This is a genomic window from Streptomyces sp. TS71-3 (assembly GCF_018327685.1).
Classification (GTDB): domain Bacteria; phylum Actinomycetota; class Actinomycetes; order Streptomycetales; family Streptomycetaceae; genus Streptomyces.
This window is the reverse complement of sequence record NZ_BNEL01000001.1, coordinates 2127714-2243056: the sequence shown is the minus strand read 5'-3', so window position 1 is coordinate 2243056 and position 115343 is coordinate 2127714. Positions and strand designations below refer to the sequence as shown.

Here is a 115343-nt window from a genome sequence, read left to right as displayed (position 1 = left end):
GTCGCCGTGCCACCCCGAGACGGCGCCTCTCCCAGCCTGGGACCGACGTGGGACTTGGCCCCGAAAGGGGCGCGGGAATCCGCGCGAGGAACCACGACAAGGCAGCCGTCGATCGACGGCCGCAAGGGACTGGGCCCCGACAGGGAGCGCGCGGAACCGCGCGAACGGGCCATCGCCGTCACCCCGCCGGGGTGCCCCGGCACCGCCAGGCGCCGCCCGGTGCCACCCAGCAGCAGCCAGTGCCGCCCGCTCAGCCCCCGGGCAGTTCGAGATCGCTCTTGTTCAGCTCCTCGACATTCACGTCCTTGAACGTGAGGACGCGCACCTGCTTCACGAATCTGGCCGGGCGGTACATGTCCCACACCCAGGCATCCGCCATGGAGACCTCGAAGAAGACTTCACCCTGTACCGAGTGCACCTGCATCTCGTAGTCATTGGTGAGATAGAAACGCCGCTCGGTCTCGATCACGTATTTGAACAGACCGACGACATCGCGGTACTCCCGGTAGAGCTTCAGCTCCATCTCGGTCTCGTACTTTTCGAGGTCCTCGGCGCTCATGGCATGTTCCCCTTCAGCCGTGCGTCCCCTCATTGTGCGCCAGCTCTTACGAACCCTCAGACGATTTCGGTGTCGAGGATCTGGGGACTGGCCGGGGGACCCTCATCGAGCAGCGTGCGCAGCAGCCCGGCGAGTCTGGTCGGATACACCGTCTCACGTGCTTCGGACAGTTCCCGGCACGTCCACCAGCGCGCTCCCAGTACGCTGCGCTGCTCAAGGTTTGTGAGCTTGGTCGCACGGGTCATGGTCTGGGTGGTACGGGCGAGGAAGTACCACTCGTCCTGATCCCAGCGCCGCCCCGCGAAAGGGAAGGAACAGATCCGGCGCCACAGCACCGGGCCCAGCTCGACGTCGGTGATGCCGGTCTCCTCCGCGAGCTCGCGGAGCGCGGCCTGCTCCCGGGTCTCATCGCCTTCGAGGCCGCCGCCGGGGGTGAACCACCAGTCGTCGTCGGGATCGTCCGGCTCGTGCCCGTGCAGGAGCAGGATGCGGTCCTGCGGGTCGAGGAGCACGACCCTGGCCACCCGGCGCAGCGGCGCACCGCCCGGCCCTGTGGGGACGCCGTCCTGCTCACCGGGAAGGCCACTGCCCGCACCGGCGGCACCACTACCCGTACCAGGGGCCCCACTGCCCGTGTCATGGACACCACTGCCCGCGTCAGGGGCGCCACTGCCCGCGCCCGGGGCGCCTACCGCACCGCCCGGCAGGACAGGGTCACCGTCCGGCGTACCGGACGACGAACCCCGCGTACCCGGGGCGCCCGCTCTACCCGCCGCCCCGGGGCCGTCTGGACCGCTCTCAGCGGACACCGGCCAGCTCCCCGCGGCCTGCCCCGTCGGAACGGCTGCGGCCTCCCATACGGCTCGCCAGGCCCGGCCAGGCGGCACCGCCGAGGATCAGCACGGCGCCCACGATGACCATGGTGAGCACGATGGTGAGGGGTCCCGGCTGCGAGAGCCCGCCGGGCAGGCCGGCGAAGCCCGAGGGGTGGGGCATGCCGCGCATGGGCCAGGCCACGGCGTCCACGCGGGCGTCGACCGCGCTGCGCGGCACGGAGCCGTTGCCGGCGTCCTGGAGGTGCATGCTGGAGTCCAGCGAGCCGCGCCGCTCGTCACCGAGGACGAAGAGGCGGCCCTGCGGGACCTTGGTGGCCGGGATGCCGCTCGCGGAGGCGGGCGAGCCCTTGGCGAGGTAGGGCTCGGAGATCTCCTTGCCGTTCACCGTCAGCTTGCCGTCGGTGCAGCACGCCACCTTGTCGCCGCCGATCCCGACCACGCGCTTGACCAGCGGCAGGTCGCCCCAGCTGGCGTCCCGGAAGACGACCACGTCGCCGCGGTGCACCTGGCTGCCGTCGATGCGCTGGGCGAGCACCCGGTCACCCGCGTCGATGGTGGGCGTCATCGAGGGGGTGGGCACGGTGAAGGGCTCGTAGACGATGACGCCCCATATGAAGCCCCCCAGGAAGAGCACACAGCCAAGGGCTACGGCCAGCCCGGACAGCTTGCTGCTGCGCTGTCCCCGGCCCTCATGCGTTTGACGCGTCCCGCTCATCCCAGTGCTCCACACGGTTCGGAGGATCGATCCCGCAGGCAGACGTGGGCCGCGGAAGATCGGCGATCTGGGACGGCACCCTACCGGGCGGTACTGGCACCAGTAACCCTGGTGTCGGCCCGGGGCCTGAGACGGTGTCATCCCGGCCCGCGGGAGCGGGCGCACCGGCCCCGCCGCGCTCCCGCGGGACCGGGCGCCGGGCGCCTCGGCCGAACGGCCGGGCGGACGACCGGGGTCTCAGTCCTCGCGCCGGGTGTCCCCGGAGGCCGGGCGCGCCGCGGCATGGGAAGCCACACGCCTCCTGCGCCAGAGCACCAGCGGCACGGCGCCCGCGAGCCCCAGCGCGCCCGGCACCATTCCGGCCGCGGCGTTCACGCCGGGCTGGTCGAAGCTGTGCGGGACGGGCAGGGCGGACCAGCGGTTCGGCGGCCAGGCGACCACGATGGCGCGGCCGACGACATTGCTCACGGGCACGAAGCCGTTGTTCTTGTCGTGCTGGTGGTAGCGGGAGTCGAGGGAGTTCTGGCGGTGGTCTCCCATGACCCAGATTTTGCCCTTCGGTACCGTGACCTTGAACTGGCCGCCCTGGTCGTCGGAGCTGCACGGAGTGTTGCCGGCGTAGACGTACGAGTCGTCCATCGTCTTGCCGTTGACCTTCAGCGGGCCGGTGCCGTTGCACTCGACGGTGTCGCCGGCCACGCCGACGACCCGCTTGATCAGGTCCTTCTCGTCCGCGGACGGCATCAGGCCGATCCAGCTCAGGCCGGTCTGCACGGCGTTCGGCTTCGGCGTGGGCTCGCCGTTGAGCCATCCGTCGGGGTCGTGGAAGACGACGACCTCGCCGCGCTTGGGCTCGGCGCCGAACCAGGGCGTGAGCTTGTCCACCAGCACCCGGTCGCCGATCTGGAGGGTGTTCTCCATGGAGGCCGACGGGATGGAGAAGGCCTGCACCAGGAACGTCTTGATCAGGAGCGCCAGGACCAGGGCGATGACGACGAGGAGCGGCAGCTCCTTCCAGAAGGAGCGCTGGTTGGAGTTGCTCTCGCGCGCGTGCGAGCCCGAGCGGTGGCGCCCCGCTCCCTCTCCCTGGTCAGGCACCGGGCTCATGCCGTCCGCCTCGCCTCCAGGTGCCTGCGGTGCGCCCTCGGCGCCGTACCGGGGACCAGCCGGTCGCTCCTCGGGTCCGCGCGAGTGCGCTCCGTGTGCACCCGGCAGGCCACCGGTGCCCTCCGGGCGCTCCTCGGGGCCATCGTGCCCGGACCGTGTGCCGACCGCCACATCCCCCACATCCACTCCTCACTCCGTGCCGCCGCTTGCCCCGGATCCGGTGCAAGCCCACCACTCCCATAACGAGCGGGAGTTCCGCAGGGGTCGGGAGGGGGATCATCGTGTCGCTATCCGCGGGGGCCACCTTATGCGACATACCTGTGACCGCGGCCGAGGCATCGCCCGCGTCGGGCACGCGCGCGTACGTCTCCGGTTCCTCCAGACTGCGCCAGTGCCCGACAGGCCAGGCTATGACACGGGCGCGCCCGACGACGTTGTCGACGGAGACGGTGCCGCTGAAGGCCTCGGTGCGGTGGTAGCGGGAGTCGGCGGAGTTGGCCCTGTGGTCGCCCATCACGAACAGCCGCCCCGGGGGCACCTTCACGTCGAAGACGAAGTCGGAGGGCTTGTTGCCGGGGTGGATGTACGGCTCGTTGAGGGGGACGCCGTTGACGGTGACGCGGCCCTCTCCGTCGCAGCACTTGACGGTGTCGCCGCCGACCGCGACGACGCGTTTGATCAGGTCGCGCTCGTTGTCGGAGGGCAGCAGCCCGATGAAGGACAGCACCTGTTTGACCTGCTTGACGCCGACGGGGTCGTCCGCCTTCTGGCCCTGTTCCTGCTCCAGCCAGTGGCCCGGGTCCCTGAAGACGACGACGTCGCCGCGCTCGGGCTCCGCGCCGAACCAGGGCGTGAGCTTGTCGACCAGCACCCGGTCGCCGATGCGGATGGTCTGCTCCATGGAGCCGGACGGGATCACGAAGGCCTGGAGGAGGAAGGTCTTGAGGATCAGGGCTATGAGAACGGCCACACCTATGAGGAGGGGTATCTCCTTGAGGGCCGATCGACGTCTGCGGCGTTTGACCTTCCGGGCGAGCTTTCGGCGGTCCGCCCGGCCGCCCTGGCCGCGCGGGCGCGTGGCGGCGGGGGGCGCGGCGCTCGAGTGCCGCGCAGGCCGCCTGCGTCCGCGGTTACCCATGGAGGCCACCCCAGTGGCCGGCGGGCCAGGCGACCCACTCGGCCTTGCCTATGACGGCGTGCACGGGGACCATGCCGCCGCCCGGGGCTCCCAGGCGGTCCCTGGAGTCGCTGGAGTCGCCGCGGTGGTCGCCGAGCAGGAAGAGGGTGCCGTCGGGCACGGTCACGTCGAAGGGCGCCTCGGAGGGAGCGTCTTTCGGGTAGAGGTAGCCCGTCTCGTCCAGCGCCCGGCCGTTCACCTCGATCCTCCCCTGGCTGTCGCAGCAGACCACGTGGTCTCCCCCCACTCCCACGACCCGCTTGATGAAGTCGCCGGCGCCGAAGTATCCCGTGCCGTCGAAGACGACGGTGTCACCGCGCCGTGGCCCGGCTCCGAAACGGTACGCCAGCTTGTTGACGAGTACACGATCCCCGATCCGGAGTCCGGGCTCCATGGAGCGGCTGGGTATCTCGAAGGGCTCCATCACGAAGCGGCCCACGAGCAGCAGGAGCACTACGCAGAGCAGCACCAGGGCCGTGAAGCCGCCGCCGGGCAGCCTGGCGGTCAGCGCCGCCACCCGCGCGCGTGCCGGGCTCCGGTCAGCCGGGGCGGCCGGGTCAGCCCCGTCAGCCGGTGGACTCGTGTCAGCTGACACCCGCGGGGGCTCTCCGACACCCGGAACCGGGGAGCCCTCGCGGTGCCCGGCGCCAGGCACCGGCGCGCGCTCGCCGTTCTCCGACACGCACGCGGAGCGCGACCCCTGCCCCGCCAGGCCCTCCGGAGAGGGCGGGCGGGAGGGGTCGCGCTCCGCGGGGTGTGCCTCGGTGTCCATCGGGGCCAGATGCTATCCGGCCCGGCCAGGAAGCCTCCGGCGCGCTCAGCTGTCGCGCTTCTCCTTGATCTTCGCGGCCTTGCCGCGCAGGTCACGGAGGTAGTAGAGCTTGGCACGGCGGACGTCACCGCGCGTGACGAGCTCGATCTTCTCGACGATCGGGGTGTGCACCGGGAAGGTGCGCTCCACGCCCACGGAGAAGGAGACCTTGCGGACGGTGAACGTCTCGCGGACGCCGGAGCCCTGGCGGCGGATCACGACGCCCTTGAACTGCTGCACACGGGAGCGGTTGCCCTCGATGACCCGGACGTGGACGTTCACGGTGTCACCCGGGCGGAAGGGCGGGATGTCGCTGCGCAGCGACGCGTTGTCGACGGTGTCGAGCAGGTGAGACATGGGGGTCTGCTTTCTTCGCCGATGCCACAGGTCATCGGCGGGAAGTCGATGAGATGGTGGGTGGTGCCCGCCGGGGTGTGCGTCGTGTCCCCCTGTGGCAGGGGCGCACGCCCGACGAAGTGCAACAGCGAGCCATTCTTCCATGGGGCGGGGCTGCGCCCAAATCGGCACCACCCCGACCCGCGCGCCCTCTGACCGGCGCCGGGTCCGCCCGCGCGGGTTCCGGCCAAGGGAGGTCCTCCGGCTCCGGCTGAGGGACGCCCTCCGGCGGGGCCGCCCTGAACCCGTGTCGCGCCCGAGCCGCAACCCCGCCGGGCCCGCCCACGCGCCCGCGCTACCGCCGCCGTGCCGTCCCCGTGGCGGGCTCCGGGTCTCCGGAGCCGTCGTCGCCCTCGGCGTCCGCCAGCGGGCCGCGTACGTACCGCCCGCCGGGTCCCGGCTGCCAGCCGAGGGCGGCGAGGGTGGCGCGGTCGTGCTTGTCGAACGCCGCCGGATCGCAGCGCTCGATGAGGTCCGGGCGGTGCTCGGCGGTGCGGTGCAGGGCCTCGTCCCTGCGCCAGCGGGCGATCCTGCCGTGGTGCCCGCTGACCAGCACCTCGGGGACCCCGCGCCCCCGCCAGAGCGGGGGCTTGGTGTAGACGGGCCCTTCGAGGAGGTCGACCATGGCGCCGGGCGCGAAGGAGTCGTCGCGGTGCGACTCGGCGTTGCCGAGCACCCCGGGCAGCAGCCGCGCGACGGCCTCCACCATGACCAGGACGGCGGCCTCGCCGCCCGCGAGGACGTAGTCGCCGATGGAGAGCTCCAGGACGGGCACGCGCGTGGCGTACTCGTCGACGACGCGGCGGTCGATGCCCTCGTACCGGGCGGGCGTGAAGATCAGCCAGGGCTGCTCGGAGAGGCGGACCGCCGTCTCCTGCGTGAACGGGCGGCCGCTCGGGGTCGGCACGACGAGGACCGGCCGGCCGGCGCCGCTCTCGTAGCCGTCGGCGACGACGCTGTCCAGCGCCTCACCCCAGGGGTCGGTCTTCATGACCATCCCGGGGCCGCCGCCGTAAGGGGTGTCGTCCACGGTGTTGTGCCGGTCGTGGGCCCACTGCCGCAGGTCGTGGACGTGGACGTCCAGTGGTCCACGCGCGCGTGCCTTGCCGACGAGGGAGACGTCCAGCGGGTCGAGGTACTCGGGGAAGATGGTGACGACGTCGAGCCGCATCAGGCGCCTTCCGGGTCCCAGGAGGGATCGGTCTCGGCGCGGTCGTCGATCAGGCCGGGCGGCGGGTCGATGACGGCCTTCTGCTCCGCCAGGTCGATCTCCTTGACGATCTGCTCGACGAACGGGACGTACACCTCGCTGCCGTCCGGCCGGGCCACGACGAACAGGTCCTGGGAGGGCAGGTGCGAGACCTCCGTGATGCGCCCGACCGCGGCGCCGTCCGAGGTGACGACGTCGAGGTCGATCAGCTGGTGGTCGTAGTACTCGTCGGGCTCCTCGGGGAGCTCGTCCGGGTCGACCTCGGCGATCAGCAGGGTGTTGCGGAGTGCCTCGGCGGCGTTCCGGTCCGCCACTCCCTCGAAGCGGAGCAGCAGCCTGCCGCTGTGCACCCGGCCGCTCTCGATGGTGAGCGGTCCGGTGGCGGCCGGGTCGGTGTGGAGCACGGCGCCGGGGGCGAGCCGCAGTTCGGGTTCGTCGGTGCGCACCTCGACGGTGACCTCGCCCTTGATGCCGTGGGCGCGGCCCACCCGGGCGACTACAAGCTGCACGGTGTCCGGCTCTCCTGATCGTTGCTCGTGTGCTGCGGATGGTGTCGCGGCTCGGAACGCCGTCCGGAAGACGGCAGCGGGCCGGGGAGGGCAGAAAGCGCCCGTCCCCGGCCCGAGCCGGTGCTGCCTTGTGTCAGTGGACCTGGTCCACGTCGACGAGGTCGACGCGGATGCCACGGCCGCCGATGGCGCCCACGACCGTGCGCAGCGCGCGGGCCGTGCGGCCGTTGCGGCCGATCACCTTGCCGAGGTCGTCCGGGTGGACCCGGACCTCCAGGACGCGCCCGCGGCGCAGGTTGCGGGAGGCCACCTGTACGTCGTCGGGGTTGTCGACGATGCCTTTGACGAGGTGCTCGAGAGCCTCCTCAAGCATGCTCAGGCCTCGGTCGAAGCGGCGTCGGACGCAGCCTCGGGCTCGTCCGCCTTCTTGTCGGCCTTCTTCTTCTGGGTGATGGCCTCGCCCTTGGCCCCGTCGTCACCGGCGAGGGCTTCGAAGGCGGGCTTGGCGGCCTTCTCCGCGGGCTGGAGCAGCGGCGGGGGGGCGGGCTCGCCCTTGTGCTTCTGCCAGTCGCCGGTCTTCTTCAGGATGGCGAGGACGGGCTCGGTCGGCTGGGCGCCCACGGAGAGCCAGTACGCCACGCGCTCGGCGTCGACCTCGATGCGAGAGGGGTTCTGCACCGGGTGGTACAGGCCGATCTCCTCGATGGCCCGGCCGTCACGGCGGGTGCGGGAGTCGGCGACGACGATGCGGTAGTGCGGCGCACGGATCTTGCCCAGGCGCTTCAGCTTGATCTTGACTGCCACGGGAGTGGGTTCTCCTGGTTTGACGTGGTGGGGCACAGCGGATTGCCGCGTGGGGCTGCGGTACCCGAGTGGCCCGATGGACGCGTCAGCCGGAGGAGAGAGGGGTCCTATGCGGCTGTCGAGTACAGCCGCCCATTGTGCCACACCCAGAAGGCCCCCGAACCGCCGGTCGGGGCCCGGGGCGTGCGTGGAGGCGGGGCCGGGTGGCCCCCGGCGACGCCGGGGGCGTCGGCCGGGGCGGCCCTGGAGGGGCAGGGTCAGCCGTGAGGGGTCTGCCCTGTGTCGTGCGGCGGGCACGCGGGGAGCCCGCCGGGGTCGTCAGCGCGCCCCTGCGCCGACCACCTCCGGGATCTGGAAGGGCTTGCCGCAGCCCCCGCAGACGATGGGGGCCTGCGCCAGGACGGACGGCACCACGCGGACGTTGCGCCCGCAGTCGCACACGGCCTTGACGCGGACGCCGCCGCCGGACGAGCCGTGGCGGCCGGCGGGGCCGCGGAAGCTGCCCGTGGTGTCCTGCTCGGTGGCCGCCGAGTGCGCCTTGAGGGCGCGCTGGAGGCGCTCGATGGTGGGCCGGTAGCGCCTTCTGGCCTCGGGCTTGAGGCTGACCAGGGAGAAGCCGCTGCTGGGGTGGGGCTCGTCCGGGTGGTCGAGGCCCAGCTCCTCGGCGATGGCAAGGAATCTGCGGTTGTGATAGCGGCCGGCGCGGGACGTGTCACGCACTCCGCGGGCGGCGGCGATGCCATGGACTGCCTCGTGGAGGAGTCGCTCGAAGGAGAGTTCGGCGCCGCAGGCGGACGACGACTCTCCGATCAGTGCTTCGGGCGCGGCAAGATCTGGCAGTTCGGGGTGGTGCCGCTGAATTTCGGCCCATGCCCCTGCCAGCTCTGCGGCGAGAACAGGTGGTGTCGTGCTCACGTCGTGACAACGATCCGGGGTGCCTCTGTGTTCCGATTCCGGGGCATCCCAAATATTTTGCACTTACCGCTCAGTAAACCCTGATGTCCTGCGACGAGGACGTGCACGCTGATCTGCGGATATATCGCACAGCTCATATTAATGCAGCACGTAGTGAGACCAACGCAGTGACGCGTAGGCAAAATCCGCACGCCGGGACGTTCGGCGTGTGCGCCGTTTCCTTGTGCGCGAATGTGACGCCGCCGCGCTCTTCGCGGTTGCACGCGCGCGTGCAGCACGTCAGGGCCGTGTAGGCGTTCAGGCCGCACCTGCCCGGGTCACGGGCGCTGCTGCGGCGCGGTGTCACCGGCGCCCCCGCGGCCCGGGATCACGGGCACTGCCCCGCGCCGCGGACAGGAGGTCGACGGCTGTGCGGCTGCGGGCCGGTCAGTAGGCGCGTCCCACCAGGGCGACATTACCGGGCGCGTCGTCGGCGTCCGGAACCGCCCCGTCCGGGGTGGTGAGGCACCGGACCGTGACGGCGTGCTCGGCGAGCCTGTCCTCCCCCGACTCCCCCAGGGCCGCCCAGGGGATGCGGGCCAGGCCGCCGCCCTTGGCGGCCGCGATGGCCTCCGAGACGCCGGTGACGTCCACGGTGCGCGATGCGCGGTGGTCGCGGGACTGCCGCAGCAGGAGGGCCTGGTCGGCCTCCAGGAGCTCCGGGAGCAGCTCGGGGAGGCCGGCGCGCCCGACGGTCTCCTTGCCGCCGGGGATCCGCCGGGCCAGCGTCACGGTGCCCTCCGCGAGGTCGCAGGGGCCGACCTCGACGCGCAGCGGCACGCCCTTGAGCTCCCAGTCGACGGCCCGGCGGCCGAAGGGGGTGTCGGTACGCTCGTCGACGTGCGCCCGGATGCCCGCGGCCGTCAGCGCGGCGCCCAGCTCGCGGACCTCGGCCAGCACCGCGTCGTCGTCCTTGACGGCGAGGACCACCGCCTGGACGGGGGCCAGCCGGGGCGGGACGCGCAGCCCGTGGTCGTCGCCGTGCGACATGATCAGCCCGCCGACCAGCCGGGTGGACGCGCCCCAGGAGGTCTGCCAGACGGGTTCCTCCCGGCCCTCGCGGGAGAGGTAGCGGATCCCGAAGGCCTTGGAGAAGTTCTGGCCGAGCTCGTGGCTGGTGCCCATCTGGAGCGCCTTGCCGTCGCCCATCATGGCCTCCAGGGTGAGCGTGTTGACGGCTCCGGCGAACCGTTCCCTGGGTGTCTTGCGGCCGAGGACGACGTCGACGCCGAGGACGTTCACCATGAAGTCGGCGTAGACCTCGCGGTGGATGTGCGCCGCGTACTCGCGGGCCTCCTCGCGGGTGGCGTGGGCGGTGTGGCCCTCCTGCCAGAGGAACTCGGTGGTGCGCAGGAACACCCGCGGGCGCATCTCCCAGCGGACCACGTTCGCCCACTGGTTGACGAGCAGCGGCAGGTCGCGGTAGCTCTGCACCCACCTGGCGAACGACGCGTTGACGATGGTCTCGGAGGTGGGCCGTACCACGGCGGGCTCCTCCAGGTCCTTGCCGCCGCCGTGCGTGACCACGGCCAGCTCGGGCGCGAAGCCCTCGACGTGCTCGGCCTCCCTGGTGAGGTACGACTGCGGGATGAGCAGCGGGAAGTAGGCGTTCGCCGCGCCCGCGGCCTTGATGCGCGCGTCGAGTTCCTGCTGCATCCGCTCCCAGAGGCCGTACCCGTAGGGCCTGATGACCATGGTGCCGCGCACGGGGCCGTTCTCGGCGAGTTCGGCCTTGGTGATGAGGTCCTGGTACCAGCGGGGGAAGTCGTCCGCCCGGGGGGTGAGTACGGGTGCCTTGGCCATGGCGCGCATGCTACGGCCGCGGGCGCGGCGGAACGCTCTTCTGCGCCGGCGGGAGTGGCGGCGGCTTCCCCGGGGCGCGCCGGGCGGAAGGCGCGGTGCGGCACGCCGGTACGCGGGTGGGCGGCGATCGGCCGCCGACATGCCGGACCCCGGCGCGCGGCTCGGCGCTGCCGGGGTTCCCGTGCTCGGTGGCGGGGCTCAGCCCATGAACTTCTTGAACTCGTCGGGCAGCTCGAACTTCCCGTCGTCGCCCTGGTCGCCCGGCAGGCCGAGCGCCTGGCCCTGTGCGGCGGCCTCGCGGCGCGCGGCGGCCTCCTGCTCCTGCTGCTTGCGCTTCATCGGGTTGCCGGAGCGCTGCTTGCCCTTGGCCTGCTTCTGCTTCTTGCGCTGCTTGCCGGGCCCGCCGCCCATGCCCGGGATCCCGGGCATGCCCGGCATGCCGCCGCCCTGGGCCATCCGCGACATCATCTTGCGGGCCTCGAAGAACCGCTCCACCAGGTTCTTCACCGCGCCGACCTCGACGCCGGAACCACGCGCGATACGGGCCCGCCGGGAACCGTTGATGATCACGGGGTCCTGGCGCTCGCCGGGGGTCATGGACTTGATGATCGCGGCGGTGCGGTCGACCTCACGCTCGTCGACGTTCTGGATCTGGTCCTTGACCTGGGCCATGCCGGGGAGCATGCCGAGCAGCTTGCTGATGCTGCCCATCTTCCTGACCTGCTCCATCTGGGCGAGGAAGTCGTCGAGCGTGAAGTCCTTCCCCTTGGAACTGGACAGCTTGGCCGCCATCTTCTCGGCCTCTTCGCGGCTGAAGGTCTGCTCAGCCTTCTCGATCAGGGTGAGCACGTCACCCATGCCGAGGATGCGGGACGCCATGCGGTCCGGGTGGAAGGCGTCGAAGTCGTCCAGCTTCTCGCCGTTGGAGGCGAACATGATCTGACGGCCGGTGACATGGGCCACCGAGAGCGCCGCGCCGCCGCGAGCGTCGCCGTCGAGCTTGGAGAGGACCACGCCGTCGAAGCCGACGCCGTCCCGGAAGGCCTCCGCGGTGTTGACGGCGTCCTGGCCGATCATGGCGTCGACGACGAAGAGGATCTCGTCGGGGCTGACCGCGTCGCGGATGTCCGCGGCCTGCTGCATCAGCTCCTGGTCGATGCCGAGCCGGCCGGCGGTGTCGACGATGACGATGTCGTACTGCTTGCTCCGCGCGTGCTCGACGGAGTCCTTGGCGACCTTCACGGGGTCGCCCACGCCGTTGCCCGGCTCGGGGGCGTAGACGCCCACCTCGGCGCGCTCGGCGACGACGGTGAGCTGGTTGACGGCGTTCGGGCGCTGGAGGTCGCAGGCGACCAGCAGCGGGGCGTGGCCCTGGCTCTTCAGCCAGCGGCCGAGCTTGCCCGCCAGGGTGGTCTTACCGGAACCCTGGAGACCGGCCAGCATGATCACGGTCGGGGGCTGCTTGGCGAAGCGCAGGCGGCGGGTCTCGCCGCCGAGGATGCCGATCAGCTCCTCGTTGACGATCTTGATGACCTGCTGGGCAGGGTTCAGCGCCTGGGAGACCTCGGCACCGTTCGCCCGCTCCTTGACCTGCTTGATGAAGGCGCGCACCACCGGCAGCGCGACGTCCGCTTCCAGGAGCGCTATGCGGATCTCACGCGCCGTGGCATCGATGTCCGCCTCTGAGAGCCTGCCTTTGCCTCGTAGGGACTTGAAGGTCGCGCTGAGGCGGTCGGAGAGCGTATCGAACACGGCGGTGTCGGTCCTTGGAGTCGGCAATGGTCTTCGTCGTCCCCAAGGGTATCGGGCCGGGCGGCCAATCGTGCCGGCCCGTGTGACGCGCGCTACGCGGTCGCCCGGTCCGGCCGCCCGGCGCGTGCGGGCACGCGGGCCCGGATGACCTCGCTCACCCAGGTCGTGACGGCTCCGCCCGCGCCGGCCGGGACCGCTCCGGTCAGGCCCGCAGCACGGCCTCCAGGGAGCCGGCCACCGCGTCGGCCCGCTCCGCGCCCAGCGGTTGGCCGTCCGTGTCGGTCACGTAGAAGGCGTCGACCGCGTTCGCGCCGAGCGTGGACACGTGGGCGCTGCGCACGCGCACGCCCGCCGCGTCCAGGGCGCGCCCCACCCGGTGCAGCAGCCCCGGAGCGTCCTGGGCGCGCACCTCGATGACGGTGGCGCGGCGCGATCCGGTCGGGGCGACGGTCACCCTGGGTGGCGGCGGGGTGCTGCCGCGGCGGCGCGGGTACGCGGCGTCACGCTCGGCGAGGCGGCCCGCGATGTCGAGGGTGCCGTCCAGCGCGCGTACCAGGTCGGCACGGAGCCGGGTGGCCTGCGGCAGCGAGCCGTACTCGGCGGCGACCCGCCAGTCCAGCAGCAGGACGGCGCCGGGCGTGCGGGCCGTGTCGGGTAGCCGGGTTCCGTCGGGCGTGCGGTGCGCGTCGAGGCCCGCGGTCTCCTGTACGACGCCGTCTGCGGGGGCGCCGGGCTCCGTCGCTCCGGCGCCGTTCACGAGAGCGTACGGAAGGTCCTCGATGCGCAGTTCAGCGGTGCGCACCGTCAGCCGGTGCAGGGCGAGCACGCCGGCGACGGTGGGCAGTACCCCCGGCTGTTCGGGGACGGCGATCAGCAGTTCGGCGCCGAGCGGTTCCGGTTCGCCGGGCGCTCCGGTGTCGCCCGCCACCTCCGCGCCCTGCGCGTCGCCCGCGTCCTGCGCGCCGTCGCCTGCCTCCGGCCGGGCGCGCAGCCGCAGGACGGGACCGCCGGTGCGGACCGCCTCCATGGCCAGCCGCTCCTGCTCGGCGGTGGGCTCGGACGGCTCCGGAGCGGCGGGCGCCCGGCCCGAGAGGACCGCTGCGGCCCGCCCGACCAGGTCGGCCACGAGCCCGCCGCGCCAGGTGGACCAGGCGGCCGGCCCGGTGGCGAGCGCATCGGCCTCGGTGAGGGCGTGCAGCAGTTCCAGGGTGCCGGTGGAGCCGACCGCCTCGGTGACGGTGCGGATGGTCGCGGGGTCGTCCAGGTCGCGCCGCGTGGCGGTCTCGACGAGCAGCAGGTGGTGGAGGACGAGCGTGGTGATCACGGCGGTGTCGGCGGCGTCGAAGCCGACGGCGGCGGCGATCCGCGTGGCGAGCGCGGCGCCCGTCTCGGAGTGGTCGCCGGGGCGGCCCTTGCCGATGTCGTGCAGGAGCGCGGCGACCAGGAGCAGGTCGGGGCGGCCGACCCGGCGGGTCAGCTCGGCCGCGCGCACCGCGGTCTCCACCAGGTGCCGGTCGACGGTCCAGGTGTGCACGGCGTTGCGCTGCGGGCGGCAGCGCACCCACTCCCAGTCCGGCAGCAGCCTGCTGATCAGGCCCTCCGCGTCCAGGGCCTCCCACACGTCGACGGTGGGCCGGCCGGCGCCGAGCAGCGTCACCAGCCGGTCGCGGGCCTCGGCGGGCCAGGGAGTGGGCAACGGGCGGGTGGTGGCGGCGAGCCTGCGCACGGCGTGCAGGGAGAGGGGCAGGCCTGCCTGGGCGGCGGCCGCGGCGGCGCGCAGCGGCAGGACGGGGTCGTGCTCGGGGCGCGCGGTGCGCGCGAGCACGGCCTCGCCGTCCTGCTCGACGACGCCTTCCGCGAGCGGGCTGCGCTCCGGCTGCGCCCCACCGCCCCGGCCGAAGCCGCTCCGGCTGAGGACGCCCCGCAGCCGGGGCCGCAGGGAGCGGGCGCTCAGCACCCGGCCGACCTCGCGCCAGGTGACGTCACTCGCGTAGGAGATGGTGCGGGCCGCCTCGTAGACGGTGCGCAGCAGGGCGTCCGCGTCGGGCAGGCCGAGGCCGGCGGCGACCTGTTCCTGCTCCTGGAGGCTGAGCCGGTCGGTGGCGCGGCCGGTGACCATGTGCAGGACGTCGCGGGTGTCGAGCAGGGTCCGGCGGGCCTCGGCCAGGCCCTCGCGGGGGGCGTCGGCGAGCCAGGAGGCGGCGACCGCCCGCAGCGCGGTGGCGTCACGCAGCCCGCCGCGGGCCTCTTTCAGGTCGGGTTCGAGGAGGTAGCGCAGTTCGCCCTGGCGGGCGGCGCGCTCGGCGCACAGCTCGCGCAGCTCGGGCAGCCGCTTCGTGGCCTGGTTGCGCCAGTCGGCGAGGAGGGTGGTGCGCAGTTCAGCGCTGAGCCCGGGGTCGCCGGCGAGGTGGCGGGCGTCCAGCAGGCCGAGGTGGACCTTGAGGTCGCCGCCGGCGGTCTTGCGGGCCTCGGCGGTGGTGCGCACCGAGTGGTCCAGGTCAAGGCCCAGGTCCCAGACGGGGTACCAGACGCGGTCGGCGAGCGCGGCCACGGCGGCCGGGTCGGCACGGGAGTCGTAGAGCAGCAGGAGGTCGAGGTCGCTGCGCGGGGACAGCTCGCCGCGGCCGTAGCCGCCGACGGCGATCAGGCTGACGCCGGGCAGCCCGGCCGCGGCACCGGTGAACAGGCGTGCGAGCCACGAGTCGGTGAGGCCGGCGAGCGCGGCACGGCGCGCCGGACCGGGCTGCCCGTCCTCGGTGAGGAGACGCAGCCGGGCTGCCGCGTAGCCGTCGGGGGTGGGGGCGGTCTCGGGGGGGTCGGGACGCTCGTCGAGGGCGTGGTTCTCGTCGATCCGCTTCTCGTCGATCCGCTTCTCCTCGGTCCGCTTCTCCTCGATCCGCTTCTCGTCTGCGGGCTGTTCTTGCTCGTCCCGTTCGTCCATGCTGGTCACCGGTGACTCCTGTGACTGCCGGCGTCGGCGTCCGGTCTCATCGGCTCTGCTGTGGCCGGTGCGCCTTCTGTTCGTTGTGGGGCGGGGCCGCGGGGGATGTCCGTCCTCGGTCCGGCGTCCTCTGTCGTCCGGAGGGTTCTGTGGGCGTGACGCCGGCCGCTGCGGGTGGACATCCCCCCGCGTTCCCTCCTGTCTCGTACGCGGCTGCGGGCCGGTGGGAGTGCGCCTCCGGCGCTGTGCTCCCCGCCACGACTCTGCCGTGTGTTGCGGGGGCGACCGGCCGCCGGGCCACCGGATGCCGGCGGCCGGTCGCTGCTCCGGGGTGGTCGTTGTGCCGCCGGGCCCCTGACCCCCAGCGGCCGGGCCGCCTCAGAGCGCGTCGGGCCCGCGCTCGCCGGTCCGGACCCGGACGGCAGCGTCGACGGGCACGGACCAGACCTTGCCGTCCCCGATCTTGCCGGTCCTGGCGGCCTTGACGATGACGTCGGTGACGTGTTCGGCGTCGTCGTCCTCCACCAGGACCTCGATGCGGATCTTGGGGACGAGGTCGACGGTGTACTCGGCGCCCCGGTAGACCTCGGTGTGGCCGCGCTGGCGGCCGTAGCCGCTGGCCTCGGTCACGGTGAGGCCCTGCACTCCGGAGGCCTGGAGCGCCTCCTTGATCTCGTCGAGCCGGTGGGGCTTCACGACGGCGGTGATCAGCTTCATGCGTCGACCTTCCTGGCCTCGGCGTGTTCTTCGACAGGCGGGACGAGGGAGACGTTGCGCTGGACGGTGCCGCCGCCGGCGCCGCTGAAGTCGTACGCGGTCTCGGCGTGTTCGGTCTGGTCGATGCCGGAGACCTCGTCGTCCTCCGTGACCCGCATGCCGAGGAGCTTGTCGACGAGGAAGGCGAGGACCGCGGAGACGACCAGGGAGTAGCCGAGGACCGCGAAGACGGCAGCCGCCTGCTTGCCGAGCTGGTCGAACCCGCCCCCGTAGAAGAGGCCCTTGGCGTCGGACTGCACGCCTCCGGTGGCGAAGAAGCCGATGAGCAGGGAGCCCACCACACCGCCGACCAGGTGGACGCCGACCACGTCGAGGGAGTCGTCGTATCCGAGCTTGTACTTGAGGCCGACGGCCATGGCGCAGAGCAGGCCGGCGATGGCACCCACCGCTATCGCGCCGAGCGGGCTGACGGCACCGCCGGAGGGCGTGATGGCCACGAGTCCCGCGACGGCGCCGGAGGCGGCGCCGAGCGTCGTGAAGGCGCCGTGCCGGAGCCTCTCGTAGATGAGCCAGGCCAGCATGGCGGCGGCCGTGGCGACCTGGGTGTTGAGGAACATCACGGCACCCACGCCGTCGTCGTTGCCGAGCCAGGAGCCGGCGTTGAACCCGAACCAGCCGAACCACAGCAGGCCTGCGCCGAGCATCACGAGCGGCAGGCTGTGCGGGCGCATGGGGTCCTTCTTGAACCCGACGCGTTTGCCGATCACAAGGATGACGCCGAGCGCCGCGGCGCCGGCGTTGATGTGCACGGCGGTGCCGCCCGCGAAGTCGATCACCCCGAGCTCGAAGGCCCAGCCGCCGCTGCCCCAGACCCAGTGGGCCACGGGGAAGTAGACGACCGTCACCCAGAGCGCGATGAACAGCGCCCATGCGGTGAACTTCACCCGGTCCGCCAGGGCGCCGCTGATCAGCGCGGGGGTGATGATCGCGAACATCAGCTGGAACACGGCGAAGACGTAGATCGGGATGGTGTAACCGGGCCAGAGCTGGGTGAGGCCTATGCCGCTCAGCCCGAGGAAGTGGCCGTCCCATCCGAGGAACCCGCCATGGTCGGTGCCGAATGCGGCGGAGAAGCCGTAGAGCACCCAGAGGATGGTGACGATGCCCAGGCTGATGAAGCTCATCATCAGCATGTTGAGGGCGCTCTTGACGCGGACCATGCCTCCGTAGAAGAAAGCGAGGCCCGGTGTCATGAGCATCACCAGAGCGGAGCAGATGAGCATGAACCCGGTATTGGCGGCGGACAACTGCGGGGTGTCCGCAGCCAGGCTGATGCCTGGGGGCATCGGTGTCTCCTCGTCGTCGGTCGGCCCGTCCTGCGGGCCTGGCGAGTGCGGTCGTGAGGGGGGCCGGCTGGTTCGGTGAGCGTCGCGCAGCGCCGTTTCGGTCGATGCCGCAGCATGTTTCGCATCGGTGACGAAGAGTCCGTGCGTGTTACGCGCGGATGAACCGGAGTGTCCTCCGGCGGTCGGTTCGTTAACGTGCCGCGCCCATGACGGAGCGGCGCCCACCCCCGTGCCTCGAAGGCCTGGGAAGTACTCCCAGGCCTTCGAGGCACTCCCGGAGGGGTGAGCGCCGCTCGTCGTGTACCGCTTTCGTGCGCGGCTCGTCGCGCAGCTCGTGCGCGGTGGCCGGCCGCCCGGTGCGGGCGCGGCCGGTAGGCGTCAGGTGGCCGTCGCGGCCTCCGGGAGCTGCGCGGCGAGCTGGTCGGAGAGGTCGGCGACGGCCGTGAGATCGCCGTAGTCGCGCGTGATGGTGTCGACCGTCGTGCGGATGCGGGTGTTGACCCGCTCCGAGCGGACCCTCTTGGCGAGGCCGAACGCCTCGCGGGTGAGCGCGGCGCTCTCCTCCGGCTCCTGCTTCAGCAGGTGCACGGTGGCGAGGCCGATCAGGTTGAGGGCGTAGGAGCGCTGGTGCTCGCGGTCGGGCGCGAAGAGCTCGACGGAGCGTGCCATCGCGGGCTCCGCGAGGGTGGCGTAGGTGGGGCTGCGGCCCGCGATGCGGGCGAGGTCGCGGTAGGAGTGGCCGTTCTCGCCGTGCAGCTCGGCCTCGGTGAAGAAGCGGATCCAGTCGGGCTCGGGCTCGGTGGTGTCGGCGGCGTCGGCGAAGGTGTCCTCCGCCATCCGGACGGCCCGCTTGCACTTGCCGGGCTGGCCCATGTTGGCGTAGGCGCGGGCCTCCATCGCATACAGCATGGACTGGGTGCGCGCGGAGGCCGAGTCGCGGCTGCCGTACTGGGCGAGGTGGATGAGCTCCAGGGCGTCGTCGGGCCTGCCGAGGTGGATCATCTGCCGGCTCATGCTGGAGAGGATGTAGGACCCGAGTGACTTGTCGCCGACTTCCTTGGCGGCGTGCAGGGCGAGGACGAAGTACTTCTGCGCGGTGGGCTGCAGGCCGATGTCGTAGCTCATCCAGCCGGCCAGCTCGGCGAGTTCGGCGGCGACCTTGAAGAGGCGCTTCCTGGTGGGCTCGGTGTGGCGCTCCTGGAGGAGGTCCGTGACCTCGTGGAGCTGTCCGACGACGGCCTTGCGCCGCAGGCCGCCGCCGCACTGGGCGTCCCACTTGCGGAACATCACCGTGGTCGTCTCCAGCAGCTCCAGCTCCGGGTCGGAGAGGCGGCCGGGGCGGCGCGGGGTGGCCTCGGCGGCCGGCTCGGCCGCGGGGGCGGCCGGCGTGGGCACCAGCCAGCGCTGGAGCGGCTCGACGAGTGCGGGCCCCGCGGCGAGCGAGAGGGAGGTGCCGAGGAATCCGCGCCGGGCCAGCATGAGGTCGCTGCGGGAGAACTCGCTGATCATCGCGACCGTCTGCGGGCCCGTCCAGGGCAGGTCGACGGAGGAGGCGGAGGGGGGCTTGTGCGGGGCGCGCAGGCCGAGGTCCTCCACGGCGACGACGCAGCCGAAGCGCTCGGAGAACAGGTCGGACAGGATCCGCGGGATGGGCTCGCGGGGGTTCTCGCCGTCGAGCCAGCGGCGTACGCGCGAGGTGTCGGTGGAGATGTGGTTGGCGCCGAGCTGCCGGGCTCTGCGGTTGACCTGGCGGGCCAGCTCGCCCTTGGACCAGCCGCTGCGTACGAACCAGGAGCCGAGCAGCTCATTGGGCCGCTTCTCGGCATGCGCCGTGCCACATTCGCCCCTGCCGACCACTGAACGCCCCCATTTCCGAAGCCCACTTGTGTGTGCGGTGCGTGTCCAGCCGTACCAGATTGCCATGCCGCGCGGCAGTCCGTCCGGTGCGCGGAATTCCCGGATAGCGGGATAATTCGCCGAGGTCATGGCCTTGCGCGCATTTCCACCGGAATCCGCCCGGCACGGGAGCCACATGCCGTCGGCATAGTCGCCGACGCGGCCTGTCCCGGATTGTGTACTGAAAGTAACGCCGCAGTCACCCATTCGGCCAGGGAGATTATCGAAACGCCACCATTCGCCACCCCTTCGAATGAACTCGCCGGGCACTCCGCACGATTCACTTGACACGGCATGCCCGAAAGGGCGGCGAACCGGCAGCGGTTGGACGGGAGCACGCGGGGGCGCGAGCACGCGCGCAGTACCACCCGTGGCACCACCAGACGCCGCCATGAGGACGCCATGACAGGACGGCTTCCGGGACAGAGGACAGAAGTGAGAACAGAGCGTCACGGGACGATTCCAGGACGTAACCAGCGGCGCACCGAACCCGTTGGAGGGGGCATGGGTTTCACGATCGGCGGCAGCCGCGAGCTGCGGTCGGGCTCGCGTCGCCGCGGCCGCGCCTCGGAGTGCACCCTGGTGGCCGAGTTCACGGGCCTGTGGGGCTGGGACGTCGTGCCCGGCGCCCGGGCCGCCGCGCACACCTGCTCCTGTGGACGTGCCGGCTGCCCGGCACCCGGCGCCCACCCCTTCGACTTCGCGCCGGTCGTGCCCGCCGGGGCCACGCTCGACGAGGTCGGCAAGGTGTGGGCCCGCTTCCCCGGGGCGGCCGCGATGCTCCGGGTGGGAGCGGCCTTCGACGTGATCGAGGTCCCGGAGGCCGCCGGGCGGCAGGCGCTGGTGCGGCTGGAGCGGATGGGGCTGCCGCTGGGGCCCGTGGCGCTCACTCCGAGTGGCCGTGCGCAGTTCTTCGTGGCACCGGGCGCGGCGGCCGAGCTGCCGGTGCTGCTGTACCGGATGGGGTGGGACGGGGCCGAGCTCGACCTGTGCGGCCTGGGGGCCGGCGAGCACATCACCGCTCCGCCGTTCGACCGGGGCGGGCTGGGGCCGGTGCGCTGGCTGCGGGCCCCCGACGTCGACATGGCGAGTGCGGTGCGCGAGCCGCCCGAGGCGCGGCTGCTGCTGGGGACGCTGGCGTACATGGCCCACCGCGCGCCGCTCGGCGGCTGCACCGGCGTCGCTGACTGAACCCGCGCGGGGCTGAACCCGTATCGAGGGCCGAACCCACGGCACCGGCCGGCGGCCGGTCCCTCTCGGGTGGTCGGCCGCCGGCCGGCGGGGTCCTGCGCTGTCGTCCGCGCCTCTCCAGTTTCGATGCGCCGCACTCTCAGGGACGCACCCTCAAGTGCCGATCAGGGCGTCCACGAACGCTTCGGGTTCGAAGGGGGCCAGGTCGTCCGGGCCCTCGCCGAGGCCGATCAGCTTGACCGGCACGCCCAGCTCGCGCTGGACCGAGATGACGATGCCGCCCTTGGCCGTGCCGTCCAGCTTGGTGAGCACGATGCCGCTGACGTCCACGACCTCCGAGAACACCCGCGCCTGCACCAGACCGTTCTGGCCGGTGGTGGCGTCCAGGACCAGCAGCACCTCGTCGACCGGGGCGTGCTTCTCGACGACCCGCTTGACCTTGCCCAGCTCGTCCATCAGGCCCGTCTTGGTGTGCAGCCGGCCCGCGGTGTCGATGAGGACGACGTCGGCACCCGTCTCGCCGCCCTGCTTGACGGCGTCGAAGGCGACGGACGCCGGGTCGCCCGCCTCGGGGCCGCGCACGGTACGGGCGCCCACCCGCTTGCCCCAGGTCTGGAGCTGGTCGGCGGCCGCGGCGCGGAAGGTGTCGGCGGCGCCGAGGATGACGGACTTGCCGTCGGCGACGAGGACGCGCGCCAGCTTGCCCGTCGTGGTGGTCTTGCCGGTGCCGTTGACACCGACGACGAGCACGATGCCCGGGGTGTCGAGGCCGGACTCGGTGTGCACGGTGCGGTCCAGGTCGGTGCCGACCAGCGTCAGCAGCTCCTCGCGGAGCAGGGCGCGCAGCTCCTCGGGGGTGCGGGTGCCGAGCACCCGTACGCGCTCCCGCAGCCGGCCGACCAGCTCCTGGGTGGGCGCCACGCCGACGTCGGCGGTCAGCAGGGTGTCCTCGATCTCCTCCCAGGTGTCGTCGTCGAGGTTGTCGCGGGACAGCAGCGTGAGCAGTCCCTTGCCGAGCGCGGTCTGCGACCGCGAAAGGCGGGCGCGCAGCCGCACCAGGCGGCCCGCGGCGGGCTCGGGCACCTCGATGGCGGGCGGCGCCTCGGGCTCGGTGACCACGGGGGCCGGTGGCTCCGCCTCGGCGGTCGGCGCGCCGCCGTCCTGGGGGGCGCGGCCTGGCTCGCCGCCCTCCTCCGGAGCCTGGGGCCGCGGCGGTGCGGTGATGTCGGGGGTCTGAGTGGGTGCCTCGGCCTGCGGGGGCGTCCGCTTCCTGCGGCTGCCGATCACGAGCCCGCTGACTGCGCCGATCACGACCACGGCGATGACTACAGCAAGGATGACGATTTCCATAACGCCCCCAGTATCAGGTATCGGGGTGCTCCGGGGCCCGGGGCGCCACCCTGATCTCCCGGACGTCCGCCCGGCGACCGCTGTATGCGTGGTATGCCTCGGTGCCGCACCGCCGGACCGGGCCCCGAGGGGGGCGCCCGGCGGGCGGGGAGCGGCCGCTCCCCGCGGCGGCGACCGCCCTTGCCGGGCCCGGCTCCTCCGCTTCTCTCCGTGGCGCTACTCCCGGACAGCCTTCACTCCCGGACAGCCTTCGCCCCCACCCGGCCGTCACTCCCGCCGAGCCCCTCACCCGCGCCTGCCCGCGCCACGCGCCCGCACCGGTCCTGGACGCGCGCGGAGGCGCACGCGGCTCGATGCCCCCTGACCGCGGATTTGGACTTTTCTCACATATATCCGCGTCTCTCTGCGCGAACTCGGGAGAAGTCTCACAGGACGGTGCAATGGAACGATGGAGAGCACGACACCGGTGGCAGGGGGGACCACGACACCGGTGGCAGCAGACGAAGACCCCACACGACCCCCACGAGGGATGGGAGACCCGACAGGTGAGGTTCCTTCTCGAAGTCGACATCGACGACACGCCGCCCGACGCGGACCCGGCCCGGGAGCTCGGCCGCATCCTGCGCTACTGGGCCGGCAACCTCCGCCACTACGACCTGGGCGGCGGCGCGGGCTCGGCCGTCCACGACTCGGCGTACCGCGAGGTGGGCCGCTGGACCGTCACCGGCACGCAGGCCCCGCCCGCGCCGGCACCGCACACCCCCGGGCCCGAGGCCCCGTAGCGGTCCGTACGAAACCGCCGCCCCGGCTCGGGCTCTGGCCGGGCCGGGGCGGCGGACGGATCGAGGAGACGGGCGGCGGGGACGTTAGCCCATCTCCTCCAACGCCTTGCCCTTGGTCTCCTTCACGAACCTGATCGTGAAGGGAATGGAGAGCACGGCGAAGACGGTGTAGATGACGTACGTGCCGGAGAGGCTCCAGTCGGACAGCGACGGGAAGCTCGCGGTGATCGCCCAGTTCGCGATCCACTGGGCGCAGGCGGCGACGCCGAGCGCGGCCGCGCGGATCCGGTTGGGGAAGATCTCGCCGAGCAGGACCCAGACGACGACGCCCCAGGAGAGCGCGAAGCAGAGCACGAAGAAGTGCGCGGCGATCAGGGCGACCCAGCCCTGCGTGGCCGGCAGCTTGCCGTCGACGAGGGGTGCCGAGAACGCCCAGGCCAGCAGCGCGAGCCCGACCGCCATGCCCGTCGAGCCGATCAGCGCGAGCGGCTTGCGGCCGATCCGGTCGACGAAGATCATCGCGATCACGGTGCCGAGGATGTTGATGATCGACGTGGTGAAGGAGTAGAGGAACGACTCCGTCGGGTTCACTCCCACCGACTGCCACAGCGTGGCCGAGTAGTAGAAGGCGACGTTGATGCCGACGAGCTGCTGGAACGCGGAGAGCCCGATGCCGATCCAGACGATCGGCTTGAAGTAGGCCCGGCCGCCGAGCAGGTCGCGGAAGGTGGACCTGTGCTCGCGGCGCATGGCCTGCTCGATCTCTCCGAGCCGGGCGTCCAGGTCGGTGCCGGGACCCTCGATGTCGGCCAGCACCTCGCGGGCCCTGGTCTGCTTGCCGGCGGAGATCAGGTAGCGGGGCGACTCGGGGATGGCGAAGGACAGCAGCCCGTAGAGGATGGACGGGATCACCATCACGCCGAGCATGACCTGCCAGGCCTCCAGGCCGAGCAGGGAGCCGCGCTGGTCGCCGTGCGCCGCGTTCAGCAGGCCCCAGTTGACGAGCTGTGAGAGCGCGATGCCGACGACGATCGCGGCCTGCTGGAACGAGGCGAGCCGGCCCCGGTAGGCGGGCGGCGAGACCTCGGCGATGTAGGCCGGGCCGATGACGGAGGCCATGCCGATGGCGAATCCGCCGATGATCCGCCAGAGGGCGAGGTCCCACAGCGCGAACGGCAGCGCGGAGCCGACGGCGCTCACGGTGAAGAGTACCGCGGCGATCTGCATGCACCGGATCCGGCCGATGCGGTCGGCGATCCGGCCCGCGGTGGCGGCCCCGATCGCGCAGCCGATCAGCGCGATGGCGATGACCTGGGCCAGGGCGGCCGAGCCGACGTCGTAGCGGGAACGGATGGCTTCCACGGCTCCGTTGATGACGGAACTGTCGTAGCCGAAGAGGAAACCGCCCATGGCGGCCGCCGCCGCGATGAAGATCACATGCCCGAGGTGTTCGGGATGCGCTTCCCTCGCGGACTGTGTTGCCGTTGTGCTGGTCACTGGCCACTCCTCATGCCGTAGGCAACACTGCCGCGGTGGCGGCTGGGTCCCTCCGTGGCGCACACCAACAGGCCACGCACCACCTGAACGTAAAAACAACGTTGCCGAGACTATGTCTTCAAGTATCGAAGTCAATAGGTGGGGTCCTTGAATTTACCTTCCATTGAAGAGGGCGGCTGGATTCAAGGAATGAACGAATGGTCGCTATCAGTGCTCTGACCAGGGCAGGGAGACACCACCACCCGGAGCCGGTGGTCCCCTGCGTGGCGGCGGCCACGGCACGCTCCGACCGCTGCGGCACCCGAGCCTCGTACGGCGCCGGTTCCTGCCCGGCCGCACGTCGAGATCCGGCCAGGCAGGCAGGTGCCGGGCCGGATCTCAGCGCAGCCGCTGGCTGATCACCTTGGAGACGCCGTCGCCCTGCATCGAGACGCCGTAGAGGGCGTCGGCGACCTCCATCGTGCGCTTCTGGTGGGTGATCACGATGAGCTGCGAGGCCTCCTGCAACTCCTGCATGATCCGGATCAGCCGCTGGAGGTTGGTGTCGTCGAGCGCCGCCTCCACCTCGTCCATCACGTAGAACGGGCTGGGGCGCGCCTTGAAGATCGACACGAGCAGCGCCACCGCGGTCAGGGAGCGCTCGCCGCCGGACAGCAGGGAGAGCCGCTTGACCTTCTTGCCGGGGGGTCTCGCCTCGACGTCCACGCCGGTGGTCAGCATGTTCTCGGGGTCGGTGAGGATCAGCCGGCCGTCGCCGCCGGGGAAGAGCCGCGAGAAGACGCCCTCGAACTCCCGGGCCGTGTCCCGGTAGGCCTCCGTGAAGACCTGCTCGACGCGTTCGTCGACCTCCTTGACGACCTGGAGGAGGTCGGCGCGGGTCTTCTTGAGGTCCTCCAGCTGCTCGGAGAGGAACTTGTGGCGCTCCTCCAGCGCGGCGAACTCCTCCAGCGCCAGCGGGTTGACCTTGCCCAGCTGCTGGTAGGCCCGCTCGGCCGCCTTGAGCCGCTTCTCCTGCTGGCCGCGCACGAACGGCGTGGGTCTGTTGCGCGGGTGCTCGGGGTCCTCGGGAAGCTCCTCGCCCTCGGCGGGCAGGGACGGCGGCACGAGCTGGTCGGGTCCGTACTCGGCGATCAGACCTGCGGGTTCCACGCCCAGTTCCTCCAGTGCCTTCGTCTCCAGCTGCTCGATACGCAGCCGCTTTTCGGCACCGAGTACCTCACCGCGGTGAACTGAATCCGTCAGCTTGTCGAGTTCGGACTTGAGGTCGCGGCCCTGTGCGCGGGCGGCGGTCAGTTCCTGCTCGCGGGCCGCCTTGGCCTGCTCGGCCGCGGCGCGTTCGGCGTCGGCGCGCCCGACGGAGACCTCGACGTGGGCCAGCAGTTGCCGGGCGCCGCGTGCCACCGCGTCGGCGACCGTGGCCTCGTGGCGCAGCCGGGCCTTGCGCTGTTCCGCACGCGCGCGTGCCTCTCGTTCGGCGCGTGCCGCGCGGTCGAGCGAGTCGGCCCGGCCCGCGAGGCCCTTGACGCGCTCCTCGTGGGTGCGGACCTGGAGGCGGGCCTCCATCTCGGTCTGCCGGGCGTTGGCGCCGTCGGCGGAGAGCCGGTCGCGCAGGGAGGTGTCCGGCTCCTCGTCGCTGCCCGCGGTCTCCTCCGCGATGGCGAGGCGTTCGGCCAGTTCCTCGGCCTCCTCGGTGGCGCGGTCCAGCGCGTCCTGCGCGCGGGCGGCGGCCGCGGCGGCACGCTCGGCCTCCCCCGCGGCTCCCCTGGCCTGCCCGGCCAGCCGGCCGAGCTGCTGCGCCACGGACGACTTCTCCCGGTCGACCACGCGCCGGCGCTCGGCCAGCTCCTCCACGCGGGCCGCACACTCCTTGCGCCGCCCGGTGGCCTCCTGCTGGGCGGCCGTCAGCTCCTCGCACCGCTCCGCCAGCTCCTCCAGCTCCGCGGCGGCCTCGTCCACGGACGCCTGGACCTCCAGGAGGCTGGGGGCGCCGGCGGAGCCGCCGTGTGCGAAGTGCGCCCCCAGCAGGTCGCCTTCACCGGTGACGGCGGTCAGCTCGGGGTGGGCGTAGACGAGGTCCTCTGCGTCCTCCAGGGTGTTCACGACAACGATGCCGCGGAGCAGGCGCCGCACCGCGGGCATCAGCTCTGCGGGGCCACGCACCAGGTCGGCGGCCCACGGCGAGCCGCTCGGCGCGGCCTCGGGCACCCGGGCCGGGGCGGTTTCGCCGGCCTGGGCGGCGTCCGCTCCCGCGGGATGCGGGGCCTGCTCCCCGGCGAGCAGCAGCGCGGCACGTCCGGCGTCCTGCTTGCGCAGCAGGCGGATGGCCTCCGCGGCCGACGCCGGGGTGGCGACGGCGATCGCGTCCGCGGCGGCCCCGAAGGCCGCGGCCACCTGGACCTCGTGGCCGGGGGTCACCGTAAGGAGTTCCGCCGCCGGTCCGAGCAGGCCGGTCAGCCGGTCCTGGGCCGCGAGCAGGGCGCCGCTGCCGTCCTTGCGGCGCAGGCCGAGGGCCAGGGCCTCGTGGCGGGCGGCCACGGCGGCACGCTTGCGCTCGGCGGCGGTGGCGGCTTCCCGGGCGGCGCTCGCCGCGTTCTCCGCCTCCGCCAGCGCGCCCTTGGCCGCCTCGTGCTCCCCGGCCAGCTCCTCGTCACCGGCGTCCAGGCCGTCGACCTCGGCCTTGAGCTGCTCGTACTCCTCCTGGGCGGTGACGGCGCGCTCGTGCGCCTCGTCGCGGGCGGAGGCGAGGCGGTCGATCTCGGCCTGGGCGGCCGCGGCGCGGGAGCGGGCGGCGCCGGCCTGGGCGCCGAGCCGTGCCAGCCCCTCGCGGCGGTCGGCGATGGCGCGGGCGGCGTCCTTGAGGCGCCGTTCCTCCAGGGCGAGCTCCCGCTCCAGCTCGGCGCGGTGCGAGACGGTGTCGTCCAGGGCGCGTTCGGCGGCCTCCAGGGCGGCTTCCAGCTCCGCCTCCTGCTCGCGGATGCGGGCGGCCTCGCGCTCCAGGTCCTCGGGGTCGCGCCCGCGGCGCTCCTCGGGCTGCTGGGAGGTGGCGCTCTTCACCCGGGCGTCGGCCAGCGAGATGGTGCCGCGCACCCGCTCGGCGAGCTGCGACAGCTCGTACCAGGTCTGCTGGGCGCGCTGCAGCCGGGGAGAGAGCCGGCGGACCTCGTCCTCCAGCGCCGCCTCCCTGCCGAGGGCCGCCTTCAGCTCGGCCTCGGTGCCCTCCTTGCGCTCCTTCAGCGCGGCCTCGTCGGCGACCTCGGTCTGCAGGGCGGTGCGCATCTGGACGAGGTCGTCGGCGAGCAGGCGCAGCCGGGCGTCGCGCAGATCGGCCTGGATGACGGCGGCGCGGCGGGCGACGGCGGCCTGCCGGCCCAGCGGTTTGAGCTGGCGGCGGAGCTCGTCGGTGAGGTCCTGGACGCGGGCCAGGTTGGCCTGCATCGCGTCCAGCTTCCTGAGCGCCTTCTCCTTGCGCTTGCGGTGCTTGAGGACGCCCGCGGCCTCCTCGATGAACGCGCGGCGGCCCATCGGGTCGGCGTGCAGCACCGAGTCGAGCTGGCCCTGGCCGACGATGACGTGCATCTCGCGGCCGATGCCGGAGTCGGAGAGCAGGTCCTGGATGTCGAGCAGCCGGCACGTGTCGCCGTTGATCTGGTACTCGCTGCCGCCGTTGCGGAACATGATCCGCGTGATGGTGACCTCGGCGTACTCGATGGGCAGCGCGCCGTCCGTGTTGTCGATGGTGAGGGAGACCTCGGCGCGGCCGAGCGGGGGGCGCCCGGTGGTGCCGGCGAAGATGACGTCCTCCATCTTGCCGCCGCGCAGCGACTTCGCACCCTGCTCACCCATGACCCAGGACAGCGCGTCCACGACGTTGGACTTGCCGGAGCCGTTGGGTCCGACGACGCAGGTGATGCCCGGCTCGAACCGCAGCGTCGTCGCCGACGCGAACGATTTGAAGCCACGCAGGGTCAGGGCCTTGAGGTGCACGTCGCCGCACTTTACCTTCCGGTCGCGCTGCCCCTGAGTGAACTCGCGGTTTCACCCAGGAACGTGCAGGGCACACCAGACCTTGAAGGAAGGGGAACAGAAGGACTCAACCCCGTGGGCGGTGGGGCCATGGGGCGGTCGAGGACCGGCAGCGTGGGCCGCCCCCTCAAGGAGCCGGCCGGGCTGGACCGGACCGGACCGGTGGACGGTGCACCGAAATGGGGTAAGAAAGAAGGGACGCCGAAGCGTCCCTTGCAGAACGGGTCGCCGCTGGGGGCAGCCCGTCCATCGATTCAGCAGAGCAGAGCGTGGGTCAGGTGAGCGCAGGCTCCGCCTGGGGTACGTCGACGCTCTTCAGGAGCGAGTCGCCGTCGTGCGAAGCGGCAGCCGCAAGTGCGTCGTTCTCCGCCTGGATGCGTACGAGCTCGGATTCCAGGTCCTGGACGCGCTGCTGGAGCCGTCGCATCTCGGCGAGGAGTCGAGGGTCGGAGCCGCCGACGTAACCGAGAAGCGCCTTTGCCATGATGGATGGTCCTCCACAATGAGTGACCGACCGTAGCGGTGTGGGTCGTGTATGAGGGATCTTCGCTCCCGCGGTGTCCGGCTTCTTCTGATTCGTACTGCCGCTCTCGACGCCAAACAGTTAAGGTGCGCGGGGCTTCCAGAGTCTCACCAAAAAGTTTGACGGTCAACACGATCAAGCCCCGGCGGGCGGGCCGCCCGGTAGCGCGCAAGGGCGTGGATGCGGCGCGGCTACTGCTTCGGTGCCCGGGAGGCGGTAACACGGGGAAGATCATCTTGGCCTGCCCGGCCGCCCGGCGGCAAGCCCCTCCATCGGCACCGACCAGCCGATTCTTGTCTGTGACGCGCCTGTGGACGGCCTTGCATGCACCGCGGTGCGGTGCGTCGTCACCGCGTGTCAGTCCTCCTGGAACCCTTCGAAACCGCCGCGTGACGTGTCCCAGATCTCAGTGACACCGTCGACCCTGCCGGGCGTGTCGCCGCCGCGCAACCACTCGAGCAGCCGCTCGGCCCTGTCCCGGGGGCCCTCCGCGACGACCTGGACCCGGCCGTCCGCCAGGTTCCGGGCAACGCCGCTCAGGCCACCGATCTCCTTCGCCTTGGCCCGTGTGTACCAGCGGAAACCCACTCCCTGCACCCGGCCGCGTACCCAGGCGGTGAGCCGCACGTCCTCGTTCATGGCTGCACGCTAACCGCCGAATCGGTCCGCGGGCACCTCCGTCGCCACCGGCATGGGGTAGCGTCCCCATCCGTGACGTCTCACTCGTCCGAGTGAAACTTCGATGGAAACCGCGGGGATCTGGAGGCGAGAACATGGGACGCCATCGACGCTCCGACGCCGGACGCGCCACCACGGACCGGGGGCCCGCCGCCACGGTTCACGGCGCCGACCTCGGCGAGCGGCCCCTGTCCGGCGCGCACCGGCACCGCAGGCGCGGGTCCACCGCGGTCCGCACGGGCCTGCTGGGCGTGTCCGCAGCGGTCGCCATGGGAGCGGTCGCGGTGGCCACGGGAGTGCTGCCCGGCGGCGGCTCGTACTCCCTCGGCGGTGACGACGGCTCGGACCAGGTGCGCTCGGCCGGCACCCCGACGGGTCTCGAAACCCAGGGCGGCACCGGCGGGCGCGTGGACGGCACCGGGACCGCGCACCCGGACCGTGCCACCCGCCATGCCGCGTCCCCTTCGGCGAGACCTTCGCCGTCCGGGGACCCGGCCGCCTCGAAGACGGCCGGCAGGACACCGGCCGCGCACACTCCGGCCGGCCGGACCACGCCTGCGCCGGCCACGCACGGCACCGGCGGCTCGGCTCCGTCGAGCGCCCCCACGACCGCCTCCGCGCCCGCGCCCACCGCGACGACGGCGTCCAAGGAGAGCGCGGCCGAGGCCCAGGTACTGAGCCTGGTGAACCAGGAGCGCGGCAAGGCGGGCTGCCAGCCGCTGCACTCCGACAAGGCGCTGGCGCAGCTCGCGGGCGACTTCAGCACGGAGATGGCCGCCGAGGGCTTCTTCGACCACACGGACCCGCAGGGCCGCTCCCCCTGGGACCGGGCCGCGGCGGCCGGCATACACGATCTGGGCGGCGAGAACATAGCCCGCGGGCAGGCGGACGCGGCGGCGGTGATGGACTCGTGGATGCACAGCGCGGGCCACCGCGCCAACATCCTGAACTGCCAGTACGAGAGCATCGGCGTCGGCGTCCACTACGGCTCCGGCGGGCCCTGGTGGACCGAGGACTTCGGCTTCTGAGGACTGCTCCGGCTGGGGCTGCCCTGCCTGGGACTGCTCTCGCTTGGGCTGCCCTGGCTGGAACTGCTCTCGCTTGGGCTGCCCTGCCTGGGACTGCTCCGGCTCGGACCGCTCTCGCTTCCGAGGACTGCTCCGAGAGCCGGCTTCGGCGTCAGGGCAGCGCCGGGCGGAGCGCCGCGGGGCGCGGTGGGCGCTGGCAGCGGGGGCAGAAGTAGCTGGAGCGGTTCATCCAGGGCCGGCGGCGCATGGGCGTGGCGCAGCGGCGGCAGGGCTCGGACTCCCGGCCGTAGGCGTCGAGCGAGCGGTCGAAGTAGCCGGACTCGCCGTTCACATGGACGTAGAGGCTGTCGAAGCTGGTGCCGCCCACGGCGAGCGCGGCGTTCATCACATCGCGTACGTGGCCGAGGAGTTCGGCGGTGCGGGGGCGGGTGAAGGTGGCGGTGGGCCGCTCGTAGTGGAGCCTGGACCGCCACAGCGCCTCGTCGGCGTAGATGTTGCCCACTCCGCTGATCAGCGACTGGTCGAGCAGGGCACGTTTGATGGTGCTCCGCCTGCCGCGCAGCGCGGTGTGGAAGGCATCGGCGTCGAATCGCGGGTCGAGCGGATCCCTGGCGATGTGCGCGATGACGTCGGGCAACCCGTCGGGGGTGGTCTCGTGCAGCGAGAGGCCGCCGAAGGTGCGCTGGTCGACGAAGCGGAGCTCGGTGCCCCCGGCTTCCGCGACACCGGGCGCGCCGACAGGCGCCATGGTGTCCGTGAAGCGGATCCGGATGCGCAGGTGCTTCTCGTCGGGGGCGTCGTGGGGCTTGATGAGCATCTGGCCGCTCATGCCGAGGTGGGCGAGGACCGCGAAGGGGGTGTCCGCCAGCGGCAGCCAGAGGTACTTGCCGCGGCGCCGCGGCGTGTCGAAGCGCAGGCCCTTCAGGCGGTGGACGAAGTCGTCGGCGCCGGGGGCGTGGCGGCGGATGGCGCGGGGGTGGAGGACCTCGGCTTCGGCGATGGTGCGGTGCGCGGCCCACCGGGCCAGGCCGCGGCGGACCACCTCGACCTCGGGGAGCTCGGGCATGTTCTCCTCCTTGGCTTTGCCGGGGCCGCGTTGGCCTGCCGGGGGCACGCGAAGCGGGTTCCGCGGTCGGTGCCGGTGGTCTGGATACGACCCCGACTGCCCCTTTGGGCCGGTGGCGACCCGACGGTGTCGTCGTGGTCCGTCGCGCGGTTCCCCGCGCCCCTGAAGGACGGGGCTGCGCCCCGACAGGGGCGCGGGGAACCGCGCGAGCAACCACCCACCGACAGGCGGTCCGGACACGACCGAAACCACGCCCACCGGGTCGGTGACGACCCGACGGTGTCGTCGTGGCCCGGGCTCAGGCCGGTGTCGGGTCCGTCGGGGGAGGTGCTTCGGCTGACGTGGCCCCAGGGGCCACCCTCGCGTCGGCGGCCTCGCGGATCGCCCGCCAGGCGGCCTCGGCCGCCTGCTGCTCCGCTTCCTTCTTGCTGCGGCCGGTGCCGGTGCCGTACGAGACGCCTCCGACGCGGGCAGCAGCAGTGAAGGTCTTCTCGTGGTCCGGGCCGGTCTCCGTGACCAGGTACTCGGGCACGCCGAGCCCCTCGGTCGCGGTGAGCTCCTGGAGGCTGGTCTTCCAGTCCAGGCCCGCGCCCAGATTCGAGGACTTCTCGATCAACGGGTCGAACAGCCGGTGCACCAGCTCCCCCGCCGCGTCGAGCCCCTGGTCCAGGTAGACCGCGCCGATCACCGCTTCGAGGGTGTCGGCGAGGATCGACGCCTTGTCCCGGCCGCCCGTGCCCTCCTCGCCCCGGCCGAGCCGGATGAAGGAACCGAGTTCGAGCCCCCGGCCCACCTCCGCCAGAGCCCGCGAGTTCACCACCGCGGCCCGCAGCTTGGCCAGCTGGCCCTCGGGCAGGTCGGGGTGGATGCGGTACAGCGTGTCCGTGACGACCAGGCCGAGCACGGAGTCCCCGAGGAACTCCAGCCGCTCGTTGGTCGGCAGGCCGCCGTTCTCGTAGGCGTAGGAGCGGTGCGTCAGCGCACGCACCAGAAGGGCGGACTCCAGGTGGTACCCGAGCCGCCCTTCCAGAAGCGCGTGGGACGAGGCCGTCAGACCGTCCCCGCCGGAGCGGGGCCTGTTCTTCCTGGCGTCTGGCATCGTGCCCCTCACCAGCCGCTCAGACCTCTAGGACCTGACGCTTGTTGTAGGTGCCGCAAGCGGGGCACGCGATGTGCTGCAGCTTGGGCTCGTGGCAGCGCTCGCACGCCACCAGCGTGGGGACCGCAGCCTTCCACTGCGACCGGCGGTGGCGCGTGTTGCTGCGCGACATCTTCCGCTTCGGAACAGCCACGGCTACTTCTCCTGTGAGTCATCCCCGCCGGAGCGGGGCACGTCCTTCTCGCCGTCCTGGACGGTCTCGGCGAGTCCTTGCAGTGCCGCCCAACGGATGTCGACGGCGTCATCGTGGTGGTGGTCCGGGTCGTCCGCCAGGCGTGCCCCGCAGTCGGGACACAGGCCCGGGCAGTCCTCCCGGCACACCGGCTGCATCGGCAGTGCGAGCACCACCGCATCGCGCAGCACCGGTTCGAGGTCGATCAGACCGTCCTCGACGAAGAGCCTGTCCTCTTCCTCCTCGTCGTCGGCGGGCTCCTCCTGGCGTGCCATGGGGCGCCCGCGGTCGTCGAGGTCGGGATACGAGAACATCTCCTGGAAGTCCGCGTCGAGCGTGAGCTTGAGCGGCTCCAGACACCTTACGCACTCCCCCGCGGCCATGGCGTGGGCGGTGCCCGTCACGAGCGCGCCCTCCATGACCGACTCCAGCCGGAGGTCGAGCTCGACGTCGGCGCCCTGGGGCACCGCGACGACGCCACCGATGCCGAAGACCTCGTCGCCGCCGGGTGCCTCGATGGTGCGCGCGACGCGCTGCATGGCACCGGGACGCCGGCCCAGCTCGTGCGTGTCGAACACGAGGGGCTTGCGGTGGTCGAGGCGGGCGTTCAGGGCTCTTCCTGCTTTCCGGTCTTCGGTACTCCGCTGCCTGCGGCGGAAGCCGCACGTCAACGGGTGAGGGTGCCGGCCGCGCCATCCGTGATCAGGACAGCGAACCCGTTGAGTGAGAGGCTCAGCGAGCGGGCAGCCCGGACCGCGGGCGTACGCGCGACCGAATCGACAGGATACTGGACCACTTGCGCTCGGCCCAAACCGGCCGGAAGGGCGCCGACCCGGGACGGCCCACCGGTGCCGCCGTCGCCGAAGCCGCATGGGCCGGGCATGCGGTCACTGCTCGTAGCCGCGCGACTCCTGGTACTGGCGGAGCTGCTCCGTGCTGATCATGCTCGTGTCGAAGAGGCTGGTCTCGTCCAGGGCGGCGGCGTCGCCCTGGTTCGGGTCGTAGCCCGCGTGCGGCTGCTGGGCCGCCTGGTCGTAGCCCTGCTGCGGGTAGCCGTAGCCGCCTTGCTGGGCGTAGCCGTACGGGTCCTGCTGGGCGTACGCCTGCTGGTACGCGTAGGCGTCCTGCTGGTAGCCGGCCTGCTGGCCGTAGGCGTCCTGCTGCGCGTAGCCGTACGCATCCTGCTGGGCGTAGACCTGCTGGCCGGGGTCCTGGGCCTGGGCCTGGTAGGGGTCCGCGTGGGCGGCCACGGCCTGCTCGGCGAGCTGGGCGGCGGCCTCCTCGGCGAGCTGCGCCGCCACCGCCTGGTGCGGGATGCGGGGCTGTTCCGCGGGCTGCTCCGGGCTCTGGCCGGGAGCCGCGGCGGCCGCGGCGGAGGGGCCCGCGAGGCCGGCCAGGTAGTCCGCGTCGCTGGTGTGCCGGCCGTTGTCGGCGCTGTCGGCGTCGAGGCCGCCCAGCTCGTCGCTCGCCACCCGGCCGTGCAGCTTCTGGCGGCCGCGGCCGACGGCCTCCAGGGTCTTGGCGAGTACCGACTCGAAGGCGCCGAGTTTGACGTCCACGTAGCCGTCGGCCCGCTCGCGCAGGGTCTCGGGGTCGTGGCTGCGCTCGGGGGCCTCGGCGTAGTCGGGGTCCTCGTAGCCGTCCTCGTCCAGGCCCGAGCCGGTGCCGAGCAGCTTCTCGCGGCCGCGGCCCACGGAGCCGAGGGTCTTGGTGAGGACGACCTCGAAGTTGGCGAGCTTGGAGTCGACGTAGTCGTCGGCCTCCGCCTTGATCTCCTCCGCCTCCTGGCGCGCCTCGGCGAGGATGCGCTCGGCCTCCACCTGCGAGCGGCGGGCGATCTCGGTGTCCGAGAGGAGCGAGCCGCGCTCGGCGTGCGCCGTCTCGATGATCCGCTCCGCCTCCTGGCGGGCCTGCTCGACGAGCTGCTCGCGGCCGCCGATCAGCTCCTCGGCCTGCGCGAGGGAGCCGGGCAGGGCGGCCCTGACCTCCTCCAGCAGGGAGAGCAGCTCGGCACGGTTGACCACGCACGAGGCCGACATGGGCATGGACCGGGCGTTGCCGACCGCCGCGACGATGTCATCGAGCTTCTTCTGCACGTCCACCGTGTGCTCGCCATTCTCTGTACTGAGGAGGGGCCCTTCGCTCTTGAAGGGTGCATTGCGGTGCCCGTGAACCCTCGGGCCGTCCTCGCGTGCGGGTCCACGGCCACGGACTGCGAACAGACTACGAAACGACTGCACCGACTGTACGGCCAGTCGGCGGACGCCGGGCGGCGGATGAGGGGATACGGCGCGTTCCGGCACCCCCGGCGCGTCGTCGGTGACGCGTCGGGGTGTGGCGCAACGCACGCTGAGGCGACGGGAGATGGGGCGGCACGGGGGAGGGCCGCCCGGCCCGAGCGCCGGGCACGCCAGGGGTCGAGCGCACCGCCGTGCGCGCGGGGGTGGGCGTCACTTCTCCCGCAGCCGGCGCAACAGGGCCTCGGTGACCACGTCGGGCAGCAGGTGGGAGACGTCGCCACCCCAGGTGGCCACCTCCTTCACCAGCGACGAGGACAGGAAGCTGTACGTCGGGTTGGTGGGCACGAAGAGCGTCTCGACGCCCGAGAGGCCGTTGTTCATCTGGGCCATCTGGAGCTCGTAGTCGAAGTCGCTGACCGCGCGCAGGCCCTTGACGATGGCCGGGATGTCCCGCTGCTTGCAGAAGTCGACGAGCAGGCCGTGGAAGGCCTCCACCTGGACGTTGCCGAAGTCGGCGGTGACCTGGCGGATCAGGTCGATCCGCTCGTCGATGCCGAACAGTCCCTGCTTGGACTTGTTGATCATCACCGCGACGTACACCTCGTCGTACAGCTTGGAGGCGCGGCTGATGATGTCGAGATGGCCATTGGTGATGGGGTCGAACGACCCCGGACAGACGGCGCGGCGCAACTGAAGTCCCTCGCTCTCCGGTCCGGTCATGGTGCTTCGTGGCGCGTAGAGGCGGCGCGACCGTACCAGAACGTGCCCTCACCGTATCGCCGGGACCTGATGGCCTCGAAGCCGGCCGGCCACCCGAACTCCCCGCCTCTGGTGCTGCGCTCCACGGTGACGAGGGCTTCGCCCGCGAGCCACCCTCGGGCGGCGAGTGTGACCAGGATCTCGCCAAGATCGCTGTCCGGGAGCGCGTAGGGCGGGTCCAGGAAGACGAGGTCGTACGGCTGCTCGGGGGGCGCTCCCGCGACGGCCTGTTCGGCCTTCGCGGCGCGGACCTCGGCGCCCGGCAGGGCGAGGGTCCTGGCGTTCTCGCGCAGGGTGCGCACGGCCCTGGGGTCGGGCTCCACGAGCAGGGCGTGGGCGGCGCCCCGGGACAGCGCCTCCAGGCCGACGGCGCCGGAGCCCGCGTACAGGTCGGCCACACGGGCGCCGGAGAGGGTCCCGCGCAGCGACTCCCAGGTGGAGAAGAGTCCCTCGCGGGCCCGGTCCGAGGTGGGCCGGGTGCCCTGGCCCGGCGGCACGGCGAGACGGCGCCCGCCGGCGGTACCGGCGATCACGCGGGTCATGTCAGTCCTTGTCGGTCCGGTACGGAGCCCCTGGTGGCCCTTGTGAGGGTCGCCCGTGGGGGTGGCTGTACCTTCAGTGTCTCAGTTTCCCGTCCAGGGCCCCTGGCGTTTTTCCCGTCCAGGGCCCCTGGCGTTCCTGTCGTATGGCGTTCGGCCCCGCCGGCGAGAGACCGCGGCCCGGCCGCCGGGCTCCGCGGGGGAGCCGGCGGCCGGGGCCGCGGCCGGCGGGTGGGACGGCCCCTGGTGGCGGGGCCGCCCCTGGGGCCTCCCGTCCGGAGCGGGCCGGATCAGCCCTTGGCGAGGTGGACGGCGACGGTCTCGCTGTCCGTCACGCTCTGGCCCGGGTAGTCGGGGTCGGCCGCGAACGCCTGCGCGGAGACCTCCACGTCGCCCTTCTGGAAGGGCGTGGTGCCCGTCGGATCGGCCTGGGCGCTCCAGGCCACCGCGGCACCGGGAGTGCAGTCCGCGGTGGTGCTGTAGTTGCCGCGGATGAGCACGCCCTTCTTGACCTGCGTCACCGTGCCGCCGATGGTGAGCTCGACCGGCTTGTTGCAGCTGACCGTGCCGTGCACGGTGGCCTTGCCGTTCAGGGTGCTCGCCGTGCCGTCGGGGGCGATGTCGACGCCCAGGCCGAGCTGGGCGGGCGGGGCCGGGTTCGCGATGTGCACCTCGCCGCGCAGCGCCGCGGAGCCCCCCTCGCAGTGCTGCTCGTAGGTGGCGTCGAAGGCCTCGACGTACCCGTTGGGCCCGAAGTCGGCCTTGGAGACCGTGAAGGAGCCCGTGAGCGTGTTGCAGCCGCGGCCGTTGCCGTCGAGCGAGAGCCCGGGCTCCGCGGCGCCGTTGAACGGGTACCGGGTCGCGCCCTCGTACGTGCCCGGCTTCAGGGCCTGGCCCGACGGCGCCGCCAGGTCGAGGTACCACCAGTCGCCGTGCGCGCCGTTCACCGAGACGTTGACGTGCCCGAGGTCGGAGCTCGCCGAGACGTCGAGGCGGTCCTGGGCGTCCGTCGAGTACGCGTACGACTGGCCGCCGCTGATGTAGTCCCCCTCGTCGCCACTGAAGCTGAGCGAGGCCGAAGTGGCCTGCTGGGCCTGGGCCGTGGAGCCGCCGACGAGTCCTGTGGTGCCGGCGGCGAACGCCAGGGCGAGGGCCAGCGCCCCGGCCGCCCGCACGGATCTGTGCAGGACGAGTTTCATGAAGTACCCCCCAATGTGTGGTGTGCCACCCGGCGGGGCGACATTCCCCGCCGGATCGGGAGAAGTCTGCCGAACCCTCAGTGATTAGCACAACCGTTTGATCCAGGGGGATTTACCGGATCCGGATCCGGGTCCGGGGGACACGGGAGGCCGGGGACCACGCGAGGCCGGCCGCGCGCGGACCGGAGCTCGCGCCGTTGTCGCCCGGCCGGGTCCCGTCCGCCTTCCGGGGTTCTCAGCCCTTCTCCAGGTACTGCTCGCGCTCGGCGTCGAGCAGCGCCTCCAGGGCCGTGCGCAGGCCCGGCAGGGCGGTGAGTTCGGGGTCATCGGCGACGACGGCGGACGCCTCCTCGCGGGCCTCGGCGATGATCTCCTCGTCCTCGATGACGGCGAGCACCCGCAGCGAGGAGCGCACCCCGGACTGCGCCTGGCCGAGCACGTCGCCCTCGCGGCGCTGCTCCAGGTCGATGCGGGAGAGCTCGAAGCCGTCGAGAGTGGCGGCGACGGCGTTCAGCCGGGCGCGGGCGTCGCTCGCCTCCGGCATCTCGGTGACCAGCAGGCACAGGCCGGGCGCCGAGCCGCGGCCGACCCTCCCGCGGAGCTGGTGGAGCTGCGAGACGCCGAAGCGGTCGGCGTCCATGATGACCATCGCGGTGGCGTTCGGGACGTTCACGCCGACCTCGATGACGGTCGTGGCGACCAGGACGTCCGTCTCGCCCGCGGCGAAGCGGCGCATCACGGCGTCCTTCTCGTCGGGCGGCATCCTGCCGTGCAGGGACTCCACCGAGAGGCTTCGCAGGGGGCCCGCGGCGAGCTGCTCGGCGACGTCCAGGACGGCCAGCGGGGGGCGTTTGTCGGGGTCGGCGGAGCCGTCCGGCGGTTCGTCCGGAGCGGGGGCCGCGACCTTCCCGGACGCTCCGGCGCCCGCGCCGCGCACGCCCGCCCCGCCGCGCTCCTCCCCGCCGTCGTCGGCCTTGCCGCCCTTGGCGCCCTTACCGGCCTTGCCGCCCTTACCGGCCTTGCCGCCCTTACCGCCGGACGCGGCCTGGTCGGCCTGCGCCGCCTGGTCCTCGGAGTCGCCGATCCGGGGGCAGACGACGTATGCCTGGTGGCCGGCCTCGACCTCCTCGCGGACCCGCTCCCAGGCCCGCTGGAGGAAGTGCGGCTTGTCCTGGGCCGGCACGACATGGCTGGCGATGGGCGAGCGGCCGGCCGGGAGCTGGTCGAGGACCGAGGTCTCCAGGTCGCCGAAGACGGTCATGGCGACCGTGCGCGGAATGGGGGTGGCGGTCATGACGAGCAGGTGGGGCGGCTGCTTGCCCTTGCCGCGCAGGGCGTCGCGCTGCTCCACCCCGAACCGGTGCTGCTCGTCGACGACGACCAGGCCCAGGTCGTGGAACTGCACCTTGTCCTCGATGAGCGCATGGGTGCCGATGACGATGCCGGCCTCGCCGGTGGCCAGGTCCAGCAGGGCGTGCCGCCGGGCGGCCGCGCCCATGGAGCCGGTCAGCAGGACCACCTTGGTGCCGTGCTCCGCGCCGCCGAGCATGCCCCCTTCGGCGAGCTCGCCCATCATCTCCGTGATGGAACGGTGGTGCTGCTGGGCCAGCACCTCGGTGGGCGCGAGCATGGCGGCCTGTCCGCCGGCGTCCACCACGGCGAGCATGGCGCGCAGCGCGACCATCGTCTTTCCGGAGCCGACCTCGCCCTGCAGCAGCCGGTGCATGGGGTGCTCGGAGGCGAGGTCGTCGAAGATCTCCCGGGAGACGCGCTGCTGGCCCTCGGTGAGCGTGAACGGCAGGCGGGCGTCGAAGGCGGTCAGCAGGCCGTCCGGCAGGGGCCTGCGGGGCACGGCGGGCAACTGGCTGTCGGCGTGCCGCCTGCGTGCCAGGGCCACCTGGAGGACGAAGGCCTCGTCCCACTTCAGGCGGGCACGCGCGTCGGCGATGTCGGCCTTGCTGCCGGGGCGGTGGACCTTCAGCAGGGCCTCCGGCAGCGGGACCAGGCCCCGGCCTTCCTTGAGCGCGGGCGGCAGCGGGTCGACGGCTTCCTGTGCGGCGGGCAGCACCGCGTCGACCGCCTTGGCGATCTTCCAGGACTCCAGCTTCGCGGTGGCCGGATAGATCGGGATCAGGGCGCCCGCCCAGGAGTCGACGGCCTCGGACGCGTCGCCGTCCCCGCCGCGCAGGAGCTCGTACGCGGGGTGGGCGAGCTGGAGCTTGCGGTTGAAGACGGAGACCTTGCCGGCGAACATCGCGCGCGTGCCGGGCAGCAGGTCCTTGTGCGGCTTGTGCACGCCGCGGCCGAAGAAGACCAGCTGGAGCTGGCCGCTGCCGTCCGTGATCGTGACCTCCAGCCGCTGGCCGCCGCCCGACCGGAACGGCAGCAGGCGGGCGCTCGCGACCTGGGCGACGACCGTGACGTGCTCGTCCAGCGGCAGGTCGGCGAGTCGGGTCAGCTCGCCGCGCTCCGCGTAGCGGCGGGGGTAGTGGTGCAGCAGGTCGCCGACCGAGTGCAGGCCGAGGTGCTCGGCCATCACCTTGGCGGTGGCGGGGCCGACCACTTTCTTCAGGGGTTCTTCGAGCGCGGGCACGCTTCCATTGGACACCACGGCACTGACACGGCGGGGACTCCGCGGCGGGATGCCCGGTCGCACCGGGCTCCGGTGATCGGTCGCGCCGGGCTCCGGTGACCGGTCGCGCCGGGGGCCGCCCGGCGCGGGGCCTCGCCCGCCGGTACGAGGCCTCCCGCCCGGTACGGGACACTCCCCGCCCGGCACGGGGCCTTCCCCGCTCCAGGCCGGGCAAGGGGCAAGGCTCCGGCGAGCGCTTGGGGAATCGCTTCTGCACGGTGCAGTGCTGCGCGGAGCCCTCGGGGAGCCTTCATCGAGCCTTCGGGGAGCGCTCCGGAAGCGCTCCCCGCGGGGTCACTCCACGCCGATGAAGAGCAGCGGAGCCGGGTGGCCGCCCTGGTAGACGACGCTGTCCACGGCCAGGTGGGATTCCCGGACGTGCGCTTCGAGGCGTTCCGCGACGGCCTCGGGGAAGCCGTCCGAGAGGACGAGGGTGACCATCTCGCCGCCCGAGGACAGCATCCGGTCGAGGACCGCGGCGGCCGTCTCCTCCGGGTCGGGGCCGATCACGGCCACGTCCCCGTCGATCATGCCCAGTACGTCCCCGGCCTGGCAGACGCCCGCCGTCGTCCACGACTGGCGCTCGGCGACGGTCAGCTCGGCGAAGCGTGTGGAGCGCGCGGCCGAGGTCATGGCGACCACGTCCTCGTCGAAGCGCCGGTCCGGCGCGTGCACGGCGAGGGCTGCGATGCCCTGGACCGCGGCGCGGGTCGGGATGACGGCGACGCGTATGCCCGCCGTCCGCACCTGTCCGGCGGCGGCTGCCGCGGTGTGCCCGAGGGCGTCGTCGTTGGGCAGCAGGACCACCTCGTCGGCGTCCGCACGGCGGATCGCGGCCACCAGTTCGCCGCTGGCGGGCGGCTCTCCGGGGCGTGCGAGCACCGTGAAGGCGCCGGCCGAGGCGCACAGTTCGCCCAGGCCCTCGCCCGGCACCACCGCCACCACGGCCCGCTTGGCCCGCTCGCGCCGGGCAGGCAGGGGGTGCACGTGCTCCGCGCGCGCGGCTCCGGCTCCGGCTCCGAAGTGGGCGATGCGGATGCGGTGCGGCCGGCCGGCCTCCACGCCGGCCTCGACGGCGGCGCCGGCGTCGTCGACGTGGACGTGGACGTTCCACAGGCCGTCCCCGCCGACCACGACCAGGGAGTCCCCGAGGCCGTCGAGCCTGTTCCGCAGCCGGTCCACGGCCGCATCGCCGGCCTCCAGGAGGTACATCACCTCGTAGGCGGGGCCCGTGGCGCCGGGGGCGGACGCGGTTGTGCCGGCGGCGGCTCCGCGGGCCTCGCACACCGTGGCCGGGTTCACGGTGGGGGGCTGGGCGGCCTCCGGCGAGCGTGTCTCCGGCGGGTTCGCCGCCGCGGGGTCGGCGGCTACCGGGGCAAGGGGTACGGGCTCCGGGGGTGCGGGGTCCGCGGGCAGGGGGTCCGCGGGCTCGGGGGTCTTCTCCGAAGGGATGCGCACGGCGCCCTCGCGCGCGTACCGGGTGCCGTCGCCCTCGCGCGCGTGTCGTGTGCTCTCCGCGGGGCCCGCGCCCCCGGTCTGCCGTACCGGTGGCAAACCCCGGGGCTGGGTTCCCGGGGCCGGGTCCCTGCCCGTGCAGGCGTCGGCGAGGGCCGCGAGGACCACCACGAGTCCCTGGCCGCCCGCGTCGACGACTCCCGCGCGATCCAGCACCTTGAGCTGGCCCGGAGTGGCCTCCAACGCGACGCGCGCGCCCTCGTGGGCCGCGCGCGCTACGGCCACGCAACCGCCCTCGGCCCGCTCCGCCGCCTCCGCCGCGGCCGAGGCCACGGTCAGCACGGTGCCTTCCACGGGGCGGGTGACGGCGGTGTAGGCGGACTCCGCCGCTCGCCGCAGAGCACGCCGCAGGTGCCCCGCGCCGCCCGTGCCGCCGTCCCCGGGATCGTCGCCGTGCTCCCCGGAGAGCACCTGGGCCATGCCGCGCAGCAGCTGCGCCACGATCGTGCCGGAGTTGCCGCAGGCGCCGATGAGGGCGCCGTGCGCCATGGCGCGCACCGCGACGGCCAGCGTGGGCCGCCCGGGATCGAGCCCGGCGAAGGATGCCTCGACGGCACGCGCCGCGGACTCCAGCGTCAGATAGAGGTTGGTTCCGGTGTCGCCGTCCGCCACCGGGTACACGTTGATCGCGTCGATCTCCTCGCGGGAGCGGCCCAGCCCCTCCAGTGCGAGCGTGCACCAGGTGCGCACGGAATCGGCGTCGAGGACCCGCTCCTCGCCCCTGGAGGGCGGCACCGCGGGTCGGGACGGTCCTGCGGAGGCGGCGTCCGGCACGGAAGCCCCATCCGGCGCGGTCGTCGTGGCCGGCCCGTCCGCCTCGGACCTGGGCGGCTCGTCCGGCTCCACGGGGGGCGGCTGCTGCGGCGGCTGCGTCGGGATCGCCTCCTTGAGCTGGCGGGCTGTGGGGGGTACCTCGCAGCCCCCGTGCACTGCTGGAGCAGCGTAGACCCCGGCGGGGGCACCCGAGCGCTGGGACGGCACCCGGCTGCGGGCGTACGGCGCGCGGACTGTGGGCCTACGGCCCGCGGGCCGGGCCCGGCCGGGGCGGCACCGGTTCGGCAGGCGACCAGCGAGTACGGCGGGCGATGACTGCAGGTGATGGCTCCCCGCGCTGGCTGCCGGCGACTACCGCGGGGAAGGGGCCGGCCTGCACCGACGGGCCCGGTGAGCGGGGGCCCGGGGTGCCGAGCACCGGGGGACGGGAGGAGGGTCACCCGTGGTAATTTCGCTGTACGGAAGCAGCCGTTGTATGCTGCCCCGGTTGCCCGATACCCATCGGGTCTCTTCCCTGGCAAGGCCACTCGATCTCTGATCTCGGGCGTGCCGGGATCCAACCGTACGTGCATCTGAAGTCTTTGGAGTGACCCGTGGCTGCCAACTGCGACGTCTGCGGCAAGGGGCCGGGCTTCGGCAACAGCATCTCCCACTCGCACCGCCGTACGCCCCGTCGCTGGAACCCGAACATCCAGCGCGTGCGTGCCGTGGTCGGGGGTACGCCGAAGCGGCTCAATGTCTGCACCTCGTGCATCAAGGCCGGCAAGGTCTCGCGCTGACGCGTCTCCCCTGTGGCCTGTGCGTTTGACGGGCGGGGGGAGGGTCTTGGCGCGGCCACCTCACCGGTCGCTGCGGAGCCGGTCCACCTTTGGGTGGGCCGGCTTTTGTGCGGGGTGCCGCGTTCGCGGCGGTTGGCCGGTGGGGGTTCGGCGCCCAGTCGTGGGGTTCGGGCCCGCCTTGCCCCACCCGCCCGTCCGGTGGGGCTTGGACTGTCGCTCCGGATCACCTGTCCGGGGGTTTCGCGCAGTTCCCCGCGCCCCTTCTTCGGGGCTGCGCCCTCACCGATCCATCGCGGACCTGAGCCATCGTTCCGGGCCGTCCGCCGGTGGCGGGTTTTTCGCGCAGTTCCCCGCGCCCCTAATCAACAAGGCTGCGCCCCCACCAACCCACCACAGACCTGAGCCACCACTCCGGACCATCCCCCCGTGGCGGGTCGCTCGCGCAGTTCCCCGCGCCCCTTTCGGGGCTCGGGTGTTGCCGCGGGCCGTTGGGGGCCGTGGGGCTGCCAGAATCGGGGGGTGAGATTCGGCATCCTCGGGCCCCTGGAGGTGCGTTCCTCCGCTGGTGAGCCCCTCGACGCGGGGGGTCCCCGGCCGCGGGCGCTGCTCACCCTTCTGCTGCTCGGTGCCGGGAGCACCGTGACCGTGGAGCAGTTGGTCGACGGTCTCTACGGGGACCGGCCGCCGAGGGGGGGGCGGTGAACGCCCTCCAGTCCCAGGTCTCCCGGCTCCGGGGGCGCCTGCACCTGGCCGTCGAGGCCGTGCCCGGCGGCTACCGGCTGGCCGTCGAACCGCAGGCCGTGGATGCCCACCGGTTCGAGCACCTCGCGGTGCGGGGCCGTGAAGCCCTCACCCTGGGTGATCCCGCGCGGGCGGCCGGACTGTTGCGCGACGCCCTCGGTCTGTGGCGCGGGCCCGCCCTGGCGGACCTGCCGTCCGCGCACGCCCGTGCGGCCCGCTACGAGGAGTTGCGCCTGGCCGCCGTCGAGGACAGCGTCGAAGCCGGTCTCGCCCTCGGCGGCGGCCCCGGCCTGATAGCCGAGCTCCGCGAGCTGATCAGCGCCCAGCCGTTGCGCGAGGCGCTGTACGGGCAGCTCATGCGCGCCCTGCACCTGGCGGGCCGCACGGCGGAGGCGCTGGCCGTGTACGAGCACGCGCGACGCACCCTCGCCGACGAGCTCGGCGCCGACCCGTCCGCCGGGCTCGCCGCCCTCCACGTGGGACTGCTGAAAGGCGGAAGCCACCGCCCCACGGCCCCGGCCCAGCCCATGCGCCCTGCGCCCCGGACGGGCCGGACCCCGAACGACGGCGCACTCCACCCCCCCAGCACGACACCCTCCGCGCCCCCGCCGCCCCCGCGCACCCGCACGAGCCCCCGGGCCCGGCAACCCGGCCACCGCAGGCCCCGCCCGCCCAGCTCACCCGCTTCATCGGCCGCGAGCACGAGCTGACCCGCATCGGCGCCCTGCTCACCGAGGCCCGTCTCGTCACGCTCACGGGGCCGGGCGGCGCCGGAAAGACCCGGCTGGCCGTCGAGGCGGCCCGCGCCCACCAGGCATCGGGACACCTCCCGCAGGGGGCGCACTCCCTGCCGGCCGCGCACCCCCAGGCGCCTTCGCCTCCGGCCCCCGAGCACCAGGCCGGGCAACCCGCACGGGAGACCGGCGCGGCACCGGCACGGCATGCCCCCGGCACCCCTGCGCAGCGCTCCGGCGAGGCAGCCGCGCGGGAAGCCGTCTGCTACGTCGAGCTCGCCCCGTTGGCCGACGGGACGCGGATCGCTCACGTGATCCTCGGGGCGCTGGGTGTCCGGGAAGGCACCAGGGCGCATGGCACGGACGCCACGGAACGCTTGCTCGCGGCCTTCGAAGGGCGCCGCTTGCTGCTGGTGCTCGACAACTGCGAGCACCTGATCGAGGACGCGGCCCGGATCACGGCGCTGCTGCTGTCCGCGTGCCCCGGCGCGCGGGTGCTCGCGACCAGCCGGGAGGCGTTGGGCATCACGGGCGAGGTGCTGTGCTCGGTGCCGCCGCTCGCGACGCCGTACGCGGTCCGGCTGTTCCTCGACCGGGCCGCCGCCGTCCGCCCCGGTGGTCTGGACGGTGTGCACGCGCGCGTGGCACGCATCTGCGAGGCGCTGGACGGGCTGCCGCTCGCCATCGAGCTGGCCGCGGCCCGGCTGCGCACGCTCACCCTGGACGAACTCGCCGCCCGGCTCGGCGACCACCTGGACGCCCCTCTGGGCGCACGGCACGAATCGTCCGCAGAAGGACCCCGGCTTCCGGGCGCCCCGCGCGCCCCCGGCGACGACCGGTTCCGGCTGCTGTCCCGGGGCGACCGCACCAAGGCGCCCCGGCACCGCGCGCTGCGCGCTGTCGTCGAGTGGAGCTGGCAGCTCCTGGACGACGAGGAGCGGCGCCTGGCGCGGCGGCTGACGGTGTTCTCCGGCGGGGCCGCCCTGGACGCCGTGGAGGCGGTGTGCGGTGTGCCGTACCCGGAGGACGTGCTGGCCTCGCTCGCCGAGAAGTCCTTCCTGGAGGCGGCCGGCGGCCGGTACCGGATGCTCCAGACGATCCGGGCGTTCTGCGCCGAGCAGTTGGACGCGAGCGGTGAGCGCGACCGGCTGCGCGACGCGCACGCTGCCTACTTCCTGACCCTCGCCGAGGACGCGGAGCCCCGGCTGCGCGGCCACGCGCAGGTACCGTGGCTGGCCGCGCTCACCGCGGAGCAGGGCAACCTGGACACCGCCGTGCGCCACCTCCTGGCCGCCGACCCTCCCAGGGCGCTGCGTCTGATGGCGGCCCTCTCGTGGTTCTGGCGGCTGCGCGGCCTGCACGGCGGGCAGGTCCGGACGGCCCGGGACCTGCTGGCCGCGGTGGGCGGCGAGCCGCCGGAGGGCCTCGTGGAGGAGTACGCGGTCTGCCTGTTCAACTCCCTCGCGGGCGACGGCGCCGACCCCGCGGAGCCGGACCGCCTGGCTCGGGCGGACGAGCTGATGGGCACGCTGACGGGCACGCCCCACCGTCCGCTGCGGTTGCCGGTGACCCTGGTGCTCTGGTCACTGGCGAGCGGCCCGCGGGCGCCGCAGGACCTGGATGTGGGCGGTCTCATGGGGACCGATCCGTGGGGGCGGGCACTGCTCGGGATCGGCTGGGCGTTCCGGGAACTGTTCCGGGGCCGGATCGCCACGTCCGAGGCGGCGTTCGCCCAGAGCCTGGAGGGGTTCCGGGCGACCGGGGACCGCTGGGGCATGGCGAACTGCCTCGATCCGCTCGGCATGTTCGCCGACTGGCGCGGCGAGCGTGACCGTGCCCTGATGCTGCTGGACGAGGGACTGCGCCACGTGCGGGCGCTGGAGGCCCCGGAGGAGACGGCGGACCTGCTGCTGCGGCGGGCGGCGGTGCTGCTGCGCACGGGCGACCTGGGAACGGCCCGCCGGCACTTGCACGAGGCGGCCGCCCTCGCCCGCGGAGCCGGCGTGCCCGACAAGGAGGCGAGCGCCCGGCGCGGCCTCGGCGACGCGGATCGGCTCTCCGGTGATCCGGCACGCGCGCGCGTGCACTACGAACAGGCCCTGGAACTCTGTGCCGTCAACTGGTTCAGCGCCTGTGAGACCACCCGCATCCTGATCGCCCTGGGCCGTGCGGCCGCCGCGCTGGACCGCCCGCAGGAAGCGGAGGACTGGTTCGCGCAGGCCCGTACCGCCGTCCTCGGCACGGCCGGCACCCAGGAGTGCGCAGAGCTTGCGGAGGCCATGGCGCTGACCGCGGAGGGCGCGGAGCGCACGGCGACGCTGCTCGGCGCGGGCGCCGCGCTGCGCGCGGATCGTGGACGACCCCGATGTGGCGCCGCTCGCGGCCCGCGCCCGGCGGTCGCTGGGCGAGGCCGCCTACCGGGACGCCTACGCCCGGGGAGAACGGCTGCGCGCGGCCGCGGTGCACGGCGCCGGGCCGCCCGCGGACCTCCCCGGCGTCCCCTGACGGCCGGGCCCGGAGCCGTACCCCGGGCCGGTAGGAAGGGCCGGTAAGGGACGGCATGGGCCCCGTATGCGAGCGGTAGGCGACCGGTAAGGACCGCCCGCCAGGCTCGCGGTCATGACACACACGACGCACACCACGAACACGGCGGCCGACACGAACACCCCCGCCGCCGACACCCCGGCCGCCCCCGATACCGCGGCCGCCAGTTCCCGTCCCGATCGCCTCGCCTCCCTGGACGTGCTGATCTCAGGCGCCAGCATCGCGGGCCCGGCGCTCGCGCTCTGGCTGGCCCACCACGGTGCGCGGGTCACGGTCGTCGAGAAGGCGCCCGCGCTGCGCGACGGCGGCTCCGCCGTGGACTTCCGCGGGGCCGTGCACCGCACGGTCCTGCGCCGCATGGGCATCTGGGACGAGGTGCACCGGCGGCAGACCCGCATGGGCCGCCAGGTCATCGTCGACGCGGACGACCGGGAACGGGTCGCACTGCCCGCGCACATGCTCAGCGGCGACGTCGAGATCTTCCGCGGCCGGCTGACCCGGATCCTGCACGAACGCACCCGGGACCGCGTCACGTACGTCTTCGGCGACTCGATCGCCACGCTGGAGCAGGACGCGGACGGCGTGGACGTCACGTTCGAGCAGGCGCCGCCGCGCCGCTTCGACCTCGTGGTCGGCGCCGACGGGCTGCACTCGCGCACCCGGAGCCTGGCCTTCGGTCCCGAGGAGCGCTGCCTGCGCTTCCTCGGCCACTACGTCGCGGGGTTCGAGCTCCCCAACCACCTCGGCCTGGACCGCACGTCGCGGATGTACTGCGAACCGGGCCGGATGGTCGGCATCGCCAACCACGGCCAGCCGGACGCGGCGGCGGCCTCCTTCTTCTTCGCCTCCGGCCGGCTGGACCACGACCGGCACGACCTCGACGCGCAGAAGGAGATCATCGCGGAGCGGTACCGGGACATGGGCTGGCACGCCCCGCTCGTCCTCAAGGCACTCGCGGAGCTGGAGGAACCGGACGCGCTGTACTTCGACGCCATCGCGCAGATCCGCGTCGACCGGCTGTCGAAGGGACGGGTGGTGCTGCTCGGGGACGCCGGCTACGGGGCCACCATGGGCGGCATCGGCAGCGGCACGGCGCTGGTGTCCGCCTACGTGCTCGCCGGCGAGCTGGCGAAGGCGGCCGGCGACCACCGCACCGCCTTCGCCGCGTACGAGGCGGAGATCGGCGACCACGCCAGGAAGTGCCAGAGGATCTCCGGCAACGCGGGCCCGTTCCTGGCACCGGCGACCGAGCGGAGGATCCGCAGCCGCGACCGCACGTACCGGCTGCTTGGCTCCCGGGTGTTCGGCGCGTTCTTCCGCCGGCTCACGGAGCAGGCGGCGAGCGGCATCACGCTCCCGGACTACCCCCAGGACCTGTCGGCACGGCCGGATTCCCGGTCCTGAACCGCCAGCCGTGGTCGACGGGCCCGATACCGCCGCCCAGCGGGAACCCGGCGGCGATCGCCGCGGTGACGTACGCCTTCGCGGCGGTCGCCGCCTCCGGAACCGTCCGCCCCATGGCCAGTTCGACCGCGAGGGCGGACGCGAGGGTGCAGCCGGTGCCGTGGGTGTGCCGGTTGGAGTGGCGGGGGGCGCGCAGCCAGTGCTCCTCGCGCCCGTCGGTGAGCAGGTCCACGGCCTGCACGGCGTCCGCAGGGTCGTCCGAGGCGAGATGGCCGCCCTTGATGAGCACCCAGCGGGGGCCGAAGTCGAGGACGGCGGCGGCGCCACTGCGCATGTCCTCGTGGGAGCCGACGCGTATGCCGGTGAGTTGGGCGACCTCGTCGAGGTTGGGCGTGGCGACCGTCGCCGCGGGCAGCAGTTCGGCGCGCACGGCGTCCAGCGCGGAGTCGGCCAGCAGCGGGTCTCCGTGCTTGGAGACGCCGACGGGGTCGACGACGACGGGGGCGTCCGTCCCGGCGAGCAGTTCGGCGACGGCCTCCACCAGGGGCGCCGACGCGAGCATGCCGGTCTTGACGGCCTGGACGCCGATGTCGTCGACGACGCTGCGGTACTGCGCGCGTACCGCCTCCACCGGCAGCTCCCAGGCGCCCTGGACGCCGAGGGAGTTCTGCGCGGTGACCGCGGCGATCACGCTCATGCCGTGCGCGCCGAGCGCCAGCATCGTCTTCAGGTCGGCCTGGATGCCCGCGCCGCCCCCGGAGTCGGAGCCGGCGACGGTCAGCACGCGTGGTGGAGCCATGGCGTTCCCCAGTCGTCGGTGGTGGCCGATGATCGTCGGCAGTGGGCCGATGATCGTCGGTTCGGGTCGTCCGGTCGCCGGTGCCGTTCGTCGTTCCCGTCCGCACCCGTGCGGTCGGGCGCCTGCCCGGCCGAGGCGCACCGTATGCCCGCCCCGGTGGCGGGATCGCCGGTCGCGGCGCGATCCCGTGCCGCGACCGCCGCACGGGCCCGCCGGCCGCGGCGCCGTATCGCCGATTGCCGTACGGGTCAGCCGGCCGCCGCACAGGACCGTTCACCGAACGCCGGCGCGGCGCACCCGGCGGCCTCAGCCCTCGATGTCCGCGAAGTGGTCCCAGCCGCTGCGGCTCGTCCACGGCGCTCCGTCGACCGTCACCTGCGGCAGCGCCGAGGGGGCGCGCACCTCGCCGATCACCCGCCAGCGCGCCGGCAGCTTCACGTCGGACGGGAAGGTCGCCACGATCGCGTGGTCCTCTCCCCCGGTGAGCACCCACTGCAGCGGGTCCACGCCGACGGCCTGGCCGATGTCGTTCATCTGGGACGGTACGTCCATGTCGCCGGAGCGGATGTCGATCCTGACCTTGCTGGCCTCGGCGATGTGCCCGAGGTCGGCGATCAGGCCGTCGCTTACGTCGGTCATCGCGGTGGCGCCGAGCCCGGCGGCCGCGGGGCCCGCGTGGTAGGGCGGCTCCGGCCTGCGGTGCGCCTCCACGAAGGCGCGCGGCGAGCGGAATCCGCGGGAGAGGACGGCGTACCCGGCTGCGGACCAGCCGAGCCAGCCGGTCACCGCGACCAGGTCGCCGGGCTGGGCGCCGGCCCGGGTGACGGGCTCGTGGCCCCGCAGGTCGCCGAGTGCGGTGATGGCGACGGTGATGGAGTCACCGCGCACCACGTCACCGCCGACCACGGCGGCGCCCGCCACCTGGCACTCGTCGCGCAGGCCGTCCATCAGCTCGCTGGCCCAGGTCACGGGCAGTTCCGCGGGGACGACGAGGCCGAGCAGCAGCGCGGTCGGCACGGCCCCCATCGCGGCGATGTCCGCGAGGTTCTGCGCCGCGGCCTTCCGCCCGACGTCGTAGGCCGTGGACCAGTCGCGGCGGAAGTGCCGGCCCTCCACGAGGACGTCGGTGCTCGCCACGACCCTGCGGTCGGGCGCGGCCACCACGGCCGCGTCGTCGCCCGGCCCCAGCCGGACCGCCGGGGTGGTGGTGAGCCGGGAGGTGAGTTCCCTGATGAGGCCGAACTCCCCCAGCTCGCCCACGCTTCCCTTCATTGTGGTCCTGTCCCTTCCGCGCCGGTCTCTCTGCGATTGTGCCTGCGGCCCACCGGGGCCTCGCCGGCGGGTGGCCGGAAACGGGTGTCCGCGGCCGGCCGGGTCGCCGCCCGTTCCCCTGCTGGGGTGGGTCATGCCGACCGCCGCGGGGCGGCCCGGTGTGCGCCACGGCGCACCCGGGTCTCCCCGTGGTGAGCGGCGACGCGATACCGTGGCGTCCCTTTCTCCCCCATGATCCTCGTCGCCGCCCAGGAGGTTCCGTGGTACAGGCGTACATCCTGATCCAGACGGAGGTCGGTAAGGCCTCGGCCGTCACCGAGATAGTCGGCAAGGTCCCCGGCGTGCTCCAAGCCGAGGACGTGACCGGTCCCTATGACGTGATCGCCCGAGCGCAGGCCGAGACCGTCGATGAGCTGGGCCGTATCGTGGTCGCCCAGATCCAGCGAGTGGACGGGATCACCCGCACGCTGACCTGCCCGGTCGTCCATCTCTAGCCCCCGTCTACTCTTGGCCGGTGCGCTTCTTCCGTCACCGGCGCGACCGCACCGTCCGGCCGCCCGTCCCCGCCCTGCTGCTCGCCGCGCTCGCCGCCGCAGGGTGCACCTCAACGGACGAGGCGGCGACGGTGGCGGTTCCCTCCCCGGCGGCCGAAGCCGCCTCCTACTGCCACAAGCTGCACGGGCAACTGCCGCCGCACCTCGACGGCCTCGGCCGGCGGGATCCGCGGCCGCGGTCGGCGCTGACCGCGGGGTGGGGTGATCCGGCGATCATACTGCGCTGCGGCGTGCCCAGGCCCCCGGCGATGGACGCCATGCCGTCCCCTGGTTCCTCACCGGACGGCACGGACATGAACGGCGTCGACGTGAACGGCGTCGGCTGGCTCGTGGAGCCGCGGCAGGACGGCTCGTACCGCTTCACCACCACCCTGCGCCGCGCGTACGTCGAGGTGACCCTGCCGAAGCCGCGGACGAAGGACGGCCTCGCACCGCTCACCGACCTCGCGGCGGCGGTGAAGAAGACGGTCCCCGAGGGCATCGCCGACTGACCCGCACCGGCCAGCGCGCGCCCCCGGGGCACCGGTAACCGTCAGCGCAGTCCCGTGGACCTGCTGAGCGCCGCCTGGACCAGGCGGTCCACCAGCTCGGGGTAGCTGACGCCGCTCTCCTGCCACATCCGCGGATACATGGAGATCGGCGTGAAGCCGGGCATGGTGTTGATCTCGTTGATCACGAACTCGCCGTCCTCGGTGAGGAAGAAGTCCGCGCGGACCAGGCCCTCGCAGGAGGCGGCCTCGAAGGCGGCGACGGCGAGGCGCTGCACCTCGGCGGTCTGCTCCGGGGTCAGCGGGGCGGGCACGAGGCCGGACGCCGAGTCGATGTACTTCGCCTCGAAGTCGTAGAAGTCGTGGGACTGCACCGGCGGGATCTCGGCCGGCACGCTGGCGCGCGGCCCGTCCTCGAACTCCAGCACGCCGCACTCGATCTCGCGGCCCCGCAGCAGCGCCTCCACGAGGACCTTCGGGTCGTGCCGCCGTGCCTCGGCGAGCGCCTCGTCGAGGCCGTCGAAGGACTCGACCCTCGTGATGCCGATCGACGAGCCCGCCCTGGCCGGCTTCACGAACAGCGGCCAGCCGTGCTCGCCCGCGAAGTCGGCGATCCGCTTGCGCGCCGCGCTCTCGTCGCGCTCCCACTCCCGCGGGCGGATCACCACGTACGGGCCGATGGGCAGCCCGAAGGTGGTGAACACCCGCTTCATGTACTCCTTGTCCTGGCCCACGGCGGAGGCCAGCACGCCCGAGCCCACGTACGGCGTCCCGGAGAGCTCCAGCAACCCCTGGAGGGTGCCGTCCTCCCCGTAAGGGCCGTGCAGCACGGGGAAGACGACGTCGACGTCGCCCAGCGCCTTGGGCACGGCGCCGGGTTCGGTGTAGACGACCTCGCGGTTGCCCGGATCCACCGGGAGCACCACGCCGCCCTCGGTGGTCTCGGCGAGTTCCGCGACGGTGGGCACCCGGCGGTCGGTGATGGCCATCCGCTCGGGTTCGTCGGCGGTCAGCGCCCAGCGGCCGTCGGAGGTGATGCCGATGGGCAGGACGTCGTACTTCGTACGGTCGATGGCCCGCAGCACGGCACCCGCGGTGACGACCGAGATGCCGTGCTCGGAACTGCGCCCGCCGAACACGACGGCAACGCGCGGCTTGCGGATCTCGTGGCTCTGGGGAGAGGTCTCGCTGCTCATATCGCGATGAGGGTACCCGCTGGCCCCTCCGCCGTCAGCGCACCACGGGTGCAGGCCACGAAAACCCCGGCGCCGCCGACACGTTTTGGTGCGGGCTGTCACGGCGTCGCGGGGTTTCGCCCCTGCGGGCTCGTCCTCATAGCGCCGGGCAGGCTGGAAAGCGGCGGGGCGCGCTTGTTGCCCGCGTGTGTCACGGCGTGTGCGGGTGGCTACTGTCCGCCGCACAGACCAGCCCGTCCGGCGCTATGAGGACGAGCCCGCAGGCCGACGACCACAGCAACCACGAACCCGCCGCACCAGAAAACACACCGCACCACCAAGCCCGTCCGGCGCGTGAGGACGCACGAGCCCGCAGGGCGAAAAAAGGGGTCCCTGGGGGGCTCGTGCCCCGGGAAGAACCTCAGTGCCGCTCCGGCTTCGCGCTCCGCGACATCAGTTCCTTGAGCGCCACCACCGGCGGCTTCCCCTCGTGGACGATGGCGACGACCGCCTCGGTGATCGGCATGTCGACGCCGTACCGGCGGGACAGATCCAGCACCGACTCGCAGGACTTGACGCCCTCCGCGGTCTGCTTGGTGACCGCGATGGTCTCCTGGAGGGTCATCCCCTTGCCCAGGTTGGTGCCGAAGGTGTGGTTGCGGGAGAGCGGCGAGGAGCAGGTGGCGACCAGGTCGCCGAGCCCCGCGAGCCCGGAGAACGTCATCGGGTCCGCGCCCATGGCGAGCCCGAGCCGGGTGGTCTCGGCGAGGCCCCGGGTGATCAGCGAGCCCTTGGCGTTGTCGCCGAGCCCCATGCCGTCCGCGATGCCGACGGCGAGACCGATCACGTTCTTCACCGCGCCGCCCAGCTCGCAGCCGACGACGTCGGTGTTGGTGTAGGGGCGGAAGTACGGCGTGTGGCAGGCGGCCTGGATGCGCAGGGCGACCGCCTCGTCACGGCAGGCGACGACCGCGGTGGCCGGCATCCGGGCGGCGATCTCGCGTGACAGGTTGGGCCCCGTGACGACGGCGACGCGGTCCTCGCCGACCTTCGCCACGTCCTCGATGACCTCGCTCATCCGCATCGCGGAGCCCAGCTCCACGCCCTTCATCAGGGAGACGAGCACCGTGTCGGGGGCGAGCAGCGGCGTCCAGGCGGCGAGGTTGCCGCGCAGCGTCTGCGCGGGGACGCAGAGGAACGCGAGGTCGGCGCCGGCCAGCGCCTCGGCGGGGTCCGTGGTGGCTCGCGCGTTCGCGGGGAGTTCGGCGCCCGGAAGGTAGTCCGGGTTGGCGTGGGTGGAGTTGACGGCGTCCACGACCTCGGCGCGGCGGGCCCAGAGGGTGACCTCGCAGCCTGCGTCGGCGAGCACGATGGCGAAGGCCGTGCCCCACGAACCGGTGCCGAAGACGGCCGCCCTGACCGGCCTCGCGGGACGGGACGGCCCGCCGGACGCGGCGGGCGCGTGGGGCGGTGCGGGGTCGTTCACTTACCGGCCTCCGGTCGGCCGCTCCCGTTGCTGCGGGCCGCGGCGGACTTGCGGCGCTGCTCGATGCGCACCTCCCGAGGATCATAGGGCTTCGCGGGCGCCTTCGCGTCGCGCAGCACCTCCAGCTGGGCGGTGACGGCGGCCATGATGACCTCGGTGACCTCCTTGCAGAGCTCGGGGGTCAGGTCCTTCTCGTAGTACGCCGACAGGTCCACCGGCGGCCCGGCGAACACGCGGTGGGTCTTGCGGGGCCAGAGGTTCGGCTTCTTCGCGTACGGCGGCAGCAGCAGGTTGGCGCCCCACTGGGCGACCGGGATGACCGGGCACCTGGTCTCCAGGGCCACCCGGGCGGCCCCGGTCTTGCCGGTCATCGGCCACTGGTCCGGGTCGCGGGTGATGGTGCCCTCGGGGTAGAAGGCCACGCACTCGCCGGCGTGCACGGCGTCGATCGCTCCCCGGTACGCGCTGAGCGCGTCGGCGCTCTCGCGGTAGACGGGAATCTGACCGGTACCGCGCATCATCGCGCCCAGGAATCCCTTCCTGAAAAGGCCGTCCTTGGCGAGGAAACGCGGAACGCGACCGGTGTTGTACTGAAAGTGAGCGTAGGCCACCGGGTCCACATGCGAATTGTGGTTCACCACGGTGATGAATCCGCCGTCGGCCGGAATGTTCTCCATTCCGCGCCAGTCACGCTTGAGCAGCACGATCAGCAGCGGTTTGCAGATGACTGCCGCAAGGCGGTACCAGAAGCCGATTCTGCGGCGGGACACGCGTGCACCTTCCGTCAGGGGTCTGAGGTCGCACAAGTGTCGCCCCAGGCCGCCGGTCTGTCGAGGACACGGTACGCCCGGGTGTTCTGCCACACCCGGCACCCCGGCCCGGTTCGCGGGCCGCCCGGACGCGGGGCGGCCCTGGCGGCGGGTGACAATGGGCGCGATGTGAAGGGACGGAACTCGGTGCACTGGACCCTGGTCATTCCCCTGAAACCGCTGGTGCAGGCCAAGAGCAGGCTCTCCGACACCGCGGATGACGGCGTCCGGCCCGGCCTCGCCCTGGCCTTCGCCCAGGACACGGTGGCGGCCGTGGTCGGCTGCCCGCGTGTCGGCGATGTGGTGGTCGTCACTGACGACGCCCGGGCGGGCCGCGAGCTGGCCGCGCTGGGTGCCCGGATCGTGCCGGACCAGCCGGGTGCGGGCCTGAACGCCGCCCTGGCGCACGGCGCGGCCGCGGTGCGGGCGCGCCACCCCGACGCCGCGGTGGCGGCCCTCAACGCCGACCTGCCCGCGCTGCGCTCCGCCGAACTGGCTCAGGTGCTCGCGGCGGCCGGCGAGTTCCCCCGGGCGTTCCTCCCCGACGCCGCCGGGGTCGGCACCACGCTGCTCTCCGCCGCGCCGGACGCCCCGCTGCTCCCCGCGTTCGGAACCGCCTCCCGGGCCCGGCACGCCGCTTCCGGCGCGGTGGAACTCGCGCTGACCGGGGTCGACTCGGTCCGCCAGGACGTGGACACCGGCGAGGACCTGCGCGCCGCCCTGGCCCTCGGGGTGGGGCCGCGTACCGCCGCCGCGGCCGGCCGGCTGCTCATCGCGGGCTGCGCGGGGGACGTATCACCAAGTGGGACATGAGTATCGAGGGATGGGCGAGCCGCGTCTTCCGGCCACTCGGCTGACGGTTCTGGCGCGCGCCCGCACGCGCCGGGTCGGCCGCGGGTGTGGGCGGCGGGCATCTCACCTACGCTGCAGCCATGCAGGCGACCGCGTACACGTACGACCCCGAGACCCGCAGCGGCAGCGTGCTGCTCGACGACGGGACCCCGGTTCCGTTCGGGACGGCCGCGTTCGACGCGGGGGGTCTGCGGCTGCTGCGGCCCGGGCAGCGGGTGCGGATCGAGGTCGTCGGAGATGACGACGTCGGTACGGCCGGTTCCGGTGCCGATGCCGGTAGGCGGATCACGCTGATCACGCTGGCCACCCTCTGAGCCCGCACCCCTAGGTCTGGGGCAACCCCGGCCCGCTCAGGGGCGCGGGGGAACCGCGCGAGCAACCACGACCGGCCGGTGGCCCGGACACGACAGAGACCGCCCCTCTCGGGCCGGTGGCGACCGGAAGGTCGCATCGTGGCTGGGCGCGCAGTTCCCGCGCCCGGAGTGGGCCGGGGCTCAGCCCCCAAACAGACCGGGGCAACCCCGTACCGCCGGCACACGCGGAAGCGGAACAGCTGCGGAAAAACACCGCGGGCCGGGCTCCCCGAGGGAGTCCGGCCCGGCGCGAGTGCCCCTGGTGCCCGTGCGGCCCTACCTCCTGCGGGCCGTGGCCTTCTTGGCGGTGGTCTTGCGCCCCGCGGACTTCTTGGCGGGAGCCTTCTTGGCCGTCGCCTTCCTCGCCGGTGCGGACTTGCGCGCCGTGGCCTTCGCCGCCTTCTTCGCCGGCGTCGTCTTCTTGGCGGTGGTCTTCGCCGTGGCCTTCTTGGCGGTGGTCTTCTTCGCCGCCGCCTTCTTCGCGGGCGCGGCCTTCTTCGCCACGGTCCGCTTGGCGGTGGTGGCCTTGGCGGCGGTCCGGGCCGTCGCCTTCTTCGTGGTGGCCTTGGCGGTCGCCTTGGTGCCACCGGTGAGACTGCCCTTGGGGGCCTTCTTGACGGCGACATCGTTCTTCGGGAGCTTCTTGGAACCGCTCACCAGGTCCTTGAAACCCTGGCCCGCGCGGAAGCGGGGCACGGAGGTCTTCTTGACCCGCACCCTCTCGCCCGTCTGCGGGTTGCGGGCGTAGCGGGCGGGCCGGTCGACCTTCTCGAACGAGCCGAAGCCCGTGACCGAAATCCGCTCTCCGGCGACCACCGAGCGGACGATGGCGTCCAGAACGGCGTCGACAGCGTCGGCCGCCTGCTGACGGCCGCCCATCTTGTCGGCAATCGCTTCTACGAGCTGCGCCTTGTTCACGTCTTCCCCTTCGGAGACATCGCCAGAACGAATCTGTTCAAGCCTTTTCGCACGTTAGGCAGATATATACCGCAAATCAAACACGAAACGGCCTAATCACCCTTGTGCCGCAATGAGTCTCGACCTTCTGCGACTTCCGAGGGGGGTCCTCGAGGCCTGACGCTCAGACGTCCTCGGGGAATCTGCCCTCGTCGAGGTCTGCGTTCAGTTGTTCCAGACGCCTTGCGGTTCCGGCGAGATCGTGCTTGGCCGCGGCCGTGATGACCAGCAGCTTCCGGGTCAGCGCCATCCGTACGCCCTCCGGGACTTGCAGTGCGCGCACCCTGTCGTGCGCGACTCTCAGCTGGTCCGCGACGACCCCGTAGAGCCTGAGTTGGTCGTCGCGATCCATGCACCGATTGTGCCATCTGGGGCGAGTTGTCGCCTGCTCGGGGCGCAACTCCGGGGCTCCGGAGGTGTTCCGGCGCCCCCGCCGAAGAGCACGGGCACCTCACCCGTCGGCGTCCCTCCGGCGGCCCGACCGCCTTTCGCACGAGGGGAGTTGGAACCGCGCCCGGCATCCGTGCGGAGTACCCCGGGGGCCGGAAAAGTACGCACACGGATGTACCCCCAACCGTGAACGGTAGGGGGTACATCGGGGTCTGGCGAGGACCCCGGGAGGGCGTGTCCGGGGTCGGGTGGGGTCAGAGCTGCAGCGTGCGCGGCTTGAACGAGGGCCGTCCGGACTCGTAGTCGGCGATGTCGTCCTCGTTGCGCAGGGTGATGCTGATGTCGTCGAGGCCGTTCAGCAGGCGCCAGCGGGCGTTCTCGTCGAGCTCGAAGTCGGCGGTGACGCCGTCGGCGCGCACCTGGCGGTCCTGGAGGTCGACGGTGATCTCGGCCGCCGGGTCCGCCTCGGTCACGGCCCAGAGCGCGTCGACGACCTTCTGGTCGAGGACGACGGTGAGCAGGCCGTTCTTGAGCGAGTTGCCGCGGAAGATATCGGCGAACCGGGACGAGATCACGGCCTTGAAGCCGTAGTTCTGGAGCGCCCACACGGCGTGTTCGCGGGATGACCCGGTGCCGAAGTCGGGGCCCGCGACCAGCACGGTCGCGCCCTGCCGCTCGGGCTTGTTCAGGATGAACTCGGGGTCCTTGCGCCAGGCCTCGAAGAGCCCGTCCTCGAACCCGTCCCGGGTGACCTTCTTGAGCCAGTGGGCGGGGATGATCTGGTCGGTGTCGACGTTGCTGCGGCGCAGCGGGACGGCCCGGCCGGTGTGCGTGGTGAAGGCTTCCATGGTCTTCCTTACGGTTCTGCGGACGTCCGCGGCCCGCGGGCGCCGGCCCGGGCCGCGCCGGCCGGTCTCCCGGCGCGCGGCGGGCGGGGCCCGCGGGCTCCGCGCTGGTCAGACGGCCGCGGGCGCGGTGGCGTCGGTGTCGGACAGGTCGGCGGGTGCGGCGAGGTGGCCGAGGACCGCGGTGGCCGCGGCGACCTGCGGCGAGACCAGGTGCGTCCGGCCGCCCTTGCCCTGCCGGCCCTCGAAGTTGCGGTTGGACGTGGACGCGGAGCGCTCGCCGGGTGCGAGTTGGTCGGGGTTCATGCCCAGGCACATGGAGCAGCCGGCGTGCCGCCACTCGGCCCCGGCCTCCTTGAACACGGTGTCCAGACCCTCGTCCACGGCCTGCAGGCCGACGCGCGCGGAGCCCGGCACGACCAGCATCCTTACCCCGTCGGCGACTTTGCGGCCCCGTACGACCTCGGCCGCGGCCCGCAGGTCCTCGATCCTGCCGTTGGTGCAGGAACCTACGAAGACGGTGTCGACCTCGATCTCCCGCAGCGGCTGGCCGGCGGACAACCCCATGTACTCCAGGGCCTTTTCCGCGGCGAACCGCTCCGAGGGGTCCTCGTACGAAGCGGGGTCGGGGACCCGCTCCGACAGCGGCAGGCCCTGGCCCGGGTTGGTGCCCCAGGTCACGTACGGCGCGAGGGAGGCCGCGTCGATGAGCACCTCGGCGTCGAAGACGGCGTCCTCGTCGCTGCGCAGCGTCTTCCAGTAGGCGACCGCCGCGTCCCAGTCCTCGCCCTCGGGGGCGTGCGGGCGGCCCTGGAGGTAGGAGAACGTGGTCTCGTCGGGCGCGATCATGCCGGCCCGGGCGCCCGCCTCGATCGACATGTTGCAGATGGTCATCCGGGCCTCCATCGAGAGCTTCTCGATGGCGGGGCCGCGGTACTCCAGGACGTAGCCCTGGCCGCCGCCGGTGCCGATCCTGGCGATGATGGCGAGGATCAGGTCCTTGGCCGTGACGCCCTCGGGGAGTTCGCCCTCGACGGTGATCGCCATGGTCCTGGGGCGGGCCATCGGCAGCGTCTGGGTCGCCAGCACGTGCTCGACCTGGGACGTTCCGATGCCGAAGGCCAGCGCGCCGAACGCGCCGTGCGTGGAGGTGTGGGAGTCGCCGCAGACCACGGTGGTGCCCGGCTGGGTCAGCCCGAGCTGGGGGCCGACGACGTGCACGACGCCCTGCTCGACGTCGCCCAGCGGGTGCAGCCGCACACCGAACTCGGCGCAGTTCTTGCGCAGCGTCTCCAGCTGGGTACGGGAGACGGGGTCGGCGATGGGCTTGTCGATGTCGAGGGTCGGGGTGTTGTGGTCCTCGGTGGCGATGGTGAGGTCGCGGCGGCGCACCTCGCGGCCGTTCTTCCGCAGGCCGTCGAAGGCCTGGGGGCTGGTGACCTCGTGGATCAGATGAAGATCGATGAAGAGGAGGTCGGGCTCGCCCTCGGCGCGCCGGACGACGTGGTCGTCCCAGACCTTCTCCGCGAGTGTCCTACCCATCGCTTTCCCTCCGGCCGGCGTCACACGCCGGCCCAACTAGAGACATGGATGCCGTCGTCCGCCCGCACGGGTGTGCTGCCACCGCGGGAACGCGTCGGGCATCGGCGGTGCACCGGTGCGCACACCGGCACCGGCACACGGACCGGTGTCCTACAGAGTCGCAAGTTCCTGGCGAAATTGAACTTGCGTTTCACAGAGTGAGACGTGAGTATCGTTTCATGGACAACTCTAGCGGCGTCGGCGTTCTGGACAAGGCGGCCCTTGTCCTGAGCGCTCTGGAGTCCGGTCCGGCCACCCTCGCGGGTCTGGTCACGGCCACCGGACTGGCACGGCCCACGGCACACCGGCTCGCCGTGGCGCTGGAACACCACCGGATGGTGGCGCGGGACATGCAGGGCCGGTTCATCCTGGGGCCCCGCCTCGCGGAGCTGGCAGCGGCGGCGGGCGAGGACCGCCTGCTCGCCACGGCGGGTCCCGTGCTCACGCACCTGCGGGATGTCACGGGCGAGAGCGCGCAGCTCTACCGCCGCCAGGGCGACATGCGGATCTGCGTGGCGGCCGCTGAGCGCCTGTCGGGCCTGCGGGACACGGTCCCGGTGGGCTCCACGCTCACCATGAAGGCCGGTTCGTCGGCGCAGATCCTGATGGCCTGGGAGGAGCCGGAGCGGCTGCACCGGGGCCTGCAGGGGGCGCGTTTCACGGCTACCGCGCTGTCCGGGGTGCGCCGGCGAGGCTGGGCGCAGTCGATCGGCGAGCGGGAGCCGGGGGTGGCGTCGGTGTCGGCGCCGGTGCGGGGGCCGTCGAACCGCGTGGTGGCCGCCGTCTCCGTGTCCGGACCGATCGAGCGGCTGACCCGGCACCCGGGGCGGATGCACGCGCAGGCCGTGATCGACTCGGCGGCCCGGCTCACGGACGCGCTGCGCCGGTCCGGCTGAAGGGCGGCACCCGGGCGCCCGGAGGATTCCGGCGCATCCCCTTCTGATCCTTTGTGACCTCAGTCACCGAGCGGGCCGGGCGGCCTCAACGCCGCGGCGGCCCTTCCCGCTCCCGAGACCGCGACGGCCACCGGATCCAGCATCCCGGCAAGCGACGAGACCGCCGAACGGCACCGAACAGACGAAAGGCCCCCCGCTGTGGCGGAGAGCCTTCGAACCGATCCTCTGCTGGTACCCCCGACCGGATTCGAACCGGCGCTACCGCCTTGAGAGGGCGGCGTGCTAGGCCGCTACACAACGGGGGCCTTTGGCGATCCGGCCCGGCAGTGCCGGGCCTTGTCACCATGGACCGGAGGGAGCGACCCTACCGGACCATGGGATGGATCAGTACCCCCGACCGGATTCGAACCGGCGCTACTGCCTTGAGAGGGCAGCGTGCTAGGCCGCTACACAACGGGGGCTTTGCAGATGAGCTCTGCGAGCTGGCCTACCAGGACTCGAACCTAGACTAACTGAACCAGAATCAGTCGTGCTGCCAATTACACCATAGGCCACCGGAACACAACCCCCAGAGGAGTCTTCGTTCGGCTTGCGCCTGCGGGGTTCGGGCTTCTGCCCGTTCCCTCGGCGCAGGAAGAACATTACCCGAAGGTGGACGGCGCTCCAAAACGGGTATCGGCGGCCAGCACCGCCGGAAGCTCGCCGAGGCCCGTGATCCGGCGTACACCCTCCGGAACCGCCTGGCCGCTGCCGGTTCTGTCCAGCCAGATCCCCAGCAGGCCGGCGTCACGGGCGCCGCGCGCGTCGATCTCGGGCTGGTCGCCCACGTAGGCGACCTCGGCGGGCTCCAGGCCGAGCGCGGCGCAGGCGGCGAGGAAGGCTCCGGCCTCCGGCTTGGAGACGCCGAGCTCGACGGCGCACAGCAGTGCCTCGAAGCGGTCCCGTACGCCGAGGGTGCGCAGCTTGCGTTCCTGGAGCCGGGCCGCGGAGTTGGACAGCACGGCGTGCCGGTAGGTGCCGCCGAGGGCGTCCAGGACGGGCACGGCATCGGGGAAGAGCGACCACGCGGCCTCGAAGTGCGTGAGGTAGCGGTCGAACCAGCCGTCGACCTCGGCGTCGCCCAGGGCGTCCAGCGAGACGGCCAGGAACTCCCGCACACGATCACGGCGCTGCGTCGCGAAATCCACCTCGCCCGCCGCGACCCGCGCCCAGTGCCGCTCCGTGATCGCCCGCCACAGCACCAGCGCGTCCTCCGCGCTGCCGTACCGCTCCAGCAGCCCCTCGGCGACCAGATGGGCGCGCATGCCCGTGGTGTCGGCGCCGGCGTAGTCGAAGAGGGTGTCGTCGACGTCCCAGAGAACTGCTCTTATCGGCATGGGCGCCGGCACGACTAGCCGACCCAGTTCTTCAGGGGCTCGGTGTCCAGTTCGATGCCGACGAGGTCGGGGAGCGCGATCGAATTGCCGAAGAGCACCGTGCACGACTTCTCATAGCGGACGCCGTCCGGCTCGGAGTAGACGGTGATCTCGTGGCTGTCGCGGTCGATCAGAAGGTACAGCGGGACGCCGGTCTCGGCATAGGCGCGGGGCTTCTCCACGCGGTCACGGTTGTTCGTGTCCGTGTCGTAGGAGGTGACCTCCACGGTCATGAGCGCCGCGGCGGGGTCGGCCCACTCGCCGTAGTCCAAGAAAGCTCCGAAAGGGGCCAACGTTCCGTCCGGACGTGCCCGGCCACGCCGGTAGCTCTGGATCCGCAGGCCTTGATCACTACCGTAGAGGTAGAGGTCCGGGCGGTGCTGCATACACAACCGCGTCAGCCACGCGATGATCTGGTTATGGACTCCGTCCGGCACTGCCTTGAACCCCACCCTGCCGTTGATGAACTCCAGCCGCAGGCCGTCTGCCGTCCTGGCCAAGGCGCGTGCGGCATCCTCGAAATCCTCCGGCAGCATCTGCGACCTGTCTGCGAGTGTGGTCATGGTCGGTCCTCCTTCGCCCGTGCCGCCATTGTGCCCGCATTTCCTGCTCACGCGGGATCTTGCCGGATAACGGGCCCGCACAGTGCCGAACGCGGACCCGTCACCCGTAAGGGGACAGAGGCGACCGTCGAAGGTCAGGCAGCCAGCTTGGCCAGCGCCGCGTCCACCCGCGCCAGCGTGCGGTCGCGGCCGAGGACCTCAAGGGACTCGAAGAGGGGCAGGCCGACCGTGCGGCCGGTGACGGCGACGCGGACGGGGGCCTGGGCCTTGCCGAGCTTGAGGCCGTGGGTCTCGCCGGCGGCGAGCACGGCCGCCTTGAGGGAGTCGGCGTGCCACTCGTCGCCCCCCAGGGCGGCGAGTCCGGCGCGGGCGGTCGCCAGCAGGTCGGCGGCGCCCTCCTTCATCGCCTTCTGCCAGGACGCCTCGTCCTCGACGGGCTCGGGCAGGAAGAGGAAGTCGACGTTCGCTGTGATGTCCGACAGGACCGTCACCCGGGTCTGCGCCAGCGGGGCGATCGCCTCGAAGGCGGCCCGGTCGAAGTCCTCGGGGGCCCAGGGGGCGCCCGGCCCCTGGAGCCAGGGCTCACAGGCCTCGGTGAAGGCCTTCACGTCCAGCATCCGGATGTGGTCGGCGTTGATCGCCTCCGCCTTCTTCAGGTCGAAGCGGGCCGGATTCGGATTGACGTCTCCCAGGTCGAAGGCGGCCACCATCTCGTCCATGCCGAAGACGTCCCGGTCGGGCGCCAGCGACCAGCCCAGCAGCGAGAGGTAGTTGAGCAGCCCCGCGGGGAGGAAGCCGCGCTCGCGGTAGAGGTTGAGGGACGACTGCGGGTCGCGCTTGGAGAGCTTCTTGTTCCCCTCGCCCATGACGTACGGCAGGTGGCCGAAGTCGGGCACCTGCTTGGCGTGGCCCAGCTCGATCAGCGCACGGTACAGCGCGATCTGCCGCGGGGTGGACGAGAGCAGGTCCTCGCCGCGCAGCACGTGGGTGATCTCCATCAGCGCGTCGTCGACCGGATTGACGAGCGTATAAAGAGGAGCGCCGTTGGCCCGGACGATGCCGTAGTCCGTGACGTTCTCCGGGGTGAAGGTCAGCTCGCCGCGGACCAGGTCCGTGAAGGTGATCGTCTCGTCGGGCATCCGGAAGCGGACGATGGGCTCCCGGCCCTCCGCGCGGTACGCCTCGACCTGCTCGGGGGTGAGCGACCGGCAGTGGCCGTCGTACCCGGAGGGCCGGCCGGCGGCGCGGGCCTCGGCGCGCCGCTCCTCCAGCTCCTCGCCGGTGCAGTAGCAGTGGTAGGCGTGGCCGCTCTCCATGAGCTGCCGGGCGATGTCCCGGTAGATGTCCATCCGCCGCGACTGGCGGTACGGCTCGAACGGGCCGCCCACCTCCGGGCCCTCGTCCCAGTCGAAGCCCAGCCAGCGCATCGCGTCCAGCAACTGCTCGTAGGACTCCTCGGAGTCACGGGCCGCGTCGGTGTCCTCGATGCGGAAGACCAGGGTGCCGCCGTGGTGCCGTGCGTAGGCCCAGTTGAAGAGGGCGGTGCGGACCAGGCCCACGTGGGGGTTGCCGGTGGGCGAGGGACAGAACCTCACGCGGACGGCGGAGCCGGTCGGGGCGGGTGCGTTAGCCACGCTTGATCACCTTGTTGGTGAGAGTGCCGATGCCTTCGATGGTGACGGCGACCTCGTCGCCGTCGGTCAGGGGGCCGACTCCGGCCGGGGTGCCGGTGAGGATGACGTCGCCCGGGAGCAGGGTCATGGCCTGCGTGATGTTGACGATCAGGTCCTCGATCGGGTGGATCATCTCGCTGGTCCGGCCGAGCTGCCGCTGGGCGCCGTTGACCGTGCACTGGACGGTCAGGTCGCCGGCCGTGGCCAGGTCGATGCCGGTCTCCACCCAGGGACCGAGGGGGCACGAGGAGTCGAACCCCTTCGCGCGGGCCCACTGCTTCTCGCGCTTCTGCACGTCACGTGCGGTGACGTCGTTGGCGCAGGTGTAGCCGAAGATCACATCGGCCACGCGCTCGCGCGGCACCTCCCGGCACATCCTGCCGATGACGACGGCCAGCTCGGCCTCGTGGTGCAGCTCCTCGGAGAAGGAGGGGTGCACGATGTCGTCGCCGCTGCCGACCACGGAGGTGGACGGCTTGAAGAAGGCGAACGGGTCGTCGGGGACGGCGTTGCCCAGCTCGGTGGCGTGCTCCGAGTAGTTGCGGCCGAAGGCGACCACCTTGCTGGGGAGCACCGGGGGCAGCAGCCGCACCTCGCTCAGCGGCACCTTCGTCCCGCTGAGCTCGAAGTCGGTGAACGGGATGCCCTTGATGATGTCGAGGACGAGCCCGTCGGCCGGGCCGGCCGGGGGCGCGTCGCCCTCGACCGCGCCGAATGCGACGTTTCCGTCGATGGAGAACCTGGCGATGCGCACGGCTGCCTTACGCCCCTCAGTGAGCCGGCTGGAGTCTGACGCTCAAGGCTAACGCCCGAGGCGGACGGCACAGCGCACGGCGGCGGCGCCCCCACGGCCGGCGGGCCCCCGGGCGGGTGCGGGTGCGCCCGGCGACGCGCGGGTCCGAGGGGGTCTCGGTGCCCGGCAGGAGTGCTCAGACCGGGGTGGCGTCGGCCTCCGGTGCGGCCACGGCCGGCTCCAGGGCGTCCTCGCCGGGGAGGGTGAACAGCATCGTGCGACGGGGGTTGGCGGTCTGGGCGGGGAGGACGGCGGCGTGCTCCGGCTGCTCCGGCCACTCCTGCACCGCGGCCTCCGCCTCCTCGGCGGCGGCGAGGTTCGCCAGGGTGGTGCGCCGCGGGTTGGCTATCGTGCGGAACATCAGCGTCGTCTTCATGAGACCGTTCGGGACCTTTGCAGTAGAGGGCCGGTTGTCAACCAGTCGCCAGGCTAAACATCGTCTTCTGTCCGCAGGTTGGGAAGCGGCCATGATCTCCGTGTGAGTTTGCTCACGAATCACGTTACAAAACAGACATTCAAGGCCGCCATCGGAAGAGCGAGGAACGGACATCCGACCACCGAACGCCACATTCCGCTCCCGATCGCCCCGTCTGGGACGCCCGGATCAGACGGCCGAGGCCCAGCGAAAAGTCCGTTATACGGCGGAACGCTTTCCACGACACGTAACTCACCCCTCACAACGCGTCACGGTGGTCACGGGCTGGCACACGGCCCTTGTTGGAGATCCCGCACTGTGCTGGAATTCCCGGGACCGCCGCGGGGATCGAGTCCGGCGCACAGGGGCGCAGAGCAGCGCCGAGTGGCGGCGGAAAGGGGACCGGCGCCGGCCACTCAAGACCACGGGGTGCGGAGCGCCCCTACTACGCCGACACCGCCCTTCCGTTGACACGGAGGAGCGCCTGGTCAAGAGGTTGCGACGCTAGTGCAGGGACGTTACAAGAGGGATGGCAGCGCTTCGGCCGAGTCGGAGCCGCACGGCGGGCCCGACCGCGGATCCTCGGCCCCGCACGCCCAGATTCCCGGGCCCGGGCCGTCCGGCGATGACCGCACGCTGCGGCCGACGCCGCCCCCGACCGCCCAGGCGCCCAAGCCCGTCCCCAAGCCGAGGCCGCAGGCCGGCACCGGGCCCCGAATAGCGCTGCGCAACTGGAAGATCTCCACGCGCCTCATCTCCCTGCTCGCCCTGCCCGTGGTGGCGGCGACCGGGCTCGGCGCCCAGCAGATCAGCCAGAACCTGAGCGACATCCAGCAGCTCGACAACATGAAGCTGCTGACGGACATGACCAAGCAGGCGACCGAGCTGGCCGCCGCGCTCGAAGAGGAGCGGGACCAGTCGGCCGGCCCGCTCGCGCACGGCGGCAAGTCCACCGACTTCGACGTCAAGGGTCCCCGCGACGACACCGACCGCGCTCTCAACGCGTTCAAGAACGAGAGCCAGAAGGTCGACGACACGGGCAACGACTCGGGCCTGCTGGGCATCCGCTCCAGCATCGTCCAGATCACCGCCCAGCTGAACACGCTCCAGACCATCCGCAAGGACGCCTTCAAGGACCCGCACTCGTCCTCGCAGACGGTCGACCTCTACAGCCAGCTCATCCAGCAGCTGCTGTCGCTCTCCGCGGACATGGCGCAGGCCACCAGCAACCCGGACATGATCCAGCGCACCCGCGCGCTGGCGGCGTTCTCCTCCGCCAAGGAGTTCGCGTCCGTGCAGCGGGCCGTGATCGCGGCGGCCCTGCCGCCGAACAACCACGACCGCGGCGACCTCAGCGAGACGGACCGCCGGTACGCCCTGGCCGCGTACAACAAGGAGAGCTCCGAGCTCAACATCTTCAGCGGCATCTACTCGGGCAACGCCGACGAGCTCCTGCAGCCCATCGAGGGCGGCAACCCCACCATCCAGGAAGCGGACACCTACACGCAGCACGTCCTCAACCAGGAGGGCGGCATGCGGCTGCAGGACAGGCGCTCGTACAAGGACTGGGTGGACTCGGACTCCACCAAGATCCAGGCGATGTCCAAGATCGAGCTGACGCTGCTCAACGAGATGGAGCAGAAGGCCCGCGAGCTGCGCAGCCAGTCCGAGCGTGACGCCATCATCAGCGGTGCGCTGATCCTCCTGGTGCTCGGTGTCTCGCTGGTCGGCGCCTTCATCGTCGCGCGGTCCATGATCCGCTCGCTGCGGCGGCTCCAGGAGACGGCCACCAAGGTGGCCCAGGACCGCCTGCCCGAGCTGGTCAAGCAGCTCTCCGAGTCCGACCCGCAGGACGTCGACACCTCCGTGGAGTCGGTCGGCGTGCACTCCCGGGACGAGATCGGCAAGGTGGCCGCGGCCTTCGACGACGTGCACCGCGAGGCGGTCCGGCTCGCCGCCGAGCAGGCGCTGCTGCGGGGCAACGTCAACGCGATGTTCACCAACCTCTCGCGCCGCAGCCAGGGCCTCATCCAGCGCCAGCTGTCCCTGATCTCCGAGCTGGAGTCCCGCGAGGCCGACCCGGACCAGCTCTCCTCGCTGTTCAAGCTCGACCACCTCGCGACCCGTATGCGCCGCAACGGCGAGAACCTCCTCGTCCTCGCCGGCGAGGAGCCGGGCCGCCGCTGGACCCGGCCCGTGCCCCTGGTCGACGTGCTGCGCGCCGCGGCCTCCGAGGTGGAGCAGTACGAGCGGATCGAACTGGCCGCCGTGCCCGCGACCGAGGTCGCCGGCCGCGTCGTCAACGACCTCGTGCACCTGCTCGCCGAGCTGCTGGAGAACGCGACCTCGTTCTCCTCGCCGCAGACCAAGGTCAAGGTCACCGGTCACGCGCTGCCGGACGGCCGGGTGCTGGTGGAGATCCACGACACCGGCATCGGCCTCTCCCCCGAGGACCTGGCCGCGATCAACGAGCGGCTCGCCGCGCCGCCCACCGTGGACGTCTCGGTCTCCCGCCGGATGGGCCTGTTCGTGGTCGGCCGGCTCTCCCAGCGGCACGGCATCCGCATCCAGCTCAGGCCGTCCGACTCCGGTGGCACCACCGCGCTGGTCATGCTCCCCGTCGACGTCGCCCAGGGCGGCCGGCGGGCACCGGGCAAGCCGGGCCAGTCCGCCGGCGGTCCCGCCGCTGCCCAGGCCGCGGCGGGTGCCGCCGCGGCACGGCGCGGTGCGGCGGCGGCCGGTGCCGGCGGTTCCGCGGGAGGCCCCGGCGCCTCCGGGAGCCGGCTCGGCGCGGCCCCCTCGCGGGACCAGGTCGGCGCGGGCTCGGGCCCGCGCGCGGCGCTGCCGTCCCGCGACTCGGGTCCGCAGCGTCCCGGCCCCGCCCTCGATCTGAACCCCGGCGCCCCGCAGGCCCCGGTGCCCCCGCAGGGCCCCGTCGCTCCGCAGGGTCCGGTGTCCCCGCAGGGACCGGTATCCCCCCAGGGCCCGGTGTCCCCGCAGGGTCCGGGCGGGCCCCGGCACGGCAGCCCGGTCGGCGCGAGCGCCTTCGGGCAGGACTCCGGCTTCGGCGGCGGGACCGGACGGCGCGACGGCGGCTTCGAGGGCCGCGCGCCGGTGCCGCCGCAGCGCACCAGTGACGACGACCGGGGCGGCCGGCCGCAGCTTCCCGCGCGTGGCGGCGTGCCCCGCGCCGAACTGCCCGGCGGCAACCCGCAGCCCCCGTCGCCCCAGGGGCCCGGCGGGCAGCGCGTGCCGAGCTGGAGCAACGAGACCGGCCCGCAGTCGCTGCCGGACGAGCCGCGCGGCCACGACGAGCACGCCTCGCCGTTCGCCCGGATGGACGAGCGCCAGGGCCCCGGCTCCACCGGGCAGTTCCCGGCGCTCGGCGCCGGTGACCGGCAGGGCCCGGGCTCCACGGCCGAGATGCCGGCGGTCCCCTCGTTCGACGACCGGCAGGGTCCCGGTTCCACCGCTGGGATTCCCGCGGTCCCCCGCCCCGACTACAACGCGCCCAGGCCCGGCGGAAACCAGGCCCCCGGGCCGTACACCCGCTCGGACGTCTTCGGCGGACCCGCCGGGGGCGACTTCGGCGGACCGGCCTCGGGCGGCTACGGCGATCAGCGTCAGGAAGCGTCCTCCACCGGGCAGTTCCCCAGCCCCGGCCCCGGCTACGACAGCCGCAGGGACAGCCAGGACCCCTCCTCCACCGGCGGGTACCCGATCCCGAACGCCGGGGGCCTGCAGGACCCGTCCTCCTCCGGACAGTTCCCGATGCCCGGCTACGACAGCCGCAGGGAGCCCCAGGACACCTCCTCGACCGGGCAGTTCCCGGCCGCCGGCGGCCCCGGACGCCAGGACCCCTCCTCCACGGGAGGGTTCGCACGGCCCGCCTTCGACCGGCGGGAGCCGCAGCGCGCCCAGCCGGAGCCGCCGTACGCGCAGGAACCGCCGTACGCACAGGAGCCGCCGTACCCGCAGGACCCGCAGTCGGCGCAGGGTCCCGGCAACACGGGCGGCTTCACCCCGCCGCAGTTCGACCGGGGCCGGCTGCCGCTGCGGCCGGGCGTACGGGCCGCGGAGCCCCAGGCTGCCGCCGATCCCCAGTCGCTGCCGCCGGCGAGCAACCCCGGTGACGGCCGTACCCCGCTGTACGACACGCTGGAGACCAACTGGTTCCGCGGCGGCGGCCGGGCCGCGGCCGCGCAGAGGCCGCAGTCCCCGGCTCCGCCGTCCCGTCCGGGCGGAGGCTCGCCGGGTGGTGCGGGTGGCTCCGGGGGGTTCGGCGGGTTCGACGCCTTCCAGGGCGGCGGCAACGCCGCCGGCTTCGGCGGCGGCGACAGGCCCGAGGGCTCGGCGGAGGACGGCGGGCTTCTTCCCGACGGTTCCACCTGGCGCAGCTCGCCCAACGACGAGCTGGTCCGCCAGGCCGAGCGGGTCCGCAAGCCGTCGGCCGGCGGAGTCACCACTTCGGGTCTTCCACGCCGGGTACCGCGGGCCAACCTCGTCGCGGGCACGGCTCAGCAGCAACCGCAAGAGGCGGCCGGACCTCAGGTGTCACGCGCGCCCGACGACGTGCGCGGCAGGCTGACCAATCTCCGTCGGGGCATCCAGCAAGGGCGGCAGGCCGGTACCGGTCCCACCACCGGCAGCTTCCCCAGCCCCACTCACCAGCAGGAGCGTTAGTTGAGCCCCATGAGCCAGGCGGCACAGAACCTGAACTGGTTGATCACCAATTTCGTGGACAACACGCCAGGCGTGTCCCACACTGTGGTCGTCTCCGCCGACGGACTCCTTCTGGCGATGTCCGAAGGCTTCCCGCGCGACCGCGCCGATCAGCTCGCGGCCGTCGCCTCGGGCCTGACCTCGCTGACCTCGGGTGCCTCGCGCATCTTCGAGGGCGGCATGGTCACCCAGACGGTCGTGGAGATGGAGCGGGGTTTCCTCTTCATCATGCAGATATCGGACGGTTCTTCACTCGCCGTCCTCGCCCATCCTGAGTGCGACATCGGTCTCGTGGGCTACGAGATGGCGCTGCTCGTGGACCGCGCCGGTGCGGTGCTGACACCGGACCTGCGCGCGGAGCTACAAGGCAGCCTGCTCCACTAGCCCCCTGACCGACCACACGGAAAGTCCGAACGTCCGAACGAACCGTCGCACCGTCCGGCCGCCAACCACCAGTCCCCCCACCGGCTCTGTCAGACGGCACGCAAACCCCTTGCTGTCCCGCCCGGAGGATTCATGACCCCGCCCACCGCCTCTCACGACCCGTACGGAGCGTCTCATCAGGCGTACGGTCCCGAGGGCGACCAGCCGCTGGTGCGTCCGTATGCCATGACAGGTGGCCGGACCCGGCCGCGGTACCAGCTCGCCATCGAGGCGCTGGTGAGCACGACCGCCGACCCGACACAGCTCATGGGGCTGCTTCCGGAGCACCAGCGGATCTGCCACCTGTGCCGTGAGGTGAAGTCCGTGGCGGAGGTCTCTGCGCTTTTGACGATGCCGCTCGGGGTGGCGCGGATCCTCGTCGCCGACCTGGCGGAGGCGGGGCTCGTGGCCATCCACCAGCCGGGCGGCGATGAGAATGCCGGCGGCCAGCCGGATGTGACACTGCTGGAAAGGGTGCTCAGTGGACTTCGCAAGCTCTGACGGGGGTCGCTCGACGACCTCCGCGAAGATCGTGGTGGCCGGTGGTTTCGGCGTGGGCAAGACCACGTTCGTCGGCGCGGTCTCGGAGATCAACCCGCTGCGCACCGAGGCCGTCATGACATCGGCCTCCGCCGGCATCGACGACCTCACCCACACCGGAGACAAGACCACCACCACGGTGGCCATGGACTTCGGCCGCATCACCCTCGACCAGGACCTCATCCTCTACCTGTTCGGCACCCCCGGACAGGACCGCTTCTGGTTCATGTGGGACGACCTCGTCCGCGGCGCCATCGGCGCCGTCGTCCTCGTCGACACCCGCCGCCTCGCCGACTGCTTCCCCGCCGTCGACTACTTCGAGAACTCAGGACTCCCCTTCGTCATCGCCCTCAACGGCTTCGACGGACAACAGCCCTACCAGCCCGACGAAGTACGCGAAGCCCTCCAGATCGGCCCCGACACCCCCATCATCACCACCGACGCCCGCCACCGCGCCGACGCCAAAAGCGCACTCATCACCCTCGTCGAACACGCCCTCATGGCCCGACTGCGCTGACCGGGCACGGTCCGTGCGTCCTGGTGCCGAACGGCGCGGGGCACGGCCCGCGGGTCACGCGGAGCGGCCGAGGAGTCGTTCGGAACGTGCTGTTGTGAGGGCAGTCGGGGTTCGCCGTCCAGGGCGGCCGGGTCGGTTGACACGGCCGCTTCGGGTGTTCATAACGGTTCGACACAGAATTGCGCGGACGCCGACACGCGTCGCTGTCGTCCCGTACCACTGCGCTGACATGAGCCTCGCCATTTGGCGGGGCTTGTTATTTTTGCCCTTTTTATTAGCGGCTCCCGAGGCGGTGGGCTTTCGCCCCCCGCTGTTTGGAGGAGCACCGGCTGACGTGCTGGAATGCCGAGAACTGCCCGGTCGCGCAAGGGCCGGGCGGCAACAGCGGCACGCGGTCGGTGCCGATGCCGAGAGGTTGTTGGTCGAGTGAGGCGAAGCATGAACGGTCCTGCACCGTCGTCGCGGGGCAACTTCACCCCGCCGCCCCGCGTGGCGGATCCGTCCGCGAACGGTCCCGGGTCCATCGCACCGCCGCCCGCCGGCAGCCGGTTCCGCCCCCGCAACTGGCGGGTGCCGACCAGGCTGTACGCGATCCTGCTGATCCCCGTGGTGGTCGGCCTGGTGATGGGTGGCTTCCAGGTGAAGGGGTCGATCGACACCTGGCGGGAGGCGGAGGACGCGGAGTCGACGGCGCGCCTGGTACGAGCCGCGCTGACGTACGGCCAGTGCCTCATCGACGAGCGCGACATCTCCGCGGCACCGCTGCTGCGCGGCCACCGCGAGGACCCGGCGGTCGTGAAGGCCCGTGCGGCCACCGACCGCGCCGCGCAGGCGTTCGACGCCGCCGCCGCGAACATGCCGCACACGGCGGGCCTGGAGCGCCGGCTGACGGCGTTCCGCAAGACGGAGCCCGACCTCGCGAAGCTGCGCGCGGTGGCCTACACGAACCAGCTGCGGGGCGTGGCGACGGAAGAGGGCTACGTCGCCATCCAGCACCCGCTGATGGAGTTCGCCAACGAGCTGGGCCTCGGTACCGGCAACATCACCAGCTACGGCCGTACGGTCTACGCCATCTCGCTGGCCAAGGCCGCCGCGTCGTTGCAGCGCTCCATCGGCATGCACCTGCTGGTCGCCCCGGGCCCGCGTCCGGAAGACCTGAACAAGCAGCGGGTGTCGCTCGGCAGTTACGCCTACCTTGAGGGCATCGCCACCGAGGAGTACCGCTCGGGCGGCACCGAGGCGGACGTGGCGGCCCTGACCCGGGCCACCGAGAAGCTCAAGGCCGACGGTGTCAGGGCGGCCCAGGCCAAGGCTGCGGCGGCCAAGGCGAAGGGCGGGCGCTACGTGCCGCCGCCGTCGACCGAGGGCATGGTCGCCGCACTCGCCTCCCTGCCCGGCACCGCCCAGGGCGACCGGCAGGCGCTCGCCAAGGAGGGCGTCACCGAGTCCAACTGGTGGGGCACGAACACCGCGCGGTTCGACGCCTACCGGAAGATCGAGTCCGGCCTCGCCGACAAGGCCGTGGCCGAGGCCGCCGGCATCGCGGACGACGCCATGCGCTCGACCCTCGTCACCGGTGCGGTGGTGCTGGTCGCGCTGCTCGCCGCCATCGTGCTCGCCGGTCTGATGGCGCGGCAGATGAGCCGGAGCATGCGCCGCCTGCGGTCCGCCGCCTTCCAGATCGCCGAGCAGCGCCTGCCGATGCTGGTGGACCAGCTCTCGCGCACGGAGCCCGGCCGCGTCGACACCCGGGTGCAGCCGCTGCCGATCGCCTCCTCGGACGAGATCGGCGAGGTGGCGCGCGCCTTCGACCAGGTGCACCGCGAGGCCGTGCGGCTCGCCGCGGAGCAGGCCATGCTGCGCGGAAACGTGAATGCGATCTTCGCGAACCTCTCCCGGCGCAACGAGTCGCTGATCGAGGGGCAGCTCGCCCTGATCTCCCACCTGGAGAGCAACGAGACCGACCCGGACCAGCTGGCCAGCCTCTTCCGCCTGGACCACCTGGCGACCCGGATGCGTCGCAACGGCGAGAACCTCCTGGTGCTCTCGGGCAAGGAGCCGGGCCGCCGCTGGGACCAGCCGGTGCCGCTCGTGGACGTGCTCCGCGCGGCCTCCTCCGAGGTGGAGCAGTACCACCGCATCGAGCTGGTGGGCGTCTCCGACGCGGAGATCCACGGCATGGCCGTGACCGACCTCGTGCACCTGCTGGCGGAGCTGCTGGAGAACGCCACCGCGTTCTCCTCGCCGGACGCCAGGGTCCGGGTCACCGCGACCCGCCTGCCCGACAGCCGGGTCATGATCGAGATCCATGACCAGGGGGTCGGGCTGGCCTCCGGGGACTTCGTGGAGATCAACCAGCGGCTGGCCAAGCCGCCGGCCGTGGACGCCGCCGTCTCCGAGCGCATGGGGCTCTTCGTGGTGGGCCGGCTGGCCGAACGGCACGGCATCCGCGTCCAGCTGAGGCCCTCGGCGGAGCACGCCGGGACGACCTCGCTGGTGATGCTGCCCGACGCGATCACCCATGGTGGCGGAGGCGACCGCCAGCAGGACGACGCCGAGTTCACGGTCTCCTCGATCATCCCCAAGCAGCAGGCGTACGCGGCGGAGCCGATGCGCACCGCGGCCGAGCTCGGCTTCGACGACAGCCGCTACGCCGACTCTCCCGCCAGGGACCTGGACCCGGTCGCCCGGTCGCTGCTGCGCGGCGAGCGGCAGGCGTCACTGGGCGCGCAGCCGGCGGGCACCAAGGCGCCCCCGGGCACCGCGGCCGGCCAGGAGACCGGCGCCGGCGGCTACGGCCAGGAGACCGGTTCCGGCGGCTACGGCCAGGAGACCGGTTCCGGCGGCTACGGCCAGGGGGCTTACGCCCGGAACGACGCGTACGGCGCCGCCGACGCGGGCGCGGCACCGTACGGCAGTCAGCAGGCGGGCGGGTACGGCGGCGGCTTCCAGAGCGCGTACGGGGGCGCGGGCACGTACGAGGGCACGGGCGCGGGCGCGTACGAGAGCGCCGGCGACCGGCCGGGCGCCGGGGTGTACGGCGACGCCCGGGGCCCGCTCGGCGACGAGTCGCGGCCGCCGTCGGACGGCTCTCGGGAGGCCCGCTATGCGGAGGCGCCGCAGGGCAACCGCCAGGCTCCTCAGGCAGACCTCTCCGGGGGTTATGACGTAGGTCCCCACCAGGGTGAGTGGGCACATCAGGGCAGCTTCCAAGCGGCAAGACCGACCACGTTGCAGCCCAAAGCGGAATCTGACGGCAGCGCTGACGCGAGCGGCCGTGAACGCGTAGGCTTCGACCGGTCGGGGCCGGCTTCGAGCACCTCTCACGAGCTGACCGACGCGGGTCTGCCCCGCCGTGGCGTCGCCACGGGCGGCGCGGCGGGGGTCACGGGGGAAGACGGGGCCTTTGGCGCCCAGCAGCGGCAGGACGACCGCCAGGACCCCGGTGGGCGGCCGCACACGGACCAGTGGGCGCCCGATGGCGACGGGTCCGAGCAGCAGCCCGAGGAGAACGGATGGCGTTCTGCCAACGACCAGCGCTGGCAGCGCGCCGAGTCCGTCCGTGCGCCCCGCGTGAGCGGGGTGACGCCGTCCGGACTGCCGCGCAGGGTGCCCAGGGCCAATCTGGTCGAGGGTTCCGCCGAGCAGACCCCGCAGGGCGGCTCCCAGGTCTCCCGCGCTCCCGAAGACGTCCGGGGCAGGCTGAGCAGGCTCGCCCGGGGCGTGCAGCGGGGACGCAACGAAGGCAGTAATACGAGCAACGGTCCGGCCGCGGAGGACCAGCACAGTGGTCACCGCGGCCATGAAAGCACCTACAACCAGGAGCGTTAGTGTGAGCCCGATGAGCCAGGCGGCACAGAACCTGAACTGGTTGATCACCCATTTCGTGGAGACCACCCCCGGGGTGTCCCACACCGTGGTGGTCTCCGCCGACGGCCTCCTTCTGGCGATGTCCGAAGGCTTCCCGCGAGACCGGGCAGACCAGTTGGCGGCCGTCGCCTCCGGTCTGACGTCCCTGACGTCGGGGGCGTCCCGCATCTTCGAGGGCGGCCCGGTTAACCAGACAGTTGTGGAGATGGAGCGTGGATTCCTCTTCATAATGTCCATCTCCGACGGGTCTTCGCTCGCGGTACTTGCACACCCTGAAGCGGACATCGGTCTCATCGGGTACGAGATGGCACTTCTCGTTGACCGGGCGGGTACGGTTCTCACTCCAGACCTGCGCGCAGAGCTACAAGGGAGCCTTCTCAACTAGCCACCGGGCGATGCGACGTGATGACTCGTGGCCGTAAGGTTTCGGACACGGTTCCCCGGTGTGAGATGGGCCGAAAGGCGGAGGAGGACATCGTGGCAACACCCCCGGACGGTTCCGGCTGGTCCTATGGACCCGCGGAGAGCCACGACGACGGCATGCTGGACCCTTACGGCCTGCCCGCCGCACCCGGTGGTGCGTACGCGCCCCAGCCCCGCCGGACCGACCCGCCTCCTCCGGCGCCGGCGCCCGCGCCCTACGAGCAGCCGCGACCGCGCATCACGACCGTAGACCCCCTGATGCCGCGGCCCCACGAGGAGGAGCCGGCGCCCGCGGGGGCCTCGAGTGATCATCCTCTCGTCAGGCCGTATACGATGACGGGCGGCCGGACCAGGCCGCGGTATCAGCTCGCCATCGAGGCGTTGGTGTCCACCACCGCCACACCGCTCCAGGTACAGGGGCAGTTGCCCGAGCACCAGCGGATCTGCGATCTGTGCCTTGAGATCAAGTCGGTGGCTGAGATCTCGGCGCTTCTCACGATTCCCCTTGGCGTGGCCCGTATCCTCGTCGCCGACCTGGCGGAGGCGGGGCTCGTGGCCATCCACCAGCCGGGCGGCGATGAGAACGCAGACGGTCAGCCTGATGTGACACTGCTGGAAAGGGTGCTCAGTGGACTTCGGAAGCTCTAGCGGCGGAACCGCACGGTCGACCACCTCCGCGAAGATCGTGGTGGCCGGTGGTTTCGGCGTGGGCAAGACCACGTTCGTCGGCGCGGTCTCGGAGATCAACCCGCTGCGCACCGAGGCCGTCATGACATCGGCCTCCGCCGGCATCGACGACCTCACCCACACCGGAGACAAGACCACCACCACGGTGGCCATGGACTTCGGCCGCATCACCCTCGACCAGGACCTCATCCTCTACCTGTTCGGCACCCCCGGACAGGACCGCTTCTGGTTCATGTGGGACGACCTCGTCCGCGGCGCCATCGGCGCCGTCGTCCTCGTCGACACCCGCCGCCTCGCCGACTGCTTCCCCGCCGTCGACTACTTCGAGAACTCAGGACTCCCCTTCGTCATCGCCCTCAACGGCTTCGACGGACAACAGCCCTACCAGCCCGACGAAGTACGCGAAGCCCTCCAGATCGGCCCCGACACCCCCATCATCACCACCGACGCCCGCCACCGCGCCGACGCCAAAAGCGCACTCATCACCCTCGTCGAACACGCCCTCATGGCCCGACTGCGGTAAACGGTGGCCCGGCTGCGGTGAGCGCCGCTGGACACGCGAACGGCCCTGGTCCGGTGGACCAGGGCCGTTCGCGTGTCCAGGGGCCCCGGGAGGCCGGAGAGGGCTGCTGGGGCCGCGCGGGGCCGCCAGGGCCGTTCGCGTGTACGGAGACCGGGGCCGCCAGGACTGCGGGCCGGCAACGACTGCGGGGGCCGCCAGGGCCGTCTGCCGTGCTCAGGTGGCACGTACGGCCCCGGGCAGCCCCCGGGTGAGTCTTCTGCGCGTTCTCTGCGCCGGTTCGGGCGCACGCGGGCGCGCCAGGCGCCCTGCGCGGGCGTCAGCGCCAGCTGTGCGGCGGGCGGAAGCCGGACTCGCGCTCCAGGCGGCGCCAGCCGGCCCTGGGGCGGGCGTGGGCGTGCTCGTCCGGCGCGGGCTGGGCGGCGGCACCGGCCCTGGCGAGCAGGACGGCGGTGATGGCGGCCAGTTCCTCGGGACCGGCCTGGCCACGCTCCACGCGCAGCACGTCGCCTGTGGCCACGGCGGCGGCAGGATCGCCGGCCGGGGGCTCGGTGGGACCGGGAGTCCGGTCGGTGGCGGTGATGGACATGGGCGCCTTTCGTGGGCGTGAGGGCCGCGGGGCCACTGCGGCGGATTGCCGTGCCAGGGTCACTGCGGCGGATTGCCGTGCTTGCGCGAGGGCAGGTCGGCGTGCTTGGTACGGAGCATGGCGAGGGAGCCGATGAGCACCTCGCGGGTCCCGGCGGGGTCGATGACGTCGTCGACGAGGCCGCGCTCCGCGGCGTAGTAGGGGTGCATCAGTTCCGCCTTGTACTCCTTGACCATGCGGGCGCGCGTGGCCTCGGGGTCGGCGGCCGACTCGATCTGGCGCCGGAAGATGACGTTGGCGGCGCCCTCCGCACCCATGACCGCGATCTCGTTGGTCGGCCAGGCGTAGGTGAGGTCGGCGCCGATGGACTGGCTGTCCATGACGATGTAGGCACCTCCGTACGCCTTGCGCAGGATCAGCGAGATCCTGGGGACGGTGGCGTTGCAGTACGCGTAGAGCAGCTTGGCGCCGTGCCGGATGATCCCGCCGTGCTCCTGGTCGACGCCCGGCAGGAAGCCGGGCACGTCGAGCAGGGTGACGATCGGGATATTGAAAGCGTCGCACATCTGGACAAAGCGCGCAGCTTTTTCCGAGGCCTCGATGTCCAGCACCCCGGCGAGCACCTGGGGCTGGTTGGCGATGATGCCCACCACCCGGCCGTCGAGACGGGCGAACGCGCAGATGATGTTGCGCGCCCAGCGCTCGTGGACCTCCAGGTACTCGCCGTCGTCGACCACCTCCTCGATGACCTTGGTCATGTCGTAGGGGCGGTTGCCGTCGGCGGGCACCAGGTCGAGCAGGACGTCGCTGCGCCGGTCGGCGGGGTCCTCGCAGTCGATGGACGGCGGGTTCTCGCGGTTGTTCTGCGGCAGCAGCGAGAGCAGGTAGCGCACCTCGGCGAGGCAGGTCTCCTCGTCGTCGTACGCGAAGTGGGCGACGCCCGAGGTCTCGGCGTGCACGTCCGCGCCGCCCAGGCCGTTCTGGGTGATCTCCTCGCCCGTGACGGCCTTGACCACGTCCGGCCCCGTGATGAACATCTGCGAGGTGTCGCGGACCATGAAGACGAAGTCGGTCAGCGCGGGGCTGTAGGCCGCGCCACCGGCGCACGGGCCGAGCATCACGCTGATCTGCGGGATGACACCGGAGGCCCTGGTGTTGCGCTGGAAGATGCCGCCGTAGCCCGCGAGGGCGCTGACGCCCTCCTGGATGCGCGCGCCCGCGCCGTCGTTGAGGGACACCAGCGGCGCGCCGGCCGCGATGGCCATGTCCATGATCTTGTGGATCTTGGTGGCGTGGGCCTCGCCGAGGGCGCCGCCGAAGATCCGGAAGTCGTGGGCGTAGACGAAGACGGTGCGGCCCTCGACCGTGCCCCAGCCGGTGATCACGCCGTCCGTGTAGGGCTTCTTCGCCTCCAGGCCGAAACCCGTCGCCCGGTGCCGGCGGAGCTGCTCGACTTCATGGAACGAGTCGGGGTCGAGCAGCAGCTCGATCCGCTCGCGGGCGGTCAGCTTGCCCTTGGCGTGCTGGGCCTCGGTCGCCTTGTCGCTGGGGCCCCGCAGCGCCTCCGCACGGATGGCCTGCAGTTCCGCCACCCGGCCGCGCGCGTCCCTGGGCTCGCCCCCGGGGGCAGCGGTCTCCTCCATAACGGTCATGTAGTGACCTTACGAAGTCGGACACCGAAAACGGGCCGTCGACTCCGTACAGTCTCCGGCCCGTTTTCCTGGTAGCCCCTAACAGAACCCTTTCGGAGGACAGCCTTCCCGACTGCTCCGGGGCCCTTGCCGTTGTGGGGGTCACACAATGGCGCCCCCGCCCGTCCTACGCCCTCGCTAGCAGCCGCAGGAGTAGTACGTGGCGTCCCAGTGGCTGCCCTCGTCCGCGTAGAGGTTGCCCGAGGCGGCCTCCCACTGCGGGTAGCCGTCGCCCCGCAGGCCGATGTAGGTGAAGGCGCTCTTGATGTAGTTGGTGAGGCAGGTGCTCTTCGAGTAGTCGAGCTTGTAGCCGTTCCAGTGCGAGTAGGTGCCGCTCGCGTGGCCGGTCTCGGTGCCTCCGGTGATGTTGAGCGCGCAGCCTATCGCGCCCTTCAGGGTCACCGCGCCCTGGGCCGTGGCCTGGTTGAGCCCGTCGAACGAGGTGCACGTCGCGTTGTTCCGGTTGGAGCAGCCGCCCGAGGACGACCAGGTGATGCCGGCGCTGCGGAACATCGCGGTGGCCTGCGCGTGCGTGAGCTTGGTGACGGCAGTCTGGGCCGAGGCGTCGGACGCCCCGGAGAGGACGCCGACGCCGGGCGCGATCAGGGCGCCGACGAGCAGCGCCAGCGTGCTGAGCAGCGCACGCAGCGTTCTCTTGGTCATGTGAGGGGATCCTCCCTGCTGGGACCGGCGCGCGGCGGAGCCGCGGGCGGTCGTGGATGGTCGTGCTGCCCCTCCGGGGTCACGAGCGGTCCGGTGGGGAACGCCCGGCGCAGCGGGGGCAGTTGGCGTGGCCGTGCAGGTGGAGCAAGGAGATGGTGCCCGGTTCTACGCGCGTCCGCCAGAGGGGCGGGGAAACACGCGGGAAAGCCCCGGACACGAACCCGCAATGACGTTGAACCTTGAACGGAATAGCCCTAGAGTCGCACTGGTTTAACATTCAACAGAACGGTGCGACCCGGCGCCCACGCGCCGGACCGCACCTCCTCAGACAGACCTCAGACAGGACAAGGAGTGCATCATGGGCATCTTCGGACGGGGCAACGCAGGCACCGAGGCGTCAGCCCCCGCGCAGGCGGACCCGGCGCTCACCGGGGACTACACGATCGACCCCGCGCACACCACGATCGGCTTCGTCGCCCGGCACGCGATGGTCACCAACGTCACCGGCGGCTTCCAGGAGTTCGAGGGCACCCTGCACCTGGACGCCGCGAACCCGTCCGCGTCCACCGCGTCCCTGGACATCACGATGGACAGCATCAACACCGGGGCCAACGACCGCGACGTCCACCTGCGCAGCGCGGACTTCTTCGACATCGAGAAGCACCCGAAGATGACCTTCCGCTCGACGTCCGCCGAGGCGGTCGGCGGCGACTCCTACCGGATCACCGGCGACCTCTCCATCCTCGGCACCACCCGGCAGATCACCATCGACCTGGAGTTCAACGGCTTCGCCAAGGACCCGTTCGGCAACGAGCGCGTCGGCTTCGAGGGAACGTCCTCGCTGCTGCGCTCCGAGTACGGGCTGACGTGGAACGCCGCGCTGGAGACGGGCGGGGTGCTGGTCTCGGACAAGATCCGGCTGACCTTCGACATCTCGGCGATCAAGCAGGCCTGACGCCACCCGCTCCCCTTCTGCTTCCGGATCCGAAGGCCAGGGGCGCGGGGAACGGCGCCGGGGGCACCGCCCGCGCCTTGTGTCCGTGGGAGACCGCCACGGGCCCCGAGCCCGTCACCGCTCAGAAGAGGCAACCTCCGCCTCCGCCACCGCGGGGCCACCGGCCGGTGGAGGTTCCCCCGCGCCCCTGCCGGCGCCCACCGCCGGGCGCCGGCAGGCAGCCGGAAGCGCCCGCCGTGCCACGGCCACCGCCGGCACCGCGCCGGGCGCGATCGCGGCGAGCCGCGTCTCGGGCCGGGCTCCTAGAAGCCGCCGCCCCCGAAGTCGCCGCCGCCGCCATCGCCGAACCCGCCCCCGTCGCCGAAGCCCCCGCCGTCGCCGAACCCGCCGCCGAAGTCGTCCTGGTCGAAGTCGCCGCCGGAAGAGTCCCCGCCGGACCCGTCGCCGTCGAACCCGGGGCCGCTGAAGTCGCCGTAGCCGCTGCCGTAGTCCGTGGCGTAGCCGGGTGTGGCCATCAGGTTGCCCAGCAGGGTGCCGATGAGCAGGCCGGGCAGCAGTCCGCCGCCGAAGTAGCCGCCCGCCCACGGACCGTACGCGGGTCCCGCCTCCCAGTACGGGCGGCGGCCGGAGGCCGTCTCGACCGTGCGGGACATCGGCTCCTCGCCCTCCAGCAGGCGGGTGGCGTCCGCCGCGCACACCGGCACCTCGCGCTCGGCTCCGCCGGCCGGCGCCCAGCGGACGTCGGTCACCGAGGGGCCGTGCCGGGGGTCGAAGAAGCACGGCGGGCGGCGCTCCGGCAGCGGGCGCTCCTCCCTGCGCGCGGCCAGCCGTGCCAGCGAGAACCGGCCGTCCTCCAGCGCCTCGGTGACGCCCCGGACGTCCTCCGGGCGCTCCGCCTCCGCCATCCGGGACTTGGCGCGGTCGTAGGCGTCGAGGGCGTGCTCGTAGTCGCCGCGCATCGCGTCGTCCGCGCCGCGCTCGCGCGGGTCGAAGTCGAGCCGGTCCAGCTCCTCGCCGAAGGCGGTGATGTCCTCGTCCACCACCACCCGGAGCCTCTCCAGGGCCGCACGCTGCTCCTCCCGGTGCCGCCGGCGGTTCCTGCGGGTCACGGTGTACGCGGCGGCGCCGCCCAGCACGATCACGGCGCCCACGCCGATCAGCGTGCCCGACGGCACGCCGCCGCCCCCGTCCCAGGACGACGGGGCGGAGCCGCGGGCGCCCCTGATGGCCTGGTCGGCGAAGGAGTTGAGCTGGGTTACGGCACCCTGCCCCTGGACCGAGGTGACCAGGTTGCCCACCGCACGGCCGGAGAGCACGGTGCCGTCGGCGCGCGCGTCGAACGCGTTGCCCAGGCGGATGCCGTAGACGCCGGTGATGCCGGTCTCGGTGCGCAGGTCCCGGAAGAGGTTCCGGGTGGGGAAGCCGGCGGGCAGCACGGCGATGAAGACCGGCTTGTCCGCCTTCTTGATCTTGTCGGCGAGGGCCCGGGCATCGGCACGGGAGAGCTGGGACGCCGCCGCGGGGTCCACGTAGACGGGACCCTTGCGCAGGGCGTCGGCGATACGGGACACGTCGGCGGCGGAGCGAGCGGTGCTCGCGGGGGTGCCGGTGCCGGGGGTGCCGGCGAGGCTGGGGGTGGTCAGCGCGAGCGCCGACACCACGGTCAGCAGGAGCACGGTCAGTAGGCGAAGGACCCTGCGGGTGGCCGGTGCCCCCTGCGGGGACGCACGCCCTCGCGCCGGCCGGGCGGGCCGGCCGGACATACCGGTGGGACCGAGGGCCCCGGGTATGTGCGGCTTCATATTCTGAATCTAGCTGAAGGCAGCCGAGACGGACATTCGACGGAGACCGGCGAAAGCCCCGGAGGGGCTTCGTGCGCCGCTTCCGGGGCTCAGCTCCGGGCCCGAAAGGGGACTCTCTGCCGTCTCCGGAGCACTTAAGCCGGTGGTAGGTCTCCACCCCCTCAGCCCGGGGCCTCGCCCCCCAACGGGGATGTGGGCGGCCTCCCCTGCCCCGAAAGAGGCGCGGGGAACTGCTGGGGGCACTCCCCCAGCACCGCACCTCGCCGCGTTGTCGGAGTCATCCGAGTACGCCCCGTACGAGGACGATCCTCCGCCTTGCGATGCACGGCACCAGACGCCGCAGGCTGATCCACGAAGATCCGCCGGACACGACCTAGCCGTGCAGGGGGTCAGGCCGCGCTGTAGGCCTGGGTGAGCTTGGTGATCGCCGCCGCGTAGTGCCCGGTCAGCAGCTGGTGGTCGGCGTCGGCGAAGGGCCCGGACACCGCGGCCGTGACGTGCTGGCCCACCCGCTGCTGGACGAGCCCTCGCGCCTGCGCGACCAACGCGGTGCCGGCCTTCTGGGAGTGCAGGTGCTCCGCGGCCGTGGCCAGGCCCTTCAGCACCTTCAGGGTGACGGCGCCGCCACGTGCCGGGCTCCCCTTGGTGGTCAGGCCCCAGCCGAAGGGGAACTGCGGGTCGTACGTCGCGTCCCCGACGTTGATGGGCAGCTGGTCCTCCGACCGCGGCCAGCTCACCGGGAGCTGCCCGGTGAAGGGCTTGGCGCCGTAGAGCACGTCGGCGACGCCCTCGCCCTCGGTGCCGGGCAGCCAGGAGGCGACCACGGCGTCCATCTCGCCGAGCCGGTCGCCGATGAGCTCCGGGCGCCCCGAGACGATCAGCACGGCACACTTCATGGCGCCGCAGACCTTGTCGACGGCGGCCTTGTCGGCGGCGCTGAGCTGGAGGTCGTGGCCGTTGCCGACGTCTCCCACGCCCTCCGCGTACGGCTTCTCACCGACCACGACCACGCCGACGTCGTAGCCGCTGGTGGGCGCCGAGGCGTCCTTCGAGTAGTCGATCCTGGCGCTGGGCGCGGCCTGGCGCATGCCCTGGAGGATCGTGGTGCCCTTGGTGATGGCGCCGGAGCCGCCCTGCCAGGTGACGGTCCAGCCGCCGGTCTGGTTGCCCAGGTCGTCGGCGTTGGACCCGGCGACGTACACCTTCTGGCTCTTCTTCAGCGGCAGCACGGGGTCGGCGCCGGTGCCGTTCTTCAGCAGCACCTGGGACTCGGCCGCGGCCTGCCGGGCCACCTGGCGGTGCGCGGCGGAGCCGATGTCGCCGGCGCCGCTGGTGTCCGCGTAGGGGTGCTCGAAGAGGCCCAGCTCGAACTTCTGGGTGAGGATGCGCGAGACGGCGTCGTCGATGCGGTCGCCGGTGATGCTCCCCGCGTTCACCTGGTCGGTGAGCGCCGACTCGAACTTCTGGTACGCGTTGGGCACCATCACCATGTCGACGCCCGCGTTCACGGAGATGCGCACGTCCGCGGTGTAGTCGGGCGAGATCTGGTCGATGCCGGCGTAGTCGCTGATGACGAAGCCGTCGAAGCCCATGTCGCCCTTGAGGGTGCCGTTGATCAGGTCACCGTCGGCGTGCATCTTCAGGGGCTTGTCGTCCTCGTCCGTGATCTGCATCGACGAGTAGGACGGCATCACCGAGCCGACGCCGCGCCGCACCGCCTCCCGGAACGGCGGGAGGTGGATGTCCTCCAGCTGCTTCCTGGTCACCTCGGTGATGCCCTGGTCGATCGTGTAACTGCCGTTGGTGGAGGTGCCGTACACCGTGCCGCCGTCGCCGACGAAGTGCTTGGCGGTCGCGAGCACGCGGTCGTTCCGGGAGAGTTCGGAGCCGTCCGCGGGACCCTGGAGGCCCTGGACGATCGTCTCCATGGACGTCACCAGCGCCGGGTCCTCGCCGAACGACTCGTACGAGCGGCCCCAGCGCTCGTCGCGGCTGACGCAGAGGCAGGGGGCGAAGGCCCAGGGGACGCCGGTGGCGCGGGTCTCCGCGGCGGTGACCTCGCCGGTCCTCTCGGCCAGGGCGGGGTCGCGGCTGGCGCCGAGGCCGATGTTGTGCGGCTCGATGGTGGAGCCGACCAGGTTGTTGTGGCCGTGCACCGAGTCCACGCCGTAGATCAGCGGGATCTGGAGCGGGGTGGCGAGGGCGCGCTGCTGGAAGCCGTTGATCATGTCGGCCCAGGCCGCCGGGGTGTTGGAAGTGGGCACGGAGCCGCCGCCGGAGAGCAGCGAGCCGAGCCGGTAGCCGGTGATGTCGGCCGGGTCCTTGATCGCGGCGCGCTCCGCCTGCGTCATCTGGCCGACCTTGTCGGCGAGCGACATCCGGGACAGCAGGTCCGAGACCCGGTCCTTGACGGGCAGCCGGGCATCGAGGTACGGCATGTTCTGGGCGCCGACGACGATCTGCGGCTGCTGCTCCGGGGCCTTGGCGCCGGTGACGTCCAGCGTCAACGGGACGGTGCGCGCGGTCCGTTCGCCCCGGGCCGCGCGGGTGTGCACCGTGACCGCCCGGGACGTGCCGGAGGGCGTCCCGGCCGGGAAGGTGACCGTGCCGGAGACCGGGGTGTAGTCCTCGTCCGGCGCGGCGCTGCCCCCTCCCGTGGAGTACGCGACGGTGACGGGCCGGGCGGTCGCGGCGCCGCCGGGGGTGGTGAGCGCGACCTCGACCCGCGCGGTGTCGCCACCCTTGACGGGATAGACCGCGGCGTCGGTCACCACACCGGCCTCGCCACCGGCCGCGCCGGCCGCGGTGGCCGACGAGGCGAACGGCAGCAGGCCCGCGATCAGGCCGGCCGAGACGAACAGGGCTCTCTTGCGCATCGCTGTCCCTTCGGGGGAACTTGCGGAGCTTGCGGGCCTTCACGGCCTTCGCCCGCCGCCGCGCACTCATGGCCGAGGCCCGTCCGCCCGATCTTCGCAATCCCTCGAAGAACCAACGGAAGGGCCTATTTCACGGCGTGAGTAAAGTGGCATGCCCGGTATTCGTCAAGACCTGACACTGCTTCAGGCGGGGGCGAGCACCCTTGCCGGGCACGGGAATCCGGCCGGCCGGCGGGTGCGGTCAGCCCTTCGCGGTCAGGCCTTCGCGGTCGGCCCTTCCCGGGCCGCCCGCCGTGCGCCCGCGGCGGGCGTGCCGGCCCGGGGCGGCGGCCGTCCGGTGCCGCCCCGGCCGGCACGCCCGCGGGCAGCCGGGTCACTCGGCGGGGTGGACCCCGGCGCGCAGCAGGCCGTAGGCGTAGGCGTCCTCCAGGGCCTGCCAGGAGGCGGCGATGACGTTGTCGCCGACGCCGACCGTGGACCACTCGCCGCTGCCGTCGGAGGTGGCGATGAGGACGCGGGTGGTGGACTCGGTGCCGTGCTTGCCCTCCAGGATGCGCACCTTGTAGTCGACCAGCTCCAGCTTGGCGAGCTGCGGGTAGAAGCGCTCCAGGGCGACGCGCAGGGTGCGGTCCAGCGCGTGCACGGGGCCGTTGCCCTCGGCGGTGGCGACGATCCGCTCGCCCTTCGCCCAGAGCTTGACGGTGGCCTCGTTGGCGTGGGTGCCGTCGGGGCGGTCCTCGACGATGGCGCGCCAGGACTCCGTGCGGAAGTAGCGCAGCGGGCGCCCCTCGGCCTCCTCGCGGAGCAGCAGCTCGAAGGAGGCGTCGGCGGCCTCGTACGAGTAGCCCTTGAGCTCGCGCTCCTTGACCCGCTCGACGACCCGGCCGACCAGCTCGCGGTCGCCGCCGAGGTCGATGCCGAGCTCCTTGCCCTTCAGCTCGATCGAGGCCCGTCCTGCCATGTCGGAGACGAGCATGCGCAGGCGGTTGCCGACCAGCTCCGGGTCGACGTGCTGGTAGAGGTCCGGGTCGACCTTGATCGCGGAGGCGTGCAGGCCGGCCTTGTGCGCGAACGCGGAGACGCCCACGTAGGGCTGGTGGGTGGACGGCGCGAGGTTGACGACCTCGGCGATGGCGTGCGACACGCGCGTCATCTCCTGGAGGCTCCCCTCGGGCAGTACCTGCCTGCCGTGCTTGAGCTCCAGCGCGGCGACCACCGGGAAGAGGTTGGCGTTGCCGACCCGCTCCCCGTATCCGTTGGCGGTGCACTGCACGTGGGTGGCGCCGGCGTCCACCGCGGCGAGCGTGTTGGCGACCGCGCAGCCGGAGTCGTCCTGGGTGTGGATGCCGATCCTCGCGCCGGTCTCGGCGAGCACGGTGGCGACGGTGGCCTGGACCTGCGCGGGCAGCATGCCGCCGTTGGTGTCGCAGAGCACGACGACGTCCGCGCCGGCCTCGGCGGCGGTGCGCACGACGGAGGTGGCGTACTCCGGGTTGGCGCGGTGGCCGTCGAAGAAGTGCTCGCAGTCGACGAAGACGCGGCGGCCCTGCGCGCACAGGTAGGAGACGGTGTCGCGGACCATCTCCAGGTTCTCCTCCAGCGTGGTGCGCAGGGCCAGCTCCACATGGCGGTCGTGCGCCTTGGCGACCACCGTGATCACCGGCGCGCCCGACTCCAGCAACGCCCTGACCTGCGGGTCCTCGGCCGCGCTGGCGCCGGCGCGGCGGGTGGCGCCGAAGGCCACGAGGCGCGCGTGCCGGAAGGTGATCTCCTCGCGGGCGCGGGCGAAGAACTCGGTGTCGCGGGGGTTGGCGCCCGGCCAGCCGCCCTCGATGAAGCCCACCCCGAAGTCGTCCAGGTGCCGGGCGATGGCCAGCTTGTCCGCGACCGTCAGGTTGATGCCCTCGCGCTGTGCGCCGTCGCGCAGCGTGGTGTCGAAGACGTGGAACGCCTCGAACCTGTCGTCCGTGGCCTGACCGGTGCTGTTCATGCTGTCTGACTCCTGTCGGGTGAGGTGGGGAAGCCTGGCTCCACCTGCCCCCATCGTCGCGTGCGTCCCGTCCCCCTCGGGGGTGAGATGGCGGAAACGAAAAAACCTCTCGCGGGTGCGAGAGGTCTGCGCGCGGGTCTGGGGCACGGTGCCGCTGCCGCGAGGTCTGTCACGGTGCAGCGGTCACTGCGGACCGGCGCGCCTGCTGCCAATAATCATGGCGAACGAGGACACGGGGGCAGTCAACCACATGACCGCCCCCGGATGAGAGAGCCGTCTCACGATACGGTCCAGCTCCGCCCGACGGCGGCCCGCCGGGGTGCCCTGGCGGGACGGGTGCCCCCCGGGGGGGCCTTGCGGACCGCAGCGCCCCGAAAAGGGGCGCGGGGAACTGCGCGACCAGCCCACCACCGGCCGGTGGTCCGGAGACGACAGAGACTGCCCCCTCGCGGCGGTGACGACCTGACGTCCCCCACTGCCTGAAGGGCGTGGGAGGTGCCCCCAGTCGTGGCTGGTCGCGCCCACGCGGCGGAGCCGCATATCGACACAGCCCCGCGCCCCTAAGGGGCGCCGTGGCGCAGCCCGAACCTGGACCTGCCCCGGCAGGGGCGTCGTGGTGGACCGCTGCGCCCGGGGGAACCGGAGCGTGATTGTGCACGTGTGGAGCGTCATCGTCCACGCGTGCCTCCCTAGCATCGACCGCACGCCGAGGGACCGCGCGGCTCGGCGGTTTCCACCCGACCACTGGAACCCCTGAATCGAACGGAGATCCCCCATGCGCAGGACGAGCGCACGCTCCCGGATCAGCAGGGCACTGGCCGTGGCCACCGCGGTGGCCGCGGTCGCCGGGCTCACCGCGTACCAGGGCGTGGCCGCGGAGCCGGCCGCGCGCACCCTCGCGGCCGGCAGCCCGGAGGGCTACGGCGCCGGCACCACGGGCGGCGCCGGCGGCCCCACGGTCACCGTGACCAGCGCCGACGCGTTCATCGACGCCGCGGCCAGCGACGGGCCGCTGCAGATCCAGGTGAACGGCACCATCCAGCTCGACGACATGGAGAAGGTCACCTCCAACAAGACCATCGTCGGCACGGGCACCCGCGGCAGGATCACCGGCGGCGGGCTCAACGTCAGCAAGGCCAGCAACGTGATCATCCAGAACCTGACGTTCTCGGGGTCGGACGACGACGCGATCAACGTCCAGTACTCGACCCGCGTCTGGATCGACCACAACGACATCTCCGACGCCTACGACGGCGCCTGCGACGTCAAGCGCGCCTCCGACGGCGTGACGGTCTCCTGGAACCACTTCCACGACCAGGACAAGAACGCGCTGCTCGGCCACAGCGACGACAACGGCTCGGAGGACCGCGGCAAGCTGCACGTCAGCTACCACCACAACTGGTTCGACGCCACCACCCAGCGCAACCCGCGGGTCCGCTTCGGAAACCCCGTGCACGTGTACAACAACTACTACTACAACAACAGCGGGTACGGCGTCGCGTCCACCGAGGAGGCCGGCGTCCTCGTCGAGGGCAACTACTTCGAGAACGTGAAGGACCCCTACCACCTGGGCGAGGCCGACTCCGGTCCCGGCTCGCTGGTCGCCCGCAACAACCAGCTCGTGAACTCCGGTTCCGGCCAGACCGGCGGCTCGGTCAGCACCCCGTCGTACAGCTACCGGCTCGACCCGGCGGCGAACGTGAAGAGCATCGTGACCTCCGGTTCGGGCGTGGGCCACGTCTAGCCAGACCGGCCGACGGCCACCGGTTCCCCCGCGGGACGAGGGCCCACGCGCCCTTGTCCCGCCCCTGCCCCACCGCTATCGTCCTCGCACCGAACGCCAGGCGCTTGTCACGGACGACGAGGATGCTGCGATGGCGGAAGAGGAGCCGGCGCCGTACCCGTGGGGCGTCCGGCCCCTGCCGCCGGACGCCCCGCGCACCGCGCGGCGGCGCCCCACCATCGGGCTCGTGACGGCCAACGTCCACCTCGGGGTCGCCGTCAGCCTCTGGTCGGGGGTCCTCCGGGCGGCGGAGCGCGGCGACGCCCACCTGATCTGCTTCCCCGGCGACGCCCTCAGCCCCGGCCACGGCCCCCGCAACGCCGTCTACGACCTCGTCGACGCCGGTGTCCTGGACGGCGCCATCTGCTGGACGTCGACCTTGGGCCTGCCCCCCGCCCCGGCCGCGCGCCCGGCCCCGGACGGGCCGGACCGGCGCACCGCGGACCGCCTCGTCGAACGGCTCGGCGGGATGCCGGTCATCAGCCTCAACCGCGCCCTCGGCGACCACGAGACCCTGCTGCTCGACTCCTACGCGGGTATGCGCGGCGCCGTCGGCCACCTGGTCCAGGAGCACGGCCGGCGCCGGCTCGCCTGCATCCGGGGGCCGCTCGCGCACCCCGTCTCCGTCAACCGGTTCCGCGCCTACACCGACGCCCTGACCCGCCACCACATGCCCTACGACCGCTCCCTCGTGGCGGCGTCCGTCGACTTCGCGGGCGGAGCCGGCGCCGCGGCCATGCGCGTGCTGCTCGACGTCCGCGGCCTGGAGCCGGGGCGGGACTTCGACGCGGTCGTGGCCTGTAGCGACGTGCTGGCCGCCGACGCACTGCGGATCCTCACCGAACGGGGCGTACGCGTCCCCGAGGACGTGGCGCTGATCAGCTTCAACGACTCCACCGAGGCCCGGCTCAGCGATCCCCCGCTCACCTCGGTGGCGCTGCCGTTCGGCGAGCTGGGCGCGCTGGCCGTGGACACCCTGCTGGCACGGCTGCGCGGGGCGGCGCCACCGGAGCGCCGGGTGGTGCCGGGCCAGCTCGTCGTCCGCCGGTCCTGCGGCTGCCGCTCCCCGCTGGTCGCCCAGGGCGCGCCGGACGCCGCTCAACCGGAATCACCCGCCGACGGGCTCGTGCAGGCCGATCCCGCGCTCGCCGAGGCACTGGCCGCAGACGCCCGCGGCGACACCTCCGACGGCCTGGCCTTCCTCACGCTGTTCGAGCAGCGGGTGAGCGGTGGCCTGCGCGCGGCGCCCGCCGTCGAGGCCTGGGCGGCACCGGCCTCCGCGCGCTGGGACCGCGCGCTGCTGGGCCTGCGCGCGGGGGTGCTCGCGGCGCTGCCCGACGACGCGGCACGCGCGCGTGCCGAACGGCTCATCGGCCAGGCCAGGCTGCTGGTCGCGGACAAGGCGCAGCGGCTGCTGGAGTACGAGCGCTGGGGCATGGAGCAGGAGTCGCGCCGGCTGCGCGCGCTGGGCAACGTGCTCACCACGGCCGCGGACACCGCGGAGATCTCCACCGCCCTCGACCGCCACCTGCCGGGCCTCGGCGTGCCCGGCTGCACCCTGCTGCCGCCGGCGGCCGGCGCCGAGGCGCTCCGCCCGCCCGTGGACCGCCGGGGCACGCTCGTCCTCGAACCGCTGTCGGCCGGCGGCGAGCACCTCGGCTTCGCCCTCTTCGACGCCGGGCCCCCCTCGGTCGCCGCCCGGCAGGGCGCGCTCTTCCGGGCGCTCGGCGACCAGGTCAGCGCGGCCCTGAAGGACGTGCGGCTCTTCGACGAGGTCCGGCGGGCCCGGGACGCCGCCGAGCAGGCCAACCGGTACAAGACCAGGCTCCTGGACAACGCCGCGGACGAGTTGCGCACCCCCGTGGAGGAGATCCGGCGGCTCACCCGCGGCCGGGACCCGGCCACGGCCGGGCACGCCGACCGGCTGCTGCGGCTGGTCGACGACCTGCTGGTGCTGTCCCGTTCCGGCATCGAGACGCTGAGCCTCACGCGCCGGCTGCTCGACCCGCGCCCGGTGCTCGCCGACGCCTTCGCCGCGGTGGCGGGCGCCGCGCCGGGCCGGGCCCGCTGGCGGCTGACGCTGCCGCGCCGGCTGCCCGCGCTGGCCGCCGACGCCGCCCGGCTGCGGCAGATCGTCGTCAATCTGCTCACCGTGGCCGCCGGGCCGGGCACCACGCTGGCGGTGGAGGTGGGTCCGGCCACCCTGCGGGTGCGGGTCGGCGTCGCCGGCGGAGGGGTGCCGATGGCGCCCGGACCCGCGGAGGACGGCGAGCACCTCTTCGAGCCGCTCTCCGCCCGGGTGCCCGGCGGCCGGCTCGACCTGGCCATGGCGCGGCGGCTCGCGGCTCTGCACGGCGGCTCGGTGACCCTGCACCGGGTGTCCGGGGCGGCGGAGTTCCGCCTGGAGTTGCCGCTGCCCACGCCGTCCGGGCGCACCGGGCCGCCGGGCCGTGCGTTACTGGTGGCCGCCCCGGCGGGGCCGCCGGCCGAGATCACCGCGCTGGCCCGCAGGCACGGCCTGCCGGTGCGGCTGCTGCACCCGGACGACGAGGTGGCCGCCCTGGTCGGCGAGCAGCCCCCGGCCGCGGTCGCCTGGGACGCGTGCCTGGTCAGGCCGGAGGACTGGGCCACGGTGCACCGCCTGGCCGGGCATCCGGCCCTCAGGCACGTTCCGTTCCTGCTGTACGGGCCGGTCACCGGCGACCGGCTGGCCGACGCGCTGCGGGCGCTGCGGCCCGCGGGTCCCGCGGAGCCTGCGCTGGTCGCGGACGGCTCCGCCGAGTCCCGGGAGTGGCTGCGGCGGCTGCTCGGCGGGGTGCTGCCGGGCCGGGCGGTGCGGGCCGCCGTGGACGGCACCTCCGCGTGCGCGCTGTTCGCGGAGGACGCGCCGGCGCTGCTCGTGGTCGACAAGTCGCTGCCGGACATGGACGGTTTCGAGCTGGTGGAGCGGCTGCGGGAGGCCACCGGGCAGGCGGCGGGGCAGCCGGGGGTGCCGGTGCTGATGCTCAGCTCGTCCGGGTTCAGCCGCGGCGAGGCCCGGCGGGCGGTGCGCCATCCGGAGGTGGTGCTGCTGGGCCGGGGCGTGCTGACCGACGACGAGACGGCGCGGCTGCTGGCGCACCTGGTCGAACGCACGGACGCGGCCGCCCAGCGCACCTACGCGCCCGTCAGGTACGCGGTGGCGTACCTGGAGCAGCACTACCGGCACCGCTTCGCGCGCCGCCAGGTGGCCGAGGCGGCCGGGCTGAGCGAGGACCATCTCGGCCGGCTCTTCCACCGCGAGCTGGGGATCACCCTGTGGGAGTACCTCACCCGGCTCCGCATCGAGCGGGCCAAGCGGCGGCTCGCCTTCAGCGAGGACAGCGTGTCGACGGTGGCCCGGTCCGTGGGGTTCCGTGACCGGGCCTACTTCAGCCGTGTCTTCCACCGGGTGGCGGGGGTGGCGCCGCATGCCTACCGCGACGCGAGCCGGGCGCGCCTGTAGGCGCGGCGCAGCTCCGGAGGGGTTCATCTGCCGGGCCGCCGATCCGCGGCTTCAGGCATCAGGCCGGCCGGAGTGCCCCGGACCGGCCCGGACACCTCCGGCCTCAGGCCAGCTCGTGCATCCAGCCGTACGGGTCGGGGGCGGCCCCCGTCTGGAGGTCGAGGAGGGCCTTGCGGAGGCGGAGGGTGACCTCGCCCGGCTGCCCGTCGCCCTGGGTCCACTCGGCCGCGTTGGACTTGACCGCGCCGACGGGGGTGATCACCGCGGCGGTGCCGCAGGCGAAGACCTCGGTGAGGGCGCCGCTCTCGGTGTCGCGGCGCCAGTCCTTGGTGGAGATCCGGCCCTCCTCGGCGCTGTAGCCGAGGTCGCGGGCGAGGGTGAGCAGCGACGCACGGGTGACACCGGGCAGCAGCGAGCCGCTCAGCTCGGGGGTGACGATGCGGTCCCCGTACACGAAGTACAGGTTCATCCCGCCCATCTCCTCGACCCAGTTGTGCTCGACGGCGTCGAGCCACACCACCTCGTCGCAGCCCTTCGCCTCGGCCTCCTTCCGCGCGAGGAGCGAGGCCGCGTAGTTGGCACCGGCCTTCGCGGCTCCGATGCCGCCCTTGACGGCACGGACGTAGTCCTCGGAGAGCCAGACCGAGACGGGCTTGACCCCGCCCTGGAAGTAGGCACCCGCGGGCGACGCGATCACCATGAACAGGTACTCGCCGGCCGGCCGCACGCCGAGCCCGACCTCCGTGGCGAACATGAAGGGGCGCAGGTAGAGCGACTCCTCGCCGTGTGCCGGCACCCAGGCCCTGTCCTGCCTGACGAGGGTCTGGCAGGCCTCGATGAAGGTCTCGACGGGCAGCTCGGGCATGGCGAGCCGGCGGGCGGAGGTCTGGAAGCGTCTGGCGTTGCTCTCCGGGCGGAAGATGGCGACGCTCCCGTCGGGCCTGCGGTACGCCTTGAGGCCCTCGAAGACGGTCTGCGCGTAGTGCAGCGTCATGTTCGCCGGGTCGATGGAGAGCGGCGCGTACGGGACGAGTTCCGCGTCGTGCCAGCCGCGGCCCTCGGTCCAGCGGATGGTGACCATGTGGTCGGTGAAGTGCCGGCCGAATCCGGGGTCGGCCAGGATGGCGTCCCGTTCGGCCTCGGGCAGCGGGCGCGCGGAGGGCTTGAGCTCGATGGTGGGCGTCGGCATCGGCGACATGATCCTTGTCCTTCACTGTGATATGACGGCCGCGCTCTCGTCCGTACGTCCTGCGGTCCGGCACTCGACGTTCCGTGGGCGCCGGAGGGTGCCCGGGGACACGGGGAGGTACCGAGATAGTAGGACGTCCGAGCTTCCCTGCCTACCTGAGCCCCACGTTCGATATCTCACGTGCTGCCCTGGATAGGTGGTTTCGGCTTGCGGCCTGGGGCGGTGGCGGGCGCCCGGCGGCCGCATGAGGAAGCCGCCGGGGGCCCTGGGGCTCCGGCGGCTTCGGTGCTCCGCCGGTCAGGCGGATACTCGCGCGGCGAGGGCGTCGCCGATCTCGCCGGTGCCCCGGGTTCCGGTGCGCTCCGCCAGGTCGGCGGAGACGGCTTCCTCGATCCGCGCCGCCTCGGCGGGGTGGCCGAGGTGGCGCAGCAGGAGGGCGGCCGAGAGGACCGTCGCGGTGGGGTCGGCCTTGTCCTGGCCCGCGATGTCGGGCGCCGAGCCGTGCACGGGCTCGAACATGGAGGGGTGGTCGCGCTCCGGGTTGATGTTGCCGGACGCGGCCAGGCCGATGCCGCCGGTGATGGCCGCGGCGAGGTCCGTGAGGATGTCACCGAAGAGGTTGTCGGTGACGATGACGTCGAACCGCTCGGGCTGGCTGACGAAGAAGATCGTCGCGGCGTCGACGTGCAGGTAGTCGGTGGTGACCTCGGGGTACTCCCGGCCGACCCGGTCGAAGATGTTCTTCCACAGGTGGCCCGCGTGCACGAGGACGTTGTTCTTGTGCACCAGGGTCAGCTTGCGGCGCGGACGGGCCTGGGCCCGCGCGAAGGCGTCCCGCACGACCCGCTCGACGCCGAAGGCGGTGTTCACGCTGACCTCGGTGGCGACCTCGGCCGGGGTGCCGGTCCGCAGGCTGCCGCCGTTGCCCGTGTAGGGGCCCTCGGTGCCTTCCCGGACGACGACGAAGTCGATGTCGGGACGGCCGGCCAGCGGGGTCGAGGTGTTCGGGAAGAGCTTCGAGGGCCGGAGGTTCACGTAGTGCTCGAAGGCGAACCGGAGCTTGAGCAGCAGACCCCGCTCCAGGACCCCGGAGGGCACGGAGGGGTCGCCGACCGCGCCCAGCAGGATCGCGTCGTGCTGCCGCAGGGCTTCGAGCTCGGCGTCCGGCAGCGTCTCGCCGGTACGGTGCCACCGCTGGGCGCCGAGATCGTACTCGGTGGTCTCCAGCTTGACGTCCTGAGGGAGGGCGGCGCGCAGGACCTTGAGGCCCTGGGCCACGACCTCCGGGCCGATTCCGTCGCCGGGGATCACCGCGAGATTGATGGTGCGAGACATGGGGGGCACCCTACTCTCCGTCCCATTGATTGACATAGGCGTCCACTATATGGACTGAGTGCGCGTGCACTGCGGGCATGCGGACGCCTGTGTGTCGGGACGATGGCCGCGGGACCCACCCGGCGGCCCGGACCGGGGCGCCGGCGGCTCAGACGCCGTGGCCCCATGCGCCGCCGTTGTCCCGGCGGTCGAGGGCGCGCTGGAGGGCGGCGGCGGCCTTCTTGCGCTCGGCGTCACTGGTGCGGGTGGTACGGCGGACTCGGCGTGTGGTCGTCTCGGCCATGGCAGATCGGCTCCTTGGCATCCGGAAAGCGCGGACGAAGAGAACGAGAGATGCCGGAAGGGCGGGGAGCGCGCACCGCAGGGGTCACCTGCTTCGAGCACGGCTCACATCCGCATGCGCCGGATCTGGCGACACGTTCGGCTCTTACAAGTTAGGCGAGCACGCGGCGGCTGTCTGTAGAACTACTTGGACTTCCTACTATCTGAGACGGAGTTCACTCCCCCGGCGGGCGGGGCTGCCGCCCCGAGCAAACCGTGGGCCTCACCCCCGGCCCACTTAAGGGGCGCGGGGAACTGCGCGAGCAACCACCCACCCACAGGTGGTCCGGACACGACAGAACCAGCCCCCTCGGGACGGTGACGACCTGACGCCTTCGTCGTGGCCGGTCGCGCAGTTCCCCGCGCCCCTAGGTGGGCCGGGGCGCAGCCCCGCTTGATAAGGGGCGCGGGGAACTGCGCGAAGAACCACGATCCACAGGTGGTCCGGGGTGGCCCCCAGCCACCCCTCCGGGACGGTGGGCGCCCCGGACGCCGGGTCACCCCATGTGCGGGTACGTGTAGTCCGTCGGCGGAACGAGGTTCTCCTTGATCGCCCGGGTGAGCGTCCACCGCAGCAGGTTCTGCGGGGCGCCCGCCTTGTCGTCCGTGCCGGAGGCCCGCCCGCCGCCGAAGGGCTGCTGGCCGACGACGGCGCCGGTCGACTTGTCGTTGATGTAGAAGTTGCCGGCGGCGTACCGCAGCGCCTCGCGGGCGCGGGCCACGGCGGCGCGGTCGTTCGCGACGACCGAGCCGGTGAGGGCGTAGTCGGTGACCGACTCCATCTGGGCCAGCGTCGCGTCGAAGGCCGCCTCCGGGTCGCCGGTGGTGTCGTCGTAGACGTGCACCGCGAGGATCGGCCCGAAGTACTCCGTGGTGAAGACCTCGCTCTGAGGGTCCGTGCAGGTGATGACGGTGGGCCGGACGAAGTAGCCGACCGAGTCGTCGTACGTGCCGCCGGCGACCACCGTGCAGTTGGGGTCGGCCTTGGCGCGGTCGATGGCCGCCTTGTTCTTGGCGAAGGCCCGCTCGTCGATGAGGGCGCCGATGAAGTTCGACAGGTCGGTGACGTCGCCCATGGTGATGCCGTCGACCTCGGCCGCGAACTCCTCCTTGAAGCCGGTGTTCCAGATGGACGCCGGGATGTAGGCGCGGGAGGTCGCCGAGCACTTCTGGCCCTGGTACTCGAACGCACCGCGGGTCAGCGCCGTCTTCAGCACCGCGCGGTCCGCGCTCGGGTGGGCGACGAGGAAGTCCTTGCCGCCGGTCTCGCCGACGAGGCGCGGGTAGGTGCGGTACTTCTCGATGTTCTGGCCGACGGTCTTCCACAGGTACTGGAACGTCTTCGTCGAGCCGGTGAAGTGGACGCCCGCGAGGTCGCGGTGCTCCAGGGCGACCTCCGAGACGGCGGTGCCGTCGCCGGTCAGCAGGTTGATCACGCCCTTGGGCAGGCCCGCCTCCTCCAGCAGCCGCATCAGCAGCACGGCGGCGAGGGTCTGCGTGGGGGACGGCTTCCAGACGACGACGTTGCCCATCAGCGCCGGGGCCGTGGGCAGGTTGCCGGAGATCGCCGTGAAGTTGAAGGGCGTGATCGCGTAGACGAAGCCCTCCAGCGGGCGGTGGTCGAGCTGGTTCCACGAGCCCGGGGAGTTGGCCAGGGGCTGCTCGGCGAGCAGGTCCCGGGCGTACTTCACGTTGAAGCGCCAGAAGTCGATCAGCTCGCAGGGGGCGTCGATCTCGGCCTGCTGGACGGTCTTCGACTGGCCCAGCATGGTCGCGGCGGCGATCGTCTCGCGCCAGGGCCCGGCGAGCAGGTCGGCGGCGCGCAGGATGATCGCGGCTCGGTCGGCGAAGGAGGTGGCGCGCCAGCCGGGCGCGGCGGCCAGCGCGGCGTCGATGGCGTCCCGGGCGTCCTGCTGCGTGGCCTGGCGGGCGGTGCCGAGGACGGCCTCGTGGTGGTGCGGCTGGACGACCTCGAAGGGTTCGCCGCCACCCAGGCGCCGGGCGCCCCCGATGGTCATCGGCAGGTCGGTGGGGTTGTCCGCCAGCTCCTTGAGGGCGGCCTCGAGGCGGGTACGCTCCGGGGAGCCGGGTGCGTAGCCGCGCGGCGGCTCGTTGACCGGCGCGGGGACCTGGGTGAGGGCATCCATGGGTGCCGGATCTCCTTACGGTGAGTGGGTGGTCGGCGGGGGCGGGCGGGCCGGGAGCCGTCAGCCGCGGGTGGCCAGCGATCGCAGGAAGAACGCGAGGTTCGCCGGGCGCTCCGCGAGACGGCGCATGAAATATCCGTACCAGTCGGTGCCGAAGGCGACGTAGACGCGCATCCGGTGTCCCTGGGCGGCCAGCCGTGCGTGCTCCGCGGTCCGGATGCCGTAGAGCATCTGGAACTCGTAGTCGTCCGGCCCGCGGCCCGCGCGCTCCGCCAGCTCCCCCGCGATGGCCACGATCCGCGGGTCGTGGGAGCCGACCATCGGATAGCAGTCACCGGTCATGAGGATCTTCAGGCAGCGGATGTACGCCTTGTCGACCTCGGCCCTGTCCTGGTGGGCGACGGAGGGCGGCTCCTTGTAGGCGCCCTTCACCAGTCTCACTCGTGAGCCTGCCCGGGCGAGCTCGCGGCAGTCGTCCTCGCTGCGGAACAGGTACGACTGGATGACGGCGCCGGTGCGCGGGAAGGCGCGCAGCAGCTCGGAGTGGACGGCGAGCGTGGAGTCGGTGGTGGTGTGGTCCTCCATGTCCAACGTGACCGTGGTCCCGATGGCCGCGGCGGCCTCGGCGACCGCGGTGGCGTGCCGCAGCGCCAGGTCGTGGCCGCCGGGCAGGGCCTGGCCGAAAGCGGAGAGCTTCACGGACATCTCGGCCCGGGGCCCGAGCGCGAGCGGCGCCAGCGCGTCGACCAGCCGAAGGTAGGAGTCCCGGGCGCGGAGCGCGTCGGCCGGGTCGCTGACGTCCTCGCCGAGCACGTCCAGGGTGACGTCGAGGCCGCGGTCCGCCATGTCCTTGATCACCGGCAGGGTGCCCTCGACCGACTCCCCCGCTATGAACCGTCCCACGACGGGCCTGGTCATCGGGGTGGTGGTGAGGAACCGGCGGGTGCGCTCGCTGCGCGACGCGGCGAGGATCACGGGACCGAGCACGGGCACCTCCACGGGAGTCGTACCAACAGCGTGTGACCGACACCGTGTGTGCCGGTCACCGTGTCACCGTGTGTGGGTGACACCGGACGCGGCGGACACGCACCGGGTGGACACCCGGGTGTATCCGGCGATTCCTTGATTTTCCGGAGCAACCGGATGCAGTACGGAGAACCACCGTGAAAGTAAACGATCTCTCCGATCCTCCGCCATCGACAGGTGTCACGCATCCGTGGCCTGGATCTCAGACAGATGTCTGAAAGTCGGCTGGACAGAGCAGGCGGGCTCGGAGTCGCCCGCCTCACCGACGGGGCGGTCGCGCAGGAGTGGGAGGGGGGTCTAATGGGGGGCGTGAAAGGCGACTACCAGGATCTCGTCGACGAGATCTCCGTGCTGCTCGGCACTCCCGCGACGCTGGAGGACCGCGGCTTCGGGCTGATCGCCTACGGGGCGCAGGGCAGCGGCATCGACTTCGACGCCTCGTCGCTGGACCCCGTGCGCACCCGGTCGATCCTGACGCGCCGCTCCACGGCCGCGGTGCGCGACTGGTTCGAGGGTTTCGGCATCGCGCGCGCCACCGGCCCGGTGCGGATTCCGGCCGCCCCGGAGGCGGGCGTCAACCTGGCCCGCATCTGCCTGCCCGTGCGGCACCGCGGGACGGTCCTCGGCTACGTGTGGCTGCTCGACGCGGGCGACGGCGCCGGCCCCACCGAACAGCAGCTGTCCGCCGCGATGGAGGTGGCCGCCCGGATCGGGGCGCTCCTCGCCGACGAGGCGCAGGCGGGCGCGGACCTGACGAGGGAGTTCCGGACGGTGCTGAGCGCGGGACGCGCCCCGGGCGCGGGCGGCACCCAGGGCCCCGCCGACCCTGCCGCCGTCGCCACCGCGCTCGCCGCGCTCCGCACCGAGCTGGGCGCCGACGCGGACGGCCTGCACACCGTCGTCTGCGTGGCCCCGTGGCCCTCCGCCGAGCCGGACGACGCCCCGTCGCCGCACACGGTCCCCGGTGCCGCCGCGGTCTGCACGATGCCGTGGCGCGCGTCGAGCCAGAGCCTGGCGGTACTGATCCGGCTGCGCGCGACGGGCGTCCTCACCCCGGCCCTGTCGGCGGCGGACCGGTTGCGCCGCTCCCCCGCCGGGGCCCGCACCGCCGCCGGCCTCGCCGCGCCCCGCAGGGGCCTGGCCGAGCTGGCCGACTCCTGGTACGAGGCGCTGGCGGCGGCCCGCGCCGCGCTCGCGGAGGACCGGCTCGGGCCGGTCGCGCAGTGGTCCGCCATCGGTCCGTACCGCATGCTGACGGCCCTGCCCCCGCGGGCGTCCAGGGACCCCGTGGCCCAGGAGCTGCTGGCGCCCGCGCACCGCGAACTGGCCCGCACCGCCGAGGCGTTCCTGGACTGCGCCGGCCAGGCGGGCCGCACCGCGGCGCTGCTGGGCATCCACCGCCAGACCCTCTACTACCGCCTCTCCCGGGTGGAACAGCTCACCGGCCTCGACCTGGACGACGGCGAGGACCGGCTACTGCTGCACATGACGCTCAAAGGGGCGCGGCTGTAGCTCCGGGTGCGACGTTGTTCGGGCAGGGCGGGTGCGGCTTCATGCGCCGCCCGAGCCGGCGCCCTCCGTCCCCGCGTCCGCCCCGCTCGTGACGCCTGCGGCGATCCTGCGGAGCCCCTCCGCCAGGTGGTCGGCGTTCGTCGCGGAGTCGGGGTCGAAGAGCCACTGGACCATCAGGCCGTTGAGCAGCGTCTGGTAGAAGCGGCCCTCCGACTCGACGGTCTCCTTGTCGAGATCGGCCTCCGGGACACCGCTGAACAGCGGCACCAGTCCCGCCCGGCCCTCCCCCTGCGCCTCGATCAGGAGCCGCCTGACCTCCGCGAGCTGTTCGCCGTGGAGGATGAACTCGAAGGTGAGCATCCAGATGGCGCGGGAGTCGGGGAAGGACCGGAGGATGTTCGCCCAGCTCTCCCTGAAGCGTTCCAGCGAGCCCGGGGGCGCCTTGCTCGACGCGGGGCCGGGACCGGAGAAGCCGTCCCCCAGGCCCTCGATCAGCGAGATGTAGGCCCGCGCGAGGAGCGCGTCCTTCGAGCCGTAGTGGTAGCCGATCGAGGCGAGATTGGTCCCGGACTCCTTGACGACATCCCGTGCCGTGGTGCGCACGAACCCCTTCGCGAGCAGGCAGCGCTTCGCGCCCTCCAGCAGATCCTCACGGTGTCCCATGCGCGCACCTTACGCCAGTCCGTACAAGCGTCCCATACGGGCGTCCCACACGCTCGTCTTATACAGTCGTCATAGACGTGCGTTTAAGACGCCTGTACATTCCCCGGCATGACTCACTCCGACGCGCCGTCAGGCGCCTCCCGATCGACCGGCACGCACGCCGCCGCGGACCTCGCCTCGCCCCCCGCCGTGGACCCGGCCGCGGACCTCACCTCACCCCCTGCCGCGGGCCGGGGCGCACCTGACGCACCCGGGCCCGGTCCCCGTGCGGGCCGGCGCGAGTGGACCGCCCTGTGCGTCCTGATGCTTCCGCTGCTGCTGGTCTCCATGGACGTCTCGGTGCTGTACTTCGCCATCCCGGCGATCGGCGCCGATCTCCACCCGACCGGCACCCAGCAGCTGTGGGTCTTCGACGTCTACGGCTTCGTGCTCGCCGGCCTGCTGATGACGATGGGCTCCCTCGGCGACCGCATAGGCCGCCGCAGACTCCTGCTGCTCGGCGCCGCCGCCTTCGGCGGGGCATCGCTGGCCGCGGCCTACGCGAACAGCGCGGAGACCCTGATCGCCGCCCGCGCGGTGCTCGGCCTCGGCGGTGCCACCCTGATGCCGTCGACGATGGCGCTGGTGCGCGAGATGTTCCGGGACGCGGGCGAGCGGGCCCGGGCCATCGGCATCTGGTCCGGCGTGATGACCGGTGGCATCGCGCTCGGCTCGGTGCTCAGCGGCCTGCTGGTCGAGCACTTCTGGTGGGGCTCGGTCTTCCTGGTCAACCTGCCCGTGATGGTGCTGCTGCTGGTGCTCGCGCCCGTCCTGCTCCCGGAGTCGCGGAGCCCCCGCAAGGAGCGCTTCGACCTGCTGAGCGTGCCGCTGTCGATGGCCGCGGTGCTGCCCCTCGTCTACGGCCTGAAGGAGATCCCCTCAGAGGGCTTCCACCCGCTGTACGTTCTCTCGCTCGCCGTCGGCGTAATCTTCGCCGTGCTCTTCGTCCGCCGCCAGCGCACCGCCACCGCCCCGCTGGTCTCTCCCGTGCTCTTCCGCGGCCGCGGCTTCGGCCCCGCGGTGGTGCTGAACCTCGTGGCGTCGTTCGCCATGATGGGCTCGGCGCTGTTCACCACCCAGTACCTGCAGTCCGTGCTGGGCAAGAGCGCCATCGAGGCGGCGCTCTGGGCGCTGCTGCCGTCGGTCCTGATCGGTGTCGCGGCGCCGGCCGCCACGGCGCTGGTGCAGCGCGGGGTCTCCCGGGCCGGGGTGGTGGCCGCCGGCTTCGTGGTCGCCGCGGGCGGCTACGGCCTGCTGGCGCTGGCCGGCACCCACTCGCTGTGGACGGTGCTCGCCGGGGCGGGCGTCCTCGCCTCCGGCATCGTGACGGTGATGTCCCAGCTGACCGACCTGGCGCTGGCTTCGGCGCCCGTGGAGCGGGCCGGCTCGGCGTCGTCGCTGATGGAGACGGGCCAGGAGTTCGGCGGCGCCCTCGGCATGGCGGTCCTCGGATCCATCGGCACCGCTGTCTACCGCCATCGGATGCCCGCCGGCGCGCCCGCCGCGGCCCGCGAGACCCTGGGCGGCGCGCTCGCCGCCGCGGGCCGGCTTCCGGGGCGGGCCGGTGCGGAAGTGGTGGCGGCGGCACGGGATGCCTTCACGGCCGGCATGCACGCGGCCGCGCTCGCCGCCGTGGTGCTGCTCGTCGCGGCGGCGGTCTACGCGGTTCGCAAGACGGGGCTGCGCCCCGGCCCAGCCAGGGGCGCGAGCAACCACCCGCCTGCCGCAGGTCCGGACACGGCAGAGACAGCCCCCTCGGGACGGTGACGACGTGCCGTCCCCCACTGCCTGAACCGCGTGGGAGGTGCCCCCAGCCGTTCCCCGCGCCCCTTTCGGGGCAGCGGGGCGCAGCCCCGCAATGCGTCAGGCGACCAGGTTCACCGAGCGTGCCGACTCGGCGCCGATCTCCGACGCGACCTCCGCGAGCACGGCCTGCGGGACCGTGCCGTCGACGGTGAGCACCGTGAGGGCCTCGCCGCCGGCCACCGCACGGGACACCTGCATCCCGGCGATGTTGATCCCGGCCTCGCCGAGCACCCGGCCGACCGTGCCGACGACGCCGGGGCGGTCGTCGTAGCCCAGCACGACCATGTGGTCGGCGAGCGCGAGGTCGACGGTGTACTCGCCGATGGCGACGATCTTCTGGTGGTTCTTGGGGCCGGCGAGCGTGCCGGAGACCGAGATCTCCTGGCCGTCGCCCATGGTGCCGCGGACGGTGACGACGTTGCGGTGGTCGGTCGACTCGCTGCTGGTGGTCAGCCGCACCTCGACGCCGCGCTCCTGGGCGAACAGGGGGGCGTTGACGTAGGACACGGTCTCGTCGATGACGTCCTCGAAGACGCCCTTGAGGGCGGAGAGCTCCAGGACCTTGACGTCGTGCTGGGTGATGTCGCCGTAGACCTCGACGTCGAGCCGGACGGCGACCTCGCCCGCGAGGGCGGTGAAGATCCGGCCGAGCTTCTCGGCGAGCGGCAGGACCGGCTTGACGTCCTCGGCGATCACGCCGCCCTGGACGTTCACCGCGTCGGGGACCAGCTCGCCGGCGAGCGCGAGGCGGACGGACTTGGCGACGGCGATGCCGGCCTTCTCCTGGGCCTCGTCGGTGGAGGCGCCGAGGTGCGGGGTGGCCACGACCTGGTCGAACTGGAAGAGCGGGGAGTCCGTGCACGGCTCCTTGGCGTAGACGTCGAGGCCGGCGCCGGCGACCCGGCCCTCCTTGAGCGCCGAGTACAGCGCCTCCTCGTCGACGATCCCGCCGCGGGCGGCGTTCACGATGCGTACCGAGGGCTTGACCTTGTGCAGCGCCTCGTCGTCGATCAGGCCCAGCGTCTCGGGGGTCTTCGGGAGGTGCACGGTGATGAAGTCGGAGACCTGGAGCAGCTCGTCCAGGGAGAGCACCTTGACGCCCATCTGGGCGGCCCGCGCCGGCTGCACGTACGGGTCGTACGCGACGACCTTCATGCCGAAGGCGGTCATGCGCTGCGCGACCAGCGCGCCGATCCGGCCGAGGCCCACCACGCCGAGGGTCTTCTCGGCGAGCTCGACACCGGTGTACTTCGACCGCTTCCACTCGCCGTTCTTCAGCGCGGCGTTGGCCTGCGGGATGTTGCGCGCGCTGGCGATGATCAGGCCGCAGGCCAGCTCGGCGGCGGTGACGATGTTCGACGTGGGGGCGTTGACGACCATGACGCCGGCCTTGGTGGCGGCGGCGACGTCGACGTTGTCGAGGCCGACGCCGGCGCGGGCGACGACCTTGAGCTTGCGTGCGGCGGCCACGGCTTCGGCGTCGACCTTGGTCGCGGAGCGGATCAGTATGGCGTCGACGTCGGCGATGGCCGGGAGCAGTTCGGCTCGGTCCGCTCCGTTGCAGTGCCTGATCTCGAAGTCGGGGCCCAACGCGTCGACGGTGGCGGGTGACAGCTCTTCGGCGATGAGTACGACGGGTTTCTGCGACGCTGTGCTCACGTGAGTCCTCACAAGTCCCTTGCGGGCGGCCCGTCCCGAGGCCGCATGCGGTGGAGGGTGCTAGCCGCGTGGAAGACGCACGACGCTGTGGGCCCGACGCGTATGTGCTCAGCAAGTGTAGTGGCGGATGTGCTTGGCGTAATCCGGTCGACGAAAAGATCACCCGTCCGTGCCGGACGGGCGGAACGACGCTGTCCTGGCGATCCTGGGGCCCCCGGCCGGGGCCGCCCGCGCGGGGATGCCCGATGAACGGGACCGGCCCGGACGGCGGCACCCGGGCGCGAATGGCGCGGCCGGGCAGCGGCACCCGGGCGCGCGTATGACGCGGGGGCCGCCCCCGTCTCGGGAGCGGCCCCCGTGCCGGCGGCTCAGGCCTCTTCGTCGACCCAGCTCATCAGCTTGCGCAGCTTCTTGCCCGTGGTCTCCAGGAGGTGCTCCGAGTCGGCCTTCTTGTACTCGTTGTAGCGGGGCAGACCGGACTCGTACTCCTTCATCCAGTTGTTGGCGAAGGTGCCGTCCTGGATCTCGCCGAGGATCTTCTTCATCTCGGCCTTGGTGCCGTCGTTGATCAGGCGCGGACCGGAGACGTAGTTGCCCCACTCGGCGGTCTCCGAGATCGACCAGAGCATCTTCTCCAGGCCGCCCTCGTACATGAGGTCCACGATCAGCTTGAGCTCGTGGAAGCACTCGAAGTACGCGATCTCCGGCTGGTAGCCCGCCTCGACCAGCGTCTCGAAGCCCGCCTTGACCAGCGAGGTGATCGAGCCGCAGAGCACGGTCTGCTCACCGAACAGGTCGGTCTCGGTCTCCTCGGTGAAGGTGGTCTTGATGACGCCGGCGCGGGTGCCCCCGATGCCCTTGGAGTAGGACAGGGCCAGCTCGAAGGCCTTGCCGCTGGCGTCCTGCTCGACGGCCGCGATACACGGAACGCCGCGGCCCTCCTCGTACTGGCGGCGCACCAGGTGGCCGGGGCCCTTGGGGGCGACCATGCAGACGTCGACACCCGCGGGAGGCTTGATGAGGCCGTAGCGGATGTTGAAGCCGTGGCCGAAGAACAGCGCGTCGCCGTCCTTCAGGTTGGCCGCGATGGACTCCTCGTAGACGCGGCCCTGGATCGGGTCCGGAACGAGGACCATGATCACGTCCGCCTCGGCGGCGGCCTCGGCGGGGGTGACCACCCGAAGGCCCTGCTCCTCGGCCTTCGCCTTGGACTTCGAGCCCTCGTGCAGGCCCACGCGGACATCGACACCAGAGTCGCGCAGCGACAGGGCGTGAGCGTGGCCCTGGCTTCCGTAACCGATGACCGCGACCTTGCGGTTCTGGATGATGGACAGGTCGGCGTCGTCGTCGTAGAACAGCTCGGCCACTGGGTCTCCTTGTTTGTACTGGTGTTGCTGCGTCCCACCGTACGGGGGCGCGGAGGGGAAGGTTCCACGGTCTCGGATGCCGGGATCAGGGAACCTGACGGGAGCGGGGAGCCAGTTCGGCTTCCCCTTTTGCTATGAAATTTCTCTGCTTTGTTCTCTGCGTTGTTCTCTGGACGTTCTCGGGATCCGTTGTGCGGCTCCCTCTGTGTCCTACGAGCCCCGGGGGTGCGGGGTTCACGGCCCGGGAGGGGCCGGCCGTTCGGCCGGGCTCCCGGGCCCCGCGTGCGCCGCCGTGTGCCTAGGCGCTGCGGTCCAGCGCTCTGAGGCTGCGGTCAGTGATGGAGCGGGCACCGCGTCCGATGGCGATGGTGCCGGACTGCACGAGTTCCTTGATACCGAACGGCTCCAGCATCTTCAGCATCGCCTCCAGCTTGTCGCTGGATCCGGTGGCCTCCACCGTGACGGCCTCCGGGGAGACGTCGACGGTCTTGGCGCGGAAGAGCTGGACGATCTCCACGATCTGGGAGCGCGTCTCGTTGTCGGCGCGCACCTTCACGAGGACGAGCTCGCGCTGGACGGCGCTGCCCGGTTCCAGTTCGACGATCTTCAGGACGTTGACGAGCTTGTTGAGCTGTTTGGTGACCTGTTCGAGCGGCAGGTCCTCCACGGTGACCACGATGGTGATGCGGGAGATGTCGGGGTGCTCGGTGGTGCCGACGGCCAGCGAGTCGATGTTGAAGCCGCGGCGGGAGAACAGGGCGGCGATCCTGGCGAGGATGCCGGGGGTGTTCTCGACCAGGACGGAGAGCGTGTGCTTGGACATGTCGCTATCTCTTCTTTCGCTCTTGCGTCTCGGCCGGTTCAGTCTTCCTGGAGGTCGCCGAAGTCGGGGCGGACGCCCCGGGCGGCCATGACCTCGTCGTTGGAGGTGCCTGCGGCGACCATCGGCCACACCATGGCGTCCTCGTGGACGATGAAGTCGACCACGACGGGGCGGTCGGTGATGGCGTTGGCCTCCTCGATCACCTTGTCCAGGTCGTCCGGCGACTCGCAGCGCATCGCGACGCAGCCCATGGCCTCCGCGAGCTTCACGAAGTCGGGGACGCGCGTGCCGCCGCTGGACTCACCGCCCGCCGGGGCACCGTCCTTCTTGCCGCCGTGCAGGGCGCTGTGGGAGTAGCGCTGGTTGTAGAACAGCGTCTGCCACTGGCGGATCATCCCCAGGGCGCCGTTGTTGATGATGGCGACCTTGATCGGGATGTTGTTCAGGGCGCAGGTGGTCAGCTCCTGGTTGGTCATCTGGAAGCAGCCGTCGCCGTCGATCGCCCAGACGGTGCGGTCGGGGCGGCCGGCCTGGGCGCCCATCGCGGCCGGCACCGCGTAGCCCATCGTCCCGGCGCCGCCGGAGTTGAGCCAGGTCGCGGGCTTGTCGTAGTCGATGAAGTGCGCCGCCCACATCTGGTGCTGGCCGACGCCCGCGGCGAAGATCGTGCCCTCCGGGGCGAGCTGGCCGATGCGCTCGATGACCTGCTGCGGTGCGAGGCTGCCGTCGGCGGGGTGGTCGTAGCCGAGCGGGTAGGTCTCGCGCCAGCGGTTGAGGTCGCGCCACCAGCCGGCGTACTTCGAGACGGCCGCCTCGCCGGCGCCGCCCTCGCTGTGCTCGCGCTGGACCGCCTGCACCAGGTCGGCGAGCACCTCGCGCGCGTCACCGACGATCGGCACGTCGGCGGCGCGGTTCTTACCGATCTCCGCCGGGTCGACGTCGGCGTGGACGATCTTGGCGTGCGGGGCGAAGCTGTCCAGCTTGCCGGTGACGCGGTCGTCGAACCGGGCGCCGAGGGCGATGATCAGGTCGGCCTTCTGGAGCGCGGTGACGGCGGTGACCGCGCCGTGCATGCCGGGCATGCCGACGTGCTGCGGGTGGCTGTCGGGGAAGGCTCCGAGCGCCATCAGGGTGGTGGTGACGGGCGCGCCGGTGAGCTCGGCGAGGATCTTCAGCTCGGCGGTGGCACGGGCCTTCAGCACGCCGCCGCCGACGTACAGGACGGGCCGCCTGGCCTGGGCGATCAGCTTGGCGGCCTCGCGGATCTGCTTGGCGTGCGGCTTGGTCACCGGGCGGTAGCCGGGCAGGTCCAGGGTGGGCGGCCAGCTGAAGGTGGTGCGGGCCTGGAGGGCGTCCTTGGCGATGTCGACCAGGACGGGCCCCGGGCGCCCCGTGGAGGCGATGTGGAAGGCCTCGGCGATGGTCCTGGAGATGTCGTCGGGGTTCTTGACGAGGAAGTTGTGCTTGGTGATCGGCATGGAGATGCCGACGATGTCGGCCTCCTGGAAGCCGTCCGTGCCGATCAGGTTGGTGGCGACCTGGCCGGTGATCGCGACCACCGGCACCGAGTCGAGATGGGCGTCCGCGAGGGGGGTCACCAGGTTGGTGGCGCCGGGGCCCGAGGTGGCCATGCAGACGCCGACCCTGCCGGTGGCCTGCGCGTAGCCGGTGGCCGCGTGGCCGGCGCCCTGCTCGTGCCGGACCAGGACGTGGCGGACCCGGGAGGAGTCCATCAGGGGGTCGTACGCCGGGAGGATCGCACCGCCGGGGATTCCGAATACCGTGTCGGCCCCGACCTCCTCGAGCGAGCGGATGAGGGCCTGCGCGCCCGTCACGTGCTCGACGGGTGTGCCGGGCTGCGGGGTGGAACGGGGCCGCGGCTGCGGATGATGGGCCCCGGGGGCCTGCTCGGTCATCGGCATTCTCTTCTCGATGCTGAGGTTTCGGTGCGTGGGTCGTGCGGTGCGAGGGCTGTCGAAAGGGGAGAGAGCGGGCGCCGCGGCCGGATCCGTGCCGGCCGGGGCGCCGGTGCAACAAAAAACCCCTCGTGCCGTGAGGCAAGCGAGGGGAGCGCGCCGGGTGGTGGTCGCTGGAGGGTCCTACTGACCGCGGTCCAGCTCAGCCGACGCGCTGTCCAAGTACGAGGATTCGGGTGCGCATGGCATGACCTTCCCCCCGCCGCGCTCTGACTGTCAAGGTGGTGGGACAGGCGTCTCATTATGTGAACGGCTGGCCGCGTGCCCCGTGAGGGCTCCCGCGGAGCCTCCGGTGAGCACCGCCTCGACGGCGCCGCCGGGCACCGGGAAGTGGCCGACGGTCAGTGTCCTGCGCAGACGATACTCGTCCAGCGGGCCGGAGAAGACCTGGCCCTGCCCGTGGGTGCAGCCCATCTCGCGCAGCGCGGCGGCCTGCTCGGGGCGGTCGACGCCGTCCGCGACGGAGTCCAGGCCCAGGTCGGACGCGATCCGCAGCAGGCCACTGGTGATCTTGTGCAGCCGGGCGGAGTCGGCGACGCCCTCGACGAGCGCCTTGTCGAGCTTCAGGCAGTCGACGGGGAGCTTGCGGAGGCTGTTGAAGGCCGCGTAGCCGGTGCCGAAGCCGTCCAGCGAGATCCGTACGCCGTGCCGGCGCAGGGCCGACAGGCGGCGCTCCAGCTCGTCCAGCGGGGCGTGCGGGTCGCTGCCGGCCAGCTCGACGACGAGGGCGCCGGAGGGCAGCCCGTAGCGGGTGAGCAGTGCCTCGATGGAGCCCGCGGGCAGGGAGCGGTCCAGCAGGCGGCGGGCGGTCGTCCTCACCACGACGGGCAGGACGTGACCGGCGCGGGCCCGCTCGGCGGCCTGCTCCACGGCCGCCTCCATCGTCCGGCGGCCCAGCTCCGCGGCGTGCTCCGGGTCGTCGCCCCGGAGCAGTTCGCCGGGGGCGTAGAGGGCGCCCTGGGCGGTGCGCCAGCGGACGTGTGCGGCGACGGAGGCGACGCGGCCGGTGTTCAGGCAGACCACGGGCTCGTGCAGCAGGGCGAAGTCGTCCTCGTGCGCGGCCGGCCGGCGGCGGCCCGTGAACGGGGCGGTGCGCACCACGTCGGCGCGTACCTGGGCGTCGGCCCGCATGTGCGGCGCGTACAGCTCGACGCGGGCCTTGCCGCCGGCCTTGGCGCGGTACATCGCGAGGTCGGCGTTGCGCAGCAGCTCGCCGGCGGACATGCCGGGCTCGGCGAAGGCGCAGCCGATGGAGGCGCCCACCCGGACGTCGTGCCCGTCGATGGTGTACGGCCGGGACAGGGCGGCCCTCAGCCGGTCCGCCAGCTCGTAGATGTGCTGCTCGCGGGCGGTGTGGCCGACGCTGCCGTCGCCGACGACCAGGGCGGCGAACTCGTCGCCGCCGAGCCGGGCCGCGGTGTCCGACTGGCGCACCGCGTCCTGGAGCCTGCGGGCCGCCTGGACCAGCAGCTCGTCGCCCGCCTGGTGGCCGATGGTGTCGTTGACGCCCTTGAAGCCGTCCAGGTCGATGAAGAGCACTGCCGTGCCGCGGTCGGTGGTGCGCCGGCCGCTGAGCGCGAGGCTGACACGGCGGGTGAACAGCACGCGGTTGGGCAGGTCGGTGAGCGGGTCGTGCTCGGCGTTGTGCTGGAGCTGCGCCTGGAGGCGTACGCGCTCGGTGACGTCGCGGCTGTTGAGGATCAGGCCGCCCTCGTGGCGGTTGATCGTGGACTCGACGTTGAGCCACTGGCCGTCGCCCGACCTGAAGCGGCACTCGATGCGGCTGGTGGGCTCCTGGGAGGGGCTCGCGGCGCGGAACCGGCGCACCTCGTGGAGTACGGCGCCCAGGTCCTCGGGGTGGATCAGCGCGGAGAGCTTGGAGCCGACGAGTTCGGCGGCGTCGCGGCCGTAGACGCCCGCGGCTGCGGGGCTGACGTACTGGAGCACGCCGTCCGGCGCCGCGATCATGATGACGTCGCTGGAGCCCTGGACCAGGGAGCGGAAGTGGTTCTCCTGCTGGGCCAGCTCGCGGGCGAGGGCCATGTTCTCCAGGAGCATGATGCCCTGGCGGACGATCAGGACGAGCACGACGGTGCAGGCCGTGAAGAGCACCACGCGGTCGACGCTGCGGTTGTCGAGGACGTTGCACAGGATGCCGAGGGTGCACACGGCCGCCGCCAGATAGGGCGTCAGGGCGGCCAGGGAGCCCGTCGTGGGGCGGCTGACGGGGTACCGCTCGTGCTCGGTGGCCGCCCGGCCGGGTGCCCCGCGCAGGGTGACCGGATCGGGGCCGCCCGCGGCCGGGGTGGCCGCGCCGTCGTGGCGGTCGCCGGCCTTGCGGGGCGCGGGCACGGCCGCGGCGGGCGCGGGCGCGGTGGCCGACGGCTTCCGCCCGCGGGCCGTGCCCGCCCAGGGGGCGTACGCGAGCAGCAGCGAGCCCGCGAACCAGCCGGCGTCCAGGAACTGGCCGGAGCGGTAGGTCTCGTGCAGCAGGGGCGAGGTGAAGAGCGCGTCGGAGAGCACGGTGAGCGCGAGGGCTCCGATCGCGGTGTTCACCGCCGTGCGGTTGACGGAGGCGCGCCTGAAGTGCAGGACGAGCACCATGCTGATCAGGACGATGTCCAGCAGCGGGTAGGCGAGCGAGAGGGCGACGTGCTCGACGCTCTGCCTGGGCACGCGGGCCGTGCGGGCGAGCGCGAGGCTCCAGGAGAGGGTCAGCAGCGAGCCGCCGATCAGCCCGGCGTCCAGCGCGAGGCAGGCCCAGCCGGCCTTCGTGTTGGGGCGTTTGGCTAGCACCAGGAGGCCGATGATGGCGGGCGGCGCGAAGCACAGGAAGAACAGGTCCGCGCAGCTCGGGGTGGGTACCGCGCGGTCCAGCACGACTTCGTACCAGCCCCATACGCCGTTGCCGATCGCCGCCATCAGGGACGAGAGCGCGAACAGCAGCCAGGCCGGCCGCAGCCCGCTGCTGCGGCTGCGTGCGTAGAGCAGGCAGGAGACCGCGGCCGTGAGGGCCGCGATGCTGAGCCCGAAGTCGCCCATGACGAGGGCGATCCACTTCGTGCCCCAGCCCAGGGCGGCGCCGATGGCGTAACCGCCGCAGGCCAGGACCAGAATGCACTGCGGAAACAGGCCGCATCCGCTGGGGAACGGCCGCCGCGCCAGGAGCACCGGGGTGCTCACCGGTCCGCTCCCGCCCGGACGGCGTGCTCCGAGGGGCCGCCGGGACGGGCCGGATGGCCGGCCCGCGGCTGCCCGGCCGGCCGCGCCCCGCGGCCGGCAGGCGGTGCGTCCGTGCGGTGGGACGCGCCGCTCGGTATGCGCGTCACCGGTCGCCGGGGTTCCAGTCGGCGGCTTCGCCGCTGCGGATTGATTGTCCATTGGCCGTGCATCGCCCGTCGCCCCCCTCGCAGGTCATCGGGGCCTGTTCCCCGCGCCGTTCCCGCGCGGCGCAGCCCCTTGTCCGGGACGATACACCAGATCGGTCACTCAGCGACATAGGTCATCTACCGAGCGTAATCGACGGGAGCCATATGAACACGCCCCGTATTCATGGGAATACTCAGGTTTTACGGGCATGTCCCAAGTGTGTGGTCTGGGTGATGTGGGTGACCTGTCGAGGCGTCAGTCTCCCGTGGTCAGGATGAGGTTGCCGAGGGGTTCCCCCGCCGCATAGCGGGACATCTGCGACGCTATCAGGCGCCTGGCACGCGGCCCGAACGCGGAAGTGGGGCCGCCCACATGGGGGCTGATGAGCACACCGGGCGCGTGCCACAGCGGATGGCCCGGCGGCAGCGGCTCGGGGTCGGTCACGTCGAGGGCGGCGAGGAGCCGGCCGGCCTCCAACTCGGCGAGGAGCGCCTTGGTGTTGACGACGGGCCCGCGGGAGACGTTCACCAGAAGGGCGCCGTCCTTCATCCGGGCGAGGAACTCGTCGTCGACGAGGCCGCGGGTGGAGTCGTCGAGAGGGGTCGTGAGGATCACGACGTCGGCCTCCGGCAGCAGGGCCGGCAGGTCGGAAAGCTGGTGCACGGGCCCGCGCTCGGTTGCGCGCGAAGAGCGCGCGATGCGCGCGACCCGCGCAACCTCAAACGGCACAAGCCGGTCCTCCACGGCGGACCCGATGGCCCCGTAGCCCACGATCAGCACCGTCTTGTCCGCGAGCGCCGGGTGGAACCCGCCACCCCACTCGCCGTCCTGCTGCGCCCTGACGAAGCCGGGGATTCCGCGCAGGGAGGCGAGGGTGAGCGTCAGCGCGAGCTCGGCGGTACTGGCCTCGTGCACACCGCGGGCGTTGCAGAGCCGCACGCCCGGGCGCACCCGGTCCAGGTTGGCCAGCATGTCGTCCACCCCGGCGGTGAGCGTCTGGATCACCTCCAGCCGCGCCATGTGCTCCAGGGGCCGCGCCCGGGTGCGGACGGGCTTCATGTAGGGCACCACGTACACCGCGCAGTCCGCCGGGTCCCCGGGAAATTCCTGCTCACCGTCCTCGCCGCCGTCCCAGAAGCGGTACACGAAGCCGTCGGGGAGGCCGTCGATCTCCTGCAGGGGAAGGGGGAGCCACACGTCTGAAGTCATGCTCTGGAGGCTAGGGCCTCCACCTCACCGCGCCGCGCGTCGGGCCCGCCCGGATCTTCACTCGTTCGAGTGAACGGCCTCTGCCAGGCATCCGAGGTGCCCCTCACGGGTGACCACACCGATCCGGCCAGGCCGGAATTCCGTTCCGGTCCGCTCGGGAAAGCGGCGAGAATCGGGCCTTCGGGAAGCGCGGCCGGAATCGGGCCCTTCACGGGGACGGGTGGGGTCGGCCCTTCGCCCGTCCGGACCGTCGATCAAGTCGATCCACGGAACCGTCGATCAGTCCTCGGCCGAAGGGAGCAGTCCGTGCGGCACACGCTGAACCTCTGGCGTCACCGGCTGGGAGAGGTCCCCGAGTCCGTCTGGCGACGCACCGAGCTCCAGGTGCTGATCCTCGCCGAGAACGGGCTCACCGTCCTGCCGCCCGCCATCGGACGGCTGCGGCGGCTGACCACGTTGGACCTCGGGCACAACGGCCTCACCTCGGTCCCCGCCGAGCTGGGCCTGCTGGAAGGGCTCAGCGACTGCCTCTACCTGCACGACAACGACCTCTCCCGGCTCCCGGACTCGCTGGGGAACCTGACCCGGCTGCGCTACCTCAACGTCGGCGAGAACGCCCTCGCCCGCCTGCCCGAGACCATCGGCGCGATGACCGGCCTGATCGAGCTGAGGGCCCAGCACAACCGGCTGGCCTCGCTGCCCGACGGCATCGGCCGCCTCGGCCGCCTGCGCGAACTCCACCTGAGGGGCAACGCGATCGAGGACCTGCCACCGTCCGTCGCCGGCCTGCACGAACTGCGCGATCTGGACCTGCGGGAGAACGCCCTCGCGGAGCTTCCCGGGCCGCTGGCCGACCTGCCCCTGCTCCGCAGGCTCGACCTGCGGGGCAACCGCATCACCCGGCTGCCGGACCGGGTGGCCGGCATGCCCGCGCTGGAGCGGCTGGACCTGCGCTGGAACCCGTGCGAGCCGCCGCCCGCACTGCTGGCGGAGCTGGAGCGCCGCGGGTGCTACGTCCTGACGTGACCCGCCGTCGCGGGACGCGCGCACCGCACCCGGACGCGCCCACCGCGACCGGACGTGCGCACCACGACCGAACGCGCCCACCGCCACCGGACGTGCGCACCGCACCGAGGGCATGCCGGTCCCCGGTCTCCGACACCCCCGCGAAGCCGCCGGATGGGCAACC

General features: G+C 72.5%; 88 protein-coding genes, 3 tRNA genes and 2 pseudogenes. 25 read left to right on the top strand and 68 right to left on the bottom strand.

The annotated features are described in order from the left end of the window. Nucleotides 1-250: 250 nt before the first annotated feature. The 18 genes and pseudogenes from Sm713_RS09205 to Sm713_RS09120 form a co-directional block, all read right to left on the bottom strand. Complete coding sequence (locus Sm713_RS09205) at nucleotides 251-559, bottom strand: DUF2469 domain-containing protein (protein WP_185034425.1); 309 nt, start codon at nucleotides 557-559, stop codon at nucleotides 251-253. A 56-nt stretch (nucleotides 560-615) separates the two neighbouring features. Continuing rightward, on the bottom strand, nucleotides 616-1092 hold the full coding sequence (locus Sm713_RS09200) for an NUDIX hydrolase (protein ID WP_212911885.1): 477 nt from the start codon (nucleotides 1090-1092) through the stop codon (nucleotides 616-618). Between the two features lie 265 nt (nucleotides 1093-1357). Continuing rightward, a complete protein-coding gene (gene lepB / locus Sm713_RS09195) occupies nucleotides 1358-2110 on the bottom strand; it encodes a signal peptidase I (RefSeq protein WP_212909153.1) in 753 nt (250 codons plus the stop codon). A 237-nt stretch (nucleotides 2111-2347) separates the two neighbouring features. Then, nucleotides 2348-3397 (bottom strand): signal peptidase I, encoded by a 1050-nt coding sequence (lepB, locus tag Sm713_RS09190; protein ID WP_212909152.1) that lies wholly within the window; start codon nucleotides 3395-3397, stop codon nucleotides 2348-2350. A gap of 277 nt (nucleotides 3398-3674) precedes the next feature. Beyond that, nucleotides 3675-4355 (bottom strand): annotated as a pseudogene (gene lepB / locus Sm713_RS41625) (signal peptidase I); the annotation flags it as partial. After that, nucleotides 4348-5166: a signal peptidase I gene (gene lepB / locus Sm713_RS09180; protein WP_212909151.1), complete on the bottom strand. Its 819-nt coding sequence runs from the start codon at nucleotides 5164-5166 to the stop codon at nucleotides 4348-4350. The gene lepB (Sm713_RS09180) and the pseudogene lepB (Sm713_RS41625), both read right to left, overlap by 8 nt. Before the next feature lie 45 nt (nucleotides 5167-5211). Then, nucleotides 5212-5562: a 50S ribosomal protein L19 gene (gene rplS, locus Sm713_RS09175; RefSeq protein ID WP_212909150.1), complete on the bottom strand. Its 351-nt coding sequence runs from the start codon at nucleotides 5560-5562 to the stop codon at nucleotides 5212-5214. A gap of 334 nt (nucleotides 5563-5896) precedes the next feature. Beyond that, entirely contained in the window at nucleotides 5897-6772 is an 876-nt protein-coding gene (trmD, locus tag Sm713_RS09170; RefSeq protein WP_212909149.1) for a tRNA (guanosine(37)-N1)-methyltransferase TrmD, read from the bottom strand. Further along, nucleotides 6772-7320 carry a ribosome maturation factor RimM gene (rimM, locus tag Sm713_RS09165; protein ID WP_212909148.1) on the bottom strand — a complete coding sequence of 183 codons (549 nt, stop codon included), beginning with the start codon at nucleotides 7318-7320 and terminating at the stop codon, nucleotides 6772-6774. The genes trmD and rimM overlap by 1 nt, the downstream gene beginning before the upstream one ends. A 133-nt stretch (nucleotides 7321-7453) precedes the next feature. Beyond that, nucleotides 7454-7693: an RNA-binding protein gene (locus tag Sm713_RS09160; protein ID WP_018850017.1), complete on the bottom strand. Its 240-nt coding sequence runs from the start codon at nucleotides 7691-7693 to the stop codon at nucleotides 7454-7456. A 2-nt stretch (nucleotides 7694-7695) separates the two neighbouring features. After that, nucleotides 7696-8124 carry a 30S ribosomal protein S16 gene (gene rpsP, locus Sm713_RS09155; RefSeq protein WP_212909147.1) on the bottom strand — a complete coding sequence of 143 codons (429 nt, stop codon included), beginning with the start codon at nucleotides 8122-8124 and terminating at the stop codon, nucleotides 7696-7698. A gap of 318 nt (nucleotides 8125-8442) precedes the next feature. Then, nucleotides 8443-9039 carry a hypothetical protein gene (locus tag Sm713_RS09150; protein ID WP_212909146.1) on the bottom strand — a complete coding sequence of 199 codons (597 nt, stop codon included), beginning with the start codon at nucleotides 9037-9039 and terminating at the stop codon, nucleotides 8443-8445. Nucleotides 9040-9465: 426 nt separating this feature from the next. After that, entirely contained in the window at nucleotides 9466-10881 is a 1416-nt protein-coding gene (proS, locus tag Sm713_RS09145) for a proline--tRNA ligase (RefSeq protein WP_212909145.1), read from the bottom strand. A gap of 198 nt (nucleotides 10882-11079) precedes the next feature. Beyond that, a complete protein-coding gene (gene ffh, locus Sm713_RS09140) occupies nucleotides 11080-12633 on the bottom strand; it encodes a signal recognition particle protein (protein ID WP_212909144.1) in 1554 nt (517 codons plus the stop codon). A 202-nt stretch (nucleotides 12634-12835) separates the two neighbouring features. Next, nucleotides 12836-15574 carry a [protein-PII] uridylyltransferase gene (locus Sm713_RS09135; protein WP_212911884.1) on the bottom strand — a complete coding sequence of 913 codons (2739 nt, stop codon included), beginning with the start codon at nucleotides 15572-15574 and terminating at the stop codon, nucleotides 12836-12838. A gap of 378 nt (nucleotides 15575-15952) precedes the next feature. Beyond that, nucleotides 15953-16291, bottom strand: a complete 339-nt coding sequence (locus Sm713_RS09130; protein WP_212909143.1) for a P-II family nitrogen regulator — start codon at nucleotides 16289-16291, stop codon at nucleotides 15953-15955. Continuing rightward, nucleotides 16288-17637 carry an ammonium transporter gene (locus Sm713_RS09125; RefSeq protein ID WP_212909142.1) on the bottom strand — a complete coding sequence of 450 codons (1350 nt, stop codon included), beginning with the start codon at nucleotides 17635-17637 and terminating at the stop codon, nucleotides 16288-16290. Before Sm713_RS09125 ends, Sm713_RS09130 begins: the two co-directional genes overlap by 4 nt. Before the next feature lie 378 nt (nucleotides 17638-18015). Further along, nucleotides 18016-19494, bottom strand: coding sequence for a hypothetical protein (locus Sm713_RS09120; RefSeq protein ID WP_212909141.1), 1479 nt, complete (start codon nucleotides 19492-19494; stop codon nucleotides 18016-18018). Between the two features lie 543 nt (nucleotides 19495-20037). On the opposite strand from Sm713_RS09120, the gene Sm713_RS09115 reads away from it, so the two are divergent. Continuing rightward, complete coding sequence (locus Sm713_RS09115; protein WP_212909140.1) at nucleotides 20038-20724, top strand: bifunctional DNA primase/polymerase; 687 nt, start codon at nucleotides 20038-20040, stop codon at nucleotides 20722-20724. A gap of 153 nt (nucleotides 20725-20877) precedes the next feature. On the opposite strand, the gene ftsY is transcribed toward Sm713_RS09115, so the two are convergent. Next, nucleotides 20878-22074, bottom strand: a complete 1197-nt coding sequence (gene ftsY, locus Sm713_RS09110; RefSeq protein ID WP_212909139.1) for a signal recognition particle-docking protein FtsY — start codon at nucleotides 22072-22074, stop codon at nucleotides 20878-20880. 545 nt (nucleotides 22075-22619) lie between these two features. On the opposite strand from ftsY, the gene Sm713_RS09105 reads away from it, so the two are divergent. Then, nucleotides 22620-22856, top strand: a complete 237-nt coding sequence (locus Sm713_RS09105) for a hypothetical protein (RefSeq protein WP_212909138.1) — start codon at nucleotides 22620-22622, stop codon at nucleotides 22854-22856. A gap of 84 nt (nucleotides 22857-22940) precedes the next feature. Here Sm713_RS09105 and Sm713_RS09100 read toward each other — a convergent pair whose 3' ends face one another. The 4 genes from Sm713_RS09100 to Sm713_RS09085 form a co-directional block, all read right to left on the bottom strand. Then, nucleotides 22941-24353, bottom strand: a complete 1413-nt coding sequence (locus Sm713_RS09100) for a sugar porter family MFS transporter (RefSeq protein ID WP_212909137.1) — start codon at nucleotides 24351-24353, stop codon at nucleotides 22941-22943. Nucleotides 24354-24731: 378 nt separating this feature from the next. Further along, nucleotides 24732-28337: a chromosome segregation protein SMC gene (smc, locus tag Sm713_RS09095; RefSeq protein WP_212909136.1), complete on the bottom strand. Its 3606-nt coding sequence runs from the start codon at nucleotides 28335-28337 to the stop codon at nucleotides 24732-24734. A gap of 313 nt (nucleotides 28338-28650) precedes the next feature. After that, the gene (locus Sm713_RS09090; protein ID WP_212909135.1) at nucleotides 28651-28860 is read right to left on the bottom strand and encodes a hypothetical protein; all 210 of its coding nucleotides are present in this window, start codon (nucleotides 28858-28860) and stop codon (nucleotides 28651-28653) included. Nucleotides 28861-29256: 396 nt separating this feature from the next. Continuing rightward, nucleotides 29257-29538 (bottom strand): acylphosphatase, encoded by a 282-nt coding sequence (locus Sm713_RS09085; protein ID WP_212909134.1) that lies wholly within the window; start codon nucleotides 29536-29538, stop codon nucleotides 29257-29259. Between the two features lie 134 nt (nucleotides 29539-29672). Between Sm713_RS09085 and Sm713_RS09080 the strand changes: the two genes are divergently transcribed. Continuing rightward, nucleotides 29673-30605: a CAP domain-containing protein gene (locus tag Sm713_RS09080; protein ID WP_212909133.1), complete on the top strand. Its 933-nt coding sequence runs from the start codon at nucleotides 29673-29675 to the stop codon at nucleotides 30603-30605. A gap of 151 nt (nucleotides 30606-30756) precedes the next feature. Here the strand turns inward: Sm713_RS09080 and mutM are convergent, their stop codons facing one another. The 10 genes from mutM to Sm713_RS09030 form a co-directional block, all read right to left on the bottom strand. Beyond that, on the bottom strand, nucleotides 30757-31671 hold the full coding sequence (mutM, locus tag Sm713_RS09075; protein ID WP_212909132.1) for a bifunctional DNA-formamidopyrimidine glycosylase/DNA-(apurinic or apyrimidinic site) lyase: 915 nt from the start codon (nucleotides 31669-31671) through the stop codon (nucleotides 30757-30759). A 298-nt stretch (nucleotides 31672-31969) separates the two neighbouring features. Next, on the bottom strand, nucleotides 31970-32770 hold the full coding sequence (gene rnc, locus Sm713_RS09070; RefSeq protein WP_212909131.1) for a ribonuclease III: 801 nt from the start codon (nucleotides 32768-32770) through the stop codon (nucleotides 31970-31972). Nucleotides 32771-32789: 19 nt separating this feature from the next. Continuing rightward, a complete protein-coding gene (gene rpmF / locus Sm713_RS09065; protein ID WP_006139588.1) occupies nucleotides 32790-32963 on the bottom strand; it encodes a 50S ribosomal protein L32 in 174 nt (57 codons plus the stop codon). Between the two features lie 2 nt (nucleotides 32964-32965). Continuing rightward, complete coding sequence (locus tag Sm713_RS09060; protein WP_212911883.1) at nucleotides 32966-33613, bottom strand: DUF177 domain-containing protein; 648 nt, start codon at nucleotides 33611-33613, stop codon at nucleotides 32966-32968. A 276-nt stretch (nucleotides 33614-33889) separates the two neighbouring features. Next, a complete protein-coding gene (locus tag Sm713_RS09055; RefSeq protein ID WP_212909130.1) occupies nucleotides 33890-35104 on the bottom strand; it encodes an ATP synthase F0 subunit B in 1215 nt (404 codons plus the stop codon). A gap of 348 nt (nucleotides 35105-35452) precedes the next feature. Then, nucleotides 35453-35932 (bottom strand): pantetheine-phosphate adenylyltransferase, encoded by a 480-nt coding sequence (gene coaD, locus Sm713_RS09050; protein ID WP_212911882.1) that lies wholly within the window; start codon nucleotides 35930-35932, stop codon nucleotides 35453-35455. Between the two features lie 26 nt (nucleotides 35933-35958). Then, a complete protein-coding gene (gene rsmD, locus Sm713_RS09045) occupies nucleotides 35959-36543 on the bottom strand; it encodes a 16S rRNA (guanine(966)-N(2))-methyltransferase RsmD (protein ID WP_212909129.1) in 585 nt (194 codons plus the stop codon). A 287-nt stretch (nucleotides 36544-36830) separates the two neighbouring features. Continuing rightward, on the bottom strand, nucleotides 36831-37739 hold the full coding sequence (locus tag Sm713_RS09040) for a hypothetical protein (protein WP_212909128.1): 909 nt from the start codon (nucleotides 37737-37739) through the stop codon (nucleotides 36831-36833). Nucleotides 37740-37974: 235 nt separating this feature from the next. Continuing rightward, complete coding sequence (locus Sm713_RS09035; protein ID WP_249416542.1) at nucleotides 37975-40275, bottom strand: ATP-dependent DNA helicase RecG; 2301 nt, start codon at nucleotides 40273-40275, stop codon at nucleotides 37975-37977. Between the two features lie 390 nt (nucleotides 40276-40665). Continuing rightward, nucleotides 40666-42621, bottom strand: a complete 1956-nt coding sequence (locus Sm713_RS09030; RefSeq protein ID WP_212909126.1) for a DAK2 domain-containing protein — start codon at nucleotides 42619-42621, stop codon at nucleotides 40666-40668. A gap of 632 nt (nucleotides 42622-43253) precedes the next feature. On the opposite strand from Sm713_RS09030, the gene rpmB reads away from it, so the two are divergent. From rpmB to Sm713_RS09010, 3 genes and pseudogenes are all read left to right on the top strand, one after another. Then, complete coding sequence (gene rpmB, locus Sm713_RS09025) at nucleotides 43254-43439, top strand: 50S ribosomal protein L28 (RefSeq protein WP_189937345.1); 186 nt, start codon at nucleotides 43254-43256, stop codon at nucleotides 43437-43439. Nucleotides 43440-43958: 519 nt separating this feature from the next. Further along, nucleotides 43959-47466, top strand: a pseudogene (locus Sm713_RS09015) (BTAD domain-containing putative transcriptional regulator). 67 nt (nucleotides 47467-47533) lie between these two features. Then, nucleotides 47534-48862, top strand: coding sequence for an FAD-dependent monooxygenase (locus tag Sm713_RS09010; RefSeq protein ID WP_212909125.1), 1329 nt, complete (start codon nucleotides 47534-47536; stop codon nucleotides 48860-48862). On the opposite strand, the gene thiD is transcribed toward Sm713_RS09010, so the two are convergent. Further along, the gene (gene thiD, locus Sm713_RS09005) at nucleotides 48807-49661 is read right to left on the bottom strand and encodes a bifunctional hydroxymethylpyrimidine kinase/phosphomethylpyrimidine kinase (RefSeq protein WP_212909124.1); all 855 of its coding nucleotides are present in this window, start codon (nucleotides 49659-49661) and stop codon (nucleotides 48807-48809) included. The two genes, Sm713_RS09010 and thiD, sit on opposite strands and share 56 nt — an antisense overlap. Nucleotides 49662-49967: 306 nt before the next feature. Next, entirely contained in the window at nucleotides 49968-50933 is a 966-nt protein-coding gene (locus tag Sm713_RS09000; protein WP_212909123.1) for a thiamine-phosphate kinase, read from the bottom strand. Between the two features lie 260 nt (nucleotides 50934-51193). Between Sm713_RS09000 and Sm713_RS08995 the strand changes: the two genes are divergently transcribed. After that, nucleotides 51194-51427, top strand: coding sequence for an Lrp/AsnC family transcriptional regulator (locus tag Sm713_RS08995; RefSeq protein WP_212909122.1), 234 nt, complete (start codon nucleotides 51194-51196; stop codon nucleotides 51425-51427). A 20-nt stretch (nucleotides 51428-51447) separates the two neighbouring features. Then, on the top strand, nucleotides 51448-51978 hold the full coding sequence (locus tag Sm713_RS08990) for a DUF3515 domain-containing protein (protein WP_212909121.1): 531 nt from the start codon (nucleotides 51448-51450) through the stop codon (nucleotides 51976-51978). A 41-nt stretch (nucleotides 51979-52019) separates the two neighbouring features. On the opposite strand, the gene Sm713_RS08985 is transcribed toward Sm713_RS08990, so the two are convergent. The 3 genes from Sm713_RS08985 to Sm713_RS08975 all read right to left on the bottom strand — a co-directional run bounded on the left by Sm713_RS08985 (nucleotide 52020) and on the right by Sm713_RS08975 (nucleotide 55406). Then, nucleotides 52020-53171: a D-alanine--D-alanine ligase family protein gene (locus tag Sm713_RS08985; RefSeq protein ID WP_212909120.1), complete on the bottom strand. Its 1152-nt coding sequence runs from the start codon at nucleotides 53169-53171 to the stop codon at nucleotides 52020-52022. A 400-nt stretch (nucleotides 53172-53571) separates the two neighbouring features. Further along, nucleotides 53572-54636 (bottom strand): NAD(P)H-dependent glycerol-3-phosphate dehydrogenase, encoded by a 1065-nt coding sequence (locus tag Sm713_RS08980; protein WP_212909119.1) that lies wholly within the window; start codon nucleotides 54634-54636, stop codon nucleotides 53572-53574. After that, a complete protein-coding gene (locus tag Sm713_RS08975) occupies nucleotides 54633-55406 on the bottom strand; it encodes a 1-acyl-sn-glycerol-3-phosphate acyltransferase (RefSeq protein ID WP_212909118.1) in 774 nt (257 codons plus the stop codon). Before Sm713_RS08975 ends, Sm713_RS08980 begins: the two co-directional genes overlap by 4 nt. 186 nt (nucleotides 55407-55592) lie before the next feature. Between Sm713_RS08975 and cofC the strand changes: the two genes are divergently transcribed. Together cofC and Sm713_RS08965 are read left to right on the top strand one after the other, a co-directional pair. Next, nucleotides 55593-56258 (top strand): 2-phospho-L-lactate guanylyltransferase, encoded by a 666-nt coding sequence (gene cofC, locus Sm713_RS08970; RefSeq protein ID WP_212909117.1) that lies wholly within the window; start codon nucleotides 55593-55595, stop codon nucleotides 56256-56258. Between the two features lie 119 nt (nucleotides 56259-56377). Next, the gene (locus Sm713_RS08965) at nucleotides 56378-56611 is read left to right on the top strand and encodes a hypothetical protein (RefSeq protein WP_212909116.1); all 234 of its coding nucleotides are present in this window, start codon (nucleotides 56378-56380) and stop codon (nucleotides 56609-56611) included. 315 nt (nucleotides 56612-56926) lie between these two features. Here the strand turns inward: Sm713_RS08965 and Sm713_RS08960 are convergent, their stop codons facing one another. The 4 genes from Sm713_RS08960 to leuC all read right to left on the bottom strand — a co-directional run bounded on the left by Sm713_RS08960 (nucleotide 56927) and on the right by leuC (nucleotide 60384). Continuing rightward, complete coding sequence (locus tag Sm713_RS08960) at nucleotides 56927-57568, bottom strand: HU family DNA-binding protein (RefSeq protein ID WP_212909115.1); 642 nt, start codon at nucleotides 57566-57568, stop codon at nucleotides 56927-56929. Between the two features lie 163 nt (nucleotides 57569-57731). Next, the gene (locus Sm713_RS08955; protein ID WP_212909114.1) at nucleotides 57732-57959 is read right to left on the bottom strand and encodes a hypothetical protein; all 228 of its coding nucleotides are present in this window, start codon (nucleotides 57957-57959) and stop codon (nucleotides 57732-57734) included. 292 nt (nucleotides 57960-58251) lie between these two features. Further along, nucleotides 58252-58845, bottom strand: coding sequence for a 3-isopropylmalate dehydratase small subunit (gene leuD / locus Sm713_RS08950; protein WP_212909113.1), 594 nt, complete (start codon nucleotides 58843-58845; stop codon nucleotides 58252-58254). A 108-nt stretch (nucleotides 58846-58953) separates the two neighbouring features. Then, nucleotides 58954-60384: a 3-isopropylmalate dehydratase large subunit gene (gene leuC, locus Sm713_RS08945; protein ID WP_212909112.1), complete on the bottom strand. Its 1431-nt coding sequence runs from the start codon at nucleotides 60382-60384 to the stop codon at nucleotides 58954-58956. Nucleotides 60385-60602: 218 nt separating this feature from the next. On the opposite strand from leuC, the gene ndgR reads away from it, so the two are divergent. After that, entirely contained in the window at nucleotides 60603-61319 is a 717-nt protein-coding gene (ndgR, locus tag Sm713_RS08940; RefSeq protein WP_212909111.1) for an IclR family transcriptional regulator NdgR, read from the top strand. A gap of 229 nt (nucleotides 61320-61548) precedes the next feature. On the opposite strand, the gene Sm713_RS08935 is transcribed toward ndgR, so the two are convergent. The 8 genes from Sm713_RS08935 to Sm713_RS08900 all read right to left on the bottom strand — a co-directional run bounded on the left by Sm713_RS08935 (nucleotide 61549) and on the right by Sm713_RS08900 (nucleotide 66139). Beyond that, nucleotides 61549-61624, bottom strand: a tRNA-Glu gene (locus Sm713_RS08935). Nucleotides 61625-61707: 83 nt separating this feature from the next. Next, a tRNA-Glu gene (locus Sm713_RS08930) sits at nucleotides 61708-61780 on the bottom strand. Between the two features lie 21 nt (nucleotides 61781-61801). Further along, a tRNA-Gln gene (locus Sm713_RS08925) sits at nucleotides 61802-61873 on the bottom strand. 87 nt (nucleotides 61874-61960) lie between these two features. Beyond that, nucleotides 61961-62695, bottom strand: a complete 735-nt coding sequence (locus Sm713_RS08920; protein WP_212909110.1) for an HAD family hydrolase — start codon at nucleotides 62693-62695, stop codon at nucleotides 61961-61963. A 14-nt stretch (nucleotides 62696-62709) separates the two neighbouring features. Further along, nucleotides 62710-63297: a Uma2 family endonuclease gene (locus Sm713_RS08915; RefSeq protein ID WP_212909109.1), complete on the bottom strand. Its 588-nt coding sequence runs from the start codon at nucleotides 63295-63297 to the stop codon at nucleotides 62710-62712. A 134-nt stretch (nucleotides 63298-63431) separates the two neighbouring features. Then, a complete protein-coding gene (gltX, locus tag Sm713_RS08910; protein ID WP_212909108.1) occupies nucleotides 63432-64931 on the bottom strand; it encodes a glutamate--tRNA ligase in 1500 nt (499 codons plus the stop codon). Further along, nucleotides 64924-65724: a fumarylacetoacetate hydrolase family protein gene (locus tag Sm713_RS08905; RefSeq protein WP_212909107.1), complete on the bottom strand. Its 801-nt coding sequence runs from the start codon at nucleotides 65722-65724 to the stop codon at nucleotides 64924-64926. Before Sm713_RS08905 ends, gltX begins: the two co-directional genes overlap by 8 nt. Nucleotides 65725-65899: 175 nt before the next feature. After that, entirely contained in the window at nucleotides 65900-66139 is a 240-nt protein-coding gene (locus Sm713_RS08900; RefSeq protein ID WP_212909106.1) for a hypothetical protein, read from the bottom strand. 546 nt (nucleotides 66140-66685) lie between these two features. Between Sm713_RS08900 and Sm713_RS08895 the strand changes: the two genes are divergently transcribed. The 8 genes from Sm713_RS08895 to Sm713_RS08860 all read left to right on the top strand — a co-directional run bounded on the left by Sm713_RS08895 (nucleotide 66686) and on the right by Sm713_RS08860 (nucleotide 77883). Then, complete coding sequence (locus tag Sm713_RS08895) at nucleotides 66686-70861, top strand: nitrate- and nitrite sensing domain-containing protein (RefSeq protein ID WP_212909105.1); 4176 nt, start codon at nucleotides 66686-66688, stop codon at nucleotides 70859-70861. A gap of 9 nt (nucleotides 70862-70870) precedes the next feature. Next, nucleotides 70871-71284, top strand: a complete 414-nt coding sequence (locus tag Sm713_RS08890; RefSeq protein ID WP_212911881.1) for a roadblock/LC7 domain-containing protein — start codon at nucleotides 70871-70873, stop codon at nucleotides 71282-71284. 132 nt (nucleotides 71285-71416) lie between these two features. Further along, nucleotides 71417-71824 (top strand): DUF742 domain-containing protein, encoded by a 408-nt coding sequence (locus tag Sm713_RS08885; protein ID WP_212909104.1) that lies wholly within the window; start codon nucleotides 71417-71419, stop codon nucleotides 71822-71824. Next, complete coding sequence (locus Sm713_RS08880) at nucleotides 71805-72380, top strand: ATP/GTP-binding protein (RefSeq protein WP_212909103.1); 576 nt, start codon at nucleotides 71805-71807, stop codon at nucleotides 72378-72380. Before Sm713_RS08885 ends, Sm713_RS08880 begins: the two co-directional genes overlap by 20 nt. Nucleotides 72381-72818: 438 nt before the next feature. Next, the gene (locus Sm713_RS08875; RefSeq protein ID WP_249416179.1) at nucleotides 72819-76211 is read left to right on the top strand and encodes a nitrate- and nitrite sensing domain-containing protein; all 3393 of its coding nucleotides are present in this window, start codon (nucleotides 72819-72821) and stop codon (nucleotides 76209-76211) included. A 10-nt stretch (nucleotides 76212-76221) separates the two neighbouring features. Next, on the top strand, nucleotides 76222-76635 hold the full coding sequence (locus tag Sm713_RS08870; RefSeq protein WP_212909101.1) for a roadblock/LC7 domain-containing protein: 414 nt from the start codon (nucleotides 76222-76224) through the stop codon (nucleotides 76633-76635). A 92-nt stretch (nucleotides 76636-76727) separates the two neighbouring features. Further along, nucleotides 76728-77321 (top strand): DUF742 domain-containing protein, encoded by a 594-nt coding sequence (locus Sm713_RS08865; protein ID WP_212909100.1) that lies wholly within the window; start codon nucleotides 76728-76730, stop codon nucleotides 77319-77321. Then, a complete protein-coding gene (locus Sm713_RS08860; RefSeq protein ID WP_212909099.1) occupies nucleotides 77302-77883 on the top strand; it encodes an ATP/GTP-binding protein in 582 nt (193 codons plus the stop codon). The genes Sm713_RS08865 and Sm713_RS08860 overlap by 20 nt, the downstream gene beginning before the upstream one ends. Nucleotides 77884-78199: 316 nt before the next feature. Here Sm713_RS08860 and Sm713_RS08855 read toward each other — a convergent pair whose 3' ends face one another. The 3 genes from Sm713_RS08855 to Sm713_RS08845 form a co-directional block, all read right to left on the bottom strand. Next, complete coding sequence (locus tag Sm713_RS08855) at nucleotides 78200-78469, bottom strand: acyl-CoA carboxylase subunit epsilon (RefSeq protein WP_212909098.1); 270 nt, start codon at nucleotides 78467-78469, stop codon at nucleotides 78200-78202. A 59-nt stretch (nucleotides 78470-78528) separates the two neighbouring features. Next, nucleotides 78529-80121: an acyl-CoA carboxylase subunit beta gene (locus tag Sm713_RS08850; RefSeq protein WP_212909097.1), complete on the bottom strand. Its 1593-nt coding sequence runs from the start codon at nucleotides 80119-80121 to the stop codon at nucleotides 78529-78531. A gap of 177 nt (nucleotides 80122-80298) precedes the next feature. Beyond that, the gene (locus Sm713_RS08845) at nucleotides 80299-80823 is read right to left on the bottom strand and encodes a hypothetical protein (protein ID WP_212909096.1); all 525 of its coding nucleotides are present in this window, start codon (nucleotides 80821-80823) and stop codon (nucleotides 80299-80301) included. A 358-nt stretch (nucleotides 80824-81181) separates the two neighbouring features. Here Sm713_RS08845 and Sm713_RS08840 point away from each other — a divergent pair, with 358 nt between their 5' ends. Further along, a complete protein-coding gene (locus Sm713_RS08840; protein WP_212909095.1) occupies nucleotides 81182-81778 on the top strand; it encodes a YceI family protein in 597 nt (198 codons plus the stop codon). Between the two features lie 302 nt (nucleotides 81779-82080). On the opposite strand, the gene Sm713_RS08835 is transcribed toward Sm713_RS08840, so the two are convergent. The 3 genes from Sm713_RS08835 to cimA all read right to left on the bottom strand — a co-directional run bounded on the left by Sm713_RS08835 (nucleotide 82081) and on the right by cimA (nucleotide 88446). Further along, complete coding sequence (locus tag Sm713_RS08835) at nucleotides 82081-83541, bottom strand: hypothetical protein (RefSeq protein ID WP_374196037.1); 1461 nt, start codon at nucleotides 83539-83541, stop codon at nucleotides 82081-82083. Between the two features lie 428 nt (nucleotides 83542-83969). Beyond that, nucleotides 83970-86456 carry a glycoside hydrolase family 3 N-terminal domain-containing protein gene (locus Sm713_RS08830; RefSeq protein WP_212909094.1) on the bottom strand — a complete coding sequence of 829 codons (2487 nt, stop codon included), beginning with the start codon at nucleotides 86454-86456 and terminating at the stop codon, nucleotides 83970-83972. Between the two features lie 373 nt (nucleotides 86457-86829). Beyond that, nucleotides 86830-88446 carry a citramalate synthase gene (cimA, locus tag Sm713_RS08825; protein ID WP_212909093.1) on the bottom strand — a complete coding sequence of 539 codons (1617 nt, stop codon included), beginning with the start codon at nucleotides 88444-88446 and terminating at the stop codon, nucleotides 86830-86832. 775 nt (nucleotides 88447-89221) lie between these two features. On the opposite strand from cimA, the gene Sm713_RS08820 reads away from it, so the two are divergent. Beyond that, nucleotides 89222-90190, top strand: a complete 969-nt coding sequence (locus Sm713_RS08820) for a polysaccharide lyase family 1 protein (protein WP_212909092.1) — start codon at nucleotides 89222-89224, stop codon at nucleotides 90188-90190. Between the two features lie 130 nt (nucleotides 90191-90320). After that, nucleotides 90321-93713, top strand: coding sequence for a substrate-binding domain-containing protein (locus Sm713_RS08815; protein WP_212909091.1), 3393 nt, complete (start codon nucleotides 90321-90323; stop codon nucleotides 93711-93713). Nucleotides 93714-93816: 103 nt separating this feature from the next. On the opposite strand, the gene Sm713_RS08810 is transcribed toward Sm713_RS08815, so the two are convergent. The 5 genes from Sm713_RS08810 to Sm713_RS08795 all read right to left on the bottom strand — a co-directional run bounded on the left by Sm713_RS08810 (nucleotide 93817) and on the right by Sm713_RS08795 (nucleotide 99692). Continuing rightward, the gene (locus tag Sm713_RS08810) at nucleotides 93817-94902 is read right to left on the bottom strand and encodes a branched-chain amino acid aminotransferase (protein WP_212909090.1); all 1086 of its coding nucleotides are present in this window, start codon (nucleotides 94900-94902) and stop codon (nucleotides 93817-93819) included. 297 nt (nucleotides 94903-95199) lie between these two features. After that, nucleotides 95200-96237, bottom strand: coding sequence for a 3-isopropylmalate dehydrogenase (locus Sm713_RS08805; RefSeq protein WP_212909089.1), 1038 nt, complete (start codon nucleotides 96235-96237; stop codon nucleotides 95200-95202). Between the two features lie 148 nt (nucleotides 96238-96385). After that, the gene (locus Sm713_RS41175) at nucleotides 96386-96520 is read right to left on the bottom strand and encodes a hypothetical protein (RefSeq protein WP_283249769.1); all 135 of its coding nucleotides are present in this window, start codon (nucleotides 96518-96520) and stop codon (nucleotides 96386-96388) included. A 535-nt stretch (nucleotides 96521-97055) separates the two neighbouring features. Continuing rightward, nucleotides 97056-98705, bottom strand: a complete 1650-nt coding sequence (gene pruA, locus Sm713_RS08800; RefSeq protein WP_212909088.1) for an L-glutamate gamma-semialdehyde dehydrogenase — start codon at nucleotides 98703-98705, stop codon at nucleotides 97056-97058. Between the two features lie 60 nt (nucleotides 98706-98765). Further along, nucleotides 98766-99692: a proline dehydrogenase family protein gene (locus Sm713_RS08795; protein ID WP_212909087.1), complete on the bottom strand. Its 927-nt coding sequence runs from the start codon at nucleotides 99690-99692 to the stop codon at nucleotides 98766-98768. Between the two features lie 339 nt (nucleotides 99693-100031). On the opposite strand from Sm713_RS08795, the gene Sm713_RS08790 reads away from it, so the two are divergent. Further along, entirely contained in the window at nucleotides 100032-101243 is a 1212-nt protein-coding gene (locus Sm713_RS08790) for a CdaR family transcriptional regulator (RefSeq protein WP_212909086.1), read from the top strand. 39 nt (nucleotides 101244-101282) lie between these two features. On the opposite strand, the gene Sm713_RS08785 is transcribed toward Sm713_RS08790, so the two are convergent. After that, entirely contained in the window at nucleotides 101283-101906 is a 624-nt protein-coding gene (locus tag Sm713_RS08785; RefSeq protein ID WP_212909085.1) for a TetR/AcrR family transcriptional regulator, read from the bottom strand. A 303-nt stretch (nucleotides 101907-102209) separates the two neighbouring features. Between Sm713_RS08785 and Sm713_RS08780 the strand changes: the two genes are divergently transcribed. Next, the gene (locus Sm713_RS08780) at nucleotides 102210-103712 is read left to right on the top strand and encodes an MFS transporter (RefSeq protein WP_212911879.1); all 1503 of its coding nucleotides are present in this window, start codon (nucleotides 102210-102212) and stop codon (nucleotides 103710-103712) included. Between the two features lie 96 nt (nucleotides 103713-103808). Here Sm713_RS08780 and serA read toward each other — a convergent pair whose 3' ends face one another. From serA to Sm713_RS08750, 6 genes are all read right to left on the bottom strand, one after another. Beyond that, the gene (serA, locus tag Sm713_RS08775; protein ID WP_212909084.1) at nucleotides 103809-105410 is read right to left on the bottom strand and encodes a phosphoglycerate dehydrogenase; all 1602 of its coding nucleotides are present in this window, start codon (nucleotides 105408-105410) and stop codon (nucleotides 103809-103811) included. A 368-nt stretch (nucleotides 105411-105778) separates the two neighbouring features. Then, complete coding sequence (gene ilvC / locus Sm713_RS08770) at nucleotides 105779-106777, bottom strand: ketol-acid reductoisomerase (RefSeq protein WP_212909083.1); 999 nt, start codon at nucleotides 106775-106777, stop codon at nucleotides 105779-105781. A 298-nt stretch (nucleotides 106778-107075) separates the two neighbouring features. Further along, entirely contained in the window at nucleotides 107076-107600 is a 525-nt protein-coding gene (ilvN, locus tag Sm713_RS08765) for an acetolactate synthase small subunit (RefSeq protein WP_212909082.1), read from the bottom strand. A gap of 38 nt (nucleotides 107601-107638) precedes the next feature. Further along, complete coding sequence (locus Sm713_RS08760) at nucleotides 107639-109522, bottom strand: acetolactate synthase large subunit (protein ID WP_212909081.1); 1884 nt, start codon at nucleotides 109520-109522, stop codon at nucleotides 107639-107641. A 270-nt stretch (nucleotides 109523-109792) separates the two neighbouring features. Beyond that, nucleotides 109793-112759, bottom strand: coding sequence for a bifunctional diguanylate cyclase/phosphodiesterase (locus Sm713_RS08755; RefSeq protein ID WP_249416177.1), 2967 nt, complete (start codon nucleotides 112757-112759; stop codon nucleotides 109793-109795). 441 nt (nucleotides 112760-113200) lie between these two features. Next, on the bottom strand, nucleotides 113201-114154 hold the full coding sequence (locus Sm713_RS08750; protein WP_212909079.1) for a 2-hydroxyacid dehydrogenase: 954 nt from the start codon (nucleotides 114152-114154) through the stop codon (nucleotides 113201-113203). A 306-nt stretch (nucleotides 114155-114460) separates the two neighbouring features. On the opposite strand from Sm713_RS08750, the gene Sm713_RS08745 reads away from it, so the two are divergent. Next, nucleotides 114461-115180: a leucine-rich repeat domain-containing protein gene (locus Sm713_RS08745; protein ID WP_212909078.1), complete on the top strand. Its 720-nt coding sequence runs from the start codon at nucleotides 114461-114463 to the stop codon at nucleotides 115178-115180. Nucleotides 115181-115343 lie beyond the last annotated feature (163 nt).

Coding starts and splice junctions, on each gene's coding strand:
- ilvN (WP_212909082.1), bottom strand. CDS start 107,600: ATGTCCAAGCACACGCTCTCCGTCCTGGTCGAGAACACCCCCGGCATC.
- Sm713_RS08790 (WP_212909086.1), top strand. CDS start 100,032: ATGGGGGGCGTGAAAGGCGACTACCAGGATCTCGTCGACGAGATCTCC.
- Sm713_RS08835 (WP_374196037.1), bottom strand. CDS start 83,541: ATGTCCGGCCGGCCCGCCCGGCCGGCGCGAGGGCGTGCGTCCCCGCAG.
- Sm713_RS08750 (WP_212909079.1), bottom strand. CDS start 114,154: ATGACTTCAGACGTGTGGCTCCCCCTTCCCCTGCAGGAGATCGACGGC.
- Sm713_RS08845 (WP_212909096.1), bottom strand. CDS start 80,823: ATGACCAAGAGAACGCTGCGTGCGCTGCTCAGCACGCTGGCGCTGCTC.
- lepB (WP_212909151.1), bottom strand. CDS start 5,166: ATGGACACCGAGGCACACCCCGCGGAGCGCGACCCCTCCCGCCCGCCC.
- thiD (WP_212909124.1), bottom strand. CDS start 49,661: ATGGCTCCACCACGCGTGCTGACCGTCGCCGGCTCCGACTCCGGGGGC.
- Sm713_RS09090 (WP_212909135.1), bottom strand. CDS start 28,860: ATGGCAAAGGCGCTTCTCGGTTACGTCGGCGGCTCCGACCCTCGACTC.
- Sm713_RS41175 (WP_283249769.1), bottom strand. CDS start 96,520: ATGGCCGAGACGACCACACGCCGAGTCCGCCGTACCACCCGCACCAGT.
- ftsY (WP_212909139.1), bottom strand. CDS start 22,074: ATGGAAATCGTCATCCTTGCTGTAGTCATCGCCGTGGTCGTGATCGGC.
- leuC (WP_212909112.1), bottom strand. CDS start 60,384: ATGGGTAGGACACTCGCGGAGAAGGTCTGGGACGACCACGTCGTCCGG.
- Sm713_RS08955 (WP_212909114.1), bottom strand. CDS start 57,959: ATGGATCGCGACGACCAACTCAGGCTCTACGGGGTCGTCGCGGACCAG.
- ndgR (WP_212909111.1), top strand. CDS start 60,603: ATGGACAACTCTAGCGGCGTCGGCGTTCTGGACAAGGCGGCCCTTGTC.
- cimA (WP_212909093.1), bottom strand. CDS start 88,446: ATGAACAGCACCGGTCAGGCCACGGACGACAGGTTCGAGGCGTTCCAC.
- Sm713_RS09035 (WP_249416542.1), bottom strand. CDS start 40,275: ATGGCCGAGCACCTCGGCCTGCACTCGGTCGGCGACCTGCTGCACCAC.
- trmD (WP_212909149.1), bottom strand. CDS start 6,772: ATGCGGCTCGACGTCGTCACCATCTTCCCCGAGTACCTCGACCCGCTG.
- Sm713_RS09085 (WP_212909134.1), bottom strand. CDS start 29,538: ATGAACGAGGACGTGCGGCTCACCGCCTGGGTACGCGGCCGGGTGCAG.
- Sm713_RS09125 (WP_212909142.1), bottom strand. CDS start 17,637: ATGCCCCCAGGCATCAGCCTGGCTGCGGACACCCCGCAGTTGTCCGCC.
- lepB (WP_212909153.1), bottom strand. CDS start 2,110: ATGAGCGGGACGCGTCAAACGCATGAGGGCCGGGGACAGCGCAGCAGC.
- Sm713_RS08875 (WP_249416179.1), top strand. CDS start 72,819: ATGAACGGTCCTGCACCGTCGTCGCGGGGCAACTTCACCCCGCCGCCC.
- Sm713_RS08885 (WP_212909104.1), top strand. CDS start 71,417: ATGACCCCGCCCACCGCCTCTCACGACCCGTACGGAGCGTCTCATCAG.
- Sm713_RS08890 (WP_212911881.1), top strand. CDS start 70,871: ATGAGCCAGGCGGCACAGAACCTGAACTGGTTGATCACCAATTTCGTG.
- Sm713_RS09130 (WP_212909143.1), bottom strand. CDS start 16,291: ATGAAGCTGATCACCGCCGTCGTGAAGCCCCACCGGCTCGACGAGATC.
- Sm713_RS09010 (WP_212909125.1), top strand. CDS start 47,534: ATGACACACACGACGCACACCACGAACACGGCGGCCGACACGAACACC.
- Sm713_RS08830 (WP_212909094.1), bottom strand. CDS start 86,456: ATGCGCAAGAGAGCCCTGTTCGTCTCGGCCGGCCTGATCGCGGGCCTG.
- mutM (WP_212909132.1), bottom strand. CDS start 31,671: ATGCCCGAGCTCCCCGAGGTCGAGGTGGTCCGCCGCGGCCTGGCCCGG.
- Sm713_RS08760 (WP_212909081.1), bottom strand. CDS start 109,522: ATGCCGATGACCGAGCAGGCCCCCGGGGCCCATCATCCGCAGCCGCGG.
- Sm713_RS08815 (WP_212909091.1), top strand. CDS start 90,321: ATGGCGGAAGAGGAGCCGGCGCCGTACCCGTGGGGCGTCCGGCCCCTG.
- Sm713_RS09080 (WP_212909133.1), top strand. CDS start 29,673: ATGGGACGCCATCGACGCTCCGACGCCGGACGCGCCACCACGGACCGG.
- rnc (WP_212909131.1), bottom strand. CDS start 32,770: ATGCCAGACGCCAGGAAGAACAGGCCCCGCTCCGGCGGGGACGGTCTG.
- pruA (WP_212909088.1), bottom strand. CDS start 98,705: ATGGATGCCCTCACCCAGGTCCCCGCGCCGGTCAACGAGCCGCCGCGC.
- proS (WP_212909145.1), bottom strand. CDS start 10,881: ATGGCCAAGGCACCCGTACTCACCCCCCGGGCGGACGACTTCCCCCGC.
- Sm713_RS08965 (WP_212909116.1), top strand. CDS start 56,378: ATGCAGGCGACCGCGTACACGTACGACCCCGAGACCCGCAGCGGCAGC.
- leuD (WP_212909113.1), bottom strand. CDS start 58,845: ATGGAAGCCTTCACCACGCACACCGGCCGGGCCGTCCCGCTGCGCCGC.
- Sm713_RS08855 (WP_212909098.1), bottom strand. CDS start 78,469: ATGTCCATCACCGCCACCGACCGGACTCCCGGTCCCACCGAGCCCCCG.
- Sm713_RS08915 (WP_212909109.1), bottom strand. CDS start 63,297: ATGACCACACTCGCAGACAGGTCGCAGATGCTGCCGGAGGATTTCGAG.
- Sm713_RS09040 (WP_212909128.1), bottom strand. CDS start 37,739: ATGAAACTCGTCCTGCACAGATCCGTGCGGGCGGCCGGGGCGCTGGCC.
- rsmD (WP_212909129.1), bottom strand. CDS start 36,543: ATGACCCGCGTGATCGCCGGTACCGCCGGCGGGCGCCGTCTCGCCGTG.
- Sm713_RS08985 (WP_212909120.1), bottom strand. CDS start 53,171: ATGAGCAGCGAGACCTCTCCCCAGAGCCACGAGATCCGCAAGCCGCGC.
- Sm713_RS08900 (WP_212909106.1), bottom strand. CDS start 66,139: ATGAAGACGACGCTGATGTTCCGCACGATAGCCAACCCGCGGCGCACC.
- Sm713_RS08840 (WP_212909095.1), top strand. CDS start 81,182: ATGGGCATCTTCGGACGGGGCAACGCAGGCACCGAGGCGTCAGCCCCC.
- Sm713_RS08785 (WP_212909085.1), bottom strand. CDS start 101,906: ATGGGACACCGTGAGGATCTGCTGGAGGGCGCGAAGCGCTGCCTGCTC.
- Sm713_RS08870 (WP_212909101.1), top strand. CDS start 76,222: ATGAGCCAGGCGGCACAGAACCTGAACTGGTTGATCACCCATTTCGTG.
- rplS (WP_212909150.1), bottom strand. CDS start 5,562: ATGTCTCACCTGCTCGACACCGTCGACAACGCGTCGCTGCGCAGCGAC.
- Sm713_RS09205 (WP_185034425.1), bottom strand. CDS start 559: ATGAGCGCCGAGGACCTCGAAAAGTACGAGACCGAGATGGAGCTGAAG.
- Sm713_RS08810 (WP_212909090.1), bottom strand. CDS start 94,902: ATGCCGACGCCCACCATCGAGCTCAAGCCCTCCGCGCGCCCGCTGCCC.
- Sm713_RS09160 (WP_018850017.1), bottom strand. CDS start 7,693: ATGCTTGAGGAGGCTCTCGAGCACCTCGTCAAAGGCATCGTCGACAAC.
- Sm713_RS09115 (WP_212909140.1), top strand. CDS start 20,038: ATGGGTTTCACGATCGGCGGCAGCCGCGAGCTGCGGTCGGGCTCGCGT.
- Sm713_RS08920 (WP_212909110.1), bottom strand. CDS start 62,695: ATGCCGATAAGAGCAGTTCTCTGGGACGTCGACGACACCCTCTTCGAC.
- Sm713_RS08850 (WP_212909097.1), bottom strand. CDS start 80,121: ATGACCGTTATGGAGGAGACCGCTGCCCCCGGGGGCGAGCCCAGGGAC.
- Sm713_RS09000 (WP_212909123.1), bottom strand. CDS start 50,933: ATGAAGGGAAGCGTGGGCGAGCTGGGGGAGTTCGGCCTCATCAGGGAA.
- Sm713_RS08805 (WP_212909089.1), bottom strand. CDS start 96,237: ATGTCTCGCACCATCAATCTCGCGGTGATCCCCGGCGACGGAATCGGC.
- Sm713_RS09135 (WP_212911884.1), bottom strand. CDS start 15,574: ATGGACGAACGGGACGAGCAAGAACAGCCCGCAGACGAGAAGCGGATC.
- Sm713_RS08820 (WP_212909092.1), top strand. CDS start 89,222: ATGCGCAGGACGAGCGCACGCTCCCGGATCAGCAGGGCACTGGCCGTG.
- Sm713_RS08780 (WP_212911879.1), top strand. CDS start 102,210: ATGCTTCCGCTGCTGCTGGTCTCCATGGACGTCTCGGTGCTGTACTTC.